A 115,343-nucleotide genomic window follows, 5' to 3' on the forward strand; every position below is an offset into this window, starting at 1 on the left:
GAGGGCGGACTGGGTGAGGTTGAGGGTGAGTGCGGCCCCGGCCAGGGACCCTTGCTCGGCCAGGGCGCTGATGGTCTTCAGGTGTTTGAGATCGATGCCCAGATTGCTGCTCTGAGGGGGGCTGGATGGGGTGGGCGCGACCATGGCACTGCTCCTTTGTGCGTCAGTTGAGAAATTCTTGAGAGCCAGTTGAAGAGGATTCAATAGCCAAGGTCACCTTATCTTGTCATTTTGGATGTGTAAACATCTGGATGGCCAAACAATCCAGATCCTCATCAGATAAACGAGCATAAGGAATGGAACCTATGACCTTCGCACACACCCTGGGCTTTCCCCGTATCGGCGCCAAGCGCGAACTGAAATTTGCCCTCGAATCCTACTGGCGTGGCGAAACCACCCAGGCCGAGCTGGTCGCCGTGGGCAAGAGCCTGCGTGAGCGCCACTGGCAGGCCCAGCGTACCGCCGGGGTCAACCTGCTGCCGGTGGGGGATTTTGCCTGGTACGATCAGGTGCTGGGTACCAGCCTGCTGGTAGACGCCGTGCCTGCCCGTCACCGCCACGGCGACACCGACCTCGACACCCTGTTCCGGGTGGCCCGTGGCCGTGCGCCGACCGGCCCGGCGGCGGCCGCTGCCGAGATGACCAAGTGGTTCAACACCAACTACCACTACCTGGTGCCGGAATTTTACCGTGACCAGCGCTTCAAGCTGGGCTGGAGCCAGCTCTTTGACGAGGTGGAAGAGGCCAAGGCCCTTGGGCTGCCGGTCAAGGCGGTGTTGCTGGGCCCCGTCTCCTACCTCTGGCTTGGCAAGGAGAAAGAGAGCGGCTTCTCCCGCCTCGAACTGCTGGATCGCCTGCTGATCGTCTACCAGGAGATCCTGGCCAAACTGGCGGCCCAGGGGGTGGAGTGGGTACAAATCGACGAGCCGGCCCTGGCGCTAGACCTGCCGGACGAGTGGCGCCTGGCCTACCTCAAGGCATATGAGCGCCTGAGCGGCCCCTGCAAGCTGCTGCTCACCACCTACTTCGGGTCCGTGGCCCATCAGCGGGACATCATCACCAGTCTGAAGGTGGACGGCCTGCACCTGGATCTGGTGGCTGCCCCCGAGCAGCTCGAGACCCTGGTCCCGCACCTGCCGGCCCAGTGGGTCATCTCGGCGGGTGTCATCAACGGCCGCAACGTCTGGCGTGCCAACCTGGCCAAGCTGGCGCCGACCCTCAAGGCCTTGAAAGAAAAGCTTGGCGAGCGCCTCTGGGTGGCCTCCTCCTGTTCCTTGCTGCACAGCCCGGTGGATTTGACCCTGGAGCACGAGCTGGATCCCCAGACCCGCAGCTGGTTCGCCTTCGCCCTGCAAAAGTGCTATGAGCTGGGGCTGCTGTCCGACTACCTGGACGGTGGCGCCCTGGACAAGATCGAGGCTTACAGCCAGCCCATTGTGGATCGGGAGTCCGACAGCCGGGTTCACAAGAAGGCGGTGCAGTCACGACTCGCCAGCCTGACCAACAGTGACTTCGATCGCCAGAGCGCCTACCCGGTGCGTGCCGACGCGCAGCGCTCGGATCTGAAGCTGCCGATCCTGCCCACCACCACCATCGGCTCCTTCCCGCAGACCTCTGAAATCCGGGTGCTGCGTCAGGATTGGCGTGCCGGGCGCATCGATGACCAGGCCTACGAGGCGGGCATCCAGGCCCAGATCAAGGACGCCATCGAGCGCCAGGAGGCCATCGGGCTGGACGTGCTGGTGCACGGTGAAGCGGAGCGCAACGACATGGTGGAGTATTTCGGGGAGCTGCTGGACGGCTTTGCCATCACCCGCTTTGGCTGGGTACAGAGCTATGGCTCCCGCTGCGTCAAGCCGCCGGTGATCACCCGTGACATCGACCGTCCGACCCCCATGACCCTTGAGTGGACGAAGTTTGCCCAGAGCCTGACCGACAAGCCGGTGAAGGGCATGCTGACCGGCCCCGTGACCATTCTCTGCTGGTCCTTCCCGCGCGAAGACGTGAGCCGCGAGCAGTCCGCCCTGCAGATTGGCCTCGCCATTCGCGACGAGGTGGCTGACCTGGAAGCCGCTGGCATCAAGATCATCCAGATCGACGAGCCGGCGATCCGCGAAGGGCTGCCCCTGCGCAAGCAGGATCACCAGGCCTATCTCGACTGGGCGGTGCGCGCCTTCCGCCTGAGCGCAAGCCCGGTGGTGGACAGCACCCAGATCCACACCCACATGTGTTACAGCGACTTCAACCTCATCATCGAGGCGGTGGCGGCGCTGGACGCGGATGTGATCACCATCGAGACGAGCCGCAGCCAGATGCAGTTGCTCGAAGCGTTCGAGCGCTTCAACTACCCCAATGAGATCGGCCCGGGCGTCTACGACATCCACTCGCCGAACGTACCGAGCCAGGGCTGGATTGAAGACCTCATCCGCAAGGCTGCGCAACAAATCCCGGCGGATCGGCTCTGGGTGAACCCGGACTGCGGCCTCAAGACCCGCGGCTGGGAAGAGACCACCGCTGCCCTGAAGGTGATGGTCGATGCCACCCGGGCGCTGCGCGCCGAGCTGGCCTGAGGGCTTCCATTCACCCGGACGAGCGCCCGGTGAGTGTCACCAAGACGAGAGAGGGAAGGCGACAGCCTTCCCTCTTTTTTGCATGGCCGCTCCCTAGAGGGGGAGCAGGGCGGGGCGGGAGGCGGGCTGGTAGCGGGTGGGGGAAACCGACATCGTCACCGGGTGAGGGGCGCTTGCGAGCGCCTCGGTCAGCCACTGTTGGTCGAGGGGGATGGCATTGCGATCCTCGATCACCAGATTGAGGTGCTGGGCGCCCAGGCACCCGTAGCGGGCTGGGTCGGTCTGGGTAAAGAGGCCAAGACAGGGCACACCGCTGGCGGCAGCCAGGTGCAGGGGACCGGTGTCGGCGCTGACGAAGAGGGAGAGGCCGCCCGTGAAGCGGGCCAGCTCCCCCATGTTGCCAAGGGAAACGTGCACGTCCCCGAGCAGGTGCTCGGGGGCGGCGGGTTCCGCGAGCTGGATCAGCAGGGCATCCGGGCTGTGACGGCGCAGATCCCCAAGCAACCGCTGCCACTGGGGCTGGGAGAGCCCCTTGCCCTTGCGAGCACCGGTGAAAAAGCCGATCAGGGGACGGCCAGGATGGGCTCGTCGCAGCGCACTCAAGGCCGGGCTTGGCCCCTGCAACAGGCTGCCAAGGGGGATGGGTTCAGCCGGATTGCCCGGTATGCCGAGCAGTTGCAGGGGCTGGTGGGCGTAGTGGCACTCACTGTCCGCAGCCCGCGGACGCTGGAAGATGAGATCCCCGTGGCCATCGTCGAAGCCGCATTTCTCACGGGCCTGTACCCAGGCGGCAATGAAGTGATCCGTACTGGAGGCGAAGGGGACGTAGACCCTGTCGTAGTGCTGGCGGCGCAGACGCGAGAGTGCCGAGAGGGCGCCCGGCAGGTGTCTGCCCTGCAACCGGATCTGATGAATGTGCCGCAGGGGCAGATCGGCCAGGAAGGGGAGCAGGGTGGTGGGGCTGCACACCAGCTCCAGCTCGGCGTGGGGATGGGCGCGATGAAGCTGGTGCAGGAAGGGTAGCAGGAAGAGGTTGTTGCCGATGCGGTTGGTGCTGCGAATGACCAGGATCCGGCGGGGTGCCTGCGAAGAGGGCGGCAATGCGCTGCGACTGGCAAGCCAGCCGAGCAGGGTTCGCTCCAGTCCCGCCGTCCAGACCCGGCGTTGGCCGTCGAAGCGGCGCAGGGCATCGTTGAGGTGAGTCATACCGTTGGGCTCCAGTGTTGGGATGGCGTAAAGGGTGCCAGCGGACTCTTAAGACAATGTTAAGAAGGGAAAAAGCGTGCGGATGATGGCCATGGCGGAGCGGGGTGCTGGTGCGGGACGGGGGAAAGTGGCTAGAATTGCGCATTTGAAATAAATGTTATTGTCTGCGGGAGCACCATGCAGTTCAGGGATTTTTTGCCGGTATCGACCAATACCAGCGTCAAAGAGAGTTGTTACGGCGCCCTTGGCGCCTTCGTCGGCTTGTTCGGCACCGCCTTGCTGTGCCGCTGGGGGCTGGGGCTCGAGGTGCACTGGCTCATCGCCCCCATGGGGGCCTCCGCCGTGCTGCTGTTTGCCGCCCCGGCCAGCCCCCTGGCCCAGCCCTGGTCCATCCTTGTGGGCAACGGGGTGTCGGCCCTGATGGGGGTATTGAGTGCGAGCCTGGTGCCGGACATGGCTATCGCTTCGGCCCTGGCGGTGATGCTGGCCATCGCCGCCATGTTCCTCACCCGCAGCCTGCACCCGCCCGGCGGCGCCGTGGCCCTGACCGCCGTCATCGGCGGCGAGGGGATCCGGGCGCTCGGGGTCGGCTACGTGCTGCTGCCGGTGCTGCTCAACTCCCTGTTGCTGCTGAGTCTGGGCTTGCTCTACAACCGCGCTCTGGGGCGTCGTTATCCCCATGGCGGCAAGGCGGCGCCCAATCGCCACCAGACGGCGGATCCCCAGCCGAGTGCCCGACTCGCCACCCAGGACATCGACTTTGCCCTGCAAAAGCACGGGGAACTGCTGGACATCAGCCGCCAGGATCTGCAGGAGCTGCTGCAGGAGGCCCAGCTTCACGCCCTGCGGGGGCGAGTGGGGACGGTACGGTGCCAGGATGTGATGTCGCGGGATCTCGTCGTGACGACGCCACAGGCGCTCGCCATGGAAGCGTGGCATCTGCTCTCCCACCACCAGATCAAGGCGCTGCCGGTGGTGGATGAGGGGGAGAGGCTGGTCGGCATCATCACCCTGCACGACCTGATGATCGACCGGGCGGGTCACCAGCCGAGGGGGAAGGAGGCCCTTGAGCAGCAGCAGGTCGCGGATCTGATGACCCGGGAGGTGCAGACGGCGCGGCGCTACCTGCCTCTCTACGATCTGGTGGAGGCCTTCTCCGACGGGGGGCTGCACCACATGCCGGTGGTGGAAGGGGAACAGCTGGTGGGCATCATCACCCAGTCCGACATGGTGGCGGCGCTCTTCACGCTGGCCCTGAAACCCGGACTGACGAGCGAGGAGGCGACCCCGGTGTCGTCGTAGCCAGGGGGGCAAGAAAAACGAGGGCGTGCCAGGCACTCCCTCTCTTGTCCTGGGCGCGGCGGGTCAGCCGTAGCGGGCCAGGGTGAGCCCCTCGTCGCTGATATCCGGGGTATTGCCCGAGATGAGATCGCTGAGCAACTGGCCCGATCCTGCCGCCATGGTCCAGCCCAGGGTACCGTGGCCGGTATTGAGCCAGAGCCCGGGGATGGGGCTTGGGCCCACCAGGGGCGTGCCGTCCGGCGTCATGGGGCGTAGCCCGGTCCAGAAGGTGGCCTGCTCCAGATTTCCCCCCTGAGGGAAGAGATCCCTCACCACCATGGCCAGGGTATCGTGGCGTCTGGGGTTGAGCGCCAGGTTGAAGCCCGAGAGTTCGGCCATGCCGCCCACCCGGATCCGTTCGTCGAAGCGGGTGATGGCGACCTTGTAGGTCTCGTCCAGCACAGTGCTGCGCGGGGCGCCCTCGGCATCCGTCATCGGCAGGGTGAGGGAGTACCCCTTGACCGGGTAGACGGGGAGCTCAATTCCGAGGGGGCGCAGGAAGCCGGTGCCATAACTGCCGAGGGCACAGACGATGGCGTCGGCCTGGAAGCGCTGCTCGCCGGCACGGACCGCCACGGCGCGTCCCTTCGCGATCTCGACCTCGTCGATGGCGCAGTTGAAGACGAAGCTCACCCCGAGCTTGCGGGCCTCGTCCGCCAGGGCCTGGGTGAAGCGGAAACAGTCACCGGTTTCATCTCCCGGCAGGCGCAGGCCCCCCACCACCTTGCCACGCACCCTTGCCAGGGCGGGCTCGACCTCCTCGCAGCCGTCGGCATTCAGAGACTGATAGGGGACGCCGTACTCCTCGAGCACGGCGATATCGCGCTGGCTGGCATCGAGCTGGGCCTGACTGCGAAACAGTTGCAGGGTGCCGAGCTGGCGCCCTTCGTAGTCGAGCGCCAGCTCGCCCCGCAACTGCTTCATGCAGTCGCGGCTGTATTCGGCCAGCCGTACCATGCGCCCCTTGTTGACCGCATAGGCCGCTGGCGTGCAGTTGGCGAACATCTTCAGCATCCAGCGCAGCTGGAAGGGGTCCGAGGTGGGCCGCACCGTGAAGGGGGCGTGCTTTTGCAGCAGCCATTTGGCGGCCTTGAGGGGAATGCCGGGGGCAGCCCAGGGGGAAGCATAACCCGGGGAGATCTGACCCGCGTTGGCATGGCTGGTTTCAAGGGCCACCCCGTCACGCCGCTCCAGCAGGGTCACTTTGTGACCGGCCTTGGCCAGATACCAGGCGCTGGTCACACCGACCACGCCACCACCGAGTACCACTATGTCCATCTTGTCTCTCCTTGACTGGGGCCTCCACCTTAATCAGCCGCCACAGGATATTCAACTGGTGTCGATGTCATTGGTGGTTATCGCTATTCACATTTTGTTAACTGGCTCTCAATGTTGTCATTTGCTCACTTTCTGGCATAAAATCCGGTCGATTCAGAGCCGCTCCAGGTGGAGCAGATGATGCTCTGCCGTCGTCAGGATGGCTTGCTGCTGTTCTGTGGTTTGGCCATCCCAGTTGGCATAGGGCAGGGCGAGGCGAGGGTTGTTGCCAAGTTTGTCCCGGTTGCGCCAGAGAAAGTGCCAATAGAGGCTGTTGAAGGGGCAGCTGTCCGGCCCGCTGCGGGCCTTCACCTGATAGTGACACCCCTTGCAGTAGTGGCCCATCCGCTCGAGATAGGCGCCGCTGCTGGCGTAGGGCTTGCTGCCCATCAAACCGCCATCGGCAAACTGGCTCATGCCGCGGGTGTTGGGCAGTTCCACCCACTCGATGGCATCCACATAGATACCCAGATACCAGGCATCCACCTCGTCAGGGTGGATCCCCGCCAGCAGGGCGAAGTTGCCGGTCACCATCAGCCGCTGGATATGGTGGGCATAGGCGTGCTCCAGAGACTGTCGAATGGCGTGACGCACGCAGGCCATGCTGGTTTCTCCATTCCAGAAAAAACCGGGCAGGGGTCGCTCGGCCCCGAGAAAGTTGGTGCGCCGATACTCGGGCATCTTTTCCCAGTAGAGGGCGCGGACAAACTCGCGCCAGCCGAGGATCTGGCGGATGAACCCCTCCACCTGCGCCAGGGAAATGGTGGCCTGATTGGCCTGCCAGTGAGCTTGCGCAGCGCGGATCACCTCGAGGGGATGGAGCATCTTGCTGTTCATGGAAAACGACAAGCGGCTGTGGAACAGGCTCCAGCCCCGTTCGCTCAGGGCATCCTGATAGCGACCGAAGTGGGGCAGGCAGTGTGCAAGGAAGTGTTCAAGCAGTGCGCGGCTCTGGCGCCGGGTGACGGGCCAGGGCAGGGCGTCGGCATCGGCACTGCCAATGGTGGCGACGCAGTGGTGGGTCAGCATGGCATCGATGTCGCTCACCTCGTTGGCAAAGGTGAGGGGCGCCGGGATGGGTTGGCTCGCCGGCAATTTGGCGCGATTCTCGGCATCGAAGTTCCAGCGCCCCCCAAGGGGCTGGCCGCGCTCATCGAGCAACACCCGGTACTGCTTTCGCAGGGCGCGGTAGAAGAACTCCATCCGGCTGTGGGGGTAGCGTCGCCAGCCATCGCGGGGGGTGAGAAAATGTTCGCTGTCCACCTCAGCGGTCGGGATGGCAAGGCCTGAGGCCCACTGGGTCAGCTGGCTTGCAAGGCGCCACTCGTCCGGGCTCTGCCAGGCGAAGCGCTCGGCCTGATGCGCTTCGAGCTGGGCCGCCAGCAAGCTCGGCAAATCGGGCCAGGGGGCGCTCTCATCGAGAGTCAGGTAGCAGACCCGGTGGCCCGCCTTGGTGAGGGCGGCGGCGAAGGCGCGCATGGCGGCAAAGAAGGCGAGCACCTTCTGGCGATGGTGGCGGCAGTAGTCCGTCTCCTGGCGCAGCTCCGCCATCAGGTAGCAGACAGCGGGATCCTGCGTGCGAAACCAGCTGTGACCTGCGTTCAGTTGATCCCCGAGAATGAGGCGCAGCTCCATCAGGGGTGCTCCTTCCGACGACGGCAGCGTTCGCTGCAATAACGCACTTCCTGCCAGCAGCGGGCCCACTTGCGCCGCCAGGCAAAAGGACGTTGGCAGACGGGACAGATCTTCTCGGGTAGATGGGGTTTGAGGTGCATGTGGCGGCCCTGTTGATGCCCTTGGTTTCTCTCTGCCTCCTTAACGAAGCACCATACGGTCGGGATCACTGGGGGAGAGCAGAAAGAGGCAATAGGGGGTGATTGCCACTCATGAAAAAGGCCCCCGCACCTGCCGGTTCGGGGGCCCTTGTTCTCGTAGCCGTTACTGGCTGCTGAAGAGCCTGGGCTGGGGAGTGGACTGCGCCGTCAGGGTCATGCGGCCCGAGGTTTCCAGCCAGCTCTTGATCTTTCTGGCATCGGCGACCCGTTCATCCGTGGTGTTGGCGTGAAGCAGCACCATGACCACGGGCTCGTTGTTGACCCGGGTTCCCATCACCAGGCAGCGCCCCGCCTCGCGGATATAACCGGTCTTGGAGACCAGAATGGGCCAGCTTCCTTCCCGTACCAGGCGGTTGGAGTTGAGGTAGTGCAGCTGGCGCTTGCCGTTGCGTACCAGACGCTGCTCGGAGGCGGTGTACTGGCGGATCAGCGGGTAGGTGGATGCGGCAGCAGCCAGTTTGGCGAGATCGTGTGCGGTGGAGACGTTGCGGGGGTTGAGCCCGGTGCTGTCGGCGAAATGAGTGCTCCACATGCCGAGCATGCGGGCCTTGGCATTCATTGCCTCGATAAAGGCTTTGCGGCCACCCGGGTAGTGCCGTCCCAAGGCGGAGGCGGCGCGGTTTTCAGAGGACATCAGTGCGATGTGCAGCATGTCGGCGCGGCTCAGGCGCGAGCCCACCGCGAGGCGCGACCCCGTGCCCTTGAGTCTGTCAACGTCATCCATGGTGACGGTGAGGGTCTCGTTGAGGCGCTGATTGCCATCCAGTACCACCAGCGCTGTCATCAGCTTGGTGATGGAGGCGATGGACATCACCCGGTTGGCGTTGCGCTCTGCCAGTGTCTCGCCGGTTTTCGGGTTGACGACCACGTAGGCATCGGATCTCAGCGGCAGGTTGCTGCGGGGTTCGAGCAGGCTGTTGGTGGAAGAAGAGGTCGCAGAAAACGGGTTGGCATGGGCGCTTTCCATGCTGGCGGGAAGGAGGAAGGCGCCGAGCAGCAAGGGAAGAAAAGGACGAAGGTTCATGATTTGACTCTACTACGACTCACAGGGACATTTGGCTAAGTTATATGACGGTAATTGACGCTTCACAACGTCTGGTGGCCGGATATTTCCATTTTATGGGCCAGCGCACCTTGAAATCCCCCGCATCGGGGCTATTAGGCCCGATAAAGGGAGTCATAGAGGCCTGTCAGGCCATGCCAGACACGCCACCACGGGGGCGCACTATATGCTGGCGAGGAGCGGGATGACGACTCTTTTTGCACCTTTCGGCGCCTTGGGATGATGAAGGGGTCGTTAATGGCGACCATGGCGATAAAAACGGCGCCCGGCAGGGAAGATGGCCCGCTGCATTATCGCCGTTTTGCCCCGCTTCATCCTCCCATCATCCTTGCGGTCTGAATGGCCTGGATCAGCGCGGCCCGATTGATGCGGGGGCGCTCTTCATCGAGCAGTTGCTGCCACAGCGCAATGGCCTGGCTGTAGCGACCATGCAGGAAGTGATCGGAGGCGAGCAGCATCAGGGCGCTCACCTCGCCCTTGTCCTGTTTGAGCGCACTATCGAGTAGGCGCTGCGCCTCCGGGGTGAGCTGCTGGCCTGCCTGGTAGTAGAGCACGGTAGCCTGGGCGGCCTGGGTCGCCGCGCTGGCCCCCCCTTCTTGCAGGGCGAGGCGCTGGTAGGCGAGCAAGGCGTTGTCGTACTCGTCCCGATAGAGATAGAGCTGACCGAGCGCCGCCCAGCCGTCGAGATCGGCAGGGTTGGCTTGCAGGCGCTGGTGCAGGGCGCCCAGCTCCTTGTCCTGCAGATCCCGCGGGCTCAATCCCGCCAGCGGATCGGGGCGCGACTGATAAGCCTGCCACGCCTGATAGCGGCCGGTGCCGGCATAAATACCGGCCATCAGCGCCAGCAGCAGGCCCCCAAGCAGTATCCAGGAGCGCAGCCAGGGCAGCGGACGGGCGGTGCGGTCCTTGGCCAGCCGCTCGCGCAGGGCCTGTTCGGCAAGTGGGGTGGCGTTGGCGAGGCGGGCCAGCTCCAGCTCCCGGTAGAGGCGGCTGTGGGGGGCAAGCCTCGCCTGCTGCTCGGCCATGATCAGCCGGTTCAGTTCGGCCCTGGGGTCGTGGGCGAGCACCCCCTCGGCTCTGTCGCCGATAAGCGGCACCCGCGCCGGTTGCCGGCGATGCAGGCTCCTGCGCAGGCGATGGAGCGCCAGCAACAGCAAGAGGGCGGGGCCGCCCCACAGCAGCGCCGTGCTGCGCTTGAAGGGGGGATCGTAGCGCACGAAGTCGCCGAATCGCTCCGTCATGCGGGCGATCACCTGCTCATCAGACTGCCCCTCGTCCACCCAGCGGTAGACCTCGAGCCGCAGATCCCGGGCAATGGGGGAGTTGGACTCCACCAGATTCTGGTTCTGGCACTGGGGGCAGCGCAGGGAGCGGGCCAGCTCCTGAGCACGGGTCTGCCGCTCGGGGTGGCGAAACTCATAGGTGTCGACCCCGCTGGCAAGGGCCCCGAGGCTCAAGGCCAGCAAGAGCTGCGCTATCAGGGCGTGGCCGAGACGGCTCATGGCTTGCTCTCCTGCACTTCTCTCTCTGCTTCTCTTTCCACTTCGGGCTGGCTAGCGGTGTTGCTGCGTACCTTTGCAAGCAGGGGGGCAAACTGGCGTTGCCAGATGTCCCGGGTGAGCTCACCCGTGTGGCGGGTCAGCAGGGTGCCGTCGCCGGCGAAGAGATAGGTCTCCGGCGTGCCGTAGACGCCGAGCTCCAGCGCGAGTCGGCCGTCGGGGTCGGTCAGCACGGCGCGATAGGGGTTGCCCGCCTCGGTGAGCCAGGCGCGGGCGGCATCGCCCTTGTCCCGGTAGTTGAGGCCATAGAGGGGCACGGCGCTGGCCAGCTCACCCAGCAGCGGATGCTCGGCGCGGCAGTTGGGGCACCAGCTGGCCCAGACGTTGAGCACGAAGGGCTCCCCCTTGAGCGCCGCGGTGTGGATGGGGGCGCCGCCAAACAGATCGTCACTCTGCCACGCGGGCAGGGTGCGCCCTGCGACGGCCTCATCCTGGCTGTAGGGGTTGTTGCCAAGGCCGAGCCAGAGCAGGGCACCGAGCCCCAGGGTGAGCACGAGTGGCACGAACAGGCGCAAACGGGCGTTCATAAGGACTCCTGTTCAAGCCGAGGGGAGGGGGCAGCAGCTGGGGCAGGATGGTTAGCCAGCAGCGGCCGGCGGGCGAGCAGGCGCAGGGTGCCACCCGCCATCATCAACAGGCCACCGAACCAGATCCAGCGCACCAGTGGCTTGTAGTGCAGCCGCATGGCATAGGCGCCGGGTCCCATCTTCTCGCCAAGCACCACGTAGAGATCGCCAAGCATTCCCCATTTGATCCCGGGTTCGTTCATGTTCATGGTGCGCACGCTGTAGTGACGCCGCTCCGGCGTCAGCCGCGCCACCTCTTTACCGTCTTTATGCGCGCTCAAGGTGATGCGCTCGGCGGTGTAGTTGGGGCCGATGAGCGGCTCGCTCCCCTCATAGCGAAACTCGAAGGCGCCGAGCCGATAGGGCTGGCCTGCGGCGAGTACCGCGCCCCCCTCCTGACTGTGGTGACTCACCTGCGCAATGCCGAGGGCGCACACTGCCACCCCGAGGTGGGCCAGCAGGCTGCCGAGCCGGCTGGCACTCAGGTCGCGAGTCTTGAATGAGACATTGAGCAGCAGGCTCGCGATGAGCCAGAGACTTACCATATTGGCGAGGATGCCGCTCCAGCCCGGGGTCCCCTGTTCGCGATAGGCGAGGCTGAGCAGCCCGCCACCGAGCAGCCCAAACAGCGGCGGCAACAGGGTGTTGAGCCGGGAACGCGCAGCAAGCTGCTGCCAGCGCAGGCGCGGCAGCTGGGTCATCAGCGCCATCAGGCAGAGGGCCAGCGGCACGAAGATGGTATTGAAATAGGGGGCGCCCACCGAGAGCGAGCCCAGATGGAGCGACTGGAACACCATGGGGTAGAAGGTGCCGAGCAGCACGCTGGCGCAGGCCACGCAAAGCAGCAAGATGGTGGCGCCGAGCAGTCCCTCTTTTGACAGCAAGCCGAAGCGGGCGTAGGGGGCGCGAATGTCCGCCCGCAGGGCAAACAGGGTGAGGGCGCAGGTCAATAGCAGACCGAGCAGCAGCAACAGAGTGAGACCGCGGCTGGGGTCGACCGCAAAGGCGTGCACCGAGGTGAGCACCCCGGAGCGCACCACAAAGGTGCCGAGCAGGCTCAGGGAAAAGGTAAAGATGGAGAGCAGCAGCACGGCGTGGCCGTAAGCGCCGCGCTTCTCGCACACCACCAGGGCGTGCAGCAGGGCGGTGCCGAGCAGCCAGGGCAAGAGGGAGGCGTTTTCCACCGGATCCCAGAACCACCAGCCCCCCCAGCCGAGCTCGTAATAGGCCCACCAGGAGCCGAGCACTATACCGGCGGTGAGAAACACCCAGGAACCGAGCGCCCAGGGGCGGCTCCAGTGGGCCACGGCGCCATCGAGCCGACCCGAGTGCAGCGCCGCCATGGCGAAGGCGAAGTTGACCGCAAAGCCGACATAACCGAGATAGAGCAGGGGCGGGTGGAGGATGAGGCCGATGTCCTGCAGCATGGGGTTGAGATCGCGCCCCTCCAGCGGTCCCGGGAACTGGCGGTCAAACGGGCTGGAGAAGATCAGGGTATAGAGGCCGAACAGCCCGACGATCAGCCCCATGATGGCCAGTACCCGGGTGCGGATCAGCGGATCGACCCGCCTGGAGCAAAGGGCCACCAGCGCGCCCCACAGCCCCAGCGCAAAGACGAAGAACAGCATGGAGCCCTCGTGGCCGCCCCACACGGCCGCCAGCTTGAAGCCAAGGGGCAGGGCGCTGTTGGCGTGCTGGGCCACATAGACCAGGGTGAAGTCATCCTGGCCAAAACAGCTGGCGAGCAGCAGCAGGGCTGCCCCGAGCAGGAGCGCGACCAGGAGGGCCAGCGGCTTTGCGCAGCCCAGCAGCGGGCGTGAGGCGAGCCGCAATCCCAGCCAGGGCAGCAGCCCTTGCAGCAGGGCGAGCCCGGTCGCCAGCAACAGTGAGAGATAGCCGAGCTCCGCCAGCACACAACCTCCGGTTCAATCTTTGATGTCATTCATGTCATGCCACACACGCCGCGTCGTCTCCCTTTGGGGGAACACATTGCCAAGCAACGGGTGTGGCATCACCAGAAATTCATTGGGCCAGCAACAAACCAGCGCCAGTCACCCGAGGGTGGCTGGCGCTGGTGAGCATACCTTTAAACTACTGTCATCTGGCCGGCGTAGAGCACGAAGTAGCGCAGCAGCAGGATCCCCACCAGGGTCAGGCTGCAGACCAGCACCAGATAGCCGTTTTTGGCCCGCAGCGGCGCGGGGGCCAGCAGGGCCAGAAACTGGGGCAGCAGCATGCCGATGCCCACCACCCCGAGCCAGAACACCTGAGCCCAGAAGCCGCTGCCGATGGCGGCCCACATGGCTGCCTCCTTCTGGCCGCCACCGAAGTAGAGGCCGGTAAAGAAGCAGACCAGCAGCAACACCTCCACCGCCAGCACCGGCCGCTCGAAGCGGTGGACAAAGCTCACCCCCTGGCTGTGATGGTTCTCCTTGAACAGGATGACCGCCAGCAAGATGGTGGAGGCGATGCCGGAGCTGACGCCGGAGATGAGGAACAGCACCGGCAGCACCGGGTTGTTCAACAGCGGATAGGTCTTGAGCGCCGACAGCAGAAAGCCGGTGTAGGCCCCCAAGAGCACGGCGAGCAGCAGCAAGAGCGGCGCCAGCAGCCGCTCGATGCGGGCGAGCCAGCCAATCAGACCATCCACAAAGGCGAACTTCTCTTGCAGCAGGTGACGGCGCAAGGTCTCGATCTCGGTCCGAAACACCACCGCCAGCCAGGCGAACAGCACCGCCATGTAGACCTGAAACAGCATGACCCCCATCGACATCACGGAGTCGAACTGGTAGTGGAACATCAGCTTCCAGAAGGTCCAGGGGCGGGCCAGGTGGAAGATGAGGATCAGTAACCCCAGCACCACGCTCACCGGCGCCAGAATGGCGGTCGCCTTGATGATGCCGCTCTCGCTGCCGGCCCCCTTGCGGCGCAGCAGCACCGAGAGGGTGGTGGCCCCGGCGGAGATGCCGAGCAGAAAGAGATAGATGGCGATGGGCCAGTCCCACACGAGTGAGGGGAAGTGAAATGCGTCATGCAACATGATCCATTCCTCCTTCTGTTACTGCGGTAGATGGCGATCGGACAAATCCCCACACGAGGGAAGGGAAGTGAAATGCCTCTTGCATCGTCATGACTTTATCTCCCCTTTGGGCACGCGGTACATCTTGGGCGAGGTGCCGAGTGCCTGCTTGTAGCGATAGGTGGTCTCCTTTACCAGCCGTTTGGCGATGGGGCTGTCCGGGTCATTCAGATTGCCGAACACCAGCGCCTTGGTGGGGCAGGATTCCACGCACGCCGGCTCCTTGCCCGCCGCCAGGTTGGTCTTGCGGCAAAAGTCGCACTTGTCCGCCACCTTGGTGACAGGGTTGATAAAGCGCACCTGATAGGGGCAGGCGGCCAGACAGTACATGCAGCCAACGCAGAGATCCGGGTTGACGTCGACGATGCCATCCTCCTTGCGGATATGGGAGGCACCGGTCGGGCAGACGTGCACGCAGGGGGCGTTGTCGCAGTGCTGGCAGGACTTGCGAAAGAAGTGGTACTCGGCATCGGGGAAGGTGCCGATGGGGCCGGAGCGGATGATCTCGAGGCGCGAGACCCCCTCTGGCACCTGATTCACCTCCCGGCAGGCATCCATGCAGGCGGTGCAGCCGATGCAGGCCGTCTCGTCGTGGAGCATGCCAAAGCGTATCCCGTCGATGGTCTGGCTGTGGGCGAGGGTGGTGGCAAGGGAGCGGGTGTTGGCACGAGCAGCCCCCGTCATCATGATGAGGGCCCCCGCGCTCATCCCCGCCATGAAGTGACGGCGAGAGCAGCTCATTGTGCCTCCTTGCCCGAGGTGGTGTTCGCCTTGGCCGCCTTGACGGCCTCATGCTGCTTGCTGTGGCAGTCGACGCAGAGCTTGATGCGGGACTTCTCCGGAATAGCCACCATGGGCTCCTTGGTCGGGTGCAACTGGTGGCAACTGGTGCAGGTGAGCTTGGTGGCGTGCACGTCGTGGGCCCAGAGCGCCTCGCGCAGCGGCTTGGGCTCGTGACAACTCATGCAGACCCCGTTCTGCTCAGCGATGGGGTAGCGCTCGGTGCTCTGTTTGTTATTGAAGCTGTCGCTAAAGCGCATCACGTCCTTGACCCCTTCCCGGTGTTGGGGGGAGGGTTGACCGTGGCAGTTGGTGCAGGTGACCGGCGCCAGGTTGTTGGGGTTGGTCGCCTGGCCGTGCTTGCCGTGCATGCCTTCGACCTGCTCCTTGTGGCAGTCGGTGCAGGCCTTGTCGGCACTGCGCAGAAATTCCACTTCATGTGTAGTCGGTGCCGGGGCGGTTGCCGCATCGGCGGCCTGGCCCTGCAGGCTGGTGAGCAGCATGGCTGCCATCAGCATCAGTCGTAAGAAATCCATCGTTAAATCACCCATAGGAAGCCTCCATCCGGCTGCGGGCCCGACACTGCGGGCCCGCATGCCTCGTCATTGTGCGAGCCGTCCGGCCGCTTTGGCCTCGGCATCCCAGGCGGGGACAGTGGTCTTGAGGAACTGGGCCTTGTCGCTGTTCATCTGCTTCATGTCCATGCCAAGAGCGGCCTGGGCCTTCTCCTTGCTGGAGATGTCAGGAATGGCGATCTCGTGGCTGATCCCCTTGGCGGCCAGCAGGCGTGCCAGCTTGGTGCGGGCGTCGGCGGCCTTGTCCAGGGCGGTTCCCAGCATGCGCAGCGCCACTTCCGGGGCGTGCATCTGCACCCCGTGGGAGGCGATGGAGAAGTCCCAGCGCCATTGGGCGTGACGGATGTCCTGCAGAATGTCCTTCATCTCGGCTTCGGTGGCGCCGGCATCCCAGGCGGCCTTGGCTTCAAAGTGGGCGTGCACCAGCTGCTTCTCGACTTTGAGTTTGATCTCGGTGACGGCATCCTTGCGTTGCTTGACCACCCCTTGCAGCATCTCCTTGCTCTGGGTGTGGCAGTTGCGGCAGGTCTGATCGAAGCGATCGAAGGGGTTGCCTACCTTGTGATCGGTGTAGACCTTGCCCTGTTCGTTCTGCACCTTGGGCATGTGGCAGTCGACGCAGGCGACGTTGTTCTGGCCGTGAATGCCGGCGCGCCAGGTCTCGTACTCGGGGTGCTGGGCTTTGAGCATGGGGGTCCTGGAGAGGGCGTGGGTCCAGTCGGCAAAGCCTATTTCATCGTAATACTGCTCCATCTGCTCCACTGTGGTGCCCTTGTCCCAGGGGAATTTCACCGCCTTGGTCGGGCCGCTGAAGTAGTACTCCACGTGGCACTGGCCGCACACCTGGGACTGCTGATCGAAGCGCCCCTGCTCCTTGAACGGCTTGCCGATGGCGGTCATGGCCCGGTCGGCATAGGGACGGGAGAGGTGCAGGGCGGGCTTGCCCTCCTTGAACTCTTTCGAGGCGGTGTCGTGGCAGTCGGCGCAGCCGATGGTGTTGACGATTTCCGGTCCGCCTTTTGCCCACATCCCCTTGAAGTAGCCATCCTCACCCTTCTCGTCGATGACGCGGGCCACGTCCGGGCCTTTGCAACTCCAGCAGGCCATGGGCAGCGGACCGTCTTCGGCAGTCTTGGGGGCGCCGGTGCGCAGGGTTTCCCGCACGTCGGTCAGCGCATAGAAGTGGCCGCGCGGCTTGTTGTAATCCTTGGAGAAGGGGTAGCCGGCCCAGAGCACCACCATCTGCGGATCTTCCGCCAGGGCGTCGGTGCGCTCGCGGCTCTCGCTGGTGCCTTTCCAGCTGGTGAACTGATCGGCGTGATCCTTGGCGAACAGCTCGCTGCGCGCCTCGATCTTGCCTTTGGGGGCACTGTCTTCTGCCTGCGCCAGACTGCCTGCGCCCAGCAGGGCAGTCAGCAGCAGGGCCGCCAGCCCTGGTCGAAATAGCTTGTCATATGAACCCACGGTCATCACTCCCAGATAAAAAGTCCATGTCGGGCCTGACCGTTCCATCTTGGTGTGGACATCTGTGCTCATCATCGACGGGCATGGCAGGCCGATCCATTGTTATGGCTGCATATAAATTGGTATTTATGCAATTGCTCGGGGGAATAATACCAAATGGGTAAAATGGATAATCATTTATCCCCGTGGGAGTTGCGCTAGATCAATTGAGGGGGGTGAGGGATGCCAAAAGTGCGATCCAGGTGGAATTATTGAACCTCATCCGAGGGTTATTTCCACCCGTTCTCTTTTGATGAAAATAGGTAAAAACGATGTTCATCATGCTGGCGAGGGGAGCAGGGCAAGAGGCTGCGGGCAGATACAGCGCATGACGGGAGAGAGTGAACCGATTTTATTGAATTTAAATTCAATTTTTGGCTTGAAAAAGGAGGGGCGATGCTTCGGTTTTCCATCCCCATGGCCCCTGTCAAGGGGCTCTGTGACAGAAGCTGTCGTAGAAATGGGTGCCAAGAGAGCCATCTATTTTTATAAAAGAGAAATTAAGGACTTTATTCCAGCATATTCGCGTCCTGGTAGCGTGTTATTGAATTTAATAGGACGGTTGGCGGCATTTACTTTCGATATTTTAGAAAATGACGAAGGGTTATAGGGGGTGATTGACGGTAAAATAGCCGCCTGTCACGGAGACTTTCCCTTTACGCTTCATGTGCTGGGAAGTCTGTGTTTACCCGTTGGAGGATATATGGCCGAGCTGCGAATCGATAAACCGACTCTTATTGCCAAGGTGGAGGGCGCTGTGTTTGTGATGGATGCGGACGGCTCTTTGCGCCGTGCGACCCTTGGCATGCAACTGGAGCCCGGGATGCGCCTGCTCACCGAATCCGACGGACAGGTGGAGCTGGCGGAGGCGGGCAGCGAACGCCCCGAGCCTCCCCAGCCCGAGGCGGCACTGCCCGCCGGTGCCGATGCCGAGCTGGCGAGCCTCCAGGAGGCGATCCGCCAGGGGGCAGACCCGACCAAATTGTTTGAAGAGACGGCGGCGGGCAACGCCGGGGCCGGTACCACTGGTGGCGTGGTCGGCTCCAGCGCCGGCGGTTTCGTGGTGGTGGATCTCAACAGCGAGTACACCCTGGCCGAGGCGGGGTTTGACACCGGCCATGAGGCGCGTCAGCCGGGCGACGAGCTGCTCTATGCCGAAGATCAGGATCTGCTGGCGGCCATCACCATCACAGAGCCCCAGACCGACGACAACATCATCAATGCCGACGAGGCGACCGGCGTCATCATCCGCGGCTTTGTCGAGGATGTGGAAGTCGGCCAGACCGTCACCGTCACCCTGACAGATCAGGATGGCAACCGCCTGACCACCACCACAGTGGTGCTGCCCGGCTTCGTCTGGGAGGCAAACTTCGGCGACGTCACCGGCAAACTGGTGGACGGCCCCCTGACCATCCAGGCCGATACCCAGGATGCGGCCGGCAACCGGGCCAGCGACACCGGCCAGACCCTGCTCGACACCATCACCACCATGTACCCTGGATTTGGCGGACGAGAGCGACACCGGCACCAGCCAGACCGATGATCTGACCCGCGACACCACACCGCTGCTGCAAGGGAAGGGGGAGCCTGGCGCTACCGTTACCCTGACCCTGGAAGGCAAGGTGATGGCCGTGCTCACCGTGGATGGCAACGGCAACTGGCAATATCAGATCCCCGATACCCTGGCCGATGGCCCCCATGATTTTCGCGTCGATGCGGTGGACATCGCGGGCAACCGGGCCAGCGACACCTTGACGGTGACGGTGGATACCCGTGCCGCCATCGACATCGACGATCTCGATACCGACAGCATCCTCGGCCATGACAAGGTCACCCTGAGCGGCAGTACCACGGACGTGGAGGCGGGGCAGCGGGTGACCATCACCCTGGTTGGCCAGAATGGCCAGACCCTCCTCAGCGGCAGTGCCCTGGTGGGCAGTGACGGCCGCTGGCAACTGGGAGGCCTGGACCTCTCCAGCATCCAGGGCCCCTACGAGGTACGCGCCGAGGTGACGGATCTGGCGGGCAACCGGGTTATTGACGGGGCTCCCCTCATTGGTCAGAGCGATACCCTGACCCTCTCCGAGGCGGATCTCGCCAAGGGACCGGTGAGTGCCACCGGATCCCTGCACACCGGAGCCGGGCTTGATGGCAACCTGCAGGTGAGTTTTGCCGCCGATCAAGGTGCCCTCAATCAGCTTGGCCTGACCAGCCACGGGACGGCGCTCGCCTACCAGGTCAGCGGCCAGACCCTCACCGCCAGCGCAGGGGGCGTGACCGTCTTCACCCTGACCCTGGCCAACGACGGCAGCTATCGCATCGTCTGGAACCAGAGCCTGGATCACGGCCAGGATAGCCTGAGCCTGCCCTTTGCCCTGGAGTACCGCGACAGCGACGGGGATCGGGTGAGCGCCAATCTCACCGTCAACCTGGTGGACAGCACACCGCCGGACTTCACCATCGCCCCCATCAGCCTCACGGAGGATGATTTCACCAATCCGGCGGCGGTGGTGGGACAGAGCCAGTTCGTGGTGGGCCATCAGTCCGATCCCTTGGTGGCAACAAGTGCCGTCTTCGCGGATCAGAGTGCAACCCTGGCCCGTCTCAACGGCAGCGGCATCAGCAGCGACGGCCACGCCTTGACCTTCGAATTCACCGGCGATCGCCTGCTGACGGGGTATTACCTGGATGGCAATGGCAAGCGGGTCGAGGTGCTGAAGGCCGAGCTGACCGCCAGCCAACATGGCAGTGATATCGACGGCAATGTCACCGTCTCCCTCAATGGGCCTCTGGATCATCAGGGCAGCGACCAGCTCTCCCTCGGGCTCACCGTCTCCGCCAAGGAGATAGACGGCGACGAGACCCGCGCCGATCTGGTTGTCTCCATCAGTGACGGTGTGGATCCCCGCCTTGGCATCGACAGCGGGGTCACCTTACAGGAAGGGGCCTCTGGCCAGACCCTGGATGGCCAGCTGTCGGTCAATGTGGGCAGTGATCGCCTGGTGTCGCTCAACTTCGAGGCGAACCAGCCCGGCCTGAATGGCCTCACCAGCGGCGGCCAGCCGACCCACTATCAGGTCAACGGCAACGTCATCACCCTGCTGGATGCGGGCGGCAAGACCATTCTGATCGTGACCCTGGGGCTGGATGGCAAGTACCAGGTGGTGCTCGACGGCGTGCTGGATCAGCCGGTCAGCACCAACAGCGTCAACCTGGGGCTGCAAGTACAGGGCACCGACTTTGACGGGGACAAGAGCAACCTTGGCACCCTCAATATCCATATCACCGACGGCGTGCTGCCCCAGGTCGACCCCGTCTCCCTCACCCTGGTGGAGGACAGCGACTGGAGCGCAGCCCAGACCCTCACCGGGGATCTGGCCATCACCGCCGGGGCCGATCCCCTGGTCAACATCGCATTCGATGCCAGCCAGCCCGGCCTGCAAGGGCTCACCAGCGGCGGCCAGCCCGTGGTCATCACCATCAGCGGCAACAGCATCAGCGGCGCCGTCAACGGCCAGAACGTCTTCACGTTGACGCTGGATCAGAACGGTCACTATGTCTTTACCTTGAACCAGCCGCTGGATCAGGGGAGCGCAGACAGTCTGCTCAAGGCGGGCTTTACCCTGACCGACAGTGACGGAGATAAAGTCTCCTCCACCCTGAGCGTGGCCATCGGCGACGGTGCCAATCCGGTCATCAGCGCCGTGACCGGCGCCGAGATGACGGAGGCTAACCAGGGGGACGGCGCCGTGGTGAGCTCCATGAGCTTCACCGTGAACCACGGTTCCGATGCCTTGGCGCCCGATAGCCTCAAGTTCGATATCGCAGCCATTCAAGGCAGCCTGGATGGCAAGTACAGCAGCCACGGCAGCCCGGTGACCTTCACCCTGGATGCCAACGGCGAGCTGGTGGGGACCAGCGCGGACGGCCGCGAAGTGCTGCGGGCCGAGCTGGATTTGGTGGAGAGCAACGGCAACTGGAGCGTCACCGCCAAGGTGACCCTGGGGGCCGAGCTGGATCACCAGGGCAGCGAATCCCTCGACTTGCCGCTCACCGTCACCCTGACCGACAAGGATGGGGACAGGGTCTCCACCGACTTGCCGCTCACCATCAAGGATGGCCATGCGCCAAGTTTCGTGGCGGGCAGCGGGGTAGATCTGAACGAGAGCCGCCTCGATGGCAGTAACACCCTGACGGAAACGGGACACTTTACCCTGGAGTCGGGGTCGGATCGGGTGAGTCAGGTCTCGTTCGCCGATCCGGCTTCCCAGCCCCCCCTGATGGCACTGGGTCAGCAGGTGAAATACGAACTGGTGGACGGGGATCCCGCCATTCCGGGCAACCAGATCCTCAAGGGTTATGTGGACGTGAACGGCGCGCGCGTCGAGGTGCTTCAGGTCGAACTGGTGGGCAAGCTGGACAATGCCGCCAGCAACGGCTTTGACTACAAGGTGACCCTGTTCGAGGGGGTTCACCAGAGCGGCGGGGACGGAAAGACGAGTCTGCCCCTCAAACTCGACATCATTGACAGCGACAAGGGGGGCGGCAACAACGACAGCACCACGGGCACTCTGGACATCACCATCAGCGAGGGTGCCAGGCCGATCGTCAACGGGGTGACCATCGACAGCGTGACCTTGAGCGAGGGGCGTTTCGATGGCGCCGCCAATGGTGCGACCGCCGACGATCAGCTCATCACGAGCAAGGTGACGGTACAGGCCTACTCCGACCCCATCGTCGATGTGCGCCTGGTCCTGAGCGGTCAGGTCATGGACATCAACGGCAATCCCGTCACTCACAATGGCGAGACCCTCACTTGGCAGGAGGTGCCTGGCAGCAACGGCCACAGCTTCCAGGCAGTGACTGCGAGCGGCACCCTGGTGCTGAGCGTGACCCTGCCCAATGTGCCCGATAGCGTCGCGGCGCACACCAAGGTGGATTTCGATTATCAGGTGGTGACTCACACCAACCTGGATCACGGTGCGAACGACAGGCTCGATATTCGTGTTGGCATGCAGGTGACGGACAGCGATGGCACCGTCAGCAAGGGCGATACCGTCATCCATGTGACCGATGCCGCCGATCCTCATCTTGGCATCGACAGCGGGGTCACTTTGCAGGAAGGGGCCTCTGGCCAGACCCTGGATGGCCAGTTGCCGGTCAATGTGGGCAGTGATCGCCTGGTGTCGCTCAACTTCGAGGCGAGCCAGCCCGGCCTGAATGGCCTCACCAGCGGCGGCCAGCCGACCCACTATCAGGTCAACGGCAACGTCATCACCCTGCTGGATGCGGGCGGCAAGACCATTCTGACCGTGACCCTGGGGCTGGATGGCAAGTACCAGGTGGTGCTCGACGGCGTGCTGGATCAACCGGTCAGCACCAACAGCGTCAACCTGGGGCTGCAGGTGCAAGGCACCGACTTTGACGGGGACAAGAGCAACCTTGGCACCCTCAATATCCATATCACCGACGGCGTGCTGCCCCAGGTCGACCCCGTCTCCCTCACCCTGGTGGAGGACAGCGACTGGAGCGCAGCCCAGACCCTCACCGGGGATCTGGCCATCACCGCCGGGGCCGATCCCCTGGTCAACATCGCATTCAATGCCAGCCAGCCCGGCCTGCAGGGGCTCACCAGCGGTGGCCAGCCTGTGGTCATCAGTGTCAGCGGCAACAGCATCAGCGGCGCCGTCAACGGCCAGAACGTCTTCACGTTGACGCTGGATCAGAACGGTCACTATGTCTTTACCCTGAACCAGCCGCTGGATCAGGGGAGCGCAGACAGTCTGCTCAAGGCGGGCTTTACCCTGACCGACAGTGACGGAGATAAAGTCTCCTCCACCCTGAGCGTGGCCATCGGCGACGGTGCCAATCCGGTCATCAGCGCCGTGACCGGCGCCGAGATGACGGAGGCTAACCAGGGGGATGGCGCCGTGACCGGCGCCGAGATGACGGAGGCTAACCAGGGGGATGGCGCCGTGGTGAGCTCCATGAGCTTCACCGTGAACCACGGTTCCGATGCCTTGGCGCCCGATAGCCTCAAGTTCGATATCGCAGCCATTCAAGGCAGCCTGGATGGCAAGTACAGCAGCCACGGCAGCCCGGTGACCTTCACCCTGGATGCCAACGGCGAGCTGGTGGGGACCAGCGCGGACGGCCGTGAAGTGCTGCGGGCCGAGCTGGATTTGGTGGAGAGCAACGGCAACTGGAGCGTCACCGCCAAGGTGACCCTGGGGGCCGAGCTGGATCACCAGGGGAGCGAATCCCTCGACCTGCCGCTCACCGTCACCCTGACCGACAAGGATGGTGACAGGGTCTCCACCGATTTGCCGCTCACCATCAAGGACGGCCATGCGCCAGATTTCGTGGCGGGCAGCGGAGTGAGCCTGGATGAGCGTGGGCTCGACGGCAGCAATACTCTGACCGGCACTGGCCACTTCCAGGTCAATGCGGGCTCGGATCGGGTGAGCGAGGTGTCGTTTGCCGACATCAGCGAGCAACCAGCGCTGACCGCGTTGGGCCAGAGCGTCAAATACGAGCTGGTGGACGGCGATGCCAGCATCCCGGGCAATCAGGTGCTGAAAGGCTATGTGGAAGTCAATGGCCAGCGCGTCGAGGTGCTTCAGGTCGAACTGGTGGGCAAGCTGGACAACGCCGCCAGCAACGGTTTTGACTACAAGGTGACCCTGTTCGAGGGGGTTCACCAGAGCGGTGGCAACGCCACCGACCTGCCGTTCAAGCTCAACATCGTCGACAGCGACAAGGGCAGCGGCAACAACGACAGCACCACGGGCACCCTCAACATCCGCATTTCGGAAGGGGCCAACCCGACCCTCACCCTGACCGGCGTGACCCTGAGCGAAGGGCGCTTCGATGGCGCCGCCAACAACCAGACCGGCGATGATCAGAATGCCACCGGCACCCTGACCATCACGGCGGACTCCGATCCCGTGGTGGACATGCGGCTGACCCTCTCGGGCCAAGTCGTGGATGGGAGTGGCAAGGCCATCACCCACAACGGTGAGACCCTCACCTGGCAAGAGGTGGCGGGCAGCAACGGCCACAGCTTCCAGGCAGTGACTGCGAGCGGCACTCTGGTGCTGACAGTGACCCTGCCCAATGTGCCGGGGCGCATCGAAGCCCACACCCAGGCAACCCTCGATTACCAGGTGACGGTACACACCAACCTGGATCACGGTGCCGACGACAAGCTCAACCTGAGCCTGCCGGTGAAGGTGACCGACAGCGACGGCAGTGTGATCACCGGCAGCACCACGGCGGTGATCACCGATGCGGCGGATCCCGTGATCACCGCCATCGAGGGGGTGACCGTCAAGGAGTCAGACCTCAACGGGGGCAGTGGCCAGCATGGGGGCACCAGCCCGTCAGGCACGGGAGAGGTTGCCATCGGCCAGGTGACGATCGCCGCCGGGAGTGACCGGGTGGTTTCCCTGCAACTGGATGTGGCCCGCTTCAACGCCCTCAATACCCTGACGTCGGGGGGCAAGGCGGTCACCATAGGGGCAGACAGCCAGCCGGGTGTCTACCTTGGCAAGGACAGTGCAGGCAAGCTCATCTTCAAGCTGACCCTGGATGTGTCCGGCCGCTACACCTTCGAGCTGACCGGCAACCTGGATCACAGCGTCCAGGGCAAGGATCTGCTGGATATCCAGCTGCCCTTGCAGGCACGGGACAGTGACGGGGATCTGAGCGCCGAAGTGATCGGTCATGTGAGCGTGCAGGATGACGTACCCGTGGCCGTGGACGCGAGCAAGACCCTGAATGAAGGGGCGAAAGTGACCGGCGATCTGCTGGCCACTGCCAGCGAGGGGGCGGATGATGCGGTGGTGAGAGCGGTGACCATCAATGGCACCGAGCACCCCATCGCCGCCACGGGCAACACCACCATCTCGGTGACAGACGGCACGGGGCAGATCATCGGCACCCTGGTGATCAATGCCGAGGGTGACTACAGCTTCACCGCCAAATCGGGCATCGATCACAGCAACAGCACCCTGGTACAGCAGATAGGCTTCCACCTGGTGGATGGCGACGGAGATACCGACGACGGTCTTCTGACCCTGACCATCCGGGACGAGGCGGGCAAGCTCACCGTGAGCGCCGTCACCGGCCAGGAGGATGCGGGGGCGAGCGATCCGAGCTAGGGGATCCCCATCACCATGAACCTGGATGTGGGGGATTTCGATCGGGGCGAGCATGTGGAGCAGTTGCTTATCCAGGCGCCAGCCAACGCCCAGGGCACCTTCTATTTCAACGGCGTCGCACTGACCACCATCACCCAGGGGGGCAAGACCTGGTATGAGGTGCCGCCCGCGGCCATGGTGGCGGTGGCCAACACCGATGACAAGTTCCAGCTCACCGGTGTCACTTTTGTGCCAAACCACGACTACTCGAGCTACAACAACGGAGGCGCTGCGCTGCGCTTCCCGGTGCAGTTGCAGGTGGGGGTCACCGAGGGGAGCAAGCCCCCGGTGCTGACCGGCAATCTGGACATCACGGTGCAGGGCATTGCCGACAAACCCCTGTGGGATGCGGGCAACACGCACCAGCACTACACCGCGGACGAGGACAGCAGCGGCATCGCCCTCAACGTCAAGGCGGGCCTCACCGATACGGACGGCTCCGAGACCCTGAGCTACCAGATAGAGTGGGCCTCCGGCCAGGGCACGCTGACCCTGAATGGCAAGGTGCTCACTCCGGAGGCGAACGGCCTCTATACGGTGGCCGGTGGCGACATCAACAAGGTGACCGTGGTGCCCGGCAAGGACTACAGCGGTGACATCAAGCTCATTGTGACCCCGGTGAGCACGGAGAAGACCCCGGTGGTGACCGGCAAGGAGACGGCCCTCGGCGATCCGCTGGAGGTGATTGTCAACGTAAACCCGCTGGCGGACGACGCCAAGCTGACGGTGCGCGAGATCCAGGGCAAGGAAGATACCCTGATCGATCTGGGCAGCAAGATTGGGCTCGCCCATCTGGGAGACACCACAGATGGCTCCGAGCAGCTGTTCGTGCGCATCAGCGGCTTGCCCGCCGATGCCACCTTGCTGCTGGGTGGGGTGGCGGTCACTCTGGATGCCAACGGCTACTACGAGGTGCCCTATGACCGCATCAATGACCTCAAGCTGCTGCCGCCCAAAAACAGCAACGTCGATTTCGATCTCACCATCAAGGGGGTGGTGAAGGACACCGCCATCCTGACCGATGCCAGCGGCCAGACCCACACCGTGGTGAACGAGAAGGAGACCGGCAGCCAGAGCCTGCACGTGGATCTGGTGGGGGTGGTGGATGAACCCCATTTCGATCTCAATACCACCGACTGGACCCAGGATGGCAACGGCTACAGCATCACCATCCAGGAGGATGGCCGGGCACCGCTGGACTTCAAGCTCACCTCGGGGGAGTGGACGGATACCCCGCTCGATCATTCGGAAACCCTCAACCTGGTGCTGGAAGGGCTGCCGGAAGGGGCCAAGGTATTCGACGGCAGTGGCAAGGAGCTGACCCTGACCTTCGCCGGGCTCGATGACAAGGACAATCCCCTCTATCAGGTGGATGTGACCAGCCTCGGCAACCTGCAGATCCAGCCGCCCCCCAACAGCACCGCCGATCTGCACCTGGTCGGTCACGTGGTGGTGACCGAGAACGACGGCGACCACAAGAGCTTCGACGTGCCCCTCATCATCAAGGTGGAGCCGGCCATCGACGCCACCGACTATGCCAAGACCAGCCATGGCCTGGAGGATCAGTTCACCGTCCTCGACTGGCAGCCTGATCTGACCGACGGCGCCGAGAAGGTGACCCACCTCAGCCTGTCCGGTATCGAACCCGGGTATGAAGTCAGGATCCGCGTGGGCGGGGTCGAGACCCAGCTGACCGTGAGCGGCGGCGCCGTGGACTTGAGCGACGCCGAGCTGCAAAGCCTGCTCGGCGGTGGCCAGCTGCTGGTGAAAGGGCCCGAAGACAGCGACAGGGACACCACCCTCCAGAGCCATGTCACGGTGACACAAGTGGATGTGGACTCCAGCGCCACTGCCCAGAAGGTGATCGACGGCACCCTGCATGTGGATATCCAGGCGGTGGTGGAGCCCGATGGCAACCTGGTGCAGACCGGTCAGCTGGAGAGCCCGGACGGGCACGACATCCCGCTGGACGGCGTCTTCGTGTTCGAGGATCTGGACCCCAGCAGTGATGAGGTCATCGACTACCTGGTGATCAGCGATCTGCCCCCCGGCTTCGTGGTGGTGGGGGGGATCAACGACGGCCAGGGCAACTGGACCGTGCCCCATGACGCCCTCGGCAGCTACGCCTTGCGCTCGCCGGATGGCTTCACCGGCACCGTCACCTTCAAGGTGAGCGCCAGGGTGATCGACCTTGGCGACAACAACGAGGGGGATGTGAGCGCCCCGGCCTATCGGGAGATCACCGCCAGTGCCGACTTCCATGGTGCGACCCACTCGGGCCAGGTGGCCGCCGATGTCGATTTTGACAACAGCGCCCCCATCACCGGGGTGGAGGATCACGGCGTCAACTTCGGCAGCCAGCTCAAGCAGATGGTGACCCTGGGCACGGCGGACAGCGGGGATGACGAGCTCAGCATCGTCATTACTGGTCTCCCCCCGGGCGTCAACGTGCAGGGGCTCACCTTCGACTTCGTTAACGGCGAGTACCTCATCAAGCTGCCGGGCGGCCTCGATGATCTCGACCGCCTGACCCTGACCCTGCCGCAAGACTATGCCGGTGACGGTCTGCACTTCAATGTGCGCCTGGTCAACACCGACACCGTGAGCGGTGACACCAAGATGGTGGAGAAGGACGTCACCCTCTCCATCACCCCGGAGGTGGACATCAACGGCGGGGCGGATGGCCTGCCCGAGCTGCAACTGAACGTGAAGGACGTAAACGGCGACGGCCAGCCTGACAACCTGGAAGACACCGACATTCATCTCGATCTCTCGGTCAAGCTCGCTGACATCAGCCCCTCGGTGGCCGATGGCGGTCTCGAGACCGTGGAGTGGGTGGTCGTGACCGTGGATCCTCAATATGGTCACTTCCTCGACAAGAACGGCCAGCCGGTCGCCACCCTCACGGTGAACGACCCGGCGGACCTCAAGGATCTGGTGTTCGTGCCCAAAGAACACTTCAGCGGCAAGGTGCCGCTGGCGGTGACGGTGGATATTCTCGATACCGCCACCACGGGCACGGATCGGGGGAGCTGGAGCGGCAACGTGAACTTCGAGGTGCTGCCGGTGAACGATCCGGCCAACCTCACGGTCCAGAACGTCACGGGCCAGGAAGATGGCAGCGTGAGCCTGGGGGGGCTGGGGGCCAGCCTCATCGACAACGATGGCTCCGAGCAGATCGTCGGGTTGCAGATCAAGGGGGTGCCGGATGGCTTCACCCTGTCCGCCCCGGCGGTCAACAACGGCGGCGGGGTGTGGCAGGTGCCTGTGGGCACCGACTTCTCCAAGCTGACCCTGATCCCGCCTGCGGACTTCAGCGGCACCGTGGATCTGACCCTGAGCGCCTTCACCCTGGACAAGGGGCTGACCCTGCCCCTTGAAACCAGTGCGGGCTTCACCGTCACCGTCAATCCGGTGGGGGATGCGGTCATCACCGACATGCAGGAGCAGGCGAGCGGCACCGAAGGGGATGTGATCACCCTGAACCTGGGGGTGGAGACCCGGGATACCCAGGCCACCGGCGGCAATGCCGGCAATGTGCACGAGAACGGGCCCGAGCAGGTGCGCGTCACCCTGGAAGGGGTGCCGGACGGGGCAGAAATCCGCCTGCCGAGCGGGGTGAGCGGCACCGTGGTGGATCTCGGCGGTGGCCGCTGGCAGGTCACCACGGATGGGGGCAAGCTCGACGCGGTGGAGCTGGTGACCCATGACGCCAACGGCGCCATGGCGATCAAGGTGACGGCCCAGAGCCTGGACAACGGCGCCCTCGGCCCGGAAGTGAACGGCACCATCCATCTCGATGTGAGCCCGGTCAACGACGCCCCCGTCAACGTGCTGCCCGATGATCCCCAGGTGGCCCAGGAGGACGAGCCGTTCGTCATCCAGGGTCTGCAGGTCAAGGACGTGGATGCGGGCAACGGCATCATGGAAGTGCGCCTCTCGGTGGAGCACGGCACCCTGACCCTGCCGGCCGGGAGCGGCGTGACCCTGACCGGCAACGGTACCGGCGATGTGGTGCTGACCGGCACGCTGGCGGATCTCAATGCCCTGCTCTCGGGCGGCGTCACCTATCAGGGCGACCCGGACTTCCATGGCAATGACGCCTTGACCATGGTGACGGACGATCGGGGCAATACCGGCAGCGGTGGCGCCCTGAGTGACACCGATGTGCTGCCCATCCTGGTACAACCGGTCAACGATGCCCCCGTCAACCAGCTGCCGACGACGCCTCAGGTGGCGCAGGAAGATCAGCCCTTCACCATTCACGGGCTGCAGGTGAGCGATGTGGATGCGGGCAACAGCCCCCTCTCTGTCACCCTCTCCGTGCTGCACGGTACCCTGGAACTGGCGGCGGGCAGTGGCGTGACGGTGAGCGGCAGCGGCAGCAACACCCTGGTGCTGAGCGGTTCCCAGGATGCCATCAATGCCTTGCTCGCAGGGGGCGTGACCTATCAGGGCGAGCAGGACTTCAATGGCCAGGATGCCCTGACCATGGTGACCAATGATCTTGGCAACACCGGCAGCGGTGGCCCTCTGAGCGATACCGACGTGCTGCCCATCGAGGTCGAGCCAGTCAATGATGCCCCTGTCACCCAGGTGCCGGGCTCATTGCAGGTGAAAGAGGATGGCTCCCTGTCGCTCACCGGGATCAGCGTGAAGGACGTGGATGCGGGCAGTGCGCCCATCTCCATGGTGCTGCGGGTGGAGCACGGTGTGCTGACCCTGCTGGGGGCGGCAGGCGCCGTCTCGGTGCAGGGGGCGGGGACCAGCGTGGTGACCCTGGTCGGGTCGCTCGATGATCTCAACGGCCTGCTGGCAGGCAACCTGCACTACGAGCCAGCCAGGGACTTCTGGGGTCAGGACAACCTGAGCATCACCACCTCGGATCAGGGCAATACCGGTGCCGGTGGCGTCCTGACCGACAGCGCCCAGATTGCCATCCAGGTGACGGCCGAGCCGGACGATCCCCAACTGGGGGTCGGCACCCACGATATCCTTGCGTTGCAAGGGGCCTGGGTGCCGCTCAACCTCAGCGCCAGCGTGGTCAATCCGGCCCCGGGTGAGCTGTCGGTGCGGATCCAGAACCTCGGCAGCGCCCAGGTGGTGGACGAGCACGGCCAGAGCGTCGGCCACGCGGATGGCAATGACTGGTTGCTGCCGATGGACCAGTCCGTGCCCATCTACCTCAAGGATCTGCCGGCGGGGGATCATGCCCTCACCCTGAGTGCCGAATCCAGCCTGGGTGGCAGCACCCTGAGCTCGGCCACGGAGACCATCACCATCCACAGCCAGAGCGGTCACGATCTGCTGGGCTCGGATCAGGGGGACTGGCTGTTCGGCTCCTCCGGCAATGATCGCCTCCTGGGCGGCATGGGAGATGATGTGCTGCGGGGCGGTCAGGGCAACGACATCCTGACCGGTGGCGCCGGCAGCGATCTTTTCGTGTGGGGCAGTGGCGACGAGGGGACGACGGCCTCTCCGGCGATAGACACCATCACCGACTTCCGTCCCCAGGAGGGGGACAGGATCGATCTGGCGGACCTGCTCAAGGGGGTGACCGACAACAGCGTGGATGGCCTGCTGGGTCATCTCCAGGCATCGGTGACCAGCACCGGCAATGGCCTGAGTGACGTGAGCCTGTCGGTCTCCCCGGCGGGGGATGGCAATGTCACCCAGCAGATCACCCTGAAGGACGTGGATCTGAGTGGCTGGAACCTGAGCGGCTCCTCCTCTCACGACATCCTGCAATCCATGCTGGATCAGCACAGCCTGATCATCCAGCACCCCTGATGGGGTGAGATGATGCAAAGAGCCGGCGAATGCCGGCTCTTTTTTTGGCTGAATATGCTGGCTTGATGTTTTCTGGTGGTGGTAATGGGAGATGGATTTTAACGGGGTGGGTGTTGTTGCTGCTTTTCACTGTGTGGGTGGTTCAAACAACCAAAGGAATTCGCCGCCCGGGCCTCCCATCGGGCTGCCCGGGCGGCGTCAGGGCCTTGCCGCGCCGATCCCGGTCAATGCCGGCCAGAGGGGGCGCTGACATTGACCGGGGCGTGTCGCCTCCAAGCCGGTGCACGTGATGATGGGCGGACCGGGGGGATGGCGGTCAGGCCAGCGCCCGTGCCAGCAGGTGCACCGGGTGTTCGCAGCGAAACGCCGTGCTCATCTCGATCTGCCACTTGCAGGTCTCGCAGTCGGTGATGACCAGATCGGGTTTGAGCCGGTTTATCTGATCAAACAGCCCCTGACCGATGGCCTGGCTGGTGTCGTAGTTTTCCGACTTGAAGCCGTAGGTGCCGGCGATGCCGCAGCACTGGGAGTCCAGCACCGTCACCTTGACCCCTGGGATGGCCCGCAGCAGCTCGAGGGTGTAGATGACGCCCCCCATCTTCTCCAGGTGGCAGGGGGTGTGGTAGGCGATGTGCAGATTGAGGGGCTTCATGGCCGGTTTGTTGCCCCGATCGAACTCGTTCCACAGGAAGCGGGTCACCAGGGAGATGCGATCCCGCACCTTGTGGTTGTCCTGCTCCAGCAGGTGGGGATATTCGTCGCGCAGGGTGAAGCCGCAGGTGGAGGAGGTAGCCAAGAGCGGCATCTCGTTGCCAAGCAGGGTGTTCTCCAGCTGCTGGATGTTGAAGGCCGCCTGCTGCCTGGCCTTGTCCATGAAGCCGTTGGCAATCAGCGGCACGCCGCAGCACTTCTCCCGCGCAAGCAGCTGGACACCGATGTTCATGGCGTTGAGCACCTGCACCAGCTCCTTGCCGAGCTGAGGGTGGTTGTAGTTCACATAACAGCCGTGGAAGTAGGCGATCTGGCGCGCAAAGCGGGCCTGAGTCGTTTTCTGCTTCTTGTACCAGCCGCGGAAGGTGCCCTGGGAGTACTTGGGCAAGTCCCGGTGGGAGGAGACCCCCAGCGCCTTGTCCAGCACCTGCTTCATCGGCTTGAGGCCGGTGGTGAAGTTGACCACCGGGGCCATCAGGGTGGACATGCTGCCCATCAGATCCGTGTGGGAGAGCACGAACTCGCGGATCCCCGGTTTGAAGCCGCTGTACTGGTGCTTGGCCTTGGCGATGATGTCGCCGATGCGCACCCCGCTCGGGCAAGCCACTTCGCAGCGCTTGCAGTTGGTGCAGTACTTGAGGGCGTTGTCAAAGAGCTCGGGGCTCTTGATGCGCAGCCGCTCCCCATCCGGGCCCGCCTGCTTGGGGCCGGGGTAGGCCGGGTTGGCCTTGGCCACCGGGCAGTAGGCGGTACAGACGGTGCATTTGATGCACTGATCGAAAGTCTGGTTGGCATGATCCAGTAGCATGTCAGTTCTCCTCCCGTTGGGGTTGAAGGCACGGGATATGGGGCGAAATCATCATTGGGCTGAACTCAAAATGTGACCGGCGACCTGCCAGCCGGTGGCGACCGCGACACCTGAGCCAGAGCCCTCCATGGATTGGGCATCGTCGTGGGCCAGCACGCTGTGTCGTTGGGGTGGGAATATGTGATTCATCTCAGCCCTCCGCCAGAATATGGCCAGCGGCTTGCCAGCCGGTGGCAACGGCCACGCCGGAGCCGGAACCTTCTTTAATGGGGTCATAGTGCGCCAGCACGCTGCCCGCGCCGTAAAGGTTGGTGAGGGGCCTGCCGCCGCGCAGCACCCGCAGCCGCTCGTCGGTCTTGACCCCGAAGCCCATGAAGGGGTGGTGGTCGAACAGGCGGCGACCGGCCCAGGCGTCGCGCTCGGCAAGGCTCAGTACGTCGGCATCGAAGATGGGTTCACGAATGCCTCCGAGGCGCGACTCCAGTCCGCGGCTGAAGAAGCTGCCGGAGGCGAGCACGAAGTGGTCCGCCTCGAACAGCTGATCGTCGCCATTCTGGCTGTGCACCCCGATCACCTTGTCGCCGTCATAGCGGGCGCCCAGCACCCGCTCGCTGGTGAGGAAGGTGCCGCCAAGGGCCATGAAGCGGCGCTTGAGGGCCTCCTGCATCCGCATGCCGATAAGCGACGGCGGCATGGTGGCCACCTCCTTGATTGTGCAGCCGGTGCGCCGTTCCAGCTCGCTCAGACGCGGGCCGACCAGCCCCAGCGACAGGCAGGCGGGCAGCACGATATGGCGACAGCCGGGCACGCCGCATTCCTGCACCATGCGGCTGATCTCGCGGGCCAGATCCGCCAGCAGGTCCTGCTGGCCAGGCCCCTGCTTGTCGAACAGGCGGGCGATGTCGGCGGAGCGAAACTCGTGGGGATTGCGGCTGAACTGGGCGAGCTGGGGCAGGCGAATTTCCCCGGTCAGGATGCGGCTGTGGGCAAAACGGGCGTGGGTCGCGAGATTCGCCGCCGCGAGCGCCGGGTGAAAATCGCGAAACCCTTCCAGGGTGGCGAGCAGGATGGCGTCGGGAGCGGGGGCATCAGTCACGCAGGCACAAGTGTCGGGGGAGAGCCAGGTGGATTTCAGGGTGCCGATGGGGGTCAGGCGATGGTGGTTGTGCTCCTGGCGCATCAGGGGCAGCCCCTCTTCTGCGCAGTGGCGTTGCAGATCGGCCAGACTCCCCTCGATATTCTGCATGCCTACTTTGCTGTAGGGGTGATCCGGATGGGCCGCCATGAAGGCGGGTAGGGCGGCGCGGGGATCTCCCTCGCTCTCCAGCAGATCCACCGAGCCGGAGGAGAAGTGCAGGGCGCTCTGGCCGGAGGCCATCAGCAGGGTCTTCTGGCCGGCCTCGGCCAGGCGCAGGGCCGCCGAGAGGCCCGCCATGCCGCCGCCGATCACGATGCTGTCAAATTTCATGGCTGCGCTCCTTGGTGGAATTTGCGGTGCTGGCATCGAGCGGGAAGGGGGGCTCGCTCACCAGGTGGGGGGCCGTCCACTCGCCAAGGCCGAACAGCCCCTCGTAGATCCAGTAGGTAAATTCCGCTTCCCGCAGGGCATCGCCCCACAGCACGGGCCGGGTGCCCTTGTAGCGCTCCTCCAGGAACTGGCGCAGCATGATGCAGGCCTGACGACCGTCGGCCTTGCCGTACTCCTGCATCAGGCCGGCGGCGCGATAGGCGCACAGCTCCCCCTGACAGGGGCCCATGCCGAGGCGGGTGCGGCGGCGCAAGTCCACCAGGTTGTCCACGTCGAGCTCCCGCAGGGCATATTCAATCTCGCCCGCGGTCACCATCTCGCACTCGCAGATGAGGGCGTTGGCCTTGGGGTTGTCGCGGAAAAAGGCGATGACCCGCTCGCCGTGGCGGTACTGGGCCGAGCCTTCGGCGGGTACCGAGAGGCCGGGGGCGGAGACCTTCTCCGGATCCCGCGAGCCGGGCAGGCTCAGCTCGGCGGTGCGGCAGGGCTTGCTGTTGCCCAGCTTTTTGGCAAGCAAGTCGGTGGCCCATTCGGCCATCAGCCGGTAGGTCATCAGCTTGCCGCCTGTGATGGTGTTGAACCCCTGGAGGCCGTCACGTTCGGCGTGATCCAGCAGCACGATGCCACGGCTGATGTTGCGGCCGGACTCGTCGCCATCCACCGCCACCAGGGGGCGCACGCCGGCGTAGGCCCGCAGCAATCGGGTGCGGGCCATGATGGGGGCCAGTTTTATCCCCTCGCGCAGCAGCACCTCCACCTCTTCGGGCTCGACGGTGAGCTGGTCAATCTTGTGGTAATCGATGCGACTCGACGTGGTGCCGATGAGGGAGATGGTATCGCCCGGCACCAGGATGTCCGCGTCCGCTGGTTTGCGGGCGCGGTTGAGCACCAGCTGGTTGATGCGGTAATCCATGATGAGCAATGAACCCTTGGCCGGGAACATGCGGATGCCGAGATCGGCGTACTCGCAGATCTGCTGGCCCCAGATGCCGGCGGCGTTGATCACCTCCTGGCACTCCACCTCGAACGCTTCGCCGGTGCGGGTGTTGATGGCCTTGACCCCGTGCACCCTATCCTGGGTGCGCAGCAGCCCCAGCACCTTGCTGTGAGTGAAGATGCGGGCGCCGTGCTCCTTGGCGTCCAAGACGTTGGCGGCGGCCAGGCGGAAGGGATCGACCGTGCCGTCCGGCACCTGGATGGCACCGATCAGCGCCGGGTTGACGTTGGGTTCAAGGCGCAGCGCCTCGGCGGGATCCAGCTGGCGGGCGTCGATGCCCGCCAGGGCGCAGGCGTCCATGAAGGTAGTTTGAAAATGGATGTCATCTTCCGGCAGGGTGATGAAGAGGCCGCCGGTGTCCTCGACGCAGTGGCTGGCGATCCGCTTGAGGATGCGGTTCTCCTGAATGCACTCGCGGGCGGACTCCTGATCCGTCACCGCGTAGCGGGCGCCGGAGTGGAGCAGGCCATGGTTGCGGCCCGTGGTGCCGGCGGCGATGTCGTCCCGCTCAAGCAGGATGCAGTCGATGCCGCGCAGCGCGCAATCGCGCATGATGCCGGCGCCGGTGGCGCCCCCCCCTATGATGACGACTTGTGTGGTGATTCTTTTCATTCTTGCCCGTCTCATCTCTTCCAGATGAGGCCAGTGTGGCGCCTTCACGACGTAAAATGTTTGATATGGGCCAAATTAATGTTCGTAAACGCTCATTGAGTGTGAGGGGATGAGCGAAATGTGATGAACCTCACGTCACCGTCGAGGCGGGGCAGGGGGAAGCATGGCGGGGAAAAGAAGGCCAGCCCGAGGGCTGACCAGAGGGCGGCTTGGGGGAAACCTCAGCCGCAGCACTTCTTGAACTTCTTGCCGCTGCCACAGGGGCAGGGGTCGTTTCGCCCGACCCGCAGCGGCGCCGGATCCTGCTCGCCGTCGGTGTAGACCCAGCGCCCCTGATGGCGCACGAAGCGGGAGCGCTCATGGAGGCAGTGACGTTCGTCCCCCTCCAGGAACCAGGCTTTGAATTCCACTATGCCGAGGGTGTCATCGGGGCCGCCCTGGCTGGTGAGGATCTCGAGGCCATCCCAGCGGGTGTCGGTCGATGAGAGGTCGGCCGCGGTCAGCCCGTTCAGATAGTCCGGGTGCCAGCTGTGTACCAGATATTCTCCCAATCCCAGCACGAAGGCGCTGTAGCGGGATCGCATCAGCTGCTCCGGGGTGGCGGCGGGCTGACCTGCGTGGAGTACACCGCAGCACTTGGCAAGAAAAAGAGAGGAACCGCAAGGACATAGGTTCATGAGTCAACTCATCTGGTCGATAATGAAAGGTGGCGGGATTGTAGCGAACGCACTTCCCTTTCGGCCAGCTTCCCATGCCGTTTAGGCAGACATCATGCAGCAATGAACACAGCACAAAGGGTGACACAATGACACTTAAGCAGAAGATCCTGTTACTGGGGGCCATCCCCGTGCTGCTGATGGCCCTGGTGGTCAATCTCAGCAACTATCTGGTGGCCAGGAGCGATCTGGAATCGGATCTGGTGGTGGCGCGGGAGAGGGCAATCAAGGAGCGCAAGGCGCTGCTCAGCAGTTATCTGATGCTGGCCAAGACGGCCATCGAGGGCAGCTACGGCAAGCCTGACAGTCCCGAAGTGCGCCAGCAGGTGAAGGAGATATTGCGGCCGCTGCGCTATGGCAGCGACGGCTACTTCTTCGTCTATGACTATCAGGGCAATACCGTGCTGCTGCCGACCCGGCCCGAGATGGAGGGGAAGAACCGCTGGCAGGACAAGGATACCAAGGGTGCCTTCCTCATTCAGGGGATCATCAAGTCGGCGCGGGAAGGAGATGGCTTCTCGGAGTACTGGACCAACAAGCCCTCTATCGGGCGGGATGCCCCCAAGCTCTCCTTCAACCTGGTGCTCGACAAATATCAGTGGGTCGTGGGCACGGGCTTCTACATCGATGACATCGACAACGAGCTGGCAACCCTGCGCAGCGAGCGGGAGGAGACCATGTATGGCTCCCTGAAAACCGGGGTGCTGTTCATCCTGGTGATCCTGGGGGTGACTCTGGCGGCCACCGTGGTGATCGGCAACCGGGTCACCCGTCCGCTGGCGGATGCGGTTGCCGCACTCAACGACATCGCCGACGGGGACGGGGATCTGACCCAGCGCCTCAAGGTGCAGAGCAAGGACGAGGTGGGGCAGCTGGCCGCCGCCTTCAACCGCTTCGTCGAGCGGATCCAGTCGGTGGTGAGCCAGGTGGGGGAGACCAGTCACCAGTTGCTGGGGGCCGTGGATCGGCTGCATAGCCTGAGCGAGCATGCGGACAGGCAGATGCAGGGCCACGGCAAGGAGACGGATCAGGTGGTGACCGCGGTGACCGAGATGAGCTCCACCGCCCAGGAGGTGGCGGCGAGCGCTTCCAACGCCGCCAGCGCCACCAGCGATGCGGCCCGCGAGTCCGATGCGGCCCGCGGCGTGGTGAACAGCGCCATCGGCAGCATCAACCGGCTGGTGGACGAAGTGCATGTGGCGGCCGGGGTCATCGAGCAGCTCGCCCACGAGACCGGCAAGATAGGCTCCGTGGTGGAGGTCATTCGCGGCATCGCCGATCAGACCAACCTGCTGGCCCTCAACGCCGCCATCGAGGCGGCCCGGGCGGGCGAGCAGGGGCGCGGCTTTGCGGTGGTGGCGGATGAGGTGCGATCCCTCGCGGGCCGTACCCAGCAGAGCACCAAGGAGATCAACGAGATGCTCCAGCGCCTGCAGGGCGGGGTGAAGCAGGCGGTGGAGGTGATGCAGGCCAGCGAGGCACGCAGCCAGGAGACGGTGCAGGAGGCGAGCCACATCGCCAGCTCCCTGGACAGCATGGTAGCGGCGGTCGGCACCATCAACGACATGAACATCCAGATCGCCACGGCCGCCGAGGAGCAGCACGCGGTCTCCGAGGAGATCAACAAGAACCTGGTGGCCATCCAGCAGATCGTCAGCGAGCTGACCGAGGCGTCCGGGGAGTCCAGCACCACCACCCGCGCCCTGGCAGGCACGGGTGACAAATTGCGCCAACTCGTCTCCCGCTTCCGTTACTAATCACATTTTTGCCGTCTGGACAGGATTTCCAGACGGCAAATTTGGGGATCGGCGCAGAATGTGTGAAAATCGCGCCATTCGTTCCTTTCGTTAGCCCCAACCCTATGAATGAGATCGTGAAAGGCAGTATCGATTTGATCCGTCAGCTCAACTACGGCCTGGTGTATGCCAGCCTGGAGGAGCACAAGGAGCTGTCCCGTACCGATCTGTCCCGTCTGACCGGCCTGTCGCCGGCCAGCATCACCAAGATCACCCGCGAGCTGCTGGACGGCGGCCTGGTGGTCACCTGCGGCGAGAGCTCGGTGGGGCGTGGCCGTCGCCAGACCCTGCTGCGCATCAACGAGCGCCGCTTCCAGTTTCTCTCCATGCGCCTGGGGCGCGGCTATGTGGACATGGCCCTGTTCGATCTCGCGGGTCACTCCCTGGCACGCCATCGCCATGTCTTCAACGAGGCGGAGCGTGCCGAGCTGCTGGCCAGCCTGGTGCGGGCCATCGAGGGCTTTTTGCCCAAGAAGGCGCTGCGTCTGGCCTGTATCGCCCTCTGCCTGCCCGGCCAGGTGGAGCGCCACTCCGGCATGGTCAAGCATTTTCCCTATTACGATCTGCGCAACTGGCCCCTCGGTCCCACCCTGCAGGAGGCCTTCTCGGTACCCGTGCTGGTGAGCGGCGACGTGCGCACCTGGATCCAGGCCGAGCGGGAGTGGGGCGCCGCCAGGAACTGCTCGGATGCGGTGCTGGTGTTCGTGCACAACGACATCGGGGTCGGCATGGTGGTCAATGGCCAGCTCATGGAGAGCGAGTCGGCTCTGCTCGGGGATCTCAGCCACCTGCAGCTCGAACCCTATGGCCAGCGCTGCTACTGCGGTGGCTTCGGCTGCGCCTGCACCCTGGTGACCAATCAGGCGCTGGAGGCGCAATATCGGGAGCTGCGCGAACGGATGCAGGAGTTCGATCTGCCCGAAAGCGTCACCATACGCGAGCTGTGCGAGCTGGCGCTGGCCGGCAACAGCCTGTGTCAGGACATCCTGCACCAGGCAGCAGGCCGCCTCTCCCGGGTGCTGGCGAACCTCATCTGCCTGCTCAATCCGGGCAAGCTGCTGCTCGGGGGGGAGATCACCCGGGCCGATCGACTGCTCTTCCCCATGTTGCACCAGTCCCTGGCAAGCCAGTTGCCCGCCGAGTACCTGGTTCGCCTGCAGATTGAATCCACCCACTTCTACGAAGATCCCACCAAACCCACCTCGGTGCAGGTGCACAAGGCCCTGCGCGATGGCAGTCTGCTGCTCGACTTGTTGCGAGGCGACAAGGAGGCATGAGGCTCGGGTTGCAAGGACGCTTCCTGCTCATTCTCTGTCTGGTCAGTCTGTTGCAACTGGTGTTGCTGAGCGGGGCCAGTTACTACTATGTCGCCGAGCAGCGCTACCGGGAGGTGGGGGATCAGGCTCTCGACGTGGCACGGCTGGTGGCGCGAGAGTCCGGCATTATTGCCGGGGTGAAGCGGGCGGATACGGTCCGCCTCAATGCCCTGGTGGAGCGGATCCGAGCCGAGGTCGGGGCCAGCTACATCGTCATCGGGGACAGGCAGGCCACCCGCCTGGCGCACCCCAATGCGGACCGGATTGGCAAACCCATGGTGGGGGATGATCCCGAGCGTGCCCTGCAGGGGGAGGCCTATATCTCCAGGGCCCAGGGGTCCCTCGGGGTCTCGGTGCGCGGCAAGGGGCCCATTCGTGACGAGATGGGCAAGATCATCGGGGTGGTGTCGGTCGGCTATCTGGTGCGGGACATCGATGCGGATCTGCAGGACTATTTGCGCTTCGGCCTGGCCATGACCTTGCTCATCGTGCTGCTCAACAGTGTCGCCGCCGCCTGGCTGGCCCGGCGCTACAAGAAGGCGATTTTCGGCTTTGAACCCGAGCAGATGGGGCGTCTCTATGCGGAGCTAGACTGTACCCTGCGCACGGTGCGCGAGGGGATCCTCACCATCGACGAGCAAGGGCGCCTCACCTCCCTGAACCCCAACGGCATCAAGCTGCTGCGCCTGGACGACACCACTGCCCGGGCCGCCATTGGACAGCCCATCGGTCACCTGCTGCCGGGCAGTCGCATGCTCTCCATCCTGCAAGAGCAGACCCCCCAGTTTGACGAGGAGATAGTGCTCAACGGCCAGTCCCTCATCGTCAACCGGTTGCCGCTGGTGCGCGAGGGCAAGCTGATCGGCGCCGTGTCGAGCTTTCGGCGCAAGGACGAGCTGGCGGAACTCAGTGCCCAGCTCTCCCAGGTGCAGGCCTACAGCGATCTGCTGCGGGTGCAGACCCACGAGCACAACAACCAGCTTGGGACCATCGCCGGCCTCATTGAGCTCGGGGCCACCCGGGAGGCGCTCGCCTTCATCGGGCGGGAGGCGGCCACCGAGCAGACCCTGCTCGGCTTCCTGATGGGGGCCATCGCCAAACCCAAGGTGGCGGGGCTGCTGCTCGGCAAATACCACAGGGCCCACGAACTCGGTCTTGAGCTCGTGATCGATCCCGATGCCCGTCTGCACGACATTCCTGCCCGTGTCAGCGGTTCCCAGCTGGTAACGGTGCTGGGCAACCTCATCGACAACGCCTTCGAGGCGACCCGCCGCCACGGTGCGCCCTATCAGCCCATCCGGGTTTCCCTGAGCGATCTGGGGCAGGATCTGGTGCTGGAGGTGGAAGACGGGGCTGGCGGCATCGACCCGCAGTTGGCGGACAGGTTGTTCGAACAGGGGGTCAGCAGCAAGCCCGAGCCAGGACACGGTATCGGGCTCTCCCTGGTGCGCAAGACCCTGGATGCCCTGCAGGGGGAGATCACCATCGAAGCCACGACGCAGGGAAGTTGCGTCGTCTGTTACATTCCCAAGGAGGTGTGAGTGATCAAGATCCTGATCGTCGAGGATGATCCCGCCATTGCCGAGATCCACCGCCGCTTCGTGCAGCGCCTCGCCGGTTTCGAGGTGCTGGGGGTGGCGCTCACCCTGTTCGATGCCAGGGAGCAGATAGGGATCCTCAAACCCGATCTGGTGCTGCTGGATGTCTGGTTGCCCGATGGAGAGGGGTTCTCGCTATTGAGAGAGCTGCGCCAGGCGGGGGCGAGTCTGGATGTGATCCTGCTCACCGCGGCGCGGGAAGCCGCTGCCCTGCAGGAGGCGATGCGCCTCGGGGTGGTGGATTTCATTTTGAAGCCCGTGGTGTTCGAGCGGCTGCGCGACACCCTGGAGAAGTACCGTCAGAGCATCGCCGCCCTGGCGGCGTTGGCCGACATCGACCAGCAGGCGGTGGACACCTTGTTCGGTACGCCGTTGCAGCAGGTGGCGGCAGAGGGACTGCCCAAGGGCATCGATGCTCTCACCCTGCAGCGGGTGCTGACGGCCCTGACTCCGGAGGCCGCCAGTGCCGAGGAGATAGGCAGCCGGATAGGGGTGAGCCGGACCACGGCGCGCCGCTATCTGGAATTTCTGGTGGGGCAGCAACTGGCGAGCCCCGAGCTCGAATATGGCACCGTCGGGCGGCCGGAGCGGCGTTACCGCAAGCCGTGATCCGGTCGCCCGGAACCTGTTGTTCAGACAAGAAAAGAGCGCCTTTCGGCGCTCTTTTTATCAGGGTTTGCTTCCCGTGGGCATCAAGGTCTCTGCGCGTTATGGTCAGGGTTCAGAGGTGGCAGAGGATCATCGATTCAGTGGCTGGTGGCAGGCTCCCCCTTGGGGGCCCGGCGAGCCTGCCACCACTGCCAGACGGGCAGCAGCAACATGGTCAGGGTGATCACCGTGAAGGCGAGGGTGATGGGGCGCTCCCACAGGAAGCTCAGGCTGCCGTCGTTGATCACCAGGGCCCGGCGCAGGTTGTCCTCCAGCATGCCCCCCAGGATGAAACCGAGCAGCATGGGGGCCATGGGGAAGGTGAGCAGGCGCAGGCCGATGGCGATCAGTGCAACGATGGCCATCACATGGATGTCCATGGTGTTGAAGGAGACCAGATAGACCCCGGTCAGGGAGAACAGCAGCACCATGGGGATGAGCACGGGGCGCGGCACCGCCAGTACCCGGGCCAGGTAGGGGATGAGGGGGAGGTTCAGGATCAACAGCACCACGTTGCCCAGATACATGGAGATGATCACCGACCAGAAGACGTCCGGATGCTCCATGAACAGACGCGGGCCCGGCTGGATGCCGTAGGCCACCAGAGCGCCCAGGATGAGGGCCGTGGTGCCGGAACCCGGGATCCCCAGGGTCAGCAGGGGCACGAAGGAGCCGGTGGAGGCGGCGTTGTTGGCCGCTTCCGGGGCGGCCAGACCGCGCAGGCTGCCCTTGCCGAACTGCTCCTGGCGCTGCTTGCCGGCGATGTTGCGCTCGGCGCCGTAGGCCATGAAGGCGGCGATGGTGGCGCCGGCCCCCGGCAGCACGCCGATGAGAAAGCCCAGCACCGAGGAGCGGGCGATGGGGGGCGCTATCTCTCTGACCTCTTCCTTGCTGAGCTTGAGGCTGCCGAGTTGCTGCATCTGCCTGGCCTCTTCCTCGCTGTTGTCCTTTCCGGGGCGCAGCACCGCCATCAGGATTTCCGCGAGGGCAAAGGTGGCCATGGCCAGCAGCAGGAAGGAGAAGCCGTCACGCAGATCCGGCAACCCGAAGGTGAACCTGTCTACCCCGACGCTGCGGTCGATGCCGATGGTGGAGATCATGATGCCGAACAGCGCCATGATCAGCGCCTTGAGCACCTGCCCCTTGCCGGCAAAGGCCGCCACGGCGGAGAGCCCCAGCACCATGAGTGCGAAGTAGTCTGCCGACTGGAAGGCGAGGGAGACCTTGGCCAGCAGCGGCGCCGCCACCATCAGCATGATGGCTGAGAGGGTGCCGCCGGTGAAGGAGGCGTAGGCGGCGATGGCCAGCGCCTTGCCCGCCTGTCCCTTGCAGGCCAGGGGGTAGCCGTCGAAGGCGGTGACCACGGTGGCGGAGCAGCCGGGGGCGTTGATCAGGATGGAGGAGGTGGATCCCCCGAAGATGGCGCCGTAATAGACGCCGGCCATCAGGATGATGCCGGAGGAGGGATCCAGGCCATAGGTGATGGGGATCATCAGGGCGATGGCGGTGACCGGGCCAAGGCCCGGCAACATGCCGATAAAGGTGCCGATGAAGCAGCCAAGCACCACCATCATCAGGTTGACCGGCAGCAGTGCAGTGCCGAGTCCTTGCAAGATTCCGTCTAACATGGTGACTCCTTAGAAACCGAGCAGGGTGAACAGGCGACCCGGCTCCAGATAGACGTTGAGCCCCTTGGTGAGCAGGGCCCAGAAACCGATGGAGAAGGGGACGCTGATCATCAGGCCGTAGCGCAGACTGGGCTCACCGAGCACCCGGATGCCCACACTCAGGAAGGCGATGGTCGAGAGCACGAAGCCAAACCAGGTGAGCCCCAATCCGTAAATGACCATGAGCCCGAGCAGGATGAAGACCCGGCGCCAGTCTCCCTCTTCCCGGCGCAGGGGCTCGCCCCCGGGAAAGAGCACCAGCAGCAGGGAGAGCAGCGTCCCGATCCCTGCCAGGGCATAGGGCAGGGTACTGGCGGTGAAGGGTTCGTATTCGTCGCCGGGGTAGCCCGGTATCTCGGTGGCGTAGTAGCCATAGGTGAGGGAGAGCAGCAGAAACAGCAGGCCCCCCAGTCGCTCCTTGGTGATGTTCATCTCTTGACTCCAACATGGGCGGCGGGCCTGCGCCCGCCTGCGATGTGACAACGAGGGTTACTTGATGAAGCCGAGCTCGCGCATCAGGCCGCCGATCTGCTGCTCCTGGCCGTCGAGGAAGGCGGTGAACTCGGGACCCGACTTGTAGAGGTTGGTCCAGCTGTTGCGGGTGCGGACCACTTCCCACTCCGGCTTGTCGTACATCTGCTTGAGCAGGGCGGCAAACTCGGCGGATTTCTCCGGGCTGATGGTGGGGGAGGCGAAATAACCGCGCCAGTTGGCGAAGACGGTGGGGTTGTTCTGCTCGCTGAAGGTGGGGATCTGCTCCGCCCCCGGCAGGCGCTTGTCGGAGGTGACCCCGAGGATCCGCATCTGGCCCGACTTGACCGCTTCCATCGCCTCGCCAAAGCCGGTGGAGATGGCCTGGGTTTCACCCGCCAGCACGGCGGCCATGGCGCTGCCGCCGGCATCGTAGGCGACGTAGCGCAGTTTGCTGGCGTCGGCACCGGCATTCTTGAAGGTCAGGGCGGCGACCAGGTGATCCAGGCTGCCACGGGCGGAACCTCCGGCAATCTTCACCTTGGCCGGGTTCTCCTCGTAGGCTGCCAGCAGCTGGGCCCAGTTCTGATAGGGGGAGTCCGCTTTCACCGCCAGCGCCTGGTAGTCGGCGATGATGGCGGCCACTGGCGTCAGGTCACGGAAGGACTGGGGCAGCTCCTTGGAGAGGGATTTGACGATGATGGGGGTGGAGTTGACCATCAGGGTCTTGTCGGACTGGGCCGAAGTCTCGATGAGGTGGGCGATGGCCTTGGCGCCGCCACCGGCGGACATGTTCTGGTAGGAGACGGTCTTGACCAGACCGGACTTGGCCAGTACTTCACCTGTGCCGCGGGCCGTGGTATCCCAGCCGCCGCCGGCGCCGCCCGGGATGAGGAAGTGGACTTCGTTGATCTGGGCGTGGGCGCCGAAGCTCAGTGCGAGCAGGCTACCGATCAGGGTGCGCTTTAAGGTTCCTTGCAACATGGTGCTCTCCTTGTGATTGTTGCAGGAAGGTTAATTAATCATGTCTGGCTGGAAAACAATCTGACCGTAATGGCTATTAAGGCTGTTGTGCTCATTGTGTTCATTCTGTTCACGGGTCGAAGAGGGGGGCGCAATAGAAGCGAGGCGCCCGTGAGCGCCTCGTCCGGCAAGGATCACTGGGTCGGTTTCGCCGCCGATGTGCTGACGTCCTCCTTTGCCTCCTGTTTCAGGGCGTCACTCGCCTGCTGGCGCAGGGCAACCTGTTCCATCACCAGCTTGTAGGCGATGTAGTACTTGTAGATGTTGCCCACATAGGTGACCGTCTCGGGGCCAATCTTCTCCGCCGCCACGTACTCGACATTGTGGAACCAGACGTTGGGATCCAGCCCCCGTTTCCTGGCCTCGGCACGGAGCCGCGCCACCCGGGCGGGACCGGCATTGTAGGAGGCGAACGAGAAGAGGGCCTTGTCGAGGGCGGTCATGGGCTCGTCCGCATAGTAGTGATCGATCATCCAGCGCATGTATTTGACGCCCCCGTGAATATTGGGCTCGAGCTGGCGGATGTCGCCGACCTTCAGCCCCTTGCCGGTGGCGGGCATGATCTGCATGATGCCGATGGCGCCCACATGGCTACGGGCATGATGGTTGAGGGCGGACTCCTGGTAGCCCTGGGCCGCCATCAGCAGCCAGTCCATGTCATAGCGCTCGCCATATTCACGGAACAGCTCGACCACCTGCAGGAATTTCTTGCGCTCCGCCTCGGCGGCGGCGCTTTTGACGAACTTGTTCTGCTTGAGATAACGGGCCAGGATCTCGTCCCCCGTCGCCTTGCCACGCAGCGCCTTGATCTGCTCGTTGAGCATGGCGAGCAACTGGGGGCTCTCCTTGCGCACCGCCCAGGCGATGACGCCCCCTTCCCGGAACACGGGGGCGTCGTGAATGGTGATCCCGGGGAAAATCTTTTGCCAGAAGCGGGCCTTGTGCTCGTCCATGACGATGAAGGGGAGCAGGCCCGCATTGACCATCTCCACCAGATCTTCATCTTCGAGCACCTCCGAGGCGGGCTGGAGGTCGATGAGGGGCTCTCCCGCCGACTTGCGGGCCTGGTTGTAGGCGAGCAGGCTCTCGTAGTAGCTGGAGGAGGGGCGCACGAAGACGCGCTGGCCCCCGAGATCGGCGGCGCTTTCCACCTTGGGGGAGAGGGGGCCGGAGACGAGCAGCTCCCGCACGTTTTCAAGCAGGGGATCGGTGAAGGCGATACCCTGCTTCTTGCGCTTGTCCGTGATGGTGAGATTGGCGGCGGCGATGTCGCCTTTGCCCTCGATGAGGGAGCTCAGCAGCGCTTCCCGGGCAACGGGAATGAAGACGAAGTGCACCTTGAGGTGACGCTTGATCGCCTTTTGCTTGCGCAACTGCTCGTTGAGGCGCTTTTCCACCTGCATGAAGGCATCGTAGGTGACGCCCCGCTGCACGCCCTTGGTGATGAAGAACCCCGTCTTGTTGTAGGTGGTGAGCACTCGGATGGTGCGCTGCTCCAGCATGACGTCGAGATCCCCCAGCCTGGGTCTGGCAAGCTCGTCCCCCTCAAAGCTCAGGGCGCTTTTCTCCGTCTCTTCCTCGGGGGCCACCTGCTTGCCGGATTCGGCCCCCCAGGCTGGCGTCAGGGAGCAGAACCACCAGATCACGACCATCCATGCGCGTTTCATCACTTACACCTCGCTCGTTTTATTGAGTGTAAGTGTCGCCTTGTGGGTGATTTAGCTTATTGGGTTTGATAGAGATGGCCCCATAGCACGATTTCCACTATTCCATCCAGGAGTGCCCGCCCATGAAAAAAGGAGCCTCGAGGCTCCTCTTTTTCTGCGTGTTGCGGGCCCGTTTGGCTAGAACCAGAAGCCGATGATGAAGGAGCCCGCCAGGGTCAGCATCACGTTGGCCACCGCATAGGTGCCGGCGTAGCCGAGCGCCGGGATAGAGCTGTTGGCCGCCTCGTTCACCACGTCCATGGCCGGGGCGCAGGTACGGGCGCCCGTGATGGCACCGAGCAGCAGGGCCGGGTTCATTTTGAGCACCCAGACACCGAACAGGTAGCCTACCAGCACCGGCAAGGTGGTCACCAGCATGCCGGAGAAGAGCACCACCATCCCCACTTCGCTCAGGTGATCAAGGATGCCGCCCCCCGCCTTGAGGCCGGTACTCACCATGAAGACAGCGAGCCCGAGATCCTTGGCAAGGCGCAGGGCCCCCGGCGGCACATAGCCCACCGTGGGGTGGTTGGCCCGCAGGTAGCCCATCAGGATTCCCGCCAGCAGCAGGCCGACGGCATTGCCGAGGCCGAACTCTATCTGGCCGAACACCAGGGAGACGGAGCCGATGAGCAGGCCCAGCACGAAGAAGGTGGCGAAGGCCACCAGATCCGTGGTCTGGCTGTGGATGCTGATGAAGCCTATCTTGTTGGCCAGCAGCTTGACTCGCTGCTTCTCGCCGCTGATCTGCAGCACGTCGCCCTTTTGCAGCATGATGTTGCGATCAAAGGGCATCTCTATCTGGGAGCGCACCACCCGGTTGAGGAAGCATCCCTTCTCGGTGAGGTTGAGCTCCACCAGATGGCGACCCACCACGGCATCATTCTTCACCACGATCTCTTCGGTGACAATCTGCAGGTCAAGGAGGTTGCGATCGAACACCTCCTTGCCGTTGCGGTAGTTGACGTCGAGCTTCTCGTGGCTCTCGGGGTAGCCCACCAGGGCGATCTCGTCCCCTTCCTGAATGACGGCGTCACCATCGGGGCTGGCCAGAATGCCGTTGCGGCGAATGCGCTCCACATAGCAGCCTGTGTGGGGATAGATGCCGGTTTCGCGCAGGGTGCGACCGCCGATCCAGGCGGCGAGCTCCGGGCCGACCCGATAGGCGCGGATGATGGGCAGATAGGTCTTGCGGCTCTCGCTGTCGGAGAGCCCCCGCTCGCGGGCGATCTTCTGGGCCTCGGTGTTGAGATCCAGCCTGGCCAGGGAAGGAAGGTAGCGTACCACCAGCATCAGGCCCACCAGTCCCACCAGGTAGGTCAGGGCGTATCCTATCCCCATGTTGTCGAGCACCGACTGCATGTCGGTCTGGTGGGGCAGGTTGAGCAATCCGCTTCGCAGGGCGTCCTGTGCCCCCACCAGGGCCGGCGTGGAGGTGAGGGAACCTGCCAGAATGCCGGCGGCCATGCCGGGCCCCAGATTGAAGAACTTGGCGAGCCCCACGGTCAGCAGCAGGGCCGACAGCAGGATCACCAGGGTCAGAGTGATGTAGTGGATGCCGTCGCGAAGGAAGACGCTGAAAAAGTGCGGCCCCGCTTCAATCCCCACGCAGAAGATGAACAGCATAAAGCCGACGTTTTCAGTGGAGGTGGAAAACTGGAATCCCATCTGGCCAAACAGCAGGGCGGTGAAGAGCACGCCTATGGTGTTGCCTATCTGGAAGTTGCCGATGCGTACCTTGCCCAGCAGCAGCCCGAAGGCCAGTACCACGAACAGCAGCAGGGAGTCGCTTTGATGTAGCAGTGTCACGAAATCTATGGTCATGCCCGGAAAAACCGAGGAAAAAAGTGGGGCCGATATTGTGCCGGATCCTGTATCAAGAAAGAAGCGCCAAAGCGGATTAACAGCCAGTTAAGTGCTGGTCTCTTCGGTGAAGGCAGAGATGCGAGGGGGGGCTGGGGAAAACACCTCTATTTTACGCTGCAAGGCCCGCTGTCAATGAGTGAAATATGCTGTCGAGCAGGGAGGGGATGACGCTCCTGTGGACAATTTATTACCTGCTGCATGGGGAGCAAACGGGCACGTTTTTCAGCATTTTCCACTGAGGAAATTGAAGGGTGACAAAAGAGACTCATGACTCATCCGGCGAGTGCTGACCCGCAGGACGCGGCATAGCGAAAAAAAATCCCCCACAGGCAGCACCGCGAGTCGATTCATCCCATTTAGGGGGGAAGGGAAAAACAGCAGAAAATGGGGAAGAGCGGGGGCAGCCATCGCAAACCGGGGACAATGGCTGCCAGCCCAGATGAACCGTGGCTTTGGTCAAGTTACCCACAGAAACTGTGGATAACCCTGTTCATGAAACTTGGCGATCAGGCTGAAAGCCGCGCCAATACTGGGCTGCAAGGACTGTTCAAAAAATACCTGCAATAAATTGTTTCTATAAAAATCAAATAGTTATGCGCAGCAGAACAAAACGCTGCTGGTCAGTATCGGGAGATCAAAAGGGAGTCAGGCCGCAGGGAAGGGCTTGTGCATTAAAATTGGAAGAGGAAAGCACTAAAGTGGATAACTTGCACCGAGATGGTGAGGAATTGGCTCCCCCGACTGGACTTGAACCAGTGACATACGGATTAACAGTCCGCCGTTCTACCGACTGAACTACGGGGGAACATCAGGCAAGGAGGTGCATCATACAGAGGTCGTATTTCGGGGTCAATAGCCATCAGGGAGGGTGGGTGGATACCCAGCTCCTTCAACTCGGGGTACACTGCTCCCTTGCCGTTTTTTGCCGGGAGTCGTCATGAGCAAGTTATTCCAGTTGGCCAGCCAGTTTCAACCCGCCGGGGATCAGCCGAGGGCCATCGCCCAGTTGCTCGATGGCATCGAGTCGGGACTGGCCCATCAGACCCTGCTCGGGGTGACCGGTTCGGGCAAGACCTTTACCATGGCCAACGTCATCGCGACCCTCAATCGTCCCACCATGATCCTGGCCCCCAACAAGACCCTGGCGGCCCAGCTCTACGGGGAGATGAAGGAGTTCTTCCCCGACAACGCGGTGGAGTATTTCGTCTCTTATTACGACTACTACCAGCCCGAAGCCTATGTGCCGACTACGGACACCTTCATCGAGAAGGATGCCTCCATCAACGATCACATCGAGCAGATGCGGCTGTCAGCCACCAAGGCGCTGCTGGAGCGGCGTGACGTGGTGATCGTCGCCTCGGTGTCGGCCATCTATGGTCTGGGGGATCCCCAGGCCTACCTCAGCATGATGCTGCACCTCAAAGTGGGGGACGTGATCAATCAGCGGGATATCCTGCGCCGCCTCGCCGAACTGCAGTACACCCGCAACGACATGGCCTTCCAGCGCGGCACCTTCCGGGTGCGGGGGGAGGTGATCGACATCTACCCCGCCGAATCGGACAAGCTGGCCCTGCGGGTGGAGCTGTTTGATGAAGAGGTAGAACGCCTCTCCCTGTTCGATCCCCTGACCGGCGCCATCGAGCAGACGGTGGTGCGCTACACCATCTACCCCAAGACCCACTACGCCACCCCGCGGGAGACCATCCTGGGGGCTATCGAGCACATCAAGGAGGAGCTCAAGGGGCGGCGCGAGCAGCTGGTGTCGCTGGGCAAGCTGGTGGAGGAGCAGCGCATCAGCCAGCGCACCCAGTTCGACATGGAGATGATGCAGGAGCTGGGTTACTGCTCCGGTATCGAGAACTACAGCCGCTACCTCTCCGGTCGCGCGCCGGGTGAGCCGCCGCCCACCCTGTTTGACTACCTGCCGGGGGACGGCCTGCTCATCATCGACGAATCCCACGTCACGGTGCCGCAGATCGGCGCCATGTTCAAAGGGGACAGATCCCGCAAGGAGACCCTGGTGGAGTACGGCTTCCGGCTGCCGTCGGCGCTGGACAACCGGCCGCTCAAGTTCGACGAGTTCGAGGCGCTGATGCCGCAGACGGTGTTCGTCTCGGCGACCCCGGGCCCTTACGAGCTGGACAAATCCGGCGGCGATGTGGTGCAGCAGGTGGTGCGCCCCACCGGTCTGCTTGACCCCGAGGTGGAAGTGCGGCCGGTCAGCACCCAGGTGGACGATCTGCTCTCCGAAATCCGCAAGCGGGTGGCGGTGGAGGAGCGGGTGCTGGTCACCACCCTCACCAAGCGGATGGCGGAGGACTTGACCGAATACCTGGCGGATCACGAGGTGCGGGTGCGCTATCTGCACTCGGACATCGATACCGTGGAGCGGGTGGAGATCATCCGCGATCTGCGCCTTGGCAAGTTTGACGTGCTGGTGGGCATCAACCTGCTGCGCGAAGGCCTCGACATGCCGGAGGTTTCTTTGGTGGCCATCCTGGATGCAGATAAAGAGGGCTTCCTGCGCTCCACTCGTTCGCTTATCCAGACCATAGGCCGGGCGGCGCGCAACCTCAACGGCAAGGTGATCCTCTACGGGGATACCGTCACCAACTCCATGAAGGTGGCGATTGAAGAGACCGAGCGGCGCCGCGCCCTGCAGCACGCCCACAACCTGGAGCACGGCATCACGCCGAAGGGGCTCAACAAATCCATCGGCGATGTGATGGACATGGGGGGCAGCCGCACCGCGGGCAAGGCCGGCAAGGGGAGCCGCAAGGCCGCCGAGCCGCAAGGGGAGTACCACGCCCGCTCCGCCAGCGAGATCGCCAAGGAGATCAAACGGATGGAGGAGCAGATGTTCCAGCATGCGCGGGATCTGGAGTTCGAACAGGCGGCGGCGCTGCGGGATCAGATCCAGCGGCTGCGCGGCGAGCTGATCGAGTCATGAGCGCCAGACGCTGGCTCATCTGGCGGCACCTGCGTCGCCTCTATCAGGGCTTTCGCCATCCTGCCACCCCCTGGTGGGCCAGGGGGTTGGTGATCCTGGTGCTGCTCTACGGCATCAGCCCGGTGGATCTGGTGCCAGACCTGGTGCCGCTGGTCGGCTGGCTCGATGATGCCACCCTGCTGTTGCTCCTCCTGTGGGGCTGGGAGAAATGCTTGCCCGGCGAGGTGCTGGCCGCTCTGGACAAGGCCGAGTGAGCAGAACCCTACGTTCAGGAAAAGGGGAAAAGAAGGGGGGATTGAATGACTCCCTTCATGGGGTTCGAAAAAGGGGACCATGGGGAGATTGTGAGCCAGGTCTCATTGGCGTAGACTCCACGCCGTTCACTTCATGGGTACCAAAAAATGGATCTGATCCTCTTTGCCATCGACTTTATTCTGCACGTTGACGTGCATCTGAAAGAGCTGTTCGAGAATTATGGCGTCTGGGTATACGCCATCCTGTTTCTCATCATCTTCTGTGAGACCGGGCTGGTGGTGACTCCCTTCCTGCCGGGGGACTCCCTGCTTTTTGCTGCAGGTGCCCTCACCGTGGGCAGCGTGCTAGACGTGCACACCCTGGCCGCCGTGCTGATCATCGCCGCGGTGCTCGGCAACGTGGTGAACTACACCATAGGCCACTTCTTCGGTGAGCAGCTGTTTCGCAACCCCGATTCCAAAATCTTTCGTCGGGACTATCTGGTCAAGACCCATGCCTTCTATGCCAAGCATGGCGGCAAGACCATCATCATCACCCGTTTCCTGCCCATAGTGCGGACCTTCGCCCCCTTCGTGGCGGGCATGGGGGCCATGACCTATCCCCGCTTCCTGGCGTTCAACCTGGTGGGGGGGCTCTTGTGGGTGCTCTCCTTCGTCTATGCCGGCCACTTCTTTGGCAATCTGCCGGTAGTGCGCCACAACTTTACCCTGCTCATCTTCGGCATCATCGCGGTCTCCTTGTTGCCCATGGTGATCGGCATGGTGAAGGCCAGGAGAAGTGCCAGCAAGGCCACCTCCGAAGGCGCGTGACATCGCCGTGCACGACATGAAACAAGGGAGCCTATGGCTCCCTTGTTGTTGGTAGGCTGAGTGGCAGGTCGCCGCTGCGCCCTTTGACCCGCTTGTGGCCTGTTACGATGATGCACACCCGCAGGCAGCCACTTCATTGGCGGAATAGGGAGAAGGAGATCCGGCCCCCTGGGCATGGGGCCGTGAGGTGATAAAAGAGGAGATAAAAAGGGAGCCATGGGCTCCCTTTTATGGTCGAGTGAACGACTAGTTGCAGCAGCGCCCTTTTATCAGGTTGCCAGCAGCCACGATGACGAACACCAGCAGGTAGGCGGCAAAGATTGCCACGAGCCACTGCGGCATGGAGAAACCGAGGAACTGCCAGCTGATCTCGCTGCAGTCGCCGTCCGGGTAGAACATCCAGGGAACCCACTTATCCAGTGGTGCCCAGGCAGGGAAGTCAACAAATCCCTCGCATACGTTGAAGGGGGAGGGGTTCATCTGGTAATCCACGTGCTTGAGCGCCAGTTTCAGGCCCCAGAAGGCGCTGTAACCCCACAGGAGCATGGCACTCCAGCGCAGGTACCAGCGCTCTGGCGCGACCATGCCGAGGAGGCCGGCCGTGAGCACGCCGAGGAGGGCGATACGTTCATAGATGCACATCACGCAAGGGTGCAAACCCAGCACGTGCTGGAAGAAGAGGGCGCAGAGTTCCAGCGCGAAAGCGGAGGCTGCCAGCAATCCCCAGGCCAGACGATGACTGGCAATGCGGCGAAGATACTCGATCATCTGATTGATCTCTCAGAGAAAAATAGTGGCTGAATTAGAGCAGAGCCCCATCTGAAAAGAAAGGGGCCGAACAGCCCCTTTCATGATCAGTGTGTGGACGGGGTGGGCAGTGGCAGTGCCCCATGATCCAGCAACCATCCTGCCTGATAGAACCATTCGGTTGCAGGACCGAGGAGCAGTTCCACGGAGAAAAAGCCGACAAGCCCCAGCACCAGGGTATAGGGCAACGCCATCCAGACCATGCGGCCATAAGAGAGGCGCAGCAGGGGAGCGAGGGCCGAGGTGAGCATGAACAGGAATGCGGCCTGGCCATTGGGGGTGGCGACCGACGGCAGGTTGGTGCCGGTGTTGATGGCCACGGCCAGCAGATCAAAATGCTCGCGGCTGATGGTGCCGTTGATCAGGGCGGTCTTCACCTCGTTGATGTAGACGGTGCCGACGAAGACGTTGTCACTGACCATGGAGAGCAGACCGTTTGCCAGGTAGAAGAGGGCAAGCTGATCCTCCGGCTTGGCCGCCAGTACCCACTGGATCACCGGCTTGAACAGCTGTTGATCGATGATGACAGCCACCACGCTGAAAAAGACGGTGAGCAGGGCGGTGAACGGCAAAGCCTCCTGGAATGCCTTGCCAAGCGCGTGTTCTTCAGTCACGCCGGTGAACGCCGTCGCGAGCACGATGACCGTCAGGCCGATCAGCCCGACTGCAGCCAGATGGAGGGCAAGACCCGTGATAAGCCAGGTGGCAATCAGCGCCTGGACGATCAGCTTGGCCTTGTCCTGCGGGGTACGTTGTGCGTCTTCGTCGCGCTCGTAGGATTCCATGATGTGACGCACGGGCTCGGGCAAGCGGGCGCCATAACCGAACCAGCGGAATTTTTCGACCAGGATGCAGGTCAGCAGGCCGCAGATGAAGACCGGGATGGTGACTGGCGCCATGCGAATGGCAAATTCACCGAAGTGCCACCCCGCCTGTTCACCGATGATGAGGTTCTGGGGTTCGCCGACCAGGGTGCAGACGCCCCCCAGGGCGGTACCGATGGCGGCGTGCATCATGAGGCTGCGCAGGAAGGCACGAAACTCGTTCAGATGCTGGCGGGAGAGCTCGTCAATCTCTTCGTCATCATGATGCAGATTGCCGGACTCATCCCGGGAGGCCACCTTGTGGTAGATGGCGTAGAAGCCGGTCGCGACGCTGATGACCACGGCGATCACGGTCAGGGCATCGAGGAATGCGGAGAGGAACGCAGACACCAGACAGAAGGCGAGAGAAAGCAACGTCTTGGAGTGGATGCGCACCAGCATCTTGGTAAAGACGTAGAGCAGCAACTGCTTCATGAAGTAGATGCCGGCCACCATGAAGACCAGCAGCAGAAGTACTTCGATATTGGCCACCAGCTCATGCTTTATCTGGTTGGCGGAGGTCATGCCGATGAGCACGGCTTCGATGGCCAGGAGTCCGCCCGGTTGCAGCGGATAGCACTTGAGGGCCATGGCCAGGGTGAAAATGAACTCGACAACCAGCAGCCAGCCGGCCAGGAAGGGATCAACGTAGAAAATGATCGGGTTGATCAGCAGGAATAGCACGATGGCAATTTTGTACCATCGCGGAGCATTGCCCAAAAAGTTCTTTGTAAACGCGCGCCCTAGGCTGATTGGCATAATGATGGTTCTCTGTTCTGTTGTTGATATCTGCGTCTATGCAGTCGAGCCCGACCCGAGCCGAACATCCGGATATTCACCTGTATCAGATTGATTGCACATGATTTTAATCAAGGGAGCGATAACTATAAATAAGCTCGCTGAACTTGCCCAGCGAGCAAACGCTTATATCCCCATCATTTGGTGTTGGTTGACTCCCCACTTGTTGCTGTATACATATTCTTAACAAAAAGATCGGGGTAATGTGAGCAGAGGACCGACCTTCTGCTTGCCAGCATGACCGGCTTTGCTATTATTCGGGGGCCTTTTTACGCACTACAACAGAGTCATTACATGGTCATTAAAGCGCAAAGCCCTGCCGGGTTTGCCGAGGAATACATCATCGAGTCCATCTGGAACAATCGCTTTCCTCCTGGATCCATTCTGCCGGCGGAGCGCGAGCTGTCCGAATTGATCGGCGTGACTCGCACTACCTTGCGTGAAGTGTTGCAGCGCCTTGCCCGTGATGGCTGGCTCACCATCCAGCATGGCAAACCGACCAAGGTCAACAATTTCTGGGAAACCTCCGGTCTCAACATCCTGGAGACCCTGGCGCGTCTCGATCAGGACAAGGTGCCGGATCTGGTGGCACAGCTGCTCTCTGCCCGGACCAACATCTGCACCATCTTCATCCGTGGCGCCATTCGCAACAACCCGGAACAGGCCGCCGAGATACTGCATGGTGCCGATGATGTGGAGAACACGGCCGAGGCCTATGCGGACTTCGACTACCGTTTGCATCACCAGCTTTCGTTTGCCTCGGGCAACCCCATCTATGCCTTGATCCTCAATGGTTTCAAGGGCTTGTACAGCCGGGTTGGCCGCTACTACTTCTCGGACAAGCAGGCGCGCGAAACCGCAGATGCCTACTACAAGACGCTGCGCAAGCTGGCCGAAACCAAGGATCACGAAGCCGTGTTCATGACGGTGCGCCAGTACGGCATCGAGTCTGGCAAGCTTTGGACCCGTCTGCGTCAGGACATGCCAAGCAACCTGTGTGACAACTGATTGCCCTGATCCAAGAAAAACGCGCCTGATGGCGCGTTTTTTTATGCCCGACATTGACGTCAGGTCATGCTCTTGCGGTCCGGACAACGGCCGATGATATCTGCGGATAGCTCGCCATTGTCCTGCTCCAGCACCACATCGAAGCCCCACAGCTGATGCAGATGCTTGAGCACCTCGTGGCGTGACTCGCCAAGGGGGATGCGGTTGTGGGGAACATAGCGCAGGGTCAGGGAGCGATCGCCTTTCACTGCCACGTTGTAGACCTGAATGTTGGGCTCCAGGTTGCTCAGGTTGTATTGAGCGGACAGGGTGCTACGCACCAGTCGGTAGCCCTCTTCATTGTGAATGGCGGACACCTTGAGGTAGTTCTTCAGATCGTCGTCATCGATGGCAAAGAGCTTCATGTCGCGCATTACCTTGGGACTGAGGAACTGGCTGATGAAGCTTTCGTCCTTGAAGTTCTGCATGGCGAAATGCAATGTCTCGACCCAGTTGGTGCCAGCGTAATCGGGGAACCAGTATCTGTCTTCCTCGGTCGGGTGTTCGCAGATGCGACGCAGGTCCGTGAACATGGCAAAGCCAAGGGCGTAGGGGTTGATCCCCGAGTAATACCGGCTGTTGTAGGGGGGCTGATAGACGACGTTGGTGTGGCTGTGCAGCACCTCCAGCATGAAGCGATCGCTGATTTTTCCCTCGTCATAGAGATGGTTGAGAATGGTGTAGTGCCAGAAGGTGGCCCAGCCCTCGTTCATCACCTGCGTCTGCTTCTGCGGGTAGAAGTACTGACTGATCTTGCGCACGATACGCACCACCTCGCGCTGCCAGGGCTCGAGCAGGGGGGCATTCTTTTCGATGAAATAGAGGATGTTCTCCTGAGGCTCGGCAGGATAGCGCCTGTCTTCCACCCCGGCAATCTTGTGCTGCTTGGGCAGGGTACGCCACAGCTCGTTGACCTGGGTTTGCAGATAATCTTCCCGTGCCTTCTGGCGTCGCTTCTCCTCGGCCAGAGAGATCTTCTGGGGCCGCTTGTAACGATCCACCCCGAAGTTCATCAGGGCATGGCAGGAGTCGAGCAGTTTCTCCACCGCATCGATGCCGTGTTTTTCCTCGCACTCGGTGATGTAGTTCTTGGCAAACAACAGGTAGTCGATGATGGAGGAGGCATCGGTCCAGGCCTTGAACAGATAGTTGTTCTTGAAGAAGGAGTTGTGACCATAGCAGGCGTGGGCCATGACCAGCGCCTGCATCGGCATGGTGTTCTCTTCCATCAGATAGGCGATGCAGGGGTCCGAGTTGATGACGATCTCGTAGGCTAGTCCCATCTGGCCGCGCTTGTAGTTGCGCTCGGTGTGGATGAAGCGCTTGCCGAATGACCAGTGTTGATAACCGATGGGCATGCCGACACTGGAGTAGGCATCCATCATCTGCTCTGCGGTGATCACCTCGATCTGGTTGGGGTAGGTGTCCAGCTTGTAGAAGCGGGCGACCCGGGCGATCTCCTGATGATAGGTCTCCAGAAGATCGAAGTTCCAGTCTGGTCCGTCATCCAGTGGCGCTACGCGTTTTTCAGTTTCGATCATGTGACCTCCTCACGCTGCTTGTTTCTTGAACAGCTCGCGGAACACCGGATAGATATCCTCGACCTTGCGAATGTGTTCCATCGCAAAGTGGGGGAACTGGCTGGCTACTGACTCATATTCGTGCCACAGAGTCTGGTGGGCACGGGTGGTGATCTCGATGTAGGAGTAGTAACGCACCCGCGGCATGATGTCGCTCATCAGGATCTCCCTGCACTGGGGTGAGTCATCGGCCCAGTTGTCACCGTCCGATGCCTGCGCCGCATAGATGTTCCACTGGTTGGCGGGATAACGTTCGTTGATGATGTCGTTCATCATCTTGAGCGCACTGGAGACGATGGTGCCGCCGGTCTCCTGGGAGTAGAAGAACTCGTGCTCGTCCACCTCCTTGGCCTGGGTGTGGTGGCGAATGTAGACCACCTCGACATTCTTGTAAGTCCGGCTCAGGAATAGATAAAGCAGGATATAGAAACGCTTGGCCATCTCCTTGGTAGCCTGATCCATGGAGCCGGAAACGTCCATCAGGCAGAACATCACCGCCTGGCTCGAGGGGACGGGCCGTTTGACAAAGTTGTTGAATTTGAGGTCGAAGGTGTCGATAAAGGGGACCGCATCGATCCGCCGTTTCAGTTCCCTGATCTCTTTTTCAAGTTGCGCCATTTCGGCGAAATGGTCGTTGGGATCACAAGCCAGCTGGGCCAGGCGCTCCTGCAGTTCACGCAACTGACGTTTCTTGCCTGCCTGCAGCGCCATGCGCCGCGCCAGCGAATTTTGCAGGGAGCGCACCACGTTGATGTTGGCAGGCACCCCGTTGGAGGTGTAGCCGGCCCGGTAGGTCTTCATCTCCATCAGCTGGTTGAGCTGGGTCTTTTGCAGCCGCGGCAGTTCCAGATCCTCGAACAGCAAGTCCAGGTACTCGTCCTTGGAGATTTGGAAGACGAAATCATCGACGCCCTCTCCTTGATCCGAGGCCTGGCCCTCGCCACTCCCCTGGCCGCCGCCACCCCCTTTGGGCCGGTCAATCTTGTCACCAGATACGAACTGGTCGTTGCCCGGATGCACCATCTCCCGTTTGCCGCCATGACCCTGATGAAAATGGGGTTCCCCGATGTCCTTGGTCGGGATGCTGATGCTCTCACCCTTGTCCACGTCCTGAATGCTGCGCTTGGAGACAGCATCCGAGACCGCTTGTTTTATCTGCTTCTTGTAGCGGCGGATGAAGCGCTGCCGATTGACAGCGCTTTTGTTTTTGCCGTTGAGCCTGCGGTCGATAAAATGCGCCATAACTCCCCCTTGAACACGGCAGGGTCAGGATGACTTGCGTACCCTGAGATACCATTCGGAGAGCAGTCGCACCTGTTTGCGGGTGTAGCCTTTCTCCATCATCCGTTCGACAAAGTTATCGTGCTTCTTCTGCTCCTCGGCCGAGGTTTTGCTGTTGAAGGAGATAACCGGCAGCAGCTCTTCCGTGTTGGAGAACATCTTTTTCTCGATCACGGTGCGCAGCTTCTCGTAACTGGTCCAGTTGGGGTTACGGCCTGCATTGTTGGCCCGGGCACGCAGCACGAAGTTGACGATTTCGTTACGGAAATCTTTCGGGTTGCTGATCCCGGCAGGTTTTTCAATTTTCTCCAGCTCGCTGTTGAGAGACGCTCTGTCAAACAGCTGGCCGGTTTCGGGGTCACGATACTCCTGATCCTGGATCCAGAAGTCGGCGTAGGTGACGTAGCGATCGAAGATGTTCTGACCGTACTCTGAATACGACTCGAGGTAGGCGGTCTGGATCTCCTTGCCGATGAACTCGACGTAGCGCGGAGTCAGGTAACCCTTGATGAACTCCAGATAGCGATCGTGCAGCTCTTGCGGGAACTGCTCGCGCTCTATCTGCTGCTCCAGCACATAGAAGAGGTGCACCGGGTTGGCTGCCACTTCCGCGTGGTCGAAGTTGAAGACGCGGGAGAGGATCTTGAACGCGAAGCGGGTGGAGAGGCCGTTCATGCCCTCGTCGACACCGGCATAGTCGCGATACTCCTGGTAGCTCTTCGCCTTGGGATCGGTGTCCTTGAGGCTCTCGCCGTCATAGACCCGCATCTTGGAGTAGAGGCTGGAGTTTTCCGGCTCCTTGAGCCGCGACAGCACAGAGAACTGGCCCAGCAACTCCAGAGTACCCGGTGCGCATTTGGCCTCGGTCAGCTCGCTGTTGAACAGCAGCTTTTCATAGATCTTCACCTCTTCCGAGACGCGCAGGCAGTAGGGCACCTTGACGATGTAAACACGGTCGAGGAAGGCTTCGTTGTTCTTGTTGTTGCGGAACTGCTGCCACTCGGATTCGTTGGAGTGGGCCAGCAGGATGCCGTCGAAGGGGAGGGCGGAGAGCCCCTCGGTACCGTTGTAGTTCCCCTCTTGCGTCGCCGTCAGCAGCGGGTGCAGAACCTTGATGGGGGCCTTGAACATCTCGACGAACTCCATCATCCCCTGGTTTGCCTTGCACAGCGCACCGGAGTAGGAGTAAGCATCGGCATCATCCTGGGCGAAGTGTTCCAGCATGCGGATATCGACCTTGCCGACCAGGGAGGAGATGTCCTGGTTGTTGTCGTCCCCCGGTTCGGTCTTGGCGATGGCGATCTGATCGAGGATGGAGGGGTTTACCTTCTCCACCTTGAATTTGGTGATGTCGCCGCCAAACTCGTGAAGGCGCTTGGCGACCCAGGGAGACATGATGGGGCGCAGATAACGGCGAGGGATGCCGTACTCCTTCTCGAGGATTTCGCCATCTTCGTCGATGTCAAACAGGCAGAAGGGGTGATCGTTCACCGGTGAGCCCTTGATGCGATAGATGGGCACTTTTTGCATCAGGGATTTGAGTTTCTCTGCCAGCGAGGATTTACCGCCGCCAACCGGTCCGAGCAGATAGAGTATCTGTTTCTTCTCTTCCAGACCCTGAGCGGAATGTTTGAGATAGGAGACAATCTGTTCGATGGCTTCTTCCATGCCATAGAAGTCTTTGAAAGCGGGATAACGCGCGACGACGCGGTTGGAAAAGAGACGGCTGAGACGTGGATTGGTCGAGGTGTCGATCATTTCCGGCTCGCCGATGGCGGTCAGCAGACGTTCGGCGGCAGAGGCGTAGCAGGATTTGTCCTGTTTGCACATATCCAGAAACTCCTGGATGCTGTACTCCTCCTCTCTGGCCTTCTCATACCGCTGTTGATAGTGCTCGAAGATGCCCATAACTTAGCCCTCGTTATAGTCGCTTGCCCTGAAAAAGAGTGGATCACTACTTTTGTTCTGTTTACCTCTTAAGCCTAGTCAACAGCCCCCAGTAATCCATCGCCATCATTGGTTTAAGTTTGTGCGGGAGCTTCCCGATCCTCGTGCGGGAAGAAGCAGTAAGTGACATACCTATGTTACTGACTGTTAAATTATTTTTGCCACGACAGTGATGCAAATGTCAAAGACATAAAAAATAAATCTTTGCGTGCCAGAGGGAGAAAATGGTGACGCTCTGTTTTGTCAGGGGGCGGTGCCAGCAAGGGCAAGGGCGGCAGGGAATAGAGGGTGAAAAGACATGTCGCTTACGTCAACGTAATGTTATTTGTTTGGTGTTTTTGCTCTAATTTTTACATTGACGCTACATTCTGGCTGCTCTAGATTGGCCCTGTGTCGAGCAGTCATCGCTTTAGCAAGAGAGTGGGTGATTGTGCAGATACTAAGCTCTGTTTAAGCACGTTTCCGTTGGCTTGACCCTCGCATCCGCGAGGGTCTTATTTTTTCAGCGCCTGAACGGCGCCAAACCTGCAAGCTCAGGATTCGGCGGGATAGAGGGCTGACACCGCCGCCAGCACCTCAGCGAAGGGATGGTGCGCCAACTGGCCAAAACCGGCCAGATTCCTGGCTTTGAGACGGGTGGTCAGCGGGGTGGCGATGCCACACAGGAAGCGGGTCAGGATCCTGGGATGGCACTGATGGCAGAGGGCGATCAGCGGGTCGCACCAGGCGCGCAAACCGTGCTCGTTGGGCAAGCCCGGTGATGCAAGCGGCGGCAACACGGCGATCTCTCCCCGGCAGATGGAACAGTGCCCGCACCGCTCGGGGGCCGCGTCGTCGGCAAAATAGCGGGCAAGCTCATGGCTGAGGCAGGTGGTCGAGGTGAAAAAGGCCAGCAGCGCCTGAAGGCGGGCCAGTTCGCTCTGCTCTTTCTTTTCAAACAATCCATGCAGCTCTTCGGCCAGGGTCGCGGTATCGATTTGCTGGCTCAGCACCCGATAGACCTCGGTCATCTGCTTGCTTTCAAGCTCGATCCAACCCTGCTGCTGCAGGTAGTCCAGCGCCGTCGCGGCGCGCTGGCGTTCCCCCTGGTATCCCTGCCACAGCGCTTCGAAGTCCATGGTGCACCAGGTGCGCGCCTGGGGTGCGCAGGCAAAGACCTGCTCCAGGAACTGGCGGCGTTCGGGATTGAAACGAGCGAGGATCGCCTGTTTTTCCAGCACGAACCTGAAGCGGCACTCGGCAAAGTAGCTGTAGGCCGGTGCAATGATCCCCGCCATCTCCAGATAGACCAGCAGGGTCTTGAGGGGCAGTTGGCGAATGTTGGTCTCGTTGGAGAGGCGCAGCAGGCTGAATTCCCACTCGGCGCCGCTCTGGCGCACGATATCGAGCAAGTGCGCGATGGCGTCCCTGTCCGGCGTATCCCCATAGACGAAGTTTTCCAGTACCGGCAACTGGGCGCGGCTCGCCAGCACGGTGCAGCGGGAGGGAAGCCCGTCACGTCCGGCGCGGCCTATCTCCTGGCTGTAGTTCTCGATGGACTTGGGCAGGTCGTAGTGAATGACCCGGCGAATGTCGGCCTTGTCGATGCCCATGCCAAAGGCGATGGTGGCCACGATGCAGTCGAGTCTGCCAGCCATGAAGTCGTGCTGGATCTGGCTGCGCAGGGCGGGATCGAGCCCCGCATGGTAGGCGCATGCCCGGATGCCGCTGGCCTGTAACTGCGCGGCGCACTGCTCTGCGCTGTGTTGCAGAGTCACGTAGACGATGGTGGGGGCGGCCGGATCCCGGTGCAGCTCCTCGCGCAGCCAGGTATCGCGGGCAATGCCGGCCAGCGGGAGGACGGCCAGATCCAGATTGGGTCTGTAGAAACCGGTGACCACCAGATCGTTCCGGTCGATGGCAAATTTTGCCTGCATGTCCGCCATGACGGCCGGGGTGGCGGTGGCGGTCAGCAACAGCACCTGGGGAATGGCCAGTTCACGGCGATGATCCGGCAGCTTGAGGTAGTCGGGGCGAAAGTTGTGGCCCCACTCCGAGATGCAGTGGGCCTCGTCCACTACCAGCAGTGACAGGGGGATGTGGGCGATGAAGCGGCGAAAGCGCTCATTTTTGAGGCGCTCCACCGAGATCATCAGGATTTTGAGCTGGCCATCGCTGGCCTGCTGCATCACGCGCCGGCTCTCTTCCGCTGTCTGGCTGGAGTCCAGAGTGGCGGCGGCGATCCCCTTGCTGCGCAAAAAGGCGAGCTGATCGTGCATCAGGGCCAGCAGGGGAGAGATGACCAGGGTCAGGTGGGGCAGTGCGAGGGCGGGCAATTGATAACAGAGGGATTTCCCCGCGCCAGTCGGGAAGATGGCTGCGGCGCTCTTGCCAGCCAGCAGACGACTGATCACCGCTTCCTGCCCGGGCCGCAAGCGATCAAAGCCGAAGTGTCGGGTCAATAAAGAGGTGATCATGGCAAGGCTCCCTGAAAAAGGGCGTCATCATATCACTTCTGGCCCAGTGGTGGCCGATGATCGGACTGGTTTGGTGACATTTTGACCGTGGTTGATATTGTGTTATCACATTGTTGTAGATTTTTTGTGAGGTAACCCTGATATTTTTCAGTGATTATGTGGAAAAAAACCATGGCAGATGGGATATTCCTGTCCGCAACCCCACGCGAACGGGACAGATCCACCAGAAGAGCTGCCCACGGCGTCACCGTGAACGGACCGGTGCCAATGCGCGGGGCTGGTTGCCAACAGGACTAATGATTCACGCACCATGAGTGCACAGGGACTACTTGATGACACAACAACACCCCCTCATTCGACTGGTCAACAGCACCAGTCTGGTTAGCCAGATCCTGGTCGGTCTGGTATTCGGTATCCTTCTTGCGATGTTCATGCCCGAGTGGGCCAAGGCGGCGGGTCTGCTCGGTAGCCTGTTCGTCGGCGCCTTGAAGGCCGTGGCGCCGCTGCTGGTCTTCGTGCTGGTGATGTCGGCGATCATCGGCCACAAGCAGGGCCAGAAGACCAACATGAAACCAATCCTGCTGCTCTATGTGCTGGGTACCTTCCTGGCGGCTGCCGTGGCAGTGGTGGCGAGCTTCCTCTTCCCCTCCAACCTGCATCTGGTGGCAGGCGCTACCGAGATCACGCCGCCGGGGGGCATCACGGAAGTGTTGCAGACCCTGCTGTTCAACGTGGTGACCAACCCGGTGAAAGCACTGCTGGAAGCCAACTATATCGGCATCCTGGCCTGGGCCATCGGCCTTGGTATCGCCATGCGTCACGCCAATGAGAGCACCAAATCACTGATTTCCGATGTGTCCCACGGGGTTTCCGCCATCGTCAAGGCCGTGATCCGTTGCGCTCCGCTCGGCATCCTGGGTCTGGTTGCCTCCACCCTGGCTGAAACCGGCTTCGATGCGCTGTTTGGCTATGCCCAGCTGCTGGTGGTACTGATCGGCTGCATGCTGTTCATCGCCTTCGTGGTCAATCCGCTCATCGTCTTCTGGAAGATCAAGCGCAACCCCTATCCCCTGGTGCTGACCTGCCTGAAAGAGAGCGGTGTGACTGCCTTCTTCACCCGCAGCTCCGCCGCCAACATTCCGGTCAACATGGCCCTGGCCGAGAGGCTGCGCCTGCCGGAAGACACCTATGCGGTCTCCATCCCGCTGGGTGCCACCATCAACATGGCCGGCGCCGCCATCACCATTACCGTGCTCTCCATGGCGGCGGTGCATACCCTGGGGATGGAAGTGGACATGGCGACCGCCATTCTGCTCTCCGTCGTCGCCACCGTCAGTGCCTGTGGCGCCTCCGGCGTGGCGGGCGGCTCCCTGCTGCTGATCCCGCTGGCGTGCAGCCTGTTCGGTATCAGCAACGACATCGCCATGCAGGTGGTGGCCGTTGGCTTCATCATCGGGGTGTTGCAGGATTCCGCCGAAACGGCCCTCAACAGCTCCACCGACGTGCTGTTCACCGCGGCTGCCTGCATGGCCGAGGATGAGAGCCTGCTGGATGCCGCCCCGGTCCCCAGCCGCGAAGCCTGATCCCCTCAGACTTTCCGCTCTGCACAGGCGCCCTCTTCGGAGGGCGCTTTTTATTTGCGCGGGCGTCAGGCGCCCGGCACCTTCTCGCCGTGTCATGGTATTGACAGTGCTCGGATCCCCCTGTGTGATTTCCCGGGAGGGGCCCGTTGGCCGCCTTCGTGTTCTCGCCACCGCCAACAAGCCATTCCCTGTACCAACGTGCCCGGCGCTGCATTCGCCGGGCATATCGGGCTGATTGTGCTGTCAGCATGGCGGCTTGTGGCATCCCCTCTGGTGACCGAAGGGTTCATATGCGCTTCGGACGCTGCACGAGAATCCCGGTCAAGGTCTCTCGGCAGCTTTTGCCTGGGCCCTGTGGACGGTGTTTTCCTTGAGTGCTTTGAGGGAAGGCCCATTGGGTGGGGATGTCGGCTCTCTGGGTAAACCCCGAAGAGCGGGCGTCCTTGGTAAGGACAGGGGGCTCCTCTGATGCTCTGCCTGGCAAGGCCGATGGCGTGCAGCAGATGACGGGATAACGCAGCACGTCTTGGTCGTGTGTCATGGGCGAAGGAATATGAGCGGCAAGCTGTCACCAAGGGGAAAGAGAGTGGGTGACAGGGCTGTCTCTGATTTGAGGGCTGAGGGCTCTGATCATCTGAGCCCAGTACCTGATGATCATAACGAACACAGCCCGGCAGAGGAGATCTGCCGGGCTGTGGGAGGCGCCGGGCCAGATGCTGGCCCGGCGGTATCGTAGGAAGGCTTAGCCGACCAGTTGATAAAGGATGGCGGAGATGGCGATAAGGCCCATGGTCGCCACGAAGACGTTGCTGATCTGGCCCTGGTATTTCGCCATGGCCGGAACGCGCTTGATGGCGTACATGGGCATGAGGAACAGGATGGTGGCGATGATGGGGCCACCCAGGGATTCGATCATCCCGAGGATGGAGGGGTTGATCACGGCCACGCCCCACAGGGTCAGGATGAAGAAGGCGATGATGAACAGCTCCACCTTCTTGTGGTTCGGTGCCTTGCCGGAGCTGCGCATGTTCTGGACGATCATCCCTTTCAGACCTTCACGGGCACCCAGATAGTGGCCGAAGAAGGAGGAGACGATGGCCACGAAGGCAACCAGCGGACCGAAGTAGGAGATGATGGGGCTCGCATGCTGGTTGGCCAGGTAGGAGAGCACGGCGATGTTCTGGGACTTGGCTTCTGCCAGCTGGGCCGGCGTCAGACTCATCACGCAGGAGAAGACGAAGAACATCACGAAGCCCAGCAGAATGATGGCGGTGCGCTTGAGGATGGCGTCGGACTTGGCGACGGCATGCTCACCGTGATCACGGCGCTGAGCCAGGGCGAAGCTGGAGATGGCCGGGCTGTGGTTGAAGGAGAATACCAGCACCGGGATGGTCAGCCACAGGGTGGTGGCGAAGTCCTTGGTGCTCGGCATTTCATTCAGGGCCGCACCGGTCCAGTCCGGGATCAGGTACAGGGAGATGCCCGCCAGAATGGCGATGAGCGGATAGACCAGGAACTCGGTCACTTTCAGCATCAGCTTCTCGCCAGCCAGCATCACGGACATCATGGCCATGATGAGCACGATGGAGAGGATCCAGCGCGGGGGCGGCGTCATCTGCAACTGGTTGACCAGGAAGCTTTCCACCGTGTTGGTGATGCCCACGCCGTAGATCAGCACGATGGGGTAGATGGCAAAGAAGTAGAGCAGGGTGATCAATTTACCGGCACCCACGCCGAAGTGCTCTTCCACCACCTGGGTGATGTCGGCATTGGGCTGCTTGGAGGAGAGCACGAAGCGCGCCAGACCACGGTGGGCCAGGTAGGTCATGGGGCCGACCAGCAGCGCCATCACCACCAGCGGCCAGAAGCCACCCATGCCGGCGTTGATGGGCAGGAACAGGATGCCTGCACCGACGGCGGTACCGAACAGGCTGATCACCCAGGTGGTGTCTTGTTTACTCCAACCGCGAGATTGGACCGAGCTGATTCCTTGCTCCTGTGCGGCTGCAACATCCTGTGCGCCAGTGACAGTATTGGACATGTGTCTCACCCCGAATGTGTGGTTTTAATTAGTCGGCGCAAGAATACTTTCTTTTTAATCAAAAATGTTGATCAAATTCACCTTTGTGCGGCTGAAACCCGTACTTTCTTGTAGAAATGTGATCAAAAGAATAAAAAATCAAAATTTATTTATTAAATGCAGTGTTATTTGAATGTTAACTGGATAATTTCTCACCTCGTTATGTTGTCAAAATGTTATGCCGAGATGTGCTGGGCAAGCTGGCGGATCATGCTGGCAGTGGCCCCCCAGATGAAAGATTGCTCCCAAGGGATCCAATAGATGGTGTGACGTCCGTCCGCCCTTGGCAGGCTCAGGGCTATGTGCTGCCCCGGATCCAGCACGTGGGCGAGGGGGACTTCGAAGGCCTGGGCCACCTCGTCCTGGCTCAGGGTCAGCCCGTAGCCTGGGTCGAGCATGGCGAGGACCGGCAGCACATCGTAGCGTGAGACGGTATTGAGAGGGGTGAGGCTGCCGATGATCCGGATCTGGGAGGGGGGAATGCCAAGCTCCTCCTCGGTTTCCCTGAGCGCGGTGTGAATGAGGTCCCGGTCTTCCGGGTCCTGGCGCCCGCCGGGAAAGCTGATCTGCCCCGGGTGGTGGCGCAGGGCGGCGCTGCGGCGCGTCAGCAGCAGGTGCAGGCCCTCGGGGCGCTCCACCAGGGGGATCAACACGGCGGCAGGTTTGAGCCCGGCCAGTGCCAGGCGATGGGCGGGGGCGGGGCGCTGCAGCAAAAAGCGGGTCAGCAGCTCGGCACTCGTCATCTCCATGGGTCTCCTTGTGTCGGCCCCGCAGGGCCGGATGGGATCAAAGGGCATCGAGCAGTGGCAGGATGCGGGCCACCTTGTCGTAGGTTTCCTGATATTCGGCGTCGGGATCGGAGTCGGCGATGATGCCTCCCCCCGCCCAGCAGTGCAGCTGGCCGGCTTCGGCGATCAGGGTACGAATGCAGATGCTGGTATCCATCCTTCCGTGCTGACTCAGATATCCGATGCTGCCGCAGTAGGCATTGCGCCGCACCGGCTCCAGCTCCTCGATGATCTCCATCGCCCGGATCTTGGGAGCCCCTGTGATGGAGCCGCCGGGGAAGCAGGCCCGCAGCAGATCCACTTCTTGCCAGCGCGCATCCAGTTCTCCGTGAATGGTGGAGACCAGATGATGCACCGCCGGGAAGGATTCCACGGCAAAGAGGTGCGGGACCGTGACCGACCCCGGCCGGCTCACCCGGCCGATGTCGTTGCGCAGCAGATCGACGATCATCAGGTTCTCCGATCTGTCCTTGTCGGCGCTGGCGAGTGACTCGGCCACCCTGGCATCCTGGGCGGGATCCGGGTGGCGAGGCCGGGTGCCCTTGATGGGCTTGGTCTCGATATGGCGCTTGTCGAGCAGCAGGAAACGCTCCGGGGAGAGGCTCAGAATGGCGCTTTGCGGCAGGCGGACAAAGGCGGAGAACGGCGCCTTGTTGGCGGCGCTCAGGGCGAGATAGGCGGACCATTCATCCCCCTGATAAGGGGCGTTGAAGCGCTGAGTCAGGTTGATCTGGTAACAATCCCCCGCCGCCAGATAGGCCTGGATACGGGCAAACTTGTCTCCGTATTCGGCCCGCGTCATGTTGCTCTGCCAGGGGCCGGTCAGGCGAAGGGGGAGGGTGGTTCGTTCGCGCTGCGCCATCAGCCAGTCGAGCCTGCGGGCGAGGCCGGCTTCATCACCCCAGTGGGCCAGTTGCCAGTGTCCCGTCGCGACATTTCGCAGCAGCGCCCAGTCGTAGATCCCGACCGCCATGTCGGGCACCTGAATGTCCTGTTGTGCCACTGCGGGCAGACGCTCGAACCGCCGACCCAGATCGTAGCCAAAGAGTCCCAGGGCCCCCCCGATAAACGGCAATCCCGAGTCATCCTCAACACGCTCCCCGAGCAGGGCTCGCTGGGTCTTGGCGAGCAGGGCGAGGGGATCGCCGTCATGATGGTGCTGGTGGTTATCCTGGGTGAGGCAGGTGCTGGTACCCCGGGTTTCCAGGGTGGCAAGCGGATCGGCGCTGATGATGTCAAAACCGTTGTCAGCCCCCAGGGGGCCGGCGGATTCCAGCAGGATGGCCCAGGGTTGGTGTTGCAGGCAGGCGAACCAGGTGTGGAGCGAGGCCTGCGGGTCGAAATGGTGGATATGCAGTCTTGGTTTCATTTTTTGTTACATAGGCAACAGTTTGCGCCCGGCTCCCTAGCCGGTTCGGGTGGTCAAGCGTATCATGGCCGCTGGCATTTTTAAGAAAAACACCGTTATAAAAACACGCCGCAGTCTGCCGGCTCCAGGTGCATTTGCCACCTGCCGAAGGCCCGGCTCATATGGAAGCCCTTGCTCGCGCAAGCGATAACAAGGACCAGTGAGGATGATATGAGCATCATTAGAAAACAGGACTTTATCGATTCCATTGCTGACGCCCTGCAGTACATCTCCTTCTACCACCCCCTCGATTTCGTGCAGGCCGCCAAGGCCGCCTATGACCGCGAGATCAACCCGGCCGCCAAGGATGCCCTGGCCCAGATCCTGATCAACTCCCGCATGTCTGCCGAAGGCCATCGCCCGCTCTGTCAGGACACCGGTATCGTCACCTGCTTCGTCAAGATTGGCATGCAGGTGCAGTGGGACAGCGACATGACGGTCCAGGAGATGGTGGATGAGGGCACCCGCCGCGCCTACACCAATCCGGACAACCCGTTGCGCGCCTCCGTGCTGGCGGATCCGGCCGGCAGCCGCAAGAACACCAAAGACAATGCCCCCGCTGTCGTGCACATCGACATGATCCCCGGCGACAAGGTGGAAGTGAGTATCGCGGCCAAGGGCGGCGGCTCCGAAAACAAATCGAAGATGGTGATGCTCAACCCCTCCGACGATATCGTGGAGTGGGTGCTCAAGACGGTGCCGACCATGGGGGCTGGCTGGTGCCCGCCCGGCATGCTCGGCATCGGCATCGGCGGCACCGCCGAGAAGGCGGCGGTGCTCGCCAAGGAAGCCCTGATGGAGCACATCGACATCCAGGAGCTGATTGCCCGTGGTCCCGAGACCACCGAAGAGAAGCTGAGGGTCGAGCTCTATGACAAGGTCAACAAGCTCGGGATCGGTGCCCAGGGGCTGGGCGGCCTGACCACGGTGCTGGATGTGAAGGTGAAATCCGCACCGACCCACGCCGCCTCCAAGCCCGTGGTGATGATCCCCAACTGCGCCGCCACCCGTCACGTGCATTTCGAACTCGATGGCTCCGGCCCGGCGGAGCTGACACCCCCCAGGCTGGAAGATTGGCCGGAGATCACCCGTGAGTCCGGTGGCAATGTGCGGCGGGTCAACGTGGATGGCATCACCAAGGCAGAGCTTGCCAGCTGGAAGAGCGGCGATACCGTGCTGCTCTCCGGCAAGATCCTGACCGGCCGCGACGCAGCCCACAAGCGCATCGCCGACATGCTGAAAAAAGGTGAAGGACTGCCCGAAGGGGTCGATTTCACCAACCGCTTCATCTATTACGTGGGCCCGGTCGATGCGGTACGTGACGAGGTGGTCGGCCCGGCTGGCCCCACCACGTCCACCCGGATGGACAAATTCACCGACATGATGCTGGGAGAAACCGGCCTTATCGGTATGATCGGCAAGTCCGAGCGCGGCCCCAAGACGGTCGAGAGCATCAAGCAGCACCAGGCTGTCTACCTGATGGCGGTGGGCGGCGCCGCCTATCTGGTGGCGAAAGCCATCAAGAAGGCGCGCGTGGTGGCCTTTGCCGATCTGGGGATGGAGGCCATCTACGAGTTCGAGGTGGAAGACATGCCGGTCACCGTGGCGGTCGACTCCCAGGGCAACAACATCCACGAGACCGGCCCGGCCTACTGGTCCGCCAAGATTGCCGAGCTGGAGACCAAGCTGGCTTGATCAATCGGGCTTCGATGCAAACGCAGAGCGATTAGCCCCGTACAGCAGCATGTTGAAAGGCGACCCTCGGGTCGCCTTTTTTGCGGGCCTCATTTGACGGTCTGGACCTGAGCAAATTTACTGCTGCTGTGCTGCTGTGCTGCTGTGCTGCTGTGCTGCTGTGCTGCTGTGCTGCTGTGCTGCTGTGCTGCTTTGTCTTTGTCGTCATGGCATCCCGGGTCGGAAGCCTGGATAACCCGGTGGGCAATGCCGGCGCATTGGCTGTTACGCCGAAGGGCGATCAGTGGTTCAGGTAGACATCCTGGCCGCCGTAACTCAGTGCCCCACCCAGAGGGGTTGAGGGCTCGAAGAAGCGGGTCAGGACACCGGCTCGCTGGCCCAGGGAGCTCAATGTGCTCCGGTCCAGGGCGACCTGTTCGGGCAGCCAGGTCAGCACGGCGGCACAGTGACCATTGATCAGGCTCTGCTCCAGCAGGCGCTGCCAATTCTTGATCTTGGGGGCGTGCACGACAAGCACCCTGGCAGGATTGATCCCTCTGGCCTGCAATTGCGCGGCGGCGGGCAGACCTGGCGGGGCGACGAGCAGGATCCAGCCACTGTCGGACTGACTCAGTTGCCCCAGGGCATCGAGCAGCGGCGCTTCCTGATGGAGAGGGCCGCGCCGCTGCTCTTGTCCCATCTTGCTCTGATGGCGAGTGGGCCAGGTGGTGATCAGACCGGCAGAGGAGGAGGGGGGGCAAAGATTCAGGGGCTGGCTCATATGTCGTTCCTGTATGAATAACCATGCTGTATGCACATACAGTAGTTCTGTTCGCAAGGAGTGACAAGTCATTTGTGGCTAAAAGTGTGAGCCGATTAACAGGAGATGATTTTAACTCCATGATTAAAAAGGATATTTATATCTTCCTTATGCAGGATGTTTTTTAACCAGTAGACAAACTTCGGGTCGGCGCTCATGGTTATACAGTCCTGTATGGGGAGAGGAGGGAGCGAGATGGACGTTAGTACCTTGCAACGACTGGATGCGAACATTCTGCTCGGGATCATCAACGAGAAGCTGCGGCTGGAGTGTGATGGTCTGGAAGAGCTGCTGGCTTACTACGACATGACAGAAGATCAGCTGGCTACCCGTCTGCAACAGATCGGGTATCACTACGACCCTATGAGCAATCAGTTCAAGGCACATGGTTAATTGAAATCAAAGGGTGCTCCGATTGGGGCATCCTTTTTATTACCTGACGAGGAGGTGTGAATTGAAAACGCTTTCAATTTCTCCCTAGTCGGCGGTTATTTTCACGTATTTTCAGTCACAGGCAATCATTGAAAACCTATTCATGAAACTATCTTTTTTGTTTTCATGTATCACCATGATTTAAAACGAAATTTATATTTTATTCAGACTGGCTTAAGGAAAGGGTTTTCATGGTGAAACTGTCATTTTTATGCGTTAAAGTGTGACTCACGTTAACTTTTAAACCCTTGGCTTTAGCTAGTATGCCCCCGCCGGAGCATATTCTGAGATAACAACAGCGCCGGTCCCCCCGATGGGATGACATTTTTTATTTGTAACGAAGGAAAATGGTTTATGGCTACCAAGAAGAAGACAGACCAGGATCTCCAACTGGATAAAGATCAGCTCAAGGCGAGTATCGTGCGTCACCTGCGTTCTACCTTGGGTACAAGCGAACAGAAAGCCTCTCCGGATGCCTGGTGGAAAGCGACCGCTGCCGCCGTCAATGAACAGGTGTACGAGCGCCTGACCCGTACTCAGCAGACTCACTTCAAGAAAGATACTCGTGCGATTCACTATCTCTCTGCTGAATTTTTGATGGGGCGTTTGACCTCCAACAACCTGCACAACCTCTCCCTCTACAAAGTCTGTGAAGAGGCGCTGGGTGAACTCGGTCTGGAACTGACCGATCTTTGCGAACAAGAGCCTGACATGGCCCTTGGCAACGGCGGCCTGGGCCGTCTGGCCGCCTGCTTCATCGATTCCCTGGCGACCCTGAACTACCCGGCGGTGGGCTATGGCATTCACTACGAGCACGGCCTGTTCCGTCAGGAGATCCAGGATGGTCGCCAGATCGAGCGTCCGGACTCCTGGCGCGAATATGGCAACCCCTGGGAGATCTGCCGCCCGGAATCGGTGCAGGAGATCCCGCTCTACGGCTACGTGGAGACCGTCTTTGGTGACAAGGGTGGCCTGAAGAAGGTGTGGCACGCCGGTCGCAAGATCAAAGGGGTGCCCTGGGACATTCCGGTGGTCGGCTTCGGTGGTCACACAGTCAACATCCTGCGTCTGTGGGAATCCCGCGCCTCCGAGTTCTTCGACTGGGACGTGTTCAACGCCGGTGGTTATATCGACTCCCAGGCCGAGAAGGCCCAGGCCGAGACCATCTCCAAGGTGCTCTACCCGAACGATGAGACCGACGCCGGCAAGGAGCTGCGCCTGATCCAGCAGTACTTCTTCTGTGCCTGCTCCATCAAGGACATCATGCGTCGCTACAAGCGGGTGCATGGCAGTGACTTCAGCAACTTTGCCGCGCAAATCGCCATCCAGCTCAACGATACCCACCCCACCGTGGCCATCCCCGAGCTGATGCGCGTGCTGGTGGACGAAGAGGGGCTGAACTGGGATACCGCCTGGGGCATCTGCTATCAGGTCTTCTCCTACACCAACCACACCCTGCTGCCGGAAGCGCTGGAGAAGTGGTCCGTCAGCCTGTTCGAGAAGGTACTGCCGCGCCATCTCGAGATCATTTACGAAATCAACGCCCGTTTCCTGAACGAGCTGGTGGAGCCCAAGTGGCCGGGCAACGATGCCATCAAGGCCAAGCTCTCCATCATCGAAGAGGGTGACGTGCGCAAGGTGCGCATGGGCAACCTGTGTGTCATCGGCTCCTCCAAGGTGAACGGCGTGGCCGAGATCCACTCCAAGCTGGTGAAGGAAGATCTCTTCCCCGAGTATGCCGAGCTGTGGCCCGAGAAGATGTGCAACGTCACCAACGGCGTGACTCCACGTCGCTGGCTGCTGGCCTGCAACCCGGAACTGGCCGAACTCTACAACGAGGTGGTGGGCAAGGAGTGGCCGCTGCAACTGGACAAGCTGCGCAGCGTGGTGAAGTTTGCCGATGACAAGGCGTTCCAGCAGCAGTTCATGACCATCAAGCGCCACAACAAAGAGAAGCTGGTCAAGGTCATCAAGGCGGAAACCGGCATCGACGTGAGCGCGGAGGCGATCTTCGACGTCCAGATCAAGCGTCTGCACGAGTACAAGCGCCAGCAGCTGAACCTCATCCACATCATGGCGCTCTATCGCCGCCTGCTGGCGAACCCGGACTATGACATGCATCCGCGGGTGTTCATCTTCGGCTCCAAGGCGGCGCCCGGCTACAAGCTGGCCAAGGACATCATCTACGCCATCAACAAGCTGGCGGAGCGGGTCAACAACGACGCCCGTATCCAGGGCAAGCTGAAAGTGGTGTTCATGCCGAACTACCGCGTGAGCCTTGCCGAGAAGCTGATCCCGGCGGCGGATGTCTCCGAGCAGATCTCCACCGCAGGTTACGAAGCATCCGGTACCGGCAACATGAAGATGGCGCTGAACGGTGCCATCACCATCGGGACGCTGGATGGAGCCAACATCGAGATCGCCGAAGAGGCGGGTGCCGAGAACTGCGCCATCTTCGGTCTGAATGTGGACGAGGTGAAGTCCCTGAAGGCGCGCGGCTACAACCCGTATGACTTCTACTACGCCAACTCCGAACTGAAAGCCGTGCTGGACTGGTTTGATACCGACTACTTCACGCCGGGTCGCCCGGGTGAGCTGGCCTCCATCAAGCGCTCCTTGCTGGAAGGGGGAGACCCTTACCTGACCCTGGCCGATTTCGAGTCCTACTCCGAGGCGCACAAGCTGATCGACGCCTGGTACCGGGATCCGGCCCTGTGGGCGAAGAAAGCCATCATCAACTCGGCCACCATGGGCAAGTTCAACTCCGACCGCTCCATCCAGGATTACGTAGACCGGATCTGGAAACTGACGAGCTGCAGCGTCGGCTGATGTCTGCTCCTGTGAAAAACCCCGCGATGCGGGGTTTTTTTTCATCTGTCGGGCTGAAGGAGGCTCAGGGCCTGTCGACCACCCGGGTGTCTGCCGGCACCCGTTTCTTGCCGGTGATCATCGCCCTGACGAGATCGCCCCGTACCAGACGATCCAGGGCGATGACGGCCAGTACATGGACGAAGATGGCCACCTGCAGCCCCTTGGCAAAGAACTCGTGGATCTCTTCCATGCGATGGGTGCCGGAGAGCGGCCCGTATTCGGTCATGATCCCGCTGGCGGCGGTGCCGACAAGGCAGGTCAACAGCAGCAGTATCATCAAGGACCCCAAAGGATTGTGACCGGCGTAGTAGGGGTGGCGCCCCTTGATCGTCTCCTTGAGATAGGTGATGACGCCGGCCGGTGTCGGCAGCCACTGGGCGAAGCGGGCATGATAGGAGCCGATGAAACCCCATACGATGCGCAGTACCAGCAGTCCTGCCAGCGCATATCCCGCATAGCGGTGGTTGCGCGCTCCCTCTTCAAGGATGAAGAGATTCAGCACGCACAACAGCACAGTGGCCCAGTGAAATCCCCTGACCACCGGATCCCATACCTTGATTTCACGGTTGTTCTGCATCGTCTTTCCCATGAGGTGATCCCCTTGTCGTGATGTCCATGATCATCGCCATCGTCAGCCATGGCTGCGTGATGGCCGTTGTCAGCATCATGGAGGCGATTTCTTAAGTGCAAGTTAATGTCGCCGTGATCTCGCGGGTAGGGAGAGCGGTGGTGTCGGGGCGAGAAAAAGCCCCGGCGATGCGGGGCTTGGAGGGGCATTAGGGGGCGAACCTCAGTGGAGGATATCCCCCATGAAATAGGCCAGCATGGTCAGGATGACGGTGAACACCAGGTTCAGTACCAGGCCGGCCCGCATCATCTCCCGCTGCTGGATATGGCCGCTGGCGAAGACGATGGCGTTGGGGGGCGTGGCCACCGGCAGCATGAAGGCACAGGAGGCGCCGACGGCGATCAGCACGGAGACCACGATGGGGGAGACCCCCAGTGCCTCGGCCACCCCGGCGAACAGCGGCACCAGCAGCGCGGCAGTGGCGGTGTTGGAGACCAGCTCGGTCAGGAACACCACGAAGGCGGCCAGGCAGAGCAGGATCACGAAGATGGGCATGGAGGAGAGGCCGCTGGAGAGGTGCTCCGCCAGGAAGGCGTTGGCCCCGGTCTGCTTGAGGATGGCGCTCAAGGTGAGACCACCCCCGAACAGCAGCAGCACGCCCCAGTCGGTGTTCTGGTTGATGTCATCCCAGCTGGCGACGCGGCTGATGGCGATGGCCAGGATGGCGCCCATGGCGATCAGGGTATCGAACTGGGGAATGCCGCCCAGCGCCTTGGCAAGAGGCTGGGATCCAATCCACAGCAGCACCGTGGTCAGGAAGATGGCCAGGGTCACTTTGCGCTGACCTGTCCACTCGATGGTGACCTGCTCGGTGCTGACCTGGTGGGAGAGATTGGGACGGGTCACCCAGTAGAGCAGGCCGATGCCTACCGGCATGAAGATGATCACCACGGGGATGCCGAACTCCAGCCAGTCGGTGAAGCCCAAGCCCATCTGGGCGGCGGCGATGGCATTGGGGGGGCTGCCCACCAGTGTGCCGATGCCACCGATGCTGGCGCTGTAGGCGACGCCAAGCAGCACGAAGACCAGGGTGCGGCGCTCCTTGTGAACGTCCAGCCCCTTCAGCATGCCGAGGGCCAGCGGCATCATCATGGCCGCGGTGGCGGTGTTGCTGATCCACATGGAGAGGGCGGCCGTGATGGTGAAGAGCACGATGGAAGCCCAGCCCAGGTGTCCCTTGGCGAGCTGCATCACCTTGCCGGCGATCTGGGTGTCGAGTCCCTGCTTGGAGAGGGCTGCCGCGAGGGCAAAGCCGCCAAAGAAGAGGAACAGGACGGGGTTGGCAAAGTCGGTCAGCGACTTGCTCATGTCGAACACCCCGAGCAGGGTGGCGAGCACCGGGATGGAGATGGCGGTGATGGTGATGTTCACCGCCTCGGTCAGCCAGAGGATGGCGATGAAGATCAGGATGGCCAGCCCCTTGTTGACCATGGGGTCAAACGGGAGCCATGCCAGCATGGCGCAGAGCAGGAGCAGATCCAGGATGACGATCCCGGACTTGATGTCCAGCCAGCGTGAGGGGGGAGTCGGAGGTACAGCCGATGTGTGCATAACGTTCTCTCGGTTAATTTATGGTTGTTGTTGTGATGCCGAGGTTACATATATCCCCCTGTTTGAAACAGGGGGATATGGTCAAATCATGTGGCGACTCACAGAGTCAAGTGAAAATGGATCTTCAATCAAACAGAAATGAAACATTTCATTTTCATTTGACGGGGGAGGTGAAGGAGAGCAGCCACTCCTTGAACAGGCTCTTGGGCAGGGCGCCGCTGCGCTGTGCCAGGACCTCCCCCCGCTGGAAGACCATCAGGGTAGGAATGCTGCGGATGCCATAGCGACCTGCGATGGCGGCCTCCTGCTCGGTATCGAGTTTCACGAAGCGAAGGCGGGGCTCAAGCTCCCGGGCGACCTCCTGAAAGACGGGGGCAAACTGCAGGCAGGGGCCACACCAGCTTGCCCAAAAGTCCACCACCACCGGGATGTCGGACTGGATCAGGGCATCGAAGCTGGCCTGACGCCCCGCCACCGGGGTTTGTTCGAAGAGGGCGTGACGGCAGCGGCCGCACTTCGCATTTGAGTCTGCTTTTTCGACAGGCAGGCGGTTGCGGGTAAAGCATTGGCTACAATAGGTGGTGACAAGTGACATAATTGCTTCCTTATTTCATGGCCCGGCAACATCTTTATTGCAATCAGAGCGCCGACTAACGGTAACATAGCACTCAGTGGTTTTTCACAGTTGGCCTCCGGCCGTGACCTGATGTCACCGGATGGCCGACCATGACATGAGAATCGAGACGGGATGAAGAGTGTTGCACGGGGCAATCGTGTTGTCTTTGGCCTTATCATCGTATCGCTGGTGGGCTTTTCTGCCTATTGCTGGCAGTTGCTCAGCCAGCAGCAGCGTGCCTTCGATTTGAGCGTGGCGGCTGAGATGGTGCTCAATCGGGTCAATACCGATACCGTCTATCTGCTGGGGCGCGAGAAGGCCAGCGATGGCAGCGTACAGCAACGCCTGAGCCTGCTTTCCAGTCACCTGGACAGATTCGTCAGGCTGGTGCACGAGGATCCGGAGTCGGTGGACGACCCCGGCTCCCAGGCGTTGCAGCGGGACATCGACGGTTATCTGCTGGATCTCGCCAGGCTCTACACCATGGAGATGACCATCGAGTATCTGGCTCCCCGCTTCCAGGGCCAGCTCAAGGCGTTGCAAGGCACCCTGCCGGTCGGTGAGGCGCAGTACCGCGACCTAACCGAACTCATGCGCCTGCACCACTACCTCAGACGCAGCTGGGATCAGAACGAGCAGCGGCAACTGTTGCAACTCCAGCAGCACCTGCTTGACCGCTATGGCGAGCAGCCGAGGGTCGCGGCCCTCGTCCGGCTGGGCCAGGAGTTCAATCAGCAGGTGATGGAGTACCATCGCCTGCGCAATCAGGTGGTGGAGATGAAGGGGTTGAGCTCACTGCCCGCCTGGAAGCAGAGCAAGCTGGAGCGGGCCTCCTCCCTCAAGAGCCGCTTCTACCTGATGGTGCTGGGGGGGGCGCTGCTCTGCTTCTCGCTGGTGGCCGCGACCCTGTGGCGTCGCAACCAGAAGCTGAGCGAGCTCTCTCGCCATGCCGCGCTGCTGGCCCAGGCCAAGAGCGACTTCCTGGCCAACATGAGCCACGAGATCCGCACCCCCATGAATGCCATCATCGGCTTCAGCGCCCTGGCACTGCAAACCAGTCTGGATCCCCAGCAGCGGGACTATCTCAACAAGATCAAATCCTCGTCGGATACCTTGCTGCTGCTCATCAACGACATTCTGGATCTCACCAAGGTGGAGTCCGGCAAGCTGACCCTGGAGGAGATCGACTTCGATCTCAGCGAGCAGCTCGACTCCCTCGCCGCCATGTTCGCGGATCTGGCGGAGCGCAAGCATATCGAGGTCATCATCAACAAGTCTCCCGCCGTGCCCGACTTTCTGCGCGGGGATCCGCTGCGCCTCGGTCAGGTGCTGGTCAACCTGGTGAACAATGCCATCAAGTTCACCGAGCGGGGCGAGGTGGAGGTGGCCATCACCCTCACCAGCCAGCATCCCATGCGGGTCTGTTTCAGCGTGCGGGATACCGGCATCGGCATCGCCCCGGAGAAGCAGGCCCAGCTGTTCCAGCCCTTTACCCAGCTGGAGGCGGGCAATACCCGCAAATATGGCGGCTCCGGGCTTGGCCTCAACATCTCCCAGCGCCTGGTGGGGCTGATGGGCGGGGAGATCACCGTGCAGAGCAAGCCTGGGGTGGGCTCCACCTTCCTGTTCGAGATCCCCATCTCCCAGGCGGTGTACGGGGTCTCGGGGCGCCGGGTCTTCTTCGATCACCAGCCCCTGATCCTGATGATGGATGACAACGAGCTGGTGCTGGAACTGGCCAAGGACATCCTGGGGCGGGCGGGGGCGTCCGTCATCACGGTCAACAGCCTCTCCCGCGCCCGTCAGGTGCTGCGGGAAGAGGGGCATCACATCCGCCTCGCCATCCTCGACTGGCGCATGGGTCAGGAGGATGGCCTGGACTTGGCCCTCGAGATGTACCAGCACAGCCAGTGGCGGCGCCTGCCTGTCCTGATGACCAGCGCCTGGTCCAGGGAGGGGCTGCACGGGCGGATGGGAAGCATGGGACTGACCCATTTCCTGGCCAAGCCCATGACCGAAAACGCCTTGCTGGCCAAGGTGGACGAACTGCTCAACGGCAGCTCCCATGACAGCAAGGTCCGCCAGGCGGAGGCCCAGGGGGATCAGCAGCAGTTCCGGGAGCTGCTGCGCGGTACCCGGGTGCTGCTGGCCGAGGACAACCGGGTCAACCAGCAGCTCATTCTGGAGTACCTGCGCCGGGTGGAGGCCAAGGTCACCGTGGTGGACAACGGCCGCGAGGCGGTGGAGCAGGTGGCGGAGCAGCCGTTCGACGTCATCCTGATGGATCTGCAGATGCCGGTGCTGGACGGGCTGGATGCCACCCGCCAGATCCGCAAGATGGTAGACAAGCACGATGTGCCCATCATCGCCCTCACCGCCAGCGCCATGCCGGGGGACAGGGAGCGCTGCCTTGGCGTCGGCATGAACGGCTATGTCACCAAGCCGGTGAGCAAGCTCGATCTCTACAACAACCTGCTGCAATGGGTGAAGAGCAGCGGCGGGGAGCCCAAGGTGCCCATCGAGGTCAAACCGCCGGCCCTCATGGGCGTGCTGGATCTGGAGGATGCCCTGCGCCGGCTGGAGCATGACAGGGAGGCGCTGCAGATCCTCTTCAAGCTGTTCCTCTCCGAGCACAAGGACGATCTGTGGGACATCCGCACCGCCCTGCGTCGCCAGCAGCCCGAAGTAGCGTGCCGCTTGCTGCATACCCTGAAGGGGGTCTCGGCCAACATCTCCGCTTCCCGCCTGCAACTGCTGGCCGGGGAACTGGAGTGGCGGCTGCGGCTGCAGGAGGAGCTGAGCGAGGGGGAGCTCAACCAGTTGCAGCAGGTCTTTACCCAGACCCGGGAGGAGGTCTCCCACTTCCTGCTCACCGGGGAGCAGCAGGAGTCGGTCGCCTTCCCGTTTTCGCCCCCCGACAAGCGGCTCTGAGGGAGGGCAAGATAGCAATCGTTCTCAAGTCACCCGCTTCAGGCTATGATGACCCACTCGTTCGCCCCCGCCAGGGGGCGATTGTATTGAGCTTCTCTTCACGATCACGCGGCAGCGCGCCGCGACCAAGGACTTCTCTGTGAGCGTATTTTTGCGGCTTGGCTGGTTTTTCAAGGATCAGTGGCGGCGTTATCTGGTGGCCATCTCCCTGCTGATGCTGGTGGCCCTGTTGACCGTGATCCCCCCCAAGGTGGTGGGCTGGGTGGTGGATGGCATCGCCAAGGGTGACCTGGACAGCGGCACCCTGACCGGCTATCTGGCGGGGCTTTTTGGCCTGGGACTGCTTATCTACCTGCTGCGCTATGTGTGGCGGGTCATGCTGTTCGGTGCCTCCTACCGGCTCGCCTACGTGCTGCGCAACCGGCTGTTCACCCACTTCACCCGCATGAGCCCGGATTTCTACCAGCGCCACCGCACCGGTGATCTGATGGCCCACGCCACCAACGACATCCAGGCGGTGGAGATGACCGCAGGGGAAGGGGTGCTGACCCTGGTGGACTCCTTCATCGTCGGCATCCTGGTGCTCTCCATCATGTGCAGCCAGTACTCCTGGCAGCTGACCCTGCTCTCCCTGCTGCCCCTGCCGGTGATGGCCTTCTTCATGAACCGCTTCGGGACCCAGATCTACAAGGAGTTCAAGGCGGCTCAGGGGGCCTTCTCCCGCCTCAACAACAAGACCCAGGAGGCCCTCTCCGGGGTGCGGGTGCTCAAATCCTACGCGGTCGAATCCCTGGAGGACGAGGGCTTTGCCGAGCTGACCCGTCAGGCGGGGGAGCGCAACATGGCGGTGGCCCGCATCGACGCCAAGTTCGACCCCGTGATTTACCTGTGCATCGGCTGCTCCTATTTTCTGGCGGTCGCAGGGGGCAGCGCCCTGGTGCTGCAAGACAAGCTGACTCTGGGGGAGCTCACCAGCTTCACCATGTACCTCGGCCAGCTCATCTGGCCCATGTTCGCCATCGCCTGGCTGTTCAACATCATCGAGCGGGGCAGCGCCGCCTACTCGCGTATCGAAAGCCTGCTGGGGGAGCGCAGCGACATCGAGGAGCCGGCCCATCCCGTGGCGCTGGCCTCGGCCTTTCCCCTGCGGGTGCTGGGGCTGGGCTACCGGCTGGAGCAGCGCACCCTGTTGCAGGGGGTGGATGTCACCCTGCAGGCTGGCGCCATGCTGGGGATAGTGGGACGCACCGGGGCAGGCAAGAGCTCCCTGCTCAAGCTGCTGATGCGCCTGGCCAACCCCACGGCCGGGGAGATCCGCATGGGGGAGGTGCCCATCTCGCAACTGTCGCTGGGTGAGCTGCGCAGCCAGTTTGCCTATGTGCCCCAGGAGCCGTTTCTGTTCTCCACCACCATCGCGGCCAACATCGCCCTGGGCCGCCCCGAGGCGAGCCGGGAGGAGATTGAGCGGGTGGCGCGAATCGCCTGCGTTCACGACGACATCAGTCGCTTCCCCAAAGGGTATGAAACCGAGGTGGGAGAGAAGGGGGTGACCCTCTCCGGCGGTCAGAAGCAGCGTCTGGCCATCGCCCGCGCCCTGCTGCTGGATGCCCCTATCCTGGTGCTGGATGACGCCCTCTCGGCGGTGGATGCCCACACCGAGCAGCAGATCCTGCTGGCCCTCAAGGTCCACAAGCGCACCCTGGTGCTGGTGAGCCACCGCATGACGGCGGTGGAGCAGGCGGACGAGATCCTGGTGCTGGAACAGGGCGCGATCAGCGAGCGGGGCCGTCACGAGACCCTGATGGCCAGGAACGGCTGGTACGCGGACATGGTCCGCTACCAGCGCCTGGAGCAGGACGTGGAGGAGAGCCTGTGAACAGGATGACAAGGCCCCTGGTTTCCTTCACCCCCCGCCCGGCTCCCGCGAGCGGAGAGGGGAGCAAAGAGAGTCAATTCCCGTGGAACGTTGCGCTGGAGGCAAGTCTGTGAATCCAACCATCAAACGGCTGCTCGCCTACTGCGCCAGCTACCCCCGCTGGCTGGTGCAGGCGGGCATCTGCCTGCTGCTCGCCACCGGCGCCGAGGTGGCGGGCCCCTTGCTCATCAAGCTCTTCATCGATGACTACCTGGCGCCGCGCCGACTGGAGTGGGGCATCATCGCCGCCCTTGCCGCCGGTTATCTGGGGTTGCAGGTGTTGTCGGCGGCCGGCTTCTATCTGCAATCCCTGCGCTTCAACCGTATCGCCCAGGCGGTGGTGCAGCGTCTGCGCGAGCAGGTGTTCGCCACTGCCATCCGCCTGCCTGCCCGCTATTTCGACAAGCACCGCTCGGGCTCCCTCATCTCCCGCATCACCAACGACACCGAGGCAATCATGAACCTCTATGTCCAGGTGATAGGGCTCCTGGTGCAAAAAGTGGTGCTCCTGTGCGGCATCCTGCTCTCCATGGCGCTGCTGGACTTGCGCCTGATGCTGGTGTGCGCCACCCTGCTGCCGGCGGTGGGGGCCGTGATGTGGCTCTATCAGAAACTGAGCGTGCCCGTGGTGCGGGCGACCCGATCCTTGCTCTCCGACATCAACAGCCGTCTCAACGAGTCGTTGCAGGGGATGCCGGTGATCCAGGCCATGGTGCAGGAGCGCCACTTCGCCAACGCCTTTGCCGGGGTGAACCAGCAGCACTGGCAGGCGCGGATCAAGAGCCTCAAGATCAACGGCATCCTGCTGCGCCCCCTCATCGATCTCTTCTACATGATGGTGCTCATCGGTCTGCTGGCCCTGTTTGCCCACGAGGGGCTGAGCACGGCGGGGGCCATCCAGGTGGGGGTGCTTTACGCCTTCATCAGCTATCTGGGGCGGATGATCGAGCCCCTCATCGAGATGACCAACCAGCTCAACCAGTTGCAGCAGGCCATGGTGGCGGGGGAGCGGGTGTTCGCCCTGCTCGATGAAACCCGCGAGAGCACCGACGGGGAGGTGCGCCCCCTGGAGGGACGTGTACGCTTCGACGGGGTGGGCTTCTCCTACGACGGGGAGCAGCAGGTACTGCAAGATGTGAGCTTTGCCACCCGGCCGGGCCAGATGCTGGCGCTGGTGGGCCACACCGGCAGCGGCAAGTCCACCATCATCAGCCTGCTGATGGGCTTCTACCCCCTGGATCGGGGGAGCATCCACTTCGATGATCACCCCATGAACGGCCTGGCCCTCTCGGCGGTGCGCCGAAGCATCGGCCTGGTGCAGCAGGATCCTTTCATCTTCGTCGGCACCCTGGCCGATAACCTGCGCCTTGGGCGTGACGGCATCGAGGATGGCCGGCTCTGGCAGGCCCTGGAGGAGGTGCAGCTGGCCGATTTCGTGCGCCGCCTGCCCGATGGCCTGGCCACCCTGATGGAGGAGGGGGGCAAGAACCTCTCCGCTGGCCAGCGCCAGCTGCTCTCCTTTGCACGCGCCCTGGTGGGGGATCCGCGCATCCTCATCCTGGACGAGGCGACCGCGAGCGTGGACTCCCAGACCGAGCTCGCCCTCTCACAGGCGCTCTCGGCGGCGCGCCGTGGCCGCACCACCATCGCCATCGCCCACCGTCTCTCCACCATTGTGGATGCCGATGAAATCCTGCTGCTCTCCCGCGGGTGGGTGAGCGAGCGCGGCACCCACGGCGAGCTGATGGCGCTGGGGGGGCATTATGCCCAGCTGTTCGAGATGCAGAGCCAGGGGGCCTGGCTTGAAGAGAAACGGGCCTGAGGCCCACCTAAAAAAACAGCCGGCATCTGCCGGCTGTTTTTTTGACTGGCGGGGTTACACCGTGGCCTTGCTGCGGCTGACCAGCTTGGGCTCCAGGGGCGGGAAGTCATCGTTGAAGAAGGTATCCGCTTCTTCAATTTGTGCCTTGCGCTGCTTCTGGATGAAGTTGTCGAAGTCGCGTTTGATCTCGGGGTCCTTGAGGGCCTCGTAGTCGAACACGTTGGCGGCATAGAGGTAGTTGAAGTAGATGTCGACGAACTCGGCGCTGGCACAGGCGGAGGTGAACTTGCTGTTCTGGCGGTCGAAGTTGACGCGGTACTGCTTGATCTTCGGCACATAGACCAGCTCGTTGCCCACCTTGAACACTTCCACCGTGACTCCCACCGTGATGGTCTTGTAGAAGTCCTTGTTGTTCTCCACCCCGAAGCGGATGGCATCCCCCTGCTTTTGCAGGAACTTGTTGAAGCTGGCCAGCGCCGTGGTGCCCTGGCTCACCACCACGTCCATGATGAAGTTGATGAAGTCGGTGGCGATGCTGAGCCCCTTGATGTGGCGGCTGTAGCTCTGCTGATCGATCTTGCTCGGCCCAATCAGGGGGATCTTGGAGAGGGCCCTGGCCCAGAGATCCGCGTCCGTCTTGTACTGCTCGCCATAGGCTTCGGCGTAACGGTTGATGTAGGCGGTGACCACGGAGGTGATGGCGATGAGGTCGGCCTTCTGCTCCGCCAGCTTGGCCATGACGGCGGGATCGTCCAGCAGCTCGTTGGCCACGATGAACTCCACCAGGCCGTCCTTGTCGGCATAGGGATCAGTGCCCACCGCCCGGACGGTGTCGGGCAGATTGACGTCGTTGAAGAAGGCCTCGGCCTCGGCGAACTGATCATGGTTGCTCAGGCGGTTGGCCGGTGCCTCGCGCACCAGCTGGCAGAGCACCAGCTCGGCCTCGTAGTCCGACTCGCGCCACAGGGGGGCCTGCAACTGGTTGCCGAAGGTCTTCTTGTAGGCGAGGTTGAAGTCAAACAGCACCGAACTGCAGCCGCAATCCATGGCGAAGTCGACGGTGTAGCTCAGCGGCCCGGTGGGCAGGGGCTTGCTCATCTTCCCCTTGGCGCTGAGGTTGGCATAGCACTTGAGGTACTCCCGGCCAAACAGCTCGTAGGCACGGTTGTTGTTGAAGTTGAGCTGGAAAGTACCGGCGCTCTCGCCCCCGTTGAACAACTGTTGCACGTGACTCATCTCTCTATCCTTATGGTGAGATTGGTAGACGGGTTGACCCGGTGCCGAGTGGCTACTTCCGGGCCAGCAACAGCCTAGCGAGGGAGAGGGGGTTTGGTTACTGCGAATAATCCCTGTGGCGGGGGCGGGATCCTGGGCTGGCCCCCTGACGGGGAGTATTTCTTGTTGTGTTTCATTCGGATATGACTGTCATGGTCCCGTCATCCGGGGCGGGACCTTGAAAAAATCCGGAAAAAGGGGAAAGAGAGGGGCGACCCGGGGTCAGGAAAGGCCGGTTTTATCATTTGCCAGACAAATAGAACCTGGCCATTGCATGAATTTTGCAAATACCCTTTGGGGGCCCGCTCACAGGGATGGCACGGGAGGCTTGTCTATCGGGAAGCAGGCTGGCAACATTTGCGTCACATTCACTCATCGGATCAGTTTGCAATGGACCTGCAACGCCTCAAAGCCAACCTCGCCCTGCGTCTGTTCGCCTGGCGCTACATTCCCGTCATTGGTTTTTGTGCCCCCGTCATCGAGCAGATGGACGCCAGGGCGCTGCGCATCCGCATTCCGCTGGGCTGGCGCACCCGCAACCACCTGGGCAGCATGTATTTCGGGGCGCTCGCCACCGGTGCCGACCTGGTGGGGGGGCTCCTGGTCATGGAGAAGGGGCGGGCGCGGCGCAAGAAGGTGCATTTTGCCTTCAAGGATGTGCAGGGGGAGTTTTTGAAGCGTCCTGAGGGGGACGTGCAGTTTGATTGCGCGGCGGGGGAGCTTATCGACGCCATGATCGACGAGTCCCTGGCGAGCGGTCAGCGCATCAACCGCCCCATCCAGGTGGTGGCCACCTGCCCGTCTCGCAACGGCGACGAGGCCATGGCCCGCTTCGTGCTGACCCTCTCCATCAAGGCCAGCTGAAGGCCCGAGGGCGCGCTGGCGCCCTTGTTCAAGCCGGGATCAGAGGATCTCGGGATTGCTCCCTTCCTTCACCACGGCCTTCATGCTTCATGCCGTTGAAGTTGACCATCCGCTCGGCCACTGTGCTGGGAAGCGCTTGCGTGGCAGGGCGTCAGGATCAGGGGATCTCGGGACTGACGCCTTCCTTCACCACGACCTTCATGCCGTTGAAGTTGACCACCCGCTCGGCCACTGTACTGGGTAGCGCTGGCGTGGCAGGGCGTCAGGATCAGGGGATCTCGGGACTGCTCCCTTCCTTCACCACGGCCTTCATGCTTCATGCCGTTGAAGTTGACCACCTGCTCGGCCACTGTGCTGGGTAGCGCTTGCGTGGCAGGGCGTCAGGATCAGAGGATCTCGGGGCTGACGCCTTCCTTCACCACGACCTTCATGCCGTTGAAGTTGACCACCTGCTCGGCGACTATCTTGCAGCGTTTGCGGGTCTCGACCTGACCGTCCACTTCCACCAGGCCCTCGGCGACCAGCGCCTTGGCGGCACCGCCACAATCGGCCCAACCCTGATGCTTGATCAGGTCACACAAGGCAACGAAGGGGTGACCTTCGAGCAGAAACGTCTCCATGGGAAATCCTCTAGCTGGATGAATGGCTGAAACAGCGGGGGCTCATTCTAGGCAGTTAGGCGGGGCAGGGAAAGGGCCCGGGCCCAATTGCCCCGAAAAGGGGCGAGCACAGGCAAAAAAACCAGCCCGACCGGGCTGGTTGTGTCTCTGGGTGCCACTGGCGCTCAAGGGAGTTTTACCACCGCTTCCCCCGTCACGGCGAGGGCGCCGCCCTGGGTGAAGATGCGGGTGGCCAGGGTGGCGATGGGCTTGTCGCTTCGAAGGGCAATCACCTCCACCTCCGCCGTCACCACGTCCCCCACGAACACCGGGAGCGTGAAGGAGAGGCTCTGGCCCAGATAGATGCTCCCTTTCCCGGGCAGTTGCTGCCCGAGGAGCCCGGAGAAGAGGCTCGCCAGCAGCATGCCGTGGACGATTGGGCGCTCGAACACCGTCGTGGCGGCGAAGTCCGGGTCCAGGTGCAGGGGATTGAAATCCTCCGAGAGGCCGGCGAAGGCCGCCACCTCGGCCGGGCCGAAGCGCTTGGTCAGGCTGGCTTTCATGCCCACGGCAAAGGGTTGTGTACTCATGCGGGTTCCTCTTCTTGCTTCCTGACGCCGGCAAACACCGGATTGAGCCGTACCTTGACGTAGCTGCCGGGGGCCGCCTCCAACCCCTCGGCAGGCTGCCGGGCAGGGACGGGCTCTGCCTCGTCACGGTCTTTGATAAAGCGCATCATCTCGGGCCACCAGGAGCCGCTCTGGTGGGTCGCCCCCGCCAGCCACTGCGCCGAGCTGTCCGCCTCGGCCTCGCTCTGCCAGAAGCCGTATTTGTTGGCATCCGGCGGATTGATGATGCCTGCGATGTGCCCGGATTCGGCCAGAATGAAGCGCCGCTCGCCCCCGAACAGCGCCATGCCCTGCCAGGTTCCCTGCCAGAGGGCGATGTGATCGTCCACGGCGGACACCAGCAGCACCGGGGTCTTCACCTTGGCGAGATCGATGCGGGTGTGGCGGATCTTGAGCTCCCCCTTCACCAGCTGGTTTTCCAGGTAGAGTCGGCGCAGCAGGCTGTTGTGGGTCTTGCCTGCCACGTTGGTGCTGTCGCTGTTCCAGTGCAGCAGATCGAACGCCACCGGGCTCTGACCCTTGAGGTAGCTGTCGATGTAGTAGTTCCAGTAGAGGCTGTTCTCCCGCAGCAGACTGAAGGAGACCGCCAGCTGGCGCCCGTCCATGATGCCCCTGGCCTCGTTCTGCGCCTCGAGCGCCGCGATGATGGGCTCGTGGATGAAGATGTCAAGCTCCCCGGGCTGGGAGAAGTCCAGCAGGGTGGTGAACAGGGTGGCGCTGCGTACCCGCTGCTTCTGGCGCCGCGCTGCCAGCCAGCCCATGGCGAGTGACAATGCGGTGCCACCGATGCAGTAGCCGATGCCGTGCACCTCCCGCTCGCCGGTGGCCGCCTCCACGGCGTCCAGGGCGGCGATGACCCCGTCCACCACGTAGTCGTCGAGATCGACCTGCCCCTGTGCCACCCCCGGGTTGCGCCAGGAGATCATGAAGACCGTCTGCCCCTGGGCGACCAGCCAGGCCACCAGGGAGTTCTGGGGGCGCATGTCCATGATGTAGTACTTGTTGATGAAGGGGGGCACGACCAGCACCGGGGTCTTGCCCACCGTCGCCGTGGTCGGGCTGTACTGGATGAGCTCAAAGAGCTCGGTGCGCAGTACTACCCGGCCCGGGGTGGTCGCCAGATCCCGGCCGAGCTCGAAGGCGGACTCGTCGGTCAGACGGATGTTGAGGTGATCGGCGCTGCGCTCCAGATCTTCGGCCAGGAGCGCGAGGCCGCGCACCAGATTCTGGCCGTCGGACTCCAGGGTGAGCTTGAGCAGCTCCGGGTTGGTGGCCAGGAAGTTGCTGGGAGCCATGGCGTTGACGTACTGGCGGGTGAAAAAGCGCAGTCGCTCCCGGCTCTTCTCGGGCACGCCCTCCAGGGCATCCACCGCCGCCAGCAGGTGTCTTGCGGTCAGCAGATAGGATTGCTTGAGGTAGTCATAGAGGGGTTGCTCGCTCCAGGCCTCGGCCTTGAAGCGGCGATCGCTGCGATCCGGGGTGATCACCGGCTCGCTCGGCTGGCCTGCACTCTTGAGCAGGGTGTGCTGCATCAGCTTGAGCTGATCCTGCCACCAGTTCATCTGGGACTGGATCAGCTGCCAGGGCTGCTGGCTGCCCTGCTCCAGCACCTGGCCCAGATCGTCCAGACTGGTCTGCAGCAGGGCCTGGGCCGTGCGCTCGGTCTGGGCTCTGGCCATGGCCAGCAGCTTGTCGTTGTAGTGGGCCAGGGCCTCGAACAGCGGGCCGTAAGATGATTGGCTCATGTGTTCTCCTTCACCCACGCCCGGGGCGGGCACTTGCCCGTTCTGTCGAGTCGTGGGGAGATGTGGCTGCCCGCAAGACGGGCAGCCAGGGGTTATCAGGCCTTGCCCGTGCTCTTCTTGATGCCATCTGCGGTCAGGGCATCCAGCTCTTCCTTGAACTGCTGGCCGAGGGCGCTGAGCTTCTGGATGTCATCCAGCATCTGGCGGGAAAGCTGGCTGGCGCTCTCCAGCTGCACGGTGCCGAGGGCCGCCAGGCTCTGGGCATCCTGCACCTTGCCGACGGCCTGCAACTGGTTGAGCCCCAGTTCGGCGTAGGCATTGGCGGACGCCAGTTGCAACCGGGTCAGCTGTTCGATGTTGCTGGCCAGCAGCTGGTTGTAGCGGGTGAGGGGGGCGGCAAAGCCTTGCATCTGCTCGGTAAAGCTCTTGATCACGTCCATATTCATCATGGGTCTCCGGTTCGGCAGAACACTGTTTTTGCGGGTCAATCGACCCTTCTTGCGGGTACAGCACGTCATCCCTGTGTTACGTGTTGTTTGCTCTGTTCAAACACACGTTTGAGCATTCTGCAACCAATCCACCTTTGGTGTAAATGACATAAATGTTAGTTTCTGTTTGAATTTTCCAATCCGCCGAGAGAGCCATCCCCGGATTCAGACGAGAGGTGACGCAGGGAAAGGGCCGGGACCTCGTCCCCCGGGGCCTGTGCTGGTACCCTTGAGCCACACCCTCTTCACAAGGAATCCCCGATGAAACCGTTCGCCCTGCTGCTCGGCTGTGGTGCCCTGACCCTCGCCGGTGTCGCTCAGGCCAGCACGCCGGTCCAGATCTCCCTGCCCGGTGTCAACCTGCCCTCGTCCAATCAGGTGGAAGGGGCACGGGCTTCCTTCCTCTACGGCCGCACCGGCCAGGTGAAGGGGATCGATCTGCCGGTGTTCGCCCTCTCCGATGTGGATCAGTTCACCGGCCTGCAGCTTGGTGTGTTCTTTGGCGCGAGCCGGGTGCGCCACCAGTTTGGCGGGGTCGCCATCAACGCCGTCAACTGGCACGAAGGGCAGGATACCGGCCTCAATCTGGGCTTCGTCAACCTGACCAACAATGTGAAGGGGCTCAACTGGGGGGCGCTCAACATCGCCCAGGGCAATGCCCTGGCCAACGTCGGCTTCGTCAACTATGCCGAACGCACCACGTTCCAGCTGGGATTCGTCAATGCCACCAAGCACCTGGACGGCTTGCAGATTGGCCTGGCCAACTACGCCGAGAACGGCATCTTCCCCATTCTGCCCCTGATCAACTTCAAGAAATCCTTCTAGGGACCAACTTGCCCTTGCTTTAGGAGGGGCAGCCATTACCCTGTGCTCCATCAAGGCTGCACAGAGGTAACAGGGGCATGACAACGGAACACATGGACGCCATCGGTATCGGCTGGGATGTGAGGGGCTGGCAGGGCAATGCCCAGGCGGTGGCGGTGGTGGGTTGGCAGGCCCGGGAGTCGCGTCTGCACTGGCTCGGGATCTCCCCCCTGTTTCGCCTGAGCTCCCGGGTCGCGCCGGATCTGGATGCCCTGCTGCGCCCGGCCCTGCAAGACGAGGTGGCGCTGATGCAGGTGCTGGCCTGCCCGTGCCTTGCTCTCGGCATCGATGCGCCCCTGGCCTTTCCCCGCGCCCTCGCCGATCTGCTGGCGGGGCGGGGGAGCGGCTTTCCCGTGCCCCAGCGGGAGATTGACAACCCTTACGCCTACCGGGATTGCGAGCGCTGGCTCCATCAGCACTATGGCAAGAAGCCCCTCTCCGCCACCTTCGACAGGCTCGGCAACAACGCCACCCTGGCCCTCTCCATGCTGCCGCGCCTCGGGGATCTGCAACTGGTGCCAAAACGGGCGAGGGCTGCCGGGCGCGCGGTGCTGGAGGTCTATCCCGCCCTGGCCAAAATGGGGGGCAAAGCCTCTGCGGTGCGGCCCGAACTGCAACCCCACCTGCCGGCGTCCCTCATCCCTGGAACGGATCCCTATGATGCCGCGCTCTGCGCCCTGATGGCCCTGCAATATGCGGGCGAAGGGGCCGTCACCTCGCTGCCTGCTCTGGTGGACCTGCCGGACGAGATGGCACCGGACGAAGGCTGGGTCTACCACTTCGCCCGGGATTGAGACGCCCAAGGGCACCGCACTCCCTCTGATGACTGCTGGCGACTCGCTGTAGTCACGGCACTGGTGACGTGACTTGCTGTCGCCACTGCGTATGGCTTGTCGTTGCCACGGTGTCAGGCAAGGGCAGGCCGTGTTCGTCCTGTGATCTTCCGACGCCTCCTTGACCCTTGCCCTTGTTGCCTTATTTTGCGACTGCCGACTGCCGACTGCCGACTGCCGACTGCCGACTGCCGACTGCCGACTGCCGACTGGCGCCTTTCCATCGGACCTCATCCTTGATCCCGACTGTTCATGGTTGGTTGAAAAATCACCTCGTATGCCATCAGACAAGAGGCGTCCAGGTACATTTATCACCCCGCAGCAGCGGGGGAGATGGCTCCAGGGTTGTGCAGAAACAGGGTAGCGGCGGTCAAATATGCGGCAGGTTAAGCCTGCTGAAGCATAAATAGGGAGTCATGGCGTTAATTGCTGGAAGAGCCGTCTCTTCATCCGATATATTGCCTCTTTTCCTCAGGCTTCTTGTGCGGTGGTGTCGATGAAACGCATTCTCTCTATCCAGTCCCACGTGGTGTTTGGCTGTGCCGGCAACAGCGCCGCCGTGTTCCCCATGCGCCGTCTCGGCATGGAGGTGTGGCCCATCAATACGGTGCAGTTCTCCAACCACACCCAGTACGAGGCGGGTTGGCAGGGAATGGCGATGCCGGCGGGCCACATCGCCGCCCTGTGCCAGGGGCTTTGCAATATCGAGGTGCTGGCGCGCTGCGATGCGGTGCTGAGCGGCTATCTGGGCTCGGCGGAGCAGGGGGACGAGATCCTGGCGGTGGTGGCGGCGGTGAAGCGAGCCAATCCGGCGGCCCTCTATTTCTGCGATCCCGTGATGGGGCATCCGGAGAAGGGGTGCATCGTCGCCCCGGGCGTCACCCGCTTTCTCACCGAACAGGCCCTGCCGGTGGCGGACATCATGGCCCCCAATCTGCTGGAGCTGGAGACCCTGTGCGATGTCCATCTGACAACCCTGGCCCAGACCCGGGTCGCCGCACACCAGTTGCTGGAGAAGGGGGTGAAGATGGTGCTGGTCAAGCACCTGGGTCGCGCCGCCAGCGTCCCCGGCCGCTTCGAGATGCTGCTTGCCACCCCCGAGGGAGACTATCTGATCGCCCGTCCCCTTTACGATTTCGCGCGCCAACCGGTGGGCGTGGGGGATCTCATCAGCGCCCTGATGCTGGCCAACCTGCAGGCGGGATATGATGGGGTGAGCGCCTTCGAGCGCACCAACGCCGCGGTGGATGCGGTGCTGCGACAGACCTGGGAGGCGAATGCCTACGAGCTGCAGCTCATCGCGGCCCAGAGCGCCTTTGCCGAGCCGCAGATTGCCCACAGGGCCGAGCGCCTGGCCTGACGCCATTGATCAGCCCGTGACGGGACGAGCTGATCAAGGCTCAGCTTGCGGCACTGATCGGTGTTGCATCCTGAAAATGTTCGACCCTGGGGAAGGGGTCGTAGAAGTGGTGCAGCAGGGCCTTCCACTCCTGGTACCGGGGGGAGCCCCTGAACCCCCGGGTGTGATCTTCCAACCGTTCCCACTGCACCAGCAGCAGGTAGTGATGGGGATCGTCCAGGGCACGCTGCAACTGGTGGCCCAGGTAGCCGGGCATGGCGCTGACGATGTGCTGGGCCCGGGCGAAGGCCTGCTCGAAGTCAGTGGCCTTGTCGGGAATGATCTGCAGATGGGCGACTTCCAATATCATGATGGCTCCTTGCCGATGAGTCTGATTGAACCAAAAACCTATGTGCGCCGAGCCTTGGCGGGGGCAAGACCGGCACGCTGTCCGGTCTTGCCAGGCCGTCTGCCTCAGAGCTGCTTGTAGAAGAACTGGGTGGCGGCGAGGGTGCCGTCCCCATTGCGGGCGAAGTCCGGGATCTGGCCGGCCTCTTGATAGCCGAGCTGGCGATAGAGGCTGGAGGCCACGTCGCCGACCCGGGTATCCAGCACCAGCAAGGTACGCCTGGCGTCCCGGGCCCCTTGCTCCATGGCGTTCATCAGGGCGCGGCCCACCCCCTTGCCACGGGCCTGGCTGTGGACCATCAGCTTTTCCACTTCGGCCCTGTGGCCCCCGTTGGCCTTTGTGCACAGGGAGAGCTGCAGGGCGCCCACCAGATGGTGCTGATCGAACGCCACCCAGAGCTTGCGCACTCCATCCGCCAGCTCCCCCTCGATGCCTTGCCAGTACGCCAGCCCCTGCTCTTCCTGCAGGGGAGGCAGAAAGCCCACCGAGGCACCGCTGGCCACGCAATCTTGCAGCAGGGCGATCAGCGCCGGTTTGATGCCTCTGGTGCTCTCGACCTCAAGGATCTCCATTGAATGTCCTCATCTTCTCTCTTGGCCCACGTGGGGGATTAACGTCTCGGGCGCGGACTCTCCTGCCGGTGCCATTATCATCCGGTCAGGTGCGCCGTCTCTTAATGGATCAGTCCCTGCGCTGCCAGCCACTGGAACAGCAGGCGGGAGACGGGGGAGACTTCGGCCAGGTGGCGGCTGTCCAGCCAGCGCAGCTCGGCGATCTCCGCCGAGGCGACGGGCGTGCCGTCGGCGTCCCCCGTGTAGCAACGCAGATTGACATTCACCCCTTGCGGCTTGCCGTCCGCCTGGGCGCTGAACTCGCAGGCGAACGCCAGGGTGTCGGGTTTCAGGGTGACCGCGAGCTCTTCCTCGATTTCACGAACGAGGGCCGCCTCGTCGCTCTCGCCCGGCTCGCGCTTGCCCCCCGGAATGTAGTAGATGTCCTTGCCGTGGGAGCGGGCGCACAGCAGCTGTCCCTCCTTGAAGGTCAACCAGGCGAGTTTGTCGATCATGGGCAGATTCCTCTTGTTGCCGCTTGTCAAAGGGGGGCTCGCTGCTCGCACAGGGTGCGATAGGAGCGGGTTTCCCGCATTTCGGGCGCCAGTCCCAGCTGGCTAGCCAGTGCCAGCAACTGCGCGCGGTAGGCGGGCAGGGCGGCCTCGTCGTCAGTCATGATGGCGAGTTCGGCAAAATCACCGACACCTGCCAGGTGATCCACCGTGACGTGGAAGGCCCCCAGAAAATAGATGCTGCGCCGCTTGTCGATGGTCAGCACCGGCTGGTAGCCCAGGGTGCGCACCATGCTGGCGGCCTTGTCCGCATCGGTGATGTTGACCGCCTCGCAGCGATCGGGTCCGGGCCCTTTGACTATCCAGAGCCGGATGCCGCTGGGGGCCATGGTGCGGATGATCAGGCTCTTCTCTGCCCGAGCCAGGGCGCCGTCTGCCGTGTCGAAGTAGCAGTCCTGCTCATGATTGTCCGCCACCATCACCTCGGGGCCGAGGGCCGTGAGGGTATGCACAAAGGCGGCGCTGTCCGTCAGGCGGTATTTGAACTCCACCTCGAAGCGCCCCTGAAAGTGGGTGGTCATGGCCTTGCGACGGCTCCCGAACGGCAAATGAATAGGGCAGCCTAGCAAAAGTGCCGGGCTCTCCCAAGCATCGGGATCACAGCTTCGCATCGACTGCCGACTTTATGACCAGATGGTGAGGGAAAATCCGCCCTGGTGCACAGCTTGTGGCCCGGTGGCTGGGCGCCGTACGGGGGCTGTGCTCTAATAAGCTCCCTCTTTGGCGGTATTGCCGCCCTGAACAACGACAACGAGGCGGCGGCCCCGGCCGCGCCAGTGGAGCCACAGATGCAGATCACCTCACAGACCCCCTTTATCGGACTGGGCGTGGCGGGCAACTTCGCCGGTCACCTGGAGCAGGCAGGGGAGGCGGCGGATTTCGTCGCCGTCAAGGTTGACGACAAGGTCGCCCCCAAGGCGCTGTTCCCCTTCTATGTGCCGAACCATCCCGGCCAGCTCGGGGTCTTTCCCCTGAGCGGCGAGGCCATCTTCCTGCCGGAGGCGGCGGTGAGCGGGGACGAGAAGGTGCAGATTGAACCCGAGGTGGCACTGTGGTGCGAGCTGGAGTACGCGGGGGAGCAGGTGGTGGCCATCCATCCCAAGGCGTTTGGCGCCTACAACGACTGCTCCATCCGTCGCCCCAATGCCAACAAGATCAGCGAGAAGAAGAACTGGGGTGAAGAGAGCAAGGGGCTGGCCGCGAACCTGCTGCCCCTGACCCACTTTGCCGCAGGATGCGAGCTCGATGACTACCGCATCGCCTGCTACCTGGAGCGCGGCGGCGAGCTGCACCCCTACGGGATCGACAGCGCGGCGGTGGACTACAGCTACTTCCACGGTCAGTTGCTGGCGTGGGCCATCGACAAGTTCAACCATCAGCAGGACGAAGGCCCGGCCGAGCATATCCAGGGCCTGCTGACCCAGGCGGGGCGCCCGGCCCATGCACTCATCAGCATTGGTGCCACCCGCTATACCCCCTTTGGCGAGACCCACTTCCTCGCTCCCGGTGACACCGCCTGCGTGGTGGTCTACCCCGCCAGTCGCTACGACGAGCAGGATATCCAGGAGGCCATCCGAGCCCGCCGCTTCGGGCCGGATGTCTCCGTGCTGCTGCAGGCGGTCAAGACCCGCTGAACCCGATGCCTTCCCAACCTGGGGAGGCATCTTCTTTTTATGCCTGCGCACACCCCATGCTGGCGTCATGGCATGACCAGCTGGAGGAGAGTGGCAGATCAGGAGGTGTGCCATGGTGGTGATCAGAGAGTGCAGGGAGCAGGATCTGGCGGGCTTGCTCAGCCTTTACGCCGAGCTCAGACCCCGGGATCCCGTGATGACGCCCGCCATGGCGAGGGAGACGCTCGCGAGCCTGCTGGCCAGGCCCGAGGTGCGGATCATCGTGGTAGAGGTGGGCGGCGAGCTCGCCGCCACCTGCCAGCTCGGGGTGATCCCGACTCTGACCAACGGTGGCAGGCCCTTTGGCATCATAGAGCACGTGGTAACGGCCGCAGCGTTCCGGCGCCAGGGACTGAGCCAGAAGGTGCTTGAAGAGGCGCTCTCCCTGGCCTGGGGGCTGGGTTGCTACAAGGTAATGCTGCTCTCGGGGGAGGGGCGCGATGAAGCCCATCGCCTCTATGAGAAGCTGGGCTTCAAGGCGGGCATCGAGAAGGGGTTTGTCATCAAGCAGGCCATGGCGGCCGGGTAGGTTTCCCACCATCGAGTGAACGGAATATGAGACTGGAACAGGCTGTGGGCGGGGATTATCAGGCCCTGATCGTCCTCTGGGAGGCGTCGGTGCGCGCCACCCACCATTTTTTGCCAAAGGAGGAGATTGCGATCCTGCGCGAGCTCATCCTGGCTCACTACTTCGAGGCGGTGACCCTCACCTGCGCTCGTGACGGGCAGGAGATCGCCGGCTTTTGCGGGGTACACGAGGGCAATATCGAGATGCTCTTCGTCGACCCCGGCAGGCAGGGGGGCGGAGTGGGCCGCCTGCTGGTAGCTGATGCCATCCACCGTCTAGGGGCGACCCGGGTGGACGTCAACGAGCAAAATGAACCGGCCCTCGGTTTTTATCGCCACCTGGGTTTCGAGGTGGTGGGCCGCTCGGCACTGGACGGGCAGGGCAAACCTTATCCCCTGCTGCATCTGGTCCTGTCTGCCGAGGCTGGCGCATGAAAAAACCGCCCGAGGGCGGTTTTTTGTTGTTCAGGAGGTTTGGCTCGCGCCCCCTCACTCCTCGCTGGAGTTGTCCTGATAGTCGTCCCGCTGGGCCTTGGGTAGACGGCGCATGGGGGCGAAACCGATGTCCTCGCCCACCACTTCCCGCTTGCGGGCTGGGGCTGGCTTCTTGCCGCCATCGCTCTTCGCCTTGCTCTTGCCTGTGGTTGTTTTGCCGTTGCCACCCTTGGTATTGGCGGCGCCACGGGCGCGGGGCGGGTTTTGCACCGGCTTGCTGCCCGGCAGGGTCTGGCGGCTCGGCTTGCCGCTCGGCTCGTATCCTTCCAGGATCTCCACGGTCAGGGATTGGCCGATCAGCGCCTCGATCTCCTTGAGCTGACCCAGCTCGTCCTGGCTCACCAGAGAGATGGCCTCGCCGCCACGGCCGGCGCGGCCGGTGCGGCCGATGCGGTGGATGTAATCCTCCGCCATCTGGGGCAGCTCGAAGTTGATCACGTGGGGCAGTTGATCGATATCCAGGCCGCGAGCGGCGATGTCGGTGGCAACCAGCACCCGCACCTTGCCTTCACGAAAATCCGCCAGCGCCCGGTTGCGGGCCCCCTGGCTCTTGTCACCGTGGATGGCGACCGTATCCAGGCCATCTTTCTGCATTTGCTGGGCGAGCCTGTCGGCAATCTGCTTGGTGCGCACGAACACCAGCACCCGCTGCCAGTTGCCACGGCCAATCATGTGGGAGAGCATCTCCCGGCGGCGCTCCCGATCGACCTGGATGATGCGCTGGCTTACCTGCTCTGCGGCGGTGTTGCTGGGATCCACCTCGATGAGGGTGGGATCCTTGAGCAGATCGTCCGCCAGCGCCTTGATGTCATTGGAGAAGGTGGCAGAGAACAGCAGGGTCTGACGCTCCTCCGGCAGGGCCTTCATGATGCGGCGAATGTCGGTGATGAACCCCATGTCGAGCATTCTGTCCGCTTCATCAAGCACCAGTACCTCGAGGGCGCTCAGGGTCAGGGCGCCCTGGGTCAGCAGATCCAGCAGGCGGCCCGGGGTGGCGACCAGAATGTCGACCCCGAGCTTGATGGCGTCCAGGTTTGGCTTGATGCTGACGCCGCCATAGGCGATCAGGGTACGAAACGGCAGGTGGTGGGCATATTTGATGATGCTCTCACCCACCTGGGCGGCCAGCTCCCGGGTCGGGGTCAGCACCAGGGCTCGCACCTGGCGACGACCGCCACGGCCGTGGTTGGCCAGCAGTCGATGAAGCATGGGCAGGGTGAAACCGGCCGTCTTGCCCGTGCCTGTCTGGGCGCCGCCCAGCACGTCCTGCCCGGCCAGGATGGCGGGAATGGCTTGCTGCTGGATGGGGGTGGGTTGTTCGTAACCCAGCTCCTTGACGGCCCGCAGGATGTGCGGTGACAGACCCAGTTCATTGAATGACATGTTCGAGGGACACTCCGAGCCTTGGGCTCAACGGGTGACGGCAGCCTTGGTCCGTCACGACATGGAAAATAGGGTGGGTCGCCATCGAGGCTGGGCCTGAGCCCGGCAAAGCGACCGCACAAGAGAACAGTGGGCGCGTAATATAGCAGATGCGAGGCGTACGCGCAGCAGCCGTGTCGCGAGCGGCGCACGCCCGTCAGAGCAGTCCCTCGATGGCCTGCACCAGATCCTCCGGTCTGGTCTGGGGGGCGAAGCGGTCCACCACCCGGCCTTCACGGTCAATCAGGAACTTGGTGAAGTTCCACTTGATGGCCTCGCTGCCAAGGAGTCCGGGCTTTTGTTCCTTGAGCCAGCGATAGAGGGGGTGGGCCCCGGCGCCGTTGACCTCGCACTTGGCCATCAGGGGGAAGCTGACCGGGTAGTCGAGAGAGCAGAAGCGGGCGATCTCCTCGACATCGCCCGGCTCCTGATGGCCGAACTGATCGCAGGGAAAACCCAGGATCTCGAAGCCTTGGGGACCGAACTGGCGATAGAGGGCCTCAAGCCCGGTGTATTGGGGGGTAAAACCGCAGCGGCTTGCCACGTTGACCACCAGCACGACACGGCCCTGCAGATCGGCGGTGGACCAGGCCGTGCCATCGAGTCGTTGCAGGGGGATGAGGGGCAGGGGCATGGTTTCTCCTGATGCAAGAGGGGCGACAAGGCGCCCGGGGGACAATCCTTGCACGTTAACGGGCCGAGGGCCGGGGAGCAAGGGGGAGGGCGTCTGTGCCCCCCAGACTCCTATTGATGGCGGGACTTCTCAAGAGAAGCAATCCGGTTTGTGCCGATGGTCCGAAGTCGCTACAAAGCGCACTCTCTCCCCTCGCTGCGAGCCTATCTTGGACTATCAAGCCGTCATGGATGCCATCTACACCCGGGGTTGGGTGATAGTGGATGATTTTTTAACCGCCGCCGAGGTGGATGCCCTCAAGGCTTGCCTGCCGGACGAGTGGCGACCGGCGGGGATCGGGCGCGAGACCCTGCATCAGGACAACCGCGATATCCGTCGGGATCAGATCCACTGGCTCGACGCCTCCCTCGGCGCGCCGGTGGCCGACTATCTGGCCCGGATGGAGTCCCTGCGTCTGGCCGCCAATCGCAGCCTGATGCTGGGGCTGTTCGACTACGAGGCTCACTTTGCCCGCTATCGCAGCGGCGACTTCTACGCCACCCATCGCGACGCCTTCGCTGGGCGATCCAACCGCCGGCTCACCTCGGTGTTCTACCTGAACAACGACTGGCAGCCAGAGGCGGGGGGAATATTGCGGGTCTATGACGACAGCGAGCAGTTTCTGATGGATGTCTCCCCCCGGGGCGGGCGGCTGGTGCTCTTCCTGTCTGAAGAGTTTCCCCACGAGGTGCTGCCCGCAAGCCGGGAGCGCTACAGCATTGCCGGCTGGTTTCGGGTCAACGGCAATGGCGCCGGGCGGGTCGATCCCCCCCGCTGAGCGCATTTCATCCTGTTTCTGACACAGGAAGAGACTTTTATCTGCCCGGGCAGGGGGAGGTGCGCCCCATCGGCTGACAAGGCTTCCCCTCCCTTGCTACACTGCCCGCACTTATGTTCGTTTCTGGCTTCGTCCGGTTTTCATGCGGTTGGGTTTGACATGGTGATGACGAAGCCGCTTCTCCCAAGGGATCACATCTAATGAAGAACATGCATGTCTTGCTGCTGTGCGGCGGTGGCGGCTCCGAGCACGAAGTCTCGCTGCGCAGCGCCAATTTCCTCGAAAAACAGCTTGGGCTCCTGCCCGGTATCGAAGTGACCCGGGTCGAGATGTTTGCCGACCGCTGGCTCTCCGCCGACGGTCGCGAGTGCAAGCTGGGGCTGGACAAGCTGCTCTCGTTCGACAGCGTGGCCCGTCCGGTGGACTACGTGGTGCCCTGCATCCACGGTTATCCCGGTGAGACCGGCGATCTGCAATCCTTCCTCGAGCTGGCCGGCCTGCCTTATCTGGGTTGTGACGCCGAGGCGAGCAAGGTGTGCTTCAACAAGATCACCACCAAGCTGTGGCTCACCGCCATCGGCATCCCCAATACCCCCTACCTGTTCCTGACCGAGCAGGACGAGGCGAGCCTGACCGAGGCGAAAGCGGCGCTGGCCAAGTGGGGCAAGGTCTTCATCAAGGCGGCTTCTCAGGGCTCTTCCGTGGGTTGCTACTCCGCCAGCAACGAGGCAGACCTGGTGAAGGGCATTGCCGATGCCTTCGGTTACTCCGAGCAGGTATTGATCGAAAAAGCGGTCAAGCCCCGCGAGCTGGAAGTGGCGGTCTACCAGTATGGTGACGAGCTGGTGGCCACCTATCCGGGGGAGATCTGCGTACCCCAGGACAAGTTCTACACCTATGAAGAGAAGTACAGCAGCGCCAGTCACACCGAGACCGCGCTCAAGGCCGAGGGACTGACTCAGGCGCAGGCTGACGCCATTCACGAGTACGCGCTCAAGGCGTTCCGTCAGCTCAAGCTGACCCACCTGTCGCGCATCGACTTCTTCCTGACCGAAGAGGGGGAGATTTTGCTCAACGAGATCAACACCTTCCCGGGCATGACCTCCATCTCCATGTTCCCGAAACTGCTGGAGCACCACGGCCACAGCTTCGCGCACTATCTGGAGCAGATCCTGCGAAAGGCGGTCTGACGTCGCCAGACCCGGTTGCAACGGATGGTGAGTAGGGGCCTCAGGGCCCCTTTTTTCATTGGGGCGAGGCGGGCAGAACGCGGGAGGGAAGGGGGCAGGGCGCCGCCTGGCAAGCCTTGCCGCCAGGAGGGCGCGCCGTTACAATCAGCCCCCTTTTGTCCCGCCACAGGCACCGTCAGAGCCGCGTTCCATGAAGCCCATCCCCGATCACGCCGTCAACCGCCTGCGCATCTGGCGCAAGAGCGTCTCGACCCGACCCTTTCTTGCCCGTGGCGGCAGCGTGCCACGCTGCGATGCCTGCCAGCTGCGCCACGACTGGTGTGCCTGCGACTGGCGCCCGGCGCTCAAGGCCGAGGCCGGTTTCTGCCTCATGATGTATGACAGCGAGCCCATGAAGCCCTCCAACACCGGGCGCCTCATCGCCGACGTGCTGCCGGACTCCACCTGGGCCTTTCTCTGGTCGCGTACCGAACCCCATCCCGAGCTGCTGGCCCTGCTGGCGGATCCCGCCTGGCAGCCCTACGTGGTCTTTCCCGCCTGCGAGAAAGCGCCCGACCGCCTGACCGGCGAGGTGGTACTGGCTCCCGGCAAGAAGCCGCTGTTCATCCTGCTGGACGGCACCTGGCCCGAGGCGCGCAAGATGTTCAACAAGAGTCCCTATCTGGACGGCTTCCCGGTACTCGCCATCAAGCCGGATGCGCTCTCTACCTACGGCATGCGTGTCGCCCACAGCGACGAGCACCTGTGCACCGCCGAGGTGGCCGCCTGCGTGCTGGAAGTGGCCGGGGAGCTGCGGGCGGGACAGGCGCTGCAGCTCTGGTTCAATCTCTTTAGCCGCCGCTACATGGCTGGCCGGGTGAGCCGTGCGCCCGGTGCGGATGAAGCGCCCCTGCTGGAGGGACTGGAGACCATCAAGGGCCAGAGCCGCGCTCTGGATTAATCCTCATCAGCAGCCGCTACACGGCTGGCCGGGTAAGCCGTGCGCCCGGTGCGGATGAAAGAGCCGCGCTCTGGATTAATCCTCATCAGCAGCCGCTACATGGCTGGCCGGGTGAGCCGTGCGCCCGGCGCTGATGAAGCGCCCCTGCTGGAGGGGCTGGCGGTTATCAAAGCACAGGTCCTCTCGCACGCTGATTGATGAAAATAGAGAATCAGTTGGCTGCCATTGTTTCGTTGGCTTCATGAGCCTGCCCTCGCTAGGATAGCGACCTGTTGACTCCTTCAGGCTCCAGGCCATGCCGGGCGCTGCCAATCACACGAGGTCTATGGATGGAACTGGAACTGCTCACCCTGGTCGCCCTGTTCGGGGTGGCCCTCATCGCCGGCTTTATCGATGCCATCGCCGGGGGCGGGGGGCTTTTGACGGTGCCGGCCCTGCTGGCCACCGGCATGCCGCCAGCCCTGGTGCTTGGCACCAACAAGTTGCAGAGCAGTTTCGGTTCCTTCTCCGCCACCTGGTTCTATGCTCGCAAGGGGCTCCTTGAGTGGGCCATCATCTGGCCAGCGGTCATCTGCACCTTCATCGGGGCGGCCATCGGCACCCTGGCGGTGCAGACCATCGATGCCGCCATCCTGGAGCGACTGCTCCCCTTCCTGCTGATGGCGTTTGCCTGCTACTTCTACTTCTCCCCCAGGGTGAGCGATGCGGAGAGCCAGCGTCGCCTCACTCCCATGGCGTTCGCCCTGCTGGTGGGCGGGGGGGTGGGCTTTTATGACGGCTTCTTCGGGCCGGGCACGGGGTCGTTTTTTGCCATCGGTTTCGTGGCCCTGGCGGGCTTTGGCATGGCGCGGGCCACCGCCCACACCAAGCTGCTCAACTTCACCTCCAACATCGCTTCCCTGCTCTTCTTCACCCTGGGGGGCAAGGTGGTGTGGAGCGTGGGGCTGTGCATGGCGCTGGGGCAGTTCATCGGGGCGCGCATGGGCTCCAAGCTGGTGCTCAAGAAAGGGGTGAAGCTCATCAAGCCGCTGCTGGTGACCGTCTCCCTGGTGATGTCCGCCAAGCTGGTGTGGAGCCAGTACCCCGAGCTCTTTGCCTGGCTGGGCTGAGCCGGTCCCCCCCATGACGAGGGCCCGATCGCAGATCGGGCCCTCTTGCGTTTCAGCCCAGTGCCGTCAGTTGCCGGAAATGGGCTTGCAGCGCCTGCACCAGGCGGGCAATGCGATCGCGCTTGAGGCTGTTTGGCCGATAGACCAGGTGGAGCGGGCGGCCCAGTCCCGGCAGGGGGCGTGCCTGTGTCCCCTGCTCACCCACCAGCGCCAGCAGGCCGGCGGGCAGGAGCACGGGGCCAATGCCTGCCTTGGCCAGCTCGATCAGCGCCAGGTAGGAATCGAGCTCCATGGCGGGGATAAGCCCGAGGGCGGCCAGGGGCTCGCGCAGATAGCGGTTGGAGGGGTTCTCCAGATCCATGGTCAGGATCTTGCGCACCTTGCCCTGCATCCCCTGACTCACGTCGCCTTCAGCCAGTTGCTTGCTGGTCACAGTTTCTGGCAAGGCGCTCTGGTGATCCGGCTGCGCCGCCTCATCCAGAGCGTCCCCCACCAGATAGAAGGGCTCCTCCAGCAGCCGTTCGGCACACAGCCCATGGCCCGGCGGCAGGCGGCCGGCGCAGATCCCGAGCAGGGCATCCCCGCCGCGCACCCGGGCCAGAATGACCGGGGTGTGGTGGGTAGAGAGGGCAATGTGGGGATCCCGTTCAAGGTAGGCGTGCATGAAGCGGGCGAGGTAGCCCGCCAGCAGGGTTTCGGAGCAGGCGATGGACAGAGGGGTCTGATCCGTGAGGATCTGGCTGTCCGCCAGCACCCCCTTCATTTCGGCGAGGCTCGGGGCTACCCGGGCGAGCAGCTCACGGGCCTGGGGAGTGAGGCGGATATGACGGCCATCCGGCTCGATGAGCTTCTTGCCAAGGCGCTGCTCCAGTTGGGCGATGCGCTTGCTGACCGCCGACTGACTGATATAGAGGCGGCTTGCAACCTTGGCCATGGTGCCCTCGCTTGCCAGCAGGCAGAGTGTCTCCAGCCCTTCCAGTAACATGCGTCCTCCCTCCTCGTGTGTTGGACGCGGTTACCTTAGGGGCTGGTGGCATCAGGGGCAAGTACCGTTTGCGGCCCTTGATAGCGGCCAGCGCCACGCCTTGACGGGGGGCGCGAAGATCACCAGGTTGCCGATGAGGCTCACCACCACGCCGACGATGGAGACCGTCTGCCAGACAAAGCCTTCATAGAAAGTGGAGAGGGTGAGGGCCACCAGGGGGAAGAGCACGGTGGCGTAGGCCGCCTTGCTGGCACCGATGCGCCCCACCAGGGTGAGGTAGGCGGTGAAGGCGATGACGGAGCCGAAGATGGCCAGATAGACCATGGCGGCGAGGTAGCGCGGGTCGGTGGGCAGGGTGAGTGACTGACCGAGTACCGTGACCCAGCCCAGCAGCAGCGCCACGCCGTAGACCATGCCCCAGGGTACCATCTGCAATACGTGATAGCCCTGGCGCTGTCCCCGGGCAGAGACCAGGTTGCCCAGGGAGAAGCAGAGGGTGCCGGCGCAGGCAAAGAGCAAGCCCTTCCAGCCGTTTGCACCCAGTTGCGCATCCGCCAGCACCGGCCAGAAGAGCAGCAGGGTGCCAAGCAGCCCCAGCAACGATCCTTGCAGCCAGCGCAGGCCCGGTCGTTTACCCTCGAACAGCCAGAGATTGAGGCCGTTGAAGATGCTGGCGCTGGCGAAAATCACCGCCGACAGACCGCTCGGGATATAGAGGGTTGCGTGGTAGAAACAGAGGAAGTTGGTGGAAAAGAGCAACGCGCCGAGCAGGGCAGCATAACGCTGGCCCGCCCAGGGCAGTCGCGGAAACTTGCCGCTCACCGTGAGCAGGGCGAACAGGGCCAGGGCCGCCAGGGCGAAACGATAGAGCACCGAGACCTCGATGGGGATGGGGCCGAGCTGCCAGGCGATGGCAATCCAGGTGCTGCCCCAGATGAGGACGGTGGAAACATAGAGCATCAGATTCATGGTGTGATCCCATCAAGAGAAGATGATGTGATCAGCATGAACCGGGAGGCGGGGCGCCGGCTTGCACCATCTTGCGGTTTTTTCAACGGAGGCGCAGCCTTTGACCATGAGGCGCGATAAGATGGCGACAGGAAAGGGGCGGCAAGTGCCAGAGAGGGACGCAAGCGTGCAGCATGCCATGCAGCAGACAAGACAGGCGGGGGTCTTTGATGCCCTGGTGAGCACCGGTGCCAGACTGGAGGACTCCTGCTGGCTGGAGCCCGGGCTCGGGGTGGCGAGCTGGTGCAACCGCTACGATCAGACCCGCTACCACAAGCCGGGCAACCACACCATCAGCGTCTACCTGCAGGGGGGCGAGCAGACCGAGCGGCTGGACGGCCCCGGTGGCCATGGCGGTGCGGGCAAGGTGTGCATCATGCCGGATCACCACAGATCCGAGTGGCTGGTGCGCGAGGAGTTTCGCTTCTTCCACCTCTACTTCACCCCCGCCCACTTCACCCGCATCGCCGAGCAGGCGTGTGACAAGGAGGGGCGTCATCTGCAACTGGAAGACAAGACCTTCATCGACGATCCCCAGGCGGCGGCCCTGGTGCAGGGGCAATTGATGAAGCTGGACTGGCAGCACGGCATCGATCGCATGGCGCTCTCCCACGGTGCCTGGATGCTGATGCTGCACGCCTATCGCCATCACACCCGCGAGGCCCCGGTGCTGCCGGAGGTGCGCGGCGGTCTGGCACCCGCCGTGGTTCGCCGGGTACAGGAGTATCTGCAGGCTCACCTGGCCGAGCCGGTCACCCTGGGAGAGCTCGCCCGGGAGGCGGGTCTGAGCGAATACCACTTCGCCCGGATGTTCGGGCAGAGCCTGGGCTGTCCGCCCCACCGCTACCTGCTCGGGCTGCGGCTCAAGCGGGCCAAGCAGTTGCTGGCGGGAAGCGAGCCTCTGGCCAGCATCGCCGCCCAGTGCGGCTTCTCCTCCCAGGCCCATTTTGGCAACCGCTTTCGGGAGGCGTTCGGCCTGAGCCCGGGCCAGTGGCGAGCCCAGTTGTCATTCTCCTGTCACAGATAGGCGGCAGATTGGTTGGCAACGAGGGGGAACCTCGTTCCTTCAACCTGCACAGGAGTTGCCCTTGAATCATCGCAAACGTCAGACCCGTACCCGCCACCTCTGGTTCAACCACTGGAATGCCCCCCTCTATCGCGTCACCCAGCCGACGCCGCCCGAACCGCTCGTTCCTCACAGTTCCCGCTGAAAACGCCGTAACCCGATAGGATTTTTCCGGCAACTTTGCCACTATTGCGCCATCAGGATGGACTGGATATGGCCGCATGTTTCTGGAACGCATTGAAGTCAAAGGTTTTCGCGGAATAAATCGCCTCTCCCTCGGGCTGGACAACACCACTGTGCTCATCGGCGAAAACGCCTGGGGCAAATCCAGCCTGCTGCGGGCCCTCTGGTGCCTGCTGGGGGATGCCGAGCCCTATCAATTTGGTCAGGATGATTTTCACCGGCCCGAAGATCCCGAGCTCGAACCCTCGCGCACGCTGCAACTGGTGCTCACCTTCAGCGAGTATCGTCCCCAGATGTGCCAGCACTCCCGCCGTCTGGCCCGCCTCGGGGCGGCCTGGATCCCCCACAAGGACAAGTTCCACCGGGTGCATTATCGTGCCAGTGCCGAGTTGCAGGACGATGGCAGCGTGCTCACCACCCACGACTTTCTCGACGGTATCGGCAAGAGCCTGGCCATCGACAACAATGAAGCGCTGGTGCGTCTGCTCATTACCATGAACCCGGTGTTCAGGCTGCGGGATGCCCGTACCGCCCGGGAGGGCATCGAGCGGCTGCCCTGGGGGGATCTGTGCGAGCAGCGGCTGGACGAGCTGGCCGGCAAGCTCACCGACGAGCCACAGCGCATCGGCGAGCCAGAACTCAAGGAGGCGCTGCAGGCGGTGCAGCAGTTGATGGAGCACTACTTCAGCGCCCTGGCGCCCATCAAGCACAAGCCTCGCAGCCAGCGGGATATCGTCAATCGCCCCATGACCCTGCGCAATCCCGGCAACCTGCAGGTGCTGCTGCGCAATGCGGACAACCGGGCGCTGCAACTGGCCATGGCGGGCATGGCAGCCATGCTGCTCCACGCCCGAGGCAACCGGGAGCTGGAGGAGGGGGCCAGACCCATATTGATGCTGGAAGACCCAGAGAGTCGCCTGCATCCCACCATGCTGGCCCTGGCCTGGGGTCTGCTGGAGCAGTTGCCCGGCCAGAAGCTGCTCACCACCAACTCGGGGGACCTGCTCTCCTCCTTGCCCCTCAATCAGGTGCGCCGTCTGGTGCGCCGCCAGCAGGACATCCTCTGCCATCAGTTGGGAGGGGAGCGCTACAGCAGCGACGATCTGCGCAAGATTGCCTTCCATGTGCGCATCAACAGGCCCATGTCGATGTTTGCCCGCTGCTGGCTGCTGGTGGAAGGGGAGACCGAGATCTGGCTGCTCTCGGAGCTGGCCCAGATCTGCGGCTACAGCCTGCGGGCAGAGGGGGTGCGCATCATCGAGTTCGCCCAGTGCGGCCAGGCTCCTCTCATCAAGGTGGCCCGGGACTTTGGCATAGAGTGGCACCTGCTCACCGACGGTGACGAGGCGGGTGCCAAGTATGCAAGCTCCGCCCGCTCCCTGCTCAAGGGGGAGCGCGAGCGGGATCGGCTGACCCAGTTGCCGGCGGCAGACATAGAGCACTACCTCTACCAGAACGGGTTCGAGGGGGTGTTCCGGCGCGAGGCGGGGGTCGGGGGGCGCTCCACCCTCAACGCCGGGCGCATCATCGCCAAGGCGATCCACCATCGCAGCAAGCCAGGCATGGCCCTGGCGGTGGTGGAGGAGGCGGAGCGCCTCGGCAGCGAGCACATTCCCCCTGTGCTCAAGCAGATGTTTGCCCGGGTGGTTGCCCTTGCCCGGGGACAAAGCTGACTGGCGACGTTGGGAAGACGGAGGGAGTTTGGATATACTCCCTGCCTCTTGTCCTTCCTTACCCTGTGATGGGTGCACCCGCACCCGGACTGCTGCCGGAGACCCTATGTTCGTCCAACTTCCTTTTTGGCTCTTTCCCCTGACCGGTCTGATGGCTCTGGGGGCCCTGATCGCTGTGGGGCTCGTCCTGTGGCGCGGTGATCTCTGCCCGGGCCAGCGCTCGCGGATCACTACCCAGCTCTTCTCGGTCTGGGTGATCACCGGGCTCTCTCTGATGCTGGCGGTGGAGGCCAAGGTTGCGGGCTGGCTCATCTGGAGCGGGGGGGCCGCCCTGGTGCTCGGTATCGTGATCTCCCTGCTTCAGTCTCGCCTGGAGGGCAAGCGCGCCATCCCCGCCACCCTGCTGTGGTTGCCCGCCATGCCGCTCGCCCTCTACGGGCTGGGTCTGATGCAGATCCAGGGCTGGCTCGGCGGCCTGCTGCAGATGGTGCTGCTGGGGTCGGCCTTTGCCCACCTGATGCTGCTGCGTGCCCGCCACCGCCTGCAAGCCTTCAATCTGCTGCTGCCCCTGGCGGGGCTCGTCTCCGCCATCCTGAGTCTTATCTGGCTGGCGGTGCTGGTGGGTTGGCAGGGGAGCAGCGCCGGGCTCGACCCGCTGATCCCCGGGGTAGTGACCCAGGCCGGCCTGCTGGTCGCAGCCCTGCTGCTCTGGTTCAGCCCCATCTACCGTCAGCAGGAGACGGCCCCCGTGGTGGTCTCCGTGACCCTGTGCGGCCTCATCATCGCCCAGATTGCGGCGACCAGCGTGTTGCACCAGCTGGTCTGATCCCGGCGCATCCTTCCGCCCGCACCTTGTCGTGCGGGCTTTTTTTATGGCAAAGAGGGGCAAGGCGGGGAGGGGCCTGAGGGGGAAGAGATCGCTAGCTGCCTGAAAAAACTGCGATTTGTTGCAAAAGAGCGCAGTATGTGACGGTTTAATCCCCGAATAAACTTTTTTTAGGATATTTACTTGCAATCTCAGCGTTGGCGCCTATTATGGGCGACCTCGGACGCGGGGTGGAGCAGCTCGGTAGCTCGTCGGGCTCATAACCCGAAGGTCGTCGGTTCAAATCCGGCCCCCGCAACCAACTATTTGTATCCATGGCAAGCGCATCGCGCTGCGGTGGAGACGAAGACAGCAAGAAGCAACTGCTCTGCTTTTTGTGGTGGCAATACAATTCGGACGCGGGGTGGAGCAGCTCGGTAGCTCGTCGGGCTCATAACCCGAAGGTCGTCGGTTCAAATCCGGCCCCCGCAACCAACCATTTGTGTCCATGGCAAGCGCATAGCGCTGCGGTGGGGACGAAGACAGCAAGAAGCAACTGCTCTGCTTTTTGTGGTGGCAATACAATTCGGACGCGGGGTGGAGCAGCTCGGTAGCTCGTCGGGCTCATAACCCGAAGGTCGTCGGTTCAAATCCGGCCCCCGCAACCAACTATTTGTATCCATGGCAAGCGCATAGCGCTGCGGTGGAGACGAAGACAGCAAGAAGCAACTGCTCTGCTTTTTGTGGTGGCAATACAATTCGGACGCGGGGTGGAGCAGCTCGGTAGCTCGTCGGGCTCATAACCCGAAGGTCGTCGGTTCAAATCCGGCCCCCGCAACCAATTATTTGTATCCATGGCAAGCGCATAGCGCTGCGGTGGAGACGAAGACAGCAAGAAGCAACTGCTCTGCTTTTTGTGGTGGCAATGCAATTCGGACGCGGGGTGGAGCAGCTCGGTAGCTCGTCGGGCTCATAACCCGAAGGTCGTCGGTTCAAATCCGGCCCCCGCAACCAACTATTTGTATCCATGGCAAGCGCATCGCGCTGCGGTGGAGACGAAGACAGCAAGAAGCAACTGCTCTGCTTTTTGTGGTGGCAATACAATTCGGACGCGGGGTGGAGCAGCTCGGTAGCTCGTCGGGCTCATAACCCGAAGGTCGTCGGTTCAAATCCGGCCCCCGCAACCAACTTCTGACTGCTTTTCTTCTGAATTACCTCTCTGATTACCTCCAGCATCTGTTGCTTGCACACAATAATGTGTGTTTTTCCGATCCCTCTCGCCATTTGTTCGGTATCATCCTGCTTTCTGTTCATGGATGAGGCCGCACCCTGTGATGACCCCTTTTAGCTATTCTTCTCCCCAAATCACGATGCAGAGCACCTCCCTCGCCGAAGTAATGGCAGGGCCGGCTGCCGTCAAACTCCTGCTCATTGCCGACTCAGCGCGCGATACCCTGCTGGCGACGCCTCCCTTTGCCGCCGTGGCAACCCAGATAGCCCTGGGTCAGAAGGCCCCCTATTCCCTCGACGACAGTCAGGGGCTGCAACGGGTGATCTTCATGGATGCCCGCCCGGCCCTGGATCATCGGCTCTACAAGCAGGTGCGCAGCTGGGTGGGCTCGCTGGCGGGCCTCAAGGCGACGCACCTGGCGCTCCATCTGGAGGGTTTTGACGATGAGCATCGCGCGCAACTGGCAAGGGTGGTGCTCGCCTGCCTGCTCGCCGCCGATGTGACCCTGCCGACCCAGAAACGGAGTGAGGCGACAAGACCGGGTTATCAGCAGTTGCAACTTTCCCCCCCTTGCGAGCTGGACATGGCCCGCCTGAGCGCAGAAACCGAAGGCAATGGTCTGGCTCGCCACCTGGCGGTGCTGCCAGCGTCCGAGCTCAATGCCCGTCATTACCGGGCCTATGCCCGGGAGCTGGCGCAGCAGGAGGGGTGGCAGTGGCAGGAGTTTGATGAGACGACCCTGGCACAGAAGGGGGCTGGCGCCTTCCTGGCGGTGGCCCGTGGTTCGGCGGACGGTCAGGCCGCCATCGTCAGGCTCAGTTACTGTCCGGCCAACCCGGTGCGCCGCGTTGCGCTGGTGGGCAAGGGGATCTGCCACGACTCCGGTGGCTACAACCTGAAAGTCGGTGGCAGCATGTATGGCATGCACCTGGACATGGGGGGCAGCGCGGTGGCCCTTGGCACGTTGTTGGCCATCAGCCGGGCGAAACTCCCCGTTGAGGTGCACTGCTGGCTCGCCATCGCCGAGAACCACATCGGCCCGCAGGCCTTCCGGCCCGGTGAGGTGGTGACCGCCCTCAACGGCACCACCATCGAAGTGGTGGACACCGACGCCGAGGGTCGCATGGTGCTGGCGGATGCCCTGACCCTGGCGGCCGGGGACAAACCCGACTTGCTGATCGACTATGCCACCCTGACCGGCGCCTGCAAACGGGCGCTCGGCAGCCGTTACAGCGGCGCCTTCACCAACCGCCCCGAGTGGCTCACCACTCTGATCGCGCTGGGACAGCAGAGCGGGGAGCGAGTCTGGCCCTTCCCCCTGGACGAGGATTACGATGACAACCTCGATAGCGAGTGGGCCGATCTGTTACAGTGCGCGCCGGGCGCCTCCCCGGATCACATCGATGCCGCCCGTTTTCTCACGCGCTTCGTGCCCGCCGAGCTTCCCTGGTTGCACCTCGACCTGAGTGGTTTTCGCAACAAGGGGGGCAATGGCGTGGTGGGCAGCGAGGTAACCGGCTTTGGTGTCAGGTGGACCCTGACCCTGCTAGACAGCCCTCTGGGGATGGGTGCGCCCGACGCATGACAACGTGGCCAAGCACAATCAATAAGGACAAGCGTGAAACAAGCAAGCTATGACTGGGTGCTGTTCGATCTGGACGAAACCCTGCTCGATTTTCCGGTCGCCAGGGCGCTGGAGCGGACCCTGCAGATCTACGGCGTGGCGCCGACTCCCCCCAAGATGGCGGAGTACCATGCCCTCAACCAGCGGCTCTGGCAGCAGTACAACTCAGGGGAGATTGACGCCACCCACCTGCAGCAGACCCGTTTTTCGCTCTTTGCCGAGCAGGTCAACGTGGCGCCCATGGCGATGAACGAGACCTTCCTGCAGCAGATCATCGCCCTGAGCGTGCCGCTGGAGGGGGTGGAGGAGACCCTCCAGGCCCTGAAGAGCAAGGTCAGAATGGGGATCATCACCAACGGCTTCAGCCTGCCCCAGCGCGGGCGCCTCGACAAACTGGGCTGGAACAGCTGGTTTGAGCCTCTCGTTATCTCTGACGAGGTGCAGGTGACCAAGCCGGCGGCGGCCATCTTCCAGCATGCCCTGGCGCAGATGGGTCAGCCGAGCCCGGCGCGGGTGTTGATGGTGGGGGACAATCCCAAGACCGACATCACCGGTGCCGCCGCCCAGGGGCTTGCCACCTGCTGGTACAACCCGGGACGGGAGACAGGTCCGTGCGAGGCGACCCACGAGATCCACCACTTCGCCCATCTCTGCGCGATCGTGCTGGGAGAGTAGGTCCCCTATGCCCGCAAGGGTGTAAAAAAACAAGGCAGCCCATGGGCTGCCTTGTTTGCATCCGGCGTCTGCTAGCGGCCGAGGCGGGCGAGCAACCAGGCCTCCAGCAAGGCCACTCCGGGGGCCAGCACGGCTTCGTCGAAGTCGAACTCCGGATGATGGTGGGGGGCCGCGAGGTTGGCTCCCAGGATGAGATAGGCGGCCTCGCCGCCGTGCTGCTGTACCCGCTCGATGAGGAAACCGGCATCCTCGCTGGCCCCGAAGCGGCGGGTGTGGATGGTATCAAGGGAATTCCCCTCTGCGAGAGGCACGATTTCCTCGATGAGGGCTGGGCTGTTCTCGATGCCGATCGCTTCCCCCTGTTTGCGAATGTGGTAGGTCGCGCCCTGCATCAGGGCCGCCCCCTCCACAATCTGCTGCACCTGATTGAACATGTAGTCGTTGAGGGCCGGCGTCGCGCCACGGGTCTCCCCCATCAGGCGGGCATGGCCCGGGATGACGTTGCGTCCACTGCCGCCGTTGAGCTGCCCCACGTTGATGCGGGTCATGCCGTCCCGATGGCGGGGAATGCCGAGCATGGCGGTGGTGGCCATGCAGGCCGCTGCCAGGGCATTGTGGCCCGCGTTGGGCTCGAGCCCCGCATGGGCGGCTTGCCCCATGAACTCCACGTCGAATTTGGTTGAACAGAGAAACTCGGTGGGGTTGACCACCAGCTCACCACTGCTCGCGTGAATGCCGATGTGCAGTGCCAGCAGGGCGTCCACGTCGTCGAGCTGCCCCCCTGCCGCCAGCGCCTTGCCGCCTCGGCAGCCCTCTTCAGCCGGCTGGAAGAAGAGCTTGATGCGGCCAGTGAGGCGATCGGCGAGGGCCGCGATCCGCTCGGCCAGCACCAGCCCGATGGCGGTGTGACCATCGTGGGCACAGGCGTGCATCCAGCCCGGGTTGGCGGAGTGCCAGCCTCCCTGGCCGGGCAGGTGTGACGCCTCCTGGCTCTCTTCGACCTCCACCGCATCGATATCGAAGCGAAACGCCAGGGTGGGGCCGGGGCGCCCGCTCTCCCAGAGTCCCATCACGCCGGTGAGTGCGTCGATCCGCGTCAGCCACTCCGGATGCGCCCCCTGTTGCAGGGCACGGGCCTTCTGGGCCTCGACGTCTATTTCCCGTCCCATGATGAGGGTGCTGGCGAGCAGTTGATCCCCCAGCATGATGGAGAAACCGAGTTCACTGAGGTGTTGGGCGATGAGGGTGGTGGTGCGAAATTCACACCAGGCGGCTTCGGGGTGACGATGAAGGTCGCGGCGCCAGTGGCGCAAGGCATCCTGAGTCATGGTGGTTCCTGCGTGGCAAATCCAGCGGCCATTGTGACGGGCAGGGGGGCAAGAGTAAATCCCGCAGGGGGAGATGCGACAAGGGGAGCCTGGGCTCCCCTTGAAAGATGGCATGGATGTCGACGAGGTCGTTTTGTGTGCGCAGATCGCACTCAATGATGGCTTGGCATCATCCTTTGCCAGAGCGCGTCAAAAATCCACGTTGCAGTCTGTTTTTTGAACCACCCCTCTGATGCAGAGGTGGCAGATGGCTGATTGACCGACTTAGAGCTGTGCCAGCGACGGCATGGAGACGGCAACCAGAGTGAAAAACACGGTGAAAACGGCGGTAACTACGAACTCTTTCATGATTTTATCTCCCTTGGTTGGCTCATGATGGAACCAAGATACCACAACAGAACGATAAAACAACGAAAAATGTAATTATGAGGCAAAAATGGTTTGGTGGTGAAATATGGCCGCATTTTCCCAAGTTTAAGGGCGTTTTTTGTCCTGAGAAGGGTTTTATGGTGATGTCAGTGAAAGTGGATGCATATAAAGTATTTAAATACATTGAGTTACGTTGTTCTTGTGACTCTTTCCTTTGTGGTTCCGATTGGGGTCTTTGTGGTGTTCTCCATTTTTCGGCAGCAAAATGGCCTGCGGGATGTGCCAATTGATGTCGTCATAGGGAAGTTGGTGGCCGATAGCCAGGTTTTGTCATCCCATGTCATGTTTTCTCACGACTTGTGCCCTAACCTCAGTCTGCAAGGCTGTTGCCAGCCAGGGTTATCCGATGAAGCCTCAATTTTCTGCTCATCCCAAACAGGATGGGAGCAAAAAGAGTACGAAAAAACGACAAAACGGCCGTCAAAGGAGCATGGAAGGAAAGGGGGGAAGGCGGGAAAATGGGGGGGCGATCTTCATGGGGCCTTGGGTGGCCGGAAGCCCCGTTTTTCGCTGTTTTCTTGGGGGGACGAGCCACTGGGCCCGCGCGCAGGGGAAGCGGGC

General features: G+C 62.6%; 88 protein-coding genes, 7 tRNA genes and 2 pseudogenes (1 of these 97 cut by a window edge). 45 read left to right on the plus strand and 52 right to left on the minus strand.

What is annotated here, in order from left to right:
• On the minus strand, window positions 1-144 hold the 5' portion of the coding sequence (locus I6L48_RS12980; protein ID WP_039041273.1) for a LysR substrate-binding domain-containing protein. 792 nt of this gene lie to the left of the window's left edge; only the first 144 of its 936 coding nucleotides appear in the window; its start codon is at window positions 142-144; the stop codon falls past the left edge of the window.
• A gap of 161 nt (window positions 145-305) precedes the next feature.
• Between I6L48_RS12980 and metE the strand changes: the two genes are divergently transcribed.
• A complete protein-coding gene (gene metE / locus I6L48_RS12985) occupies window positions 306-2,570 on the plus strand; it encodes a 5-methyltetrahydropteroyltriglutamate--homocysteine S-methyltransferase (protein ID WP_162726190.1) in 2,265 nt (754 codons plus the stop codon).
• Window positions 2,571-2,663: 93 nt separating this feature from the next.
• Here metE and I6L48_RS12990 read toward each other — a convergent pair whose 3' ends face one another.
• On the minus strand, window positions 2,664-3,776 hold the full coding sequence (locus I6L48_RS12990) for a glycosyltransferase family 9 protein (protein ID WP_113070156.1): 1,113 nt from the start codon (window positions 3,774-3,776) through the stop codon (window positions 2,664-2,666).
• A 177-nt stretch (window positions 3,777-3,953) separates the two neighbouring features.
• On the opposite strand from I6L48_RS12990, the gene I6L48_RS12995 reads away from it, so the two are divergent.
• Window positions 3,954-5,078: an HPP family protein gene (locus I6L48_RS12995; RefSeq protein ID WP_113070157.1), complete on the plus strand. Its 1,125-nt coding sequence runs from the start codon at window positions 3,954-3,956 to the stop codon at window positions 5,076-5,078.
• Between the two features lie 63 nt (window positions 5,079-5,141).
• Here the strand turns inward: I6L48_RS12995 and I6L48_RS13000 are convergent, their stop codons facing one another.
• The 11 genes from I6L48_RS13000 to nrfA form a co-directional block, all read right to left on the minus strand.
• Complete coding sequence (locus tag I6L48_RS13000; protein ID WP_042882483.1) at window positions 5,142-6,395, minus strand: D-amino acid dehydrogenase; 1,254 nt, start codon at window positions 6,393-6,395, stop codon at window positions 5,142-5,144.
• A 153-nt stretch (window positions 6,396-6,548) separates the two neighbouring features.
• Window positions 6,549-8,069, minus strand: a complete 1,521-nt coding sequence (locus I6L48_RS13005) for a cryptochrome/photolyase family protein (protein WP_216987304.1) — start codon at window positions 8,067-8,069, stop codon at window positions 6,549-6,551.
• Complete coding sequence (locus I6L48_RS13010) at window positions 8,069-8,209, minus strand: DUF2256 domain-containing protein (protein WP_080944260.1); 141 nt, start codon at window positions 8,207-8,209, stop codon at window positions 8,069-8,071. The genes I6L48_RS13005 and I6L48_RS13010 overlap by 1 nt, the downstream gene beginning before the upstream one ends.
• A 163-nt stretch (window positions 8,210-8,372) precedes the next feature.
• Window positions 8,373-9,293 (minus strand): serine hydrolase, encoded by a 921-nt coding sequence (locus I6L48_RS13015; RefSeq protein WP_029314613.1) that lies wholly within the window; start codon window positions 9,291-9,293, stop codon window positions 8,373-8,375.
• 350 nt (window positions 9,294-9,643) lie between these two features.
• Window positions 9,644-10,834 carry a heme lyase NrfEFG subunit NrfF gene (nrfF, locus tag I6L48_RS13020; RefSeq protein ID WP_216987305.1) on the minus strand — a complete coding sequence of 397 codons (1,191 nt, stop codon included), beginning with the start codon at window positions 10,832-10,834 and terminating at the stop codon, window positions 9,644-9,646.
• The gene (locus I6L48_RS13025; protein ID WP_216987306.1) at window positions 10,831-11,418 is read right to left on the minus strand and encodes a DsbE family thiol:disulfide interchange protein; all 588 of its coding nucleotides are present in this window, start codon (window positions 11,416-11,418) and stop codon (window positions 10,831-10,833) included. The genes nrfF and I6L48_RS13025 overlap by 4 nt, the downstream gene beginning before the upstream one ends.
• Complete coding sequence (nrfE, locus tag I6L48_RS13030; RefSeq protein ID WP_216987307.1) at window positions 11,415-13,370, minus strand: heme lyase NrfEFG subunit NrfE; 1,956 nt, start codon at window positions 13,368-13,370, stop codon at window positions 11,415-11,417. Before nrfE ends, I6L48_RS13025 begins: the two co-directional genes overlap by 4 nt.
• A gap of 173 nt (window positions 13,371-13,543) precedes the next feature.
• Entirely contained in the window at window positions 13,544-14,497 is a 954-nt protein-coding gene (gene nrfD / locus I6L48_RS13035) for a cytochrome c nitrite reductase subunit NrfD (protein ID WP_216987308.1), read from the minus strand.
• Between the two features lie 87 nt (window positions 14,498-14,584).
• On the minus strand, window positions 14,585-15,277 hold the full coding sequence (gene nrfC, locus I6L48_RS13040) for a cytochrome c nitrite reductase Fe-S protein (protein ID WP_216987309.1): 693 nt from the start codon (window positions 15,275-15,277) through the stop codon (window positions 14,585-14,587).
• Entirely contained in the window at window positions 15,274-15,867 is a 594-nt protein-coding gene (gene nrfB, locus I6L48_RS13045; RefSeq protein WP_216987310.1) for a cytochrome c nitrite reductase pentaheme subunit, read from the minus strand. The genes nrfC and nrfB overlap by 4 nt, the downstream gene beginning before the upstream one ends.
• A gap of 51 nt (window positions 15,868-15,918) precedes the next feature.
• Window positions 15,919-17,361 (minus strand): ammonia-forming nitrite reductase cytochrome c552 subunit, encoded by a 1,443-nt coding sequence (gene nrfA / locus I6L48_RS13050; protein WP_216987311.1) that lies wholly within the window; start codon window positions 17,359-17,361, stop codon window positions 15,919-15,921.
• Window positions 17,362-17,647: 286 nt separating this feature from the next.
• Between nrfA and I6L48_RS13055 the strand changes: the two genes are divergently transcribed.
• The 4 genes from I6L48_RS13055 (at window position 17,648) to I6L48_RS20805 (ending at window position 31,385) form a co-directional block, all read left to right on the plus strand.
• Window positions 17,648-18,004 (plus strand): hypothetical protein, encoded by a 357-nt coding sequence (locus I6L48_RS13055; RefSeq protein ID WP_216987312.1) that lies wholly within the window; start codon window positions 17,648-17,650, stop codon window positions 18,002-18,004.
• A gap of 93 nt (window positions 18,005-18,097) precedes the next feature.
• Window positions 18,098-18,937 (plus strand): retention module-containing protein, encoded by an 840-nt coding sequence (locus I6L48_RS13060; protein WP_216987313.1) that lies wholly within the window; start codon window positions 18,098-18,100, stop codon window positions 18,935-18,937.
• On the plus strand, window positions 18,897-25,556 hold the full coding sequence (locus tag I6L48_RS20800; RefSeq protein ID WP_254203214.1) for an Ig-like domain-containing protein: 6,660 nt from the start codon (window positions 18,897-18,899) through the stop codon (window positions 25,554-25,556). The genes I6L48_RS13060 and I6L48_RS20800 overlap by 41 nt, the downstream gene beginning before the upstream one ends.
• 15 nt (window positions 25,557-25,571) lie before the next feature.
• A complete protein-coding gene (locus I6L48_RS20805) occupies window positions 25,572-31,385 on the plus strand; it encodes a type I secretion C-terminal target domain-containing protein (protein ID WP_254203215.1) in 5,814 nt (1,937 codons plus the stop codon).
• Between the two features lie 316 nt (window positions 31,386-31,701).
• Here the strand turns inward: I6L48_RS20805 and glpC are convergent, their stop codons facing one another.
• The 5 genes from glpC to I6L48_RS13100 form a co-directional block, all read right to left on the minus strand.
• Window positions 31,702-32,904, minus strand: a complete 1,203-nt coding sequence (glpC, locus tag I6L48_RS13080) for an anaerobic glycerol-3-phosphate dehydrogenase subunit GlpC (RefSeq protein WP_113070167.1) — start codon at window positions 32,902-32,904, stop codon at window positions 31,702-31,704.
• 51 nt (window positions 32,905-32,955) lie between these two features.
• Window positions 32,956-33,093, minus strand: coding sequence for a hypothetical protein (locus I6L48_RS13085; protein ID WP_162726192.1), 138 nt, complete (start codon window positions 33,091-33,093; stop codon window positions 32,956-32,958).
• Window position 33,094: 1 nt separating this feature from the next.
• Window positions 33,095-34,372 carry a glycerol-3-phosphate dehydrogenase subunit GlpB gene (gene glpB / locus I6L48_RS13090; RefSeq protein ID WP_113070168.1) on the minus strand — a complete coding sequence of 426 codons (1,278 nt, stop codon included), beginning with the start codon at window positions 34,370-34,372 and terminating at the stop codon, window positions 33,095-33,097.
• Window positions 34,362-36,041: an anaerobic glycerol-3-phosphate dehydrogenase subunit A gene (gene glpA / locus I6L48_RS13095; RefSeq protein WP_113070169.1), complete on the minus strand. Its 1,680-nt coding sequence runs from the start codon at window positions 36,039-36,041 to the stop codon at window positions 34,362-34,364. The genes glpB and glpA overlap by 11 nt, the downstream gene beginning before the upstream one ends.
• Window positions 36,042-36,262: 221 nt before the next feature.
• Window positions 36,263-36,718, minus strand: coding sequence for a YchJ family protein (locus I6L48_RS13100; RefSeq protein WP_113070170.1), 456 nt, complete (start codon window positions 36,716-36,718; stop codon window positions 36,263-36,265).
• 128 nt (window positions 36,719-36,846) lie between these two features.
• On the opposite strand from I6L48_RS13100, the gene I6L48_RS13105 reads away from it, so the two are divergent.
• The 4 genes from I6L48_RS13105 to I6L48_RS13120 all read left to right on the plus strand — a co-directional run bounded on the left by I6L48_RS13105 (window position 36,847) and on the right by I6L48_RS13120 (window position 42,076).
• Window positions 36,847-38,514 (plus strand): methyl-accepting chemotaxis protein, encoded by a 1,668-nt coding sequence (locus I6L48_RS13105; protein ID WP_010674921.1) that lies wholly within the window; start codon window positions 36,847-36,849, stop codon window positions 38,512-38,514.
• Window positions 38,515-38,618: 104 nt separating this feature from the next.
• Entirely contained in the window at window positions 38,619-39,830 is a 1,212-nt protein-coding gene (locus I6L48_RS13110) for an ROK family transcriptional regulator (protein WP_113070171.1), read from the plus strand.
• Complete coding sequence (locus I6L48_RS13115) at window positions 39,827-41,410, plus strand: sensor histidine kinase (protein WP_113070172.1); 1,584 nt, start codon at window positions 39,827-39,829, stop codon at window positions 41,408-41,410. Before I6L48_RS13110 ends, I6L48_RS13115 begins: the two co-directional genes overlap by 4 nt.
• Window positions 41,411-42,076: a response regulator gene (locus tag I6L48_RS13120; protein WP_113070173.1), complete on the plus strand. Its 666-nt coding sequence runs from the start codon at window positions 41,411-41,413 to the stop codon at window positions 42,074-42,076.
• 137 nt (window positions 42,077-42,213) lie between these two features.
• Here I6L48_RS13120 and I6L48_RS13125 read toward each other — a convergent pair whose 3' ends face one another.
• The 6 genes from I6L48_RS13125 to I6L48_RS13150 form a co-directional block, all read right to left on the minus strand.
• Window positions 42,214-43,743, minus strand: a complete 1,530-nt coding sequence (locus tag I6L48_RS13125) for a tripartite tricarboxylate transporter permease (RefSeq protein ID WP_113070174.1) — start codon at window positions 43,741-43,743, stop codon at window positions 42,214-42,216.
• Between the two features lie 9 nt (window positions 43,744-43,752).
• Entirely contained in the window at window positions 43,753-44,214 is a 462-nt protein-coding gene (locus tag I6L48_RS13130; protein WP_052815428.1) for a tripartite tricarboxylate transporter TctB family protein, read from the minus strand.
• Window positions 44,215-44,271: 57 nt separating this feature from the next.
• Window positions 44,272-45,237 carry a tripartite tricarboxylate transporter substrate binding protein gene (locus tag I6L48_RS13135; RefSeq protein ID WP_113070175.1) on the minus strand — a complete coding sequence of 322 codons (966 nt, stop codon included), beginning with the start codon at window positions 45,235-45,237 and terminating at the stop codon, window positions 44,272-44,274.
• 173 nt (window positions 45,238-45,410) lie between these two features.
• Complete coding sequence (locus I6L48_RS13140; RefSeq protein WP_216987314.1) at window positions 45,411-46,943, minus strand: lytic transglycosylase F; 1,533 nt, start codon at window positions 46,941-46,943, stop codon at window positions 45,411-45,413.
• 177 nt (window positions 46,944-47,120) lie between these two features.
• On the minus strand, window positions 47,121-48,806 hold the full coding sequence (locus tag I6L48_RS13145; protein ID WP_029314601.1) for an aspartate:alanine antiporter: 1,686 nt from the start codon (window positions 48,804-48,806) through the stop codon (window positions 47,121-47,123).
• Window positions 48,807-49,577: 771 nt separating this feature from the next.
• Window positions 49,578-49,653, minus strand: a tRNA-Asn gene (locus I6L48_RS13150).
• A 132-nt stretch (window positions 49,654-49,785) separates the two neighbouring features.
• Between I6L48_RS13150 and uvrB the strand changes: the two genes are divergently transcribed.
• The 3 genes from uvrB (at window position 49,786) to I6L48_RS13165 (ending at window position 52,862) form a co-directional block, all read left to right on the plus strand.
• Window positions 49,786-51,798 carry an excinuclease ABC subunit UvrB gene (uvrB, locus tag I6L48_RS13155; RefSeq protein ID WP_113070177.1) on the plus strand — a complete coding sequence of 671 codons (2,013 nt, stop codon included), beginning with the start codon at window positions 49,786-49,788 and terminating at the stop codon, window positions 51,796-51,798.
• A complete protein-coding gene (locus I6L48_RS13160; RefSeq protein ID WP_113070178.1) occupies window positions 51,795-52,052 on the plus strand; it encodes a YkvA family protein in 258 nt (85 codons plus the stop codon). The genes uvrB and I6L48_RS13160 overlap by 4 nt, the downstream gene beginning before the upstream one ends.
• 147 nt (window positions 52,053-52,199) lie before the next feature.
• Window positions 52,200-52,862, plus strand: a complete 663-nt coding sequence (locus tag I6L48_RS13165) for a DedA family protein (RefSeq protein ID WP_010674909.1) — start codon at window positions 52,200-52,202, stop codon at window positions 52,860-52,862.
• A gap of 246 nt (window positions 52,863-53,108) precedes the next feature.
• Here I6L48_RS13165 and dsbB read toward each other — a convergent pair whose 3' ends face one another.
• Complete coding sequence (dsbB, locus tag I6L48_RS13170) at window positions 53,109-53,630, minus strand: disulfide bond formation protein DsbB (protein ID WP_113070179.1); 522 nt, start codon at window positions 53,628-53,630, stop codon at window positions 53,109-53,111.
• Window positions 53,631-53,716: 86 nt separating this feature from the next.
• Complete coding sequence (gene nhaB / locus I6L48_RS13175) at window positions 53,717-55,291, minus strand: Na(+)/H(+) antiporter NhaB (RefSeq protein WP_216987315.1); 1,575 nt, start codon at window positions 55,289-55,291, stop codon at window positions 53,717-53,719.
• Between the two features lie 333 nt (window positions 55,292-55,624).
• On the opposite strand from nhaB, the gene fadR reads away from it, so the two are divergent.
• Window positions 55,625-56,338, plus strand: coding sequence for a fatty acid metabolism transcriptional regulator FadR (gene fadR / locus I6L48_RS13180; RefSeq protein WP_216987316.1), 714 nt, complete (start codon window positions 55,625-55,627; stop codon window positions 56,336-56,338).
• Window positions 56,339-56,397: 59 nt separating this feature from the next.
• On the opposite strand, the gene I6L48_RS13185 is transcribed toward fadR, so the two are convergent.
• The 4 genes from I6L48_RS13185 to I6L48_RS13200 all read right to left on the minus strand — a co-directional run bounded on the left by I6L48_RS13185 (window position 56,398) and on the right by I6L48_RS13200 (window position 63,641).
• A complete protein-coding gene (locus I6L48_RS13185; RefSeq protein WP_113070181.1) occupies window positions 56,398-57,918 on the minus strand; it encodes a SpoVR family protein in 1,521 nt (506 codons plus the stop codon).
• 9 nt (window positions 57,919-57,927) lie between these two features.
• Entirely contained in the window at window positions 57,928-59,199 is a 1,272-nt protein-coding gene (locus I6L48_RS13190; RefSeq protein ID WP_113070182.1) for a YeaH/YhbH family protein, read from the minus strand.
• A gap of 24 nt (window positions 59,200-59,223) precedes the next feature.
• Window positions 59,224-61,146: a PrkA family serine protein kinase gene (locus I6L48_RS13195; RefSeq protein WP_010674903.1), complete on the minus strand. Its 1,923-nt coding sequence runs from the start codon at window positions 61,144-61,146 to the stop codon at window positions 59,224-59,226.
• Window positions 61,147-61,718: 572 nt separating this feature from the next.
• Window positions 61,719-63,641: an ATP-dependent DNA helicase RecQ gene (locus I6L48_RS13200; RefSeq protein ID WP_113070183.1), complete on the minus strand. Its 1,923-nt coding sequence runs from the start codon at window positions 63,639-63,641 to the stop codon at window positions 61,719-61,721.
• A 332-nt stretch (window positions 63,642-63,973) separates the two neighbouring features.
• Here I6L48_RS13200 and sstT point away from each other — a divergent pair, with 332 nt between their 5' ends.
• Window positions 63,974-65,224 (plus strand): serine/threonine transporter SstT, encoded by a 1,251-nt coding sequence (gene sstT, locus I6L48_RS13205; protein WP_113070184.1) that lies wholly within the window; start codon window positions 63,974-63,976, stop codon window positions 65,222-65,224.
• Between the two features lie 742 nt (window positions 65,225-65,966).
• On the opposite strand, the gene I6L48_RS13210 is transcribed toward sstT, so the two are convergent.
• The 3 genes from I6L48_RS13210 to pabB form a co-directional block, all read right to left on the minus strand.
• The gene (locus I6L48_RS13210; RefSeq protein WP_029314600.1) at window positions 65,967-67,265 is read right to left on the minus strand and encodes a serine/threonine transporter; all 1,299 of its coding nucleotides are present in this window, start codon (window positions 67,263-67,265) and stop codon (window positions 65,967-65,969) included.
• 215 nt (window positions 67,266-67,480) lie between these two features.
• The gene (locus I6L48_RS13215; RefSeq protein WP_113070643.1) at window positions 67,481-68,047 is read right to left on the minus strand and encodes a CoA pyrophosphatase; all 567 of its coding nucleotides are present in this window, start codon (window positions 68,045-68,047) and stop codon (window positions 67,481-67,483) included.
• A 43-nt stretch (window positions 68,048-68,090) separates the two neighbouring features.
• Complete coding sequence (pabB, locus tag I6L48_RS13220; RefSeq protein ID WP_113070185.1) at window positions 68,091-69,461, minus strand: aminodeoxychorismate synthase component I; 1,371 nt, start codon at window positions 69,459-69,461, stop codon at window positions 68,091-68,093.
• A gap of 210 nt (window positions 69,462-69,671) precedes the next feature.
• Here pabB and I6L48_RS13225 point away from each other — a divergent pair, with 210 nt between their 5' ends.
• Complete coding sequence (locus I6L48_RS13225; protein WP_039040872.1) at window positions 69,672-71,195, plus strand: fumarate hydratase; 1,524 nt, start codon at window positions 69,672-69,674, stop codon at window positions 71,193-71,195.
• A 280-nt stretch (window positions 71,196-71,475) separates the two neighbouring features.
• Here I6L48_RS13225 and I6L48_RS13230 read toward each other — a convergent pair whose 3' ends face one another.
• Window positions 71,476-71,955 carry a cell division inhibitor gene (locus I6L48_RS13230; RefSeq protein ID WP_183149896.1) on the minus strand — a complete coding sequence of 160 codons (480 nt, stop codon included), beginning with the start codon at window positions 71,953-71,955 and terminating at the stop codon, window positions 71,476-71,478.
• 234 nt (window positions 71,956-72,189) lie between these two features.
• On the opposite strand from I6L48_RS13230, the gene I6L48_RS13235 reads away from it, so the two are divergent.
• Together I6L48_RS13235 and I6L48_RS13240 are read left to right on the plus strand one after the other, a co-directional pair.
• The gene (locus I6L48_RS13235; protein WP_005323525.1) at window positions 72,190-72,387 is read left to right on the plus strand and encodes a DUF4250 domain-containing protein; all 198 of its coding nucleotides are present in this window, start codon (window positions 72,190-72,192) and stop codon (window positions 72,385-72,387) included.
• A gap of 393 nt (window positions 72,388-72,780) precedes the next feature.
• The gene (locus I6L48_RS13240) at window positions 72,781-75,255 is read left to right on the plus strand and encodes a glycogen/starch/alpha-glucan phosphorylase (protein WP_045524561.1); all 2,475 of its coding nucleotides are present in this window, start codon (window positions 72,781-72,783) and stop codon (window positions 75,253-75,255) included.
• A 64-nt stretch (window positions 75,256-75,319) separates the two neighbouring features.
• Here I6L48_RS13240 and I6L48_RS13245 read toward each other — a convergent pair whose 3' ends face one another.
• From I6L48_RS13245 to trxC, 3 genes are all read right to left on the minus strand, one after another.
• Entirely contained in the window at window positions 75,320-75,886 is a 567-nt protein-coding gene (locus I6L48_RS13245) for a cytochrome b/b6 domain-containing protein (RefSeq protein ID WP_080770075.1), read from the minus strand.
• 201 nt (window positions 75,887-76,087) lie between these two features.
• Window positions 76,088-77,476 (minus strand): DASS family sodium-coupled anion symporter, encoded by a 1,389-nt coding sequence (locus I6L48_RS13250; protein WP_045524563.1) that lies wholly within the window; start codon window positions 77,474-77,476, stop codon window positions 76,088-76,090.
• Between the two features lie 154 nt (window positions 77,477-77,630).
• The gene (gene trxC / locus I6L48_RS13255; RefSeq protein ID WP_216987317.1) at window positions 77,631-78,071 is read right to left on the minus strand and encodes a thioredoxin TrxC; all 441 of its coding nucleotides are present in this window, start codon (window positions 78,069-78,071) and stop codon (window positions 77,631-77,633) included.
• Window positions 78,072-78,224: 153 nt separating this feature from the next.
• Here trxC and I6L48_RS13260 point away from each other — a divergent pair, with 153 nt between their 5' ends.
• The 3 genes from I6L48_RS13260 to I6L48_RS13270 all read left to right on the plus strand — a co-directional run bounded on the left by I6L48_RS13260 (window position 78,225) and on the right by I6L48_RS13270 (window position 84,760).
• Window positions 78,225-81,023 (plus strand): response regulator, encoded by a 2,799-nt coding sequence (locus I6L48_RS13260; protein WP_216987318.1) that lies wholly within the window; start codon window positions 78,225-78,227, stop codon window positions 81,021-81,023.
• A gap of 139 nt (window positions 81,024-81,162) precedes the next feature.
• Window positions 81,163-82,899, plus strand: a complete 1,737-nt coding sequence (locus I6L48_RS13265) for an ABC transporter transmembrane domain-containing protein (RefSeq protein WP_216987319.1) — start codon at window positions 81,163-81,165, stop codon at window positions 82,897-82,899.
• 109 nt (window positions 82,900-83,008) lie between these two features.
• Complete coding sequence (locus tag I6L48_RS13270; protein WP_216987320.1) at window positions 83,009-84,760, plus strand: ABC transporter transmembrane domain-containing protein; 1,752 nt, start codon at window positions 83,009-83,011, stop codon at window positions 84,758-84,760.
• A gap of 54 nt (window positions 84,761-84,814) precedes the next feature.
• Here the strand turns inward: I6L48_RS13270 and I6L48_RS13275 are convergent, their stop codons facing one another.
• Window positions 84,815-85,996 (minus strand): hypothetical protein, encoded by a 1,182-nt coding sequence (locus I6L48_RS13275; RefSeq protein WP_216987321.1) that lies wholly within the window; start codon window positions 85,994-85,996, stop codon window positions 84,815-84,817.
• A 429-nt stretch (window positions 85,997-86,425) separates the two neighbouring features.
• Between I6L48_RS13275 and I6L48_RS13280 the strand changes: the two genes are divergently transcribed.
• Entirely contained in the window at window positions 86,426-86,899 is a 474-nt protein-coding gene (locus tag I6L48_RS13280; RefSeq protein WP_010674883.1) for a DUF4442 domain-containing protein, read from the plus strand.
• A gap of 157 nt (window positions 86,900-87,056) precedes the next feature.
• On the opposite strand, the pseudogene I6L48_RS13285 reads toward I6L48_RS13280, so the two are convergent.
• From I6L48_RS13285 to I6L48_RS13305, 5 genes and pseudogenes are all read right to left on the minus strand, one after another.
• Window positions 87,057-87,131, minus strand: a pseudogene (locus I6L48_RS13285) (ribosome-associated protein); the annotation flags it as partial.
• 154 nt (window positions 87,132-87,285) lie between these two features.
• Window positions 87,286-87,519 (minus strand): ribosome-associated protein YbcJ, encoded by a 234-nt coding sequence (ybcJ, locus tag I6L48_RS13290; protein ID WP_010674882.1) that lies wholly within the window; start codon window positions 87,517-87,519, stop codon window positions 87,286-87,288.
• A gap of 164 nt (window positions 87,520-87,683) precedes the next feature.
• Complete coding sequence (locus I6L48_RS13295) at window positions 87,684-88,088, minus strand: MaoC family dehydratase (protein WP_216987322.1); 405 nt, start codon at window positions 88,086-88,088, stop codon at window positions 87,684-87,686.
• Window positions 88,085-89,872, minus strand: a complete 1,788-nt coding sequence (locus I6L48_RS13300; protein WP_216987323.1) for a class I poly(R)-hydroxyalkanoic acid synthase — start codon at window positions 89,870-89,872, stop codon at window positions 88,085-88,087. Before I6L48_RS13300 ends, I6L48_RS13295 begins: the two co-directional genes overlap by 4 nt.
• A gap of 95 nt (window positions 89,873-89,967) precedes the next feature.
• Window positions 89,968-90,318 carry a phasin family protein gene (locus tag I6L48_RS13305; protein WP_039040883.1) on the minus strand — a complete coding sequence of 117 codons (351 nt, stop codon included), beginning with the start codon at window positions 90,316-90,318 and terminating at the stop codon, window positions 89,968-89,970.
• Window positions 90,319-90,621: 303 nt separating this feature from the next.
• Here I6L48_RS13305 and I6L48_RS13310 point away from each other — a divergent pair, with 303 nt between their 5' ends.
• From I6L48_RS13310 to pdxY, 3 genes are all read left to right on the plus strand, one after another.
• Window positions 90,622-91,185 (plus strand): phaC PHA synthase, encoded by a 564-nt coding sequence (locus I6L48_RS13310; protein WP_216987324.1) that lies wholly within the window; start codon window positions 90,622-90,624, stop codon window positions 91,183-91,185.
• A 77-nt stretch (window positions 91,186-91,262) separates the two neighbouring features.
• A complete protein-coding gene (locus tag I6L48_RS13315; RefSeq protein WP_216987325.1) occupies window positions 91,263-92,018 on the plus strand; it encodes a DUF429 domain-containing protein in 756 nt (251 codons plus the stop codon).
• Window positions 92,019-92,553: 535 nt separating this feature from the next.
• Window positions 92,554-93,417 carry a pyridoxal kinase PdxY gene (gene pdxY / locus I6L48_RS13320; protein ID WP_042878015.1) on the plus strand — a complete coding sequence of 288 codons (864 nt, stop codon included), beginning with the start codon at window positions 92,554-92,556 and terminating at the stop codon, window positions 93,415-93,417.
• A gap of 40 nt (window positions 93,418-93,457) precedes the next feature.
• Here pdxY and I6L48_RS13325 read toward each other — a convergent pair whose 3' ends face one another.
• The 4 genes from I6L48_RS13325 to cyaB all read right to left on the minus strand — a co-directional run bounded on the left by I6L48_RS13325 (window position 93,458) and on the right by cyaB (window position 95,449).
• Entirely contained in the window at window positions 93,458-93,766 is a 309-nt protein-coding gene (locus I6L48_RS13325) for an antibiotic biosynthesis monooxygenase (RefSeq protein ID WP_113070196.1), read from the minus strand.
• 104 nt (window positions 93,767-93,870) lie between these two features.
• The gene (locus tag I6L48_RS13330; RefSeq protein WP_010674875.1) at window positions 93,871-94,377 is read right to left on the minus strand and encodes a GNAT family N-acetyltransferase; all 507 of its coding nucleotides are present in this window, start codon (window positions 94,375-94,377) and stop codon (window positions 93,871-93,873) included.
• 101 nt (window positions 94,378-94,478) lie between these two features.
• Window positions 94,479-94,871: an NUDIX domain-containing protein gene (locus I6L48_RS13335; protein ID WP_039038593.1), complete on the minus strand. Its 393-nt coding sequence runs from the start codon at window positions 94,869-94,871 to the stop codon at window positions 94,479-94,481.
• Window positions 94,872-94,897: 26 nt separating this feature from the next.
• Window positions 94,898-95,449 carry a class IV adenylate cyclase gene (gene cyaB / locus I6L48_RS13340; RefSeq protein WP_113070197.1) on the minus strand — a complete coding sequence of 184 codons (552 nt, stop codon included), beginning with the start codon at window positions 95,447-95,449 and terminating at the stop codon, window positions 94,898-94,900.
• 267 nt (window positions 95,450-95,716) lie between these two features.
• Here cyaB and I6L48_RS13345 point away from each other — a divergent pair, with 267 nt between their 5' ends.
• The 3 genes from I6L48_RS13345 to I6L48_RS13355 all read left to right on the plus strand — a co-directional run bounded on the left by I6L48_RS13345 (window position 95,717) and on the right by I6L48_RS13355 (window position 97,603).
• Complete coding sequence (locus I6L48_RS13345) at window positions 95,717-96,562, plus strand: DUF5718 family protein (RefSeq protein WP_113070198.1); 846 nt, start codon at window positions 95,717-95,719, stop codon at window positions 96,560-96,562.
• A gap of 112 nt (window positions 96,563-96,674) precedes the next feature.
• On the plus strand, window positions 96,675-97,130 hold the full coding sequence (locus I6L48_RS13350) for a GNAT family N-acetyltransferase (RefSeq protein WP_162726194.1): 456 nt from the start codon (window positions 96,675-96,677) through the stop codon (window positions 97,128-97,130).
• A 26-nt stretch (window positions 97,131-97,156) separates the two neighbouring features.
• Entirely contained in the window at window positions 97,157-97,603 is a 447-nt protein-coding gene (locus I6L48_RS13355; RefSeq protein WP_113070199.1) for a GNAT family N-acetyltransferase, read from the plus strand.
• A gap of 54 nt (window positions 97,604-97,657) precedes the next feature.
• On the opposite strand, the gene I6L48_RS13360 is transcribed toward I6L48_RS13355, so the two are convergent.
• Window positions 97,658-99,046, minus strand: coding sequence for a DEAD/DEAH box helicase (locus I6L48_RS13360; protein WP_113070200.1), 1,389 nt, complete (start codon window positions 99,044-99,046; stop codon window positions 97,658-97,660).
• 196 nt (window positions 99,047-99,242) lie between these two features.
• On the minus strand, window positions 99,243-99,719 hold the full coding sequence (locus I6L48_RS13365; RefSeq protein ID WP_216987326.1) for a glutathione peroxidase: 477 nt from the start codon (window positions 99,717-99,719) through the stop codon (window positions 99,243-99,245).
• Window positions 99,720-99,927: 208 nt separating this feature from the next.
• Between I6L48_RS13365 and I6L48_RS13370 the strand changes: the two genes are divergently transcribed.
• The 5 genes and pseudogenes from I6L48_RS13370 to I6L48_RS13385 all read left to right on the plus strand — a co-directional run bounded on the left by I6L48_RS13370 (window position 99,928) and on the right by I6L48_RS13385 (window position 103,775).
• Window positions 99,928-100,536 (plus strand): 2OG-Fe(II) oxygenase, encoded by a 609-nt coding sequence (locus I6L48_RS13370; RefSeq protein ID WP_216987327.1) that lies wholly within the window; start codon window positions 99,928-99,930, stop codon window positions 100,534-100,536.
• Between the two features lie 200 nt (window positions 100,537-100,736).
• Complete coding sequence (locus I6L48_RS13375; protein ID WP_041211487.1) at window positions 100,737-101,726, plus strand: D-alanine--D-alanine ligase; 990 nt, start codon at window positions 100,737-100,739, stop codon at window positions 101,724-101,726.
• A 190-nt stretch (window positions 101,727-101,916) separates the two neighbouring features.
• Window positions 101,917-102,666 carry a tRNA-uridine aminocarboxypropyltransferase gene (locus I6L48_RS13380; protein ID WP_216987328.1) on the plus strand — a complete coding sequence of 250 codons (750 nt, stop codon included), beginning with the start codon at window positions 101,917-101,919 and terminating at the stop codon, window positions 102,664-102,666.
• A gap of 68 nt (window positions 102,667-102,734) precedes the next feature.
• Window positions 102,735-102,864 (plus strand): annotated as a pseudogene (locus I6L48_RS20810) (DTW domain-containing protein); the annotation flags it as partial.
• Window positions 102,865-102,995: 131 nt separating this feature from the next.
• Entirely contained in the window at window positions 102,996-103,775 is a 780-nt protein-coding gene (locus I6L48_RS13385; protein ID WP_010674863.1) for a TSUP family transporter, read from the plus strand.
• Window positions 103,776-103,827: 52 nt separating this feature from the next.
• Here I6L48_RS13385 and I6L48_RS13390 read toward each other — a convergent pair whose 3' ends face one another.
• A complete protein-coding gene (locus I6L48_RS13390; RefSeq protein ID WP_216987329.1) occupies window positions 103,828-104,760 on the minus strand; it encodes a LysR family transcriptional regulator in 933 nt (310 codons plus the stop codon).
• 51 nt (window positions 104,761-104,811) lie between these two features.
• Complete coding sequence (locus tag I6L48_RS13395) at window positions 104,812-105,729, minus strand: DMT family transporter (RefSeq protein ID WP_041215090.1); 918 nt, start codon at window positions 105,727-105,729, stop codon at window positions 104,812-104,814.
• Window positions 105,730-105,907: 178 nt separating this feature from the next.
• Between I6L48_RS13395 and I6L48_RS13400 the strand changes: the two genes are divergently transcribed.
• The 12 genes from I6L48_RS13400 (at window position 105,908) to yjjG (ending at window position 113,025) form a co-directional block, all read left to right on the plus strand.
• Window positions 105,908-106,795: a helix-turn-helix domain-containing protein gene (locus I6L48_RS13400; RefSeq protein WP_134997012.1), complete on the plus strand. Its 888-nt coding sequence runs from the start codon at window positions 105,908-105,910 to the stop codon at window positions 106,793-106,795.
• A gap of 61 nt (window positions 106,796-106,856) precedes the next feature.
• Entirely contained in the window at window positions 106,857-106,979 is a 123-nt protein-coding gene (locus I6L48_RS20900) for a hypothetical protein (RefSeq protein ID WP_257692902.1), read from the plus strand.
• A 76-nt stretch (window positions 106,980-107,055) separates the two neighbouring features.
• Window positions 107,056-108,690 carry an ATP-dependent endonuclease gene (locus tag I6L48_RS13405; RefSeq protein ID WP_039038583.1) on the plus strand — a complete coding sequence of 545 codons (1,635 nt, stop codon included), beginning with the start codon at window positions 107,056-107,058 and terminating at the stop codon, window positions 108,688-108,690.
• 106 nt (window positions 108,691-108,796) lie between these two features.
• Window positions 108,797-109,516, plus strand: coding sequence for a hypothetical protein (locus I6L48_RS13410; protein ID WP_216987330.1), 720 nt, complete (start codon window positions 108,797-108,799; stop codon window positions 109,514-109,516).
• A gap of 224 nt (window positions 109,517-109,740) precedes the next feature.
• Window positions 109,741-109,817, plus strand: a tRNA-Met gene (locus I6L48_RS13415).
• A 96-nt stretch (window positions 109,818-109,913) separates the two neighbouring features.
• A tRNA-Met gene (locus I6L48_RS13420) sits at window positions 109,914-109,990 on the plus strand.
• 96 nt (window positions 109,991-110,086) lie between these two features.
• Window positions 110,087-110,163: transfer RNA gene (locus I6L48_RS13425), tRNA-Met, on the plus strand.
• A 96-nt stretch (window positions 110,164-110,259) separates the two neighbouring features.
• Window positions 110,260-110,336: transfer RNA gene (locus tag I6L48_RS13430), tRNA-Met, on the plus strand.
• A gap of 96 nt (window positions 110,337-110,432) precedes the next feature.
• Window positions 110,433-110,509, plus strand: a tRNA-Met gene (locus I6L48_RS13435).
• Window positions 110,510-110,605: 96 nt separating this feature from the next.
• A tRNA-Met gene (locus I6L48_RS13440) sits at window positions 110,606-110,682 on the plus strand.
• Window positions 110,683-110,826: 144 nt separating this feature from the next.
• On the plus strand, window positions 110,827-112,311 hold the full coding sequence (locus I6L48_RS13445; protein WP_113070207.1) for a leucyl aminopeptidase family protein: 1,485 nt from the start codon (window positions 110,827-110,829) through the stop codon (window positions 112,309-112,311).
• A gap of 33 nt (window positions 112,312-112,344) precedes the next feature.
• Entirely contained in the window at window positions 112,345-113,025 is a 681-nt protein-coding gene (gene yjjG / locus I6L48_RS13450; protein WP_113070208.1) for a pyrimidine 5'-nucleotidase, read from the plus strand.
• Between the two features lie 71 nt (window positions 113,026-113,096).
• Here yjjG and I6L48_RS13455 read toward each other — a convergent pair whose 3' ends face one another.
• On the minus strand, window positions 113,097-114,353 hold the full coding sequence (locus tag I6L48_RS13455) for an amidohydrolase (protein ID WP_113070209.1): 1,257 nt from the start codon (window positions 114,351-114,353) through the stop codon (window positions 113,097-113,099).
• Between the last annotated feature and the right edge of the window lie 990 nt (window positions 114,354-115,343).

The sequence above is a fragment of the Aeromonas sp. FDAARGOS 1418 genome, from assembly GCF_019048585.1.
GTDB classification, from domain to species: domain Bacteria; phylum Pseudomonadota; class Gammaproteobacteria; order Enterobacterales; family Aeromonadaceae; genus Aeromonas; species Aeromonas caviae.

What these genes read in the sequence shown, in the direction of transcription:
- I6L48_RS12995 (WP_113070157.1), top strand. Translation starts at nt 3,954, where the DNA reads ATGCAGTTCAGGGATTTTTTGCCGGTATCGACCAATACCAGCGTCAAA.
- I6L48_RS13400 (WP_134997012.1), top strand. Translation starts at nt 105,908, where the DNA reads ATGCAGCAGACAAGACAGGCGGGGGTCTTTGATGCCCTGGTGAGCACC.
- I6L48_RS13325 (WP_113070196.1), bottom strand. Translation starts at nt 93,766, where the DNA reads ATGATATTGGAAGTCGCCCATCTGCAGATCATTCCCGACAAGGCCACT.
- I6L48_RS13025 (WP_216987306.1), bottom strand. Translation starts at nt 11,418, where the DNA reads ATGAACGCCCGTTTGCGCCTGTTCGTGCCACTCGTGCTCACCCTGGGG.
- I6L48_RS13230 (WP_183149896.1), bottom strand. Translation starts at nt 71,955, where the DNA reads ATGAGCCAGCCCCTGAATCTTTGCCCCCCCTCCTCCTCTGCCGGTCTG.
- pdxY (WP_042878015.1), top strand. Translation starts at nt 92,554, where the DNA reads ATGAAACGCATTCTCTCTATCCAGTCCCACGTGGTGTTTGGCTGTGCC.
- I6L48_RS13085 (WP_162726192.1), bottom strand. Translation starts at nt 33,093, where the DNA reads ATGAATCACATATTCCCACCCCAACGACACAGCGTGCTGGCCCACGAC.
- nhaB (WP_216987315.1), bottom strand. Translation starts at nt 55,291, where the DNA reads ATGCCAATCAGCCTAGGGCGCGCGTTTACAAAGAACTTTTTGGGCAAT.
- I6L48_RS13295 (WP_216987322.1), bottom strand. Translation starts at nt 88,088, where the DNA reads ATGAGTACACAACCCTTTGCCGTGGGCATGAAAGCCAGCCTGACCAAG.
- I6L48_RS13355 (WP_113070199.1), top strand. Translation starts at nt 97,157, where the DNA reads ATGAGACTGGAACAGGCTGTGGGCGGGGATTATCAGGCCCTGATCGTC.
- I6L48_RS12990 (WP_113070156.1), bottom strand. Translation starts at nt 3,776, where the DNA reads ATGACTCACCTCAACGATGCCCTGCGCCGCTTCGACGGCCAACGCCGG.
- nrfD (WP_216987308.1), bottom strand. Translation starts at nt 14,497, where the DNA reads ATGTTGCATGACGCATTTCACTTCCCCTCACTCGTGTGGGACTGGCCC.
- I6L48_RS13385 (WP_010674863.1), top strand. Translation starts at nt 102,996, where the DNA reads ATGGAACTGGAACTGCTCACCCTGGTCGCCCTGTTCGGGGTGGCCCTC.
- I6L48_RS13405 (WP_039038583.1), top strand. Translation starts at nt 107,056, where the DNA reads ATGTTTCTGGAACGCATTGAAGTCAAAGGTTTTCGCGGAATAAATCGC.
- uvrB (WP_113070177.1), top strand. Translation starts at nt 49,786, where the DNA reads ATGAGCAAGTTATTCCAGTTGGCCAGCCAGTTTCAACCCGCCGGGGAT.
- I6L48_RS13185 (WP_113070181.1), bottom strand. Translation starts at nt 57,918, where the DNA reads ATGATCGAAACTGAAAAACGCGTAGCGCCACTGGATGACGGACCAGAC.
- I6L48_RS13315 (WP_216987325.1), top strand. Translation starts at nt 91,263, where the DNA reads ATGACAACGGAACACATGGACGCCATCGGTATCGGCTGGGATGTGAGG.
- glpA (WP_113070169.1), bottom strand. Translation starts at nt 36,041, where the DNA reads ATGAAAAGAATCACCACACAAGTCGTCATCATAGGGGGGGGCGCCACC.
- I6L48_RS13055 (WP_216987312.1), top strand. Translation starts at nt 17,648, where the DNA reads ATGAAAATAGGTAAAAACGATGTTCATCATGCTGGCGAGGGGAGCAGG.
- I6L48_RS13280 (WP_010674883.1), top strand. Translation starts at nt 86,426, where the DNA reads ATGGACCTGCAACGCCTCAAAGCCAACCTCGCCCTGCGTCTGTTCGCC.
- I6L48_RS13375 (WP_041211487.1), top strand. Translation starts at nt 100,737, where the DNA reads ATGAAGAACATGCATGTCTTGCTGCTGTGCGGCGGTGGCGGCTCCGAG.
- fadR (WP_216987316.1), top strand. Translation starts at nt 55,625, where the DNA reads ATGGTCATTAAAGCGCAAAGCCCTGCCGGGTTTGCCGAGGAATACATC.
- I6L48_RS13160 (WP_113070178.1), top strand. Translation starts at nt 51,795, where the DNA reads ATGAGCGCCAGACGCTGGCTCATCTGGCGGCACCTGCGTCGCCTCTAT.
- I6L48_RS13345 (WP_113070198.1), top strand. Translation starts at nt 95,717, where the DNA reads ATGCAGATCACCTCACAGACCCCCTTTATCGGACTGGGCGTGGCGGGC.
- metE (WP_162726190.1), top strand. Translation starts at nt 306, where the DNA reads ATGACCTTCGCACACACCCTGGGCTTTCCCCGTATCGGCGCCAAGCGC.
- I6L48_RS13240 (WP_045524561.1), top strand. Translation starts at nt 72,781, where the DNA reads ATGGCTACCAAGAAGAAGACAGACCAGGATCTCCAACTGGATAAAGAT.
- I6L48_RS13125 (WP_113070174.1), bottom strand. Translation starts at nt 43,743, where the DNA reads ATGTTAGACGGAATCTTGCAAGGACTCGGCACTGCACTGCTGCCGGTC.
- I6L48_RS13245 (WP_080770075.1), bottom strand. Translation starts at nt 75,886, where the DNA reads ATGGGAAAGACGATGCAGAACAACCGTGAAATCAAGGTATGGGATCCG.
- I6L48_RS13215 (WP_113070643.1), bottom strand. Translation starts at nt 68,047, where the DNA reads ATGACGAGTGCCGAGCTGCTGACCCGCTTTTTGCTGCAGCGCCCCGCC.
- I6L48_RS20805 (WP_254203215.1), top strand. Translation starts at nt 25,572, where the DNA reads ATGAACCTGGATGTGGGGGATTTCGATCGGGGCGAGCATGTGGAGCAG.
- I6L48_RS13410 (WP_216987330.1), top strand. Translation starts at nt 108,797, where the DNA reads ATGTTCGTCCAACTTCCTTTTTGGCTCTTTCCCCTGACCGGTCTGATG.
- I6L48_RS13130 (WP_052815428.1), bottom strand. Translation starts at nt 44,214, where the DNA reads ATGAACATCACCAAGGAGCGACTGGGGGGCCTGCTGTTTCTGCTGCTC.
- I6L48_RS13225 (WP_039040872.1), top strand. Translation starts at nt 69,672, where the DNA reads ATGAGCATCATTAGAAAACAGGACTTTATCGATTCCATTGCTGACGCC.
- nrfC (WP_216987309.1), bottom strand. Translation starts at nt 15,277, where the DNA reads ATGAGCTGCTCTCGCCGTCACTTCATGGCGGGGATGAGCGCGGGGGCC.
- I6L48_RS13235 (WP_005323525.1), top strand. Translation starts at nt 72,190, where the DNA reads ATGGACGTTAGTACCTTGCAACGACTGGATGCGAACATTCTGCTCGGG.
- I6L48_RS13310 (WP_216987324.1), top strand. Translation starts at nt 90,622, where the DNA reads ATGAAACCGTTCGCCCTGCTGCTCGGCTGTGGTGCCCTGACCCTCGCC.
- I6L48_RS13210 (WP_029314600.1), bottom strand. Translation starts at nt 67,265, where the DNA reads ATGTCCAATACTGTCACTGGCGCACAGGATGTTGCAGCCGCACAGGAG.
- ybcJ (WP_010674882.1), bottom strand. Translation starts at nt 87,519, where the DNA reads ATGGAGACGTTTCTGCTCGAAGGTCACCCCTTCGTTGCCTTGTGTGAC.
- I6L48_RS13395 (WP_041215090.1), bottom strand. Translation starts at nt 105,729, where the DNA reads ATGAATCTGATGCTCTATGTTTCCACCGTCCTCATCTGGGGCAGCACC.
- I6L48_RS13135 (WP_113070175.1), bottom strand. Translation starts at nt 45,237, where the DNA reads ATGTTGCAAGGAACCTTAAAGCGCACCCTGATCGGTAGCCTGCTCGCA.
- nrfF (WP_216987305.1), bottom strand. Translation starts at nt 10,834, where the DNA reads ATGAGCCGTCTCGGCCACGCCCTGATAGCGCAGCTCTTGCTGGCCTTG.
- I6L48_RS13145 (WP_029314601.1), bottom strand. Translation starts at nt 48,806, where the DNA reads ATGACCATAGATTTCGTGACACTGCTACATCAAAGCGACTCCCTGCTG.
- trxC (WP_216987317.1), bottom strand. Translation starts at nt 78,071, where the DNA reads ATGTCACTTGTCACCACCTATTGTAGCCAATGCTTTACCCGCAACCGC.
- I6L48_RS13360 (WP_113070200.1), bottom strand. Translation starts at nt 99,046, where the DNA reads ATGTCATTCAATGAACTGGGTCTGTCACCGCACATCCTGCGGGCCGTC.
- sstT (WP_113070184.1), top strand. Translation starts at nt 63,974, where the DNA reads ATGACACAACAACACCCCCTCATTCGACTGGTCAACAGCACCAGTCTG.
- I6L48_RS13105 (WP_010674921.1), top strand. Translation starts at nt 36,847, where the DNA reads ATGACACTTAAGCAGAAGATCCTGTTACTGGGGGCCATCCCCGTGCTG.
- I6L48_RS13190 (WP_113070182.1), bottom strand. Translation starts at nt 59,199, where the DNA reads ATGGCGCATTTTATCGACCGCAGGCTCAACGGCAAAAACAAAAGCGCT.
- I6L48_RS13010 (WP_080944260.1), bottom strand. Translation starts at nt 8,209, where the DNA reads ATGCACCTCAAACCCCATCTACCCGAGAAGATCTGTCCCGTCTGCCAA.
- I6L48_RS13390 (WP_216987329.1), bottom strand. Translation starts at nt 104,760, where the DNA reads ATGTTACTGGAAGGGCTGGAGACACTCTGCCTGCTGGCAAGCGAGGGC.
- cyaB (WP_113070197.1), bottom strand. Translation starts at nt 95,449, where the DNA reads ATGACCACCCACTTTCAGGGGCGCTTCGAGGTGGAGTTCAAATACCGC.
- I6L48_RS13300 (WP_216987323.1), bottom strand. Translation starts at nt 89,872, where the DNA reads ATGAGCCAATCATCTTACGGCCCGCTGTTCGAGGCCCTGGCCCACTAC.
- I6L48_RS13100 (WP_113070170.1), bottom strand. Translation starts at nt 36,718, where the DNA reads ATGAACCTATGTCCTTGCGGTTCCTCTCTTTTTCTTGCCAAGTGCTGC.
- I6L48_RS13060 (WP_216987313.1), top strand. Translation starts at nt 18,098, where the DNA reads ATGGCCGAGCTGCGAATCGATAAACCGACTCTTATTGCCAAGGTGGAG.
- I6L48_RS13455 (WP_113070209.1), bottom strand. Translation starts at nt 114,353, where the DNA reads ATGACTCAGGATGCCTTGCGCCACTGGCGCCGCGACCTTCATCGTCAC.
- glpC (WP_113070167.1), bottom strand. Translation starts at nt 32,904, where the DNA reads ATGCTACTGGATCATGCCAACCAGACTTTCGATCAGTGCATCAAATGC.
- glpB (WP_113070168.1), bottom strand. Translation starts at nt 34,372, where the DNA reads ATGAAATTTGACAGCATCGTGATCGGCGGCGGCATGGCGGGCCTCTCG.
- I6L48_RS13365 (WP_216987326.1), bottom strand. Translation starts at nt 99,719, where the DNA reads ATGCCCCTGCCCCTCATCCCCCTGCAACGACTCGATGGCACGGCCTGG.
- I6L48_RS13275 (WP_216987321.1), bottom strand. Translation starts at nt 85,996, where the DNA reads ATGAGTCACGTGCAACAGTTGTTCAACGGGGGCGAGAGCGCCGGTACT.
- I6L48_RS13000 (WP_042882483.1), bottom strand. Translation starts at nt 6,395, where the DNA reads ATGGACATAGTGGTACTCGGTGGTGGCGTGGTCGGTGTGACCAGCGCC.
- I6L48_RS13330 (WP_010674875.1), bottom strand. Translation starts at nt 94,377, where the DNA reads ATGGAGATCCTTGAGGTCGAGAGCACCAGAGGCATCAAACCGGCGCTG.
- nrfA (WP_216987311.1), bottom strand. Translation starts at nt 17,361, where the DNA reads ATGACCGTGGGTTCATATGACAAGCTATTTCGACCAGGGCTGGCGGCC.
- I6L48_RS13140 (WP_216987314.1), bottom strand. Translation starts at nt 46,943, where the DNA reads ATGAAACGCGCATGGATGGTCGTGATCTGGTGGTTCTGCTCCCTGACG.
- I6L48_RS13110 (WP_113070171.1), top strand. Translation starts at nt 38,619, where the DNA reads ATGAATGAGATCGTGAAAGGCAGTATCGATTTGATCCGTCAGCTCAAC.
- I6L48_RS13195 (WP_010674903.1), bottom strand. Translation starts at nt 61,146, where the DNA reads ATGGGCATCTTCGAGCACTATCAACAGCGGTATGAGAAGGCCAGAGAG.
- I6L48_RS13335 (WP_039038593.1), bottom strand. Translation starts at nt 94,871, where the DNA reads ATGATCGACAAACTCGCCTGGTTGACCTTCAAGGAGGGACAGCTGCTG.
- I6L48_RS13015 (WP_029314613.1), bottom strand. Translation starts at nt 9,293, where the DNA reads ATGAACCTTCGTCCTTTTCTTCCCTTGCTGCTCGGCGCCTTCCTCCTT.
- I6L48_RS13380 (WP_216987328.1), top strand. Translation starts at nt 101,917, where the DNA reads ATGAAGCCCATCCCCGATCACGCCGTCAACCGCCTGCGCATCTGGCGC.
- nrfB (WP_216987310.1), bottom strand. Translation starts at nt 15,867, where the DNA reads ATGGGTGATTTAACGATGGATTTCTTACGACTGATGCTGATGGCAGCC.
- I6L48_RS13260 (WP_216987318.1), top strand. Translation starts at nt 78,225, where the DNA reads ATGAAGAGTGTTGCACGGGGCAATCGTGTTGTCTTTGGCCTTATCATC.
- I6L48_RS13250 (WP_045524563.1), bottom strand. Translation starts at nt 77,476, where the DNA reads ATGCACACATCGGCTGTACCTCCGACTCCCCCCTCACGCTGGCTGGAC.
- pabB (WP_113070185.1), bottom strand. Translation starts at nt 69,461, where the DNA reads ATGAAACCAAGACTGCATATCCACCATTTCGACCCGCAGGCCTCGCTC.
- I6L48_RS13305 (WP_039040883.1), bottom strand. Translation starts at nt 90,318, where the DNA reads ATGAATATGGACGTGATCAAGAGCTTTACCGAGCAGATGCAAGGCTTT.
- I6L48_RS13005 (WP_216987304.1), bottom strand. Translation starts at nt 8,069, where the DNA reads ATGGAGCTGCGCCTCATTCTCGGGGATCAACTGAACGCAGGTCACAGC.
- dsbB (WP_113070179.1), bottom strand. Translation starts at nt 53,630, where the DNA reads ATGATCGAGTATCTTCGCCGCATTGCCAGTCATCGTCTGGCCTGGGGA.
- I6L48_RS13200 (WP_113070183.1), bottom strand. Translation starts at nt 63,641, where the DNA reads ATGATCACCTCTTTATTGACCCGACACTTCGGCTTTGATCGCTTGCGG.
- I6L48_RS13115 (WP_113070172.1), top strand. Translation starts at nt 39,827, where the DNA reads ATGAGGCTCGGGTTGCAAGGACGCTTCCTGCTCATTCTCTGTCTGGTC.
- I6L48_RS13350 (WP_162726194.1), top strand. Translation starts at nt 96,675, where the DNA reads ATGGTGGTGATCAGAGAGTGCAGGGAGCAGGATCTGGCGGGCTTGCTC.
- I6L48_RS13165 (WP_010674909.1), top strand. Translation starts at nt 52,200, where the DNA reads ATGGATCTGATCCTCTTTGCCATCGACTTTATTCTGCACGTTGACGTG.